Here is a 111,968-nt window from a genome sequence, read left to right on the forward strand (position 1 = left end):
GAGGCTGCTATCTGGCTTTCGGCGTAGGGAGGGATGCTCTCACCTACGCGTTTGCGATGCTGGTGGTGGTGTTTGGATTTCCGGTGGTTGTTGTCTTTGGTATTGCCGGGATTGTTTTGGCCGGTCGCCGTTTGCTGCGGCGACTGCATTGAACCGTCGTATCTCGCCAACTTTGCTTGCGGGCACGCTTCGACCCTTTCCTCCCATGAGATAGGACTGGCCGTCCTGCTCATGGCCCCTGACGATGGGGAGCACCGGTGTGGTGCCGAGTACTAGCTTATCCCCGGCCTTGCGGCCCGCCACGTTGTCCCCGTGACGTCTCCGGCGTCTTTTTTGGGCTTCGCCACGTTCATGCCGGCCGCGGTGGTCATCCGCTCGACGGCATAAACGCCATTCGCCCTCCGGGTGGTGCCCGGTCTCAGTGGTCGCGGGTGTTATGGGTCACACTTGCCCGCACTTTGATTCCGATCGCCTGGCGGCGTGTAGCGTCCGGCTCGCTGCCGCTTTGAGGTGCGGCGCCTTGCGGTCATTCATCAGCGGCAGCTTGCGCTCGCCGGCGACGAGATCATGGCCGGATCTCGACTCGTCGCTATTCTCGCGACGGCCGACCGTAGTTCGTTGATTGCAGCGGGAGCCACCGAGCAGACCCGCAATCGCGGACGCCACGGCCGACCGAACGCAGTGGTTCGATCAGTCGCGTGCGCCCTCGCAAAATGCTCGAGCTGCGGCTATCCGGGTCTTGTGAGCGCCGAGGTCAACACCATCGGCAGATCGCGCATAATGCAGTCCGTCGACCAGGTCTATCGCGCCGAGAAAATTTCGGCCGAAGTAGACGTCGACACTTGTCTCAATTTCATCCGGGGAGTATTTTGAGACCGGTGCTGCCGAGCACTGCAATTTGCGATTGGCCCTGCCGTTTCCCGCGGCGGGGCTTCGCATTTCTGGATCAGGTGGCCGGTGCATGTTCGGCCTCCCTTGAAACGGCGACAGCTCGCGGACCGCGGTCGGCTTCGACGATATCGAATTCGACCGTATCGCCCGGACTCAGCCTGAGCTCGCCATCGACCCGACAGGATTCCTGCAGATCAACGCGGTGGACAAAAACGTCCGTGCCGCCATCGTTGCGTTGGACAAATCCAAAACCGCGATCGTTGCTGAAGAATTTCACCGTGCCAGTGGAGCGCATCATGCAGCCCTCCGAGCGGCGACCGCGGCGGCAAACTCGCGGGAAGGGAAGGGGCCCGGTGCGTCATCTCCCCAGCCAAGCTGGAATGCTCCATCGTCCCGTTGGCAAATGAGCTCCGGATCCCGTTCGGACAGATCGGAAAAGCCCTTTGTTCTTAATGCGAGCTCATCGAGGTGTTTGTCCGAATGCCGATTGGTGGTATTGGATCGCCCAAACCCTTCCAAGCTGAATACGAGGGTTCGATTCCCTTCACCCGCTCCAGAAGGATTTCAATGCAGGAAAACGAGTTAGCCCTTCCGGCGCGTGGGTGACGCTCGTGATAAAATGAAGGTGATCGCCGAATTGCTCCCATGACCACATATGGCGAACCGTGAGCCGGAGCAGCCTTATCGCCTGATCCTCCCGGAACACGGCATGTGGTTAGCCGATGCGAGATGCTCGGCGGGAGAGCATCACAATAGAATAAAGAGCCGCCTCACCTACATATCGCACAGACGGTGTGGTCTGCTTTCGTATAACGCCGCCTGGGTTGCTGGAATCGCAGGCCGAATTGCCAAAGTAATCGAGGAGGTTTGAGATGACCAAAAACAACACCAATCGTTGCGCTCGCCAGATCAGTTTTGCCGGCAAGGTTCGTACCTTCAATTTGAACGACCCCAAGGTCCTCGCCATGATCGCAGGTGGAGCGAAATTGAAACAGGTCTCGAGGATGATCACGATTGCCCGTCTCGGCATAGGCAGGGCACCACTGGCGGGGCAATACGGCGACACACCGGCGGCTTGCCACAGACGCTTTCTTGAAAAGATCTATTCGGCGACCGATGTGGAGAACGTCATCACCCTCGGGCTGATTGGTGGCGGGATGGCCGAAGATGAAGCTTTCGCGCTTGTTGATGAGCACGTCGTCGGTAAGCCCCTCGAAGCCAACGCGTTGATCGCATCGGAAACCATTGCCGCGCTGTTCGCTGATGCAGGTGATGCGAAAGCATAACGGAAATGGTTGCTTGAATCCCGGTCTTTGCTGATAGCTCAAGTTTCGGCAGGTTAGGAATAAGGCGTCGCGCATCACCATCGACGGTTCGGCAATCACAAAGGGCGATGCACGATGAAACATCGTGCCAGACGTTTGAATGGGGCTCAGTCGCGAGCATGACTGATGAGCCTCGCTACCGATGGTTTCAGCCCATCTGTTCCAGAAGACGACCCGCCGCATCTTGAGCCGCTTCTGCCATTTTCACCGCGCTATCACGCGTAAGCGAATCTCGTTGCTTGCCGACGTCCTTTGATTGATCCCGGCAGCAAGCGGCTCGGCGATGCTCCCAGGCTCGCAATCGCTTGCGAAATATTCTGTGTCGCTCCGACCGCGTCGCGGAGAGAAGCCCTCATTACTTTCGAGGTATTCAAGTTTGCTGGCTCTTGCAATGCCTTGAAGGCGGCACATGCCCAGCCTAGGTAGCTGCCATGCCCTGTGAGAAGCGCGCGGCTGCGTATGCGCGACGTTGTATTATTCGCAGGCCGGAGAGCGAAGAATGCACGCCATCATGCGAACTGTCCGCGCGGCTGATGGTCATTCTCTTTGTGCGTCCATCGTCATGGCCGTTCCGCAACGTGTTACCGCCATGCTGACCCGCGCCGATGTAATTCATCACCGTAAATCCCTGGTCGCGGACGGTGCGTGATGGGAAACCCCACCGCCATCATGCAAGGCGGTTGGATGCCTCGTCTTGTTGCGCGGAGAATCCCATCGTGTATCGCGCTCACTGCACATTTCGCTATCTTGTATACGCTGGTTTGCGATCCGACGGTCAAGCCGGTGGTCGGCGAACAGCCTGGTCCGGCCCTTGTCGAGATCGTCGTTGTTCCCTCCCATGGCTCAACCTTCGTCGAGCACGGTGAGGTTGCCGAACCAACGTCGGCGGAACTCGCTGAATTACCCCCGCCGACGCTCGCCGAGGACCCTCCGCCGGAGATTTCCGAACAAGGAGAAGCGGTAGAAAAGCCGGTGGCATTGCCGGCGCCGAGTCCGAAGCGGGCGTTAGTTCACAAGGCAAGCGCACCTCCTGTTCCGCCAGCCGCAAGCTCCGCGCCGCCTCATACGAGTGTGCCGATCATGGGCGCTACCGGCGTGCCTGACCAACCCGAGATGGGAGCGAGCGATACCGATCAAGCGTCCGTCGGGGTCTCGCATGCTTGGAAGGCGAGGCTGCTCTCTCACCTGGAGCGCTACAAGCGCTATCCGAGCGAGGCCCGTATGAAAGGAACTGAAGGGACGGCGCTTTTGAGCTTCGGCATGGATCGCGACGGTCGGGTGCTCCGATATCATCTTGTGCGCTCTTCGGGTTCTCCTGAACTCGACGACGAAGCCTTCGCGATGATCGTGCGCGCATCTCCTTTACCCCCTGTGCCGCCGGAGATCACCGCGCAGGTCGTGCAACTCGTTGTTCCCGTGCGCTTCAGGATGTGAACTCGTCTCGGCAATTGCGCCTGGAAGGTTTCGGGATTCGTGCTTATGTTCGGTCAACGGGGCCGAAAGGTGAACCATGCGCTGGAATCTTGGCATCGCTGCGGTTCTTGCAGTCATCATTCTTTCGCCGGCATCGAGCCACGCTGGCGTGAACGTGCGCTTCGTCAATTCTGACCGCTATACCGATGCAGGCTCATACGATACTTCGAGCGCGTCGGTAGAGGCGGCTTTTCGCGCTCATCTGGATCGTCTCGGCAAGCGATTTCTCGCGCCTGGGCAGAATCTCAACATAGATATCGTCGATATCGATCTTGCTGGCTATCAACAGCCGCTTCGTTTTGCTCCCAACAACGTCCGGATTGTTAATGGCGTCACGCTACCGAGGATCGTACTGCGTTATGCATTGATCGAAAGAGGCCGGCGTGTGCGAAGTGGCGAAGAGACGCTCACCGATATCAACTACCAGATGAATCCGTCGGCGCGCTTTTCGGGCGATCGGTATGTATACGAGAAAGCACTGCTGGACGACTGGTTCCGGCGTACCTTCTCCACTAGTCGCCAGGGTTTCTGAGGCGGCTGTGCCTTTTCACTTTCTTTTATCAGGACCTGGGCGAACCCTTCTTTTTCCGCGATAGGGGAAGGTTGCCGCTCCGACGAGGTCATTGTGACGGTCGTGGAAGGCGTCGTCTATTCGCTTATCCAGGACCACGGCGCCGCAAATCTACTGAATCAAAAGCACTATTCCGTGTTCGGTAACTACTACACCGGCGTTTATGGCGAGCCGCAACGCTATACCCTTGTCCACCAAGTTCCGCTTCTGGAGCGGTTGGAAGAAAAAAGATGGGTGCGACTGGTTAGCTCATGACGTCAAAAAATTTTGTAGCGAGGGGGTTCAAAAAGCGGTTGCTCGAACGTCTCTAACTATAGGGTCGCCATTCTTTGACCTGCGGATGTCCCGTGGCGGGACAACCAGCGCGCCGAGGACAGCAGGAGTGAATGGAACCGCATCGCGTAAGACCTCAGGTGCCCGCCTGTGGTTCGTAATTCACGGTTGGCTTGCGCTGCCGATCTGGGCGTTTTTGTTCTTCGTTTGTCTGACAGGGTCGATCGCGACCGTCAGTCAGGAGATCATGTGGTTGGCATCTCCGATGGAGCGGGCCAATGCTCCCACGAATGACGCGCGGCTGCTCGGTTATGACGAGATACTGGCGGCGGTTGAGCGCGAGGTGCCCGGTGCTCGGGTGAGATTCATCTCGCGGCCGGTGAAGTCGATCTTCGCCCTGGGGGTGCAAGTGACACGCCCCGATGGCAGTTCCGCCAAGTTGTTCGTCAATCCATACACTGGCGTGGTGCAGGGCGAGCAGGGCACGTTCGATTTTCGTGATTTCACGCGCGCCTTGCACGGCTGGCTGTTGATGCCGTTCGACAGTAGCTTCCCGATTGGGTGGTACTTTGTCTCGGCCTTGTCGGTTCCACTGCTTGGTTCGCTGATCACAGGGATCGTCGTCTACAAGCGGTTCTGGCGTGCCTACCTGCAGCCCCGCCTTCGCATCGGCAAGGGCAAGCGCATCTTCTGGGGCGACCTGCACCGGCTGGCCGGGGTGTGGTCGATCCCATTCATCGCCATTATGGCGGTGACCGCAAGCTGGTTTTTGATCCAGGCGATTCTCAGCGACAACCACATTTCGATTTCAACGGCAGGTGTGCCGCCCGTGGTGGCGCGCACCGACGTGCCGGTGGTCGCCGAGGGCGCGCCGGCGCCGCGGATCACGCTGGGGCAGGCGGCCGAGATCGTGCATGCTCAGCTGCCTGATCTTGAGCCCAGCTTCGTGGAACTCCCGGACAGCGCCTACGGCCAAATCAGCGTCGGTGGGCGCGGCAATTATCCGCTGATTTTCGAGACGGTGGAGGTCAATCCCTACAACGGCAAGGTGGAGCGGGCGCGGCGCGTGTCCGACCGCTCCGCGCTCGAGCTCGTCACCGGCTCGATGCGGCCTTTGCACACCGGCGATTTCGCCGGCGTGTGGCTCAAGCTCATCTACCTGCTGTTCGGTCTGACGCTGACCACACTGGTGTTTTCCGGGATGATGGTGTGGACCAGGCGCACCGCGATCGAGACAGTGAAGATCGTCCGCGACCGCAGACATGTGCGGTTGGGGCTGGAGGCGACTGAGTAATGGCGGCGCTCGTATCCCCATCGCGCAATGCGTCGCTGTGGCAGCGCTGGCGATTCCATCTCAGCGCCTTGATGCTGATCGTGCCGATCGTTTCGGCGCCGGCCTTCTTCCAGGCAGATGCATTGTTCGGTGGCAAGAAGGGCCTCGGCGAGCGCGATATCGGCGAGGTTGTGGTTGGTCCGTGGACCGCGCGGATGGCCGAGTTCAAGCTGATCGAACCGGAGGCGGAAGGGCGTGCGGGTTACACCAAGTCTTTTGTCATGGCGCTGTGTCCGGCCTGCGTCGATCAGGTGAAGGCGGCATACTTGCGCGTCGGCAAGCCGCGCAACGTTCGTACCGCGGGCGCGCTGTTTTCGGGTACCCCTTATCGACAGTTTGCGGAAGTGCGGATTCCGGAGAAGGCCAGTGCTGACGGTATGTTGTGGGTGACGTTCGAGGGCTGGGACGGCGCGCTATACCAGACGTCGATCCCGATCCGCACAGCCTCGCCCTTGACTGCGGCCTGGCTCGAGAAGAGGGGGCGGATATGAAGGGGCTCTGGAAAGGCGGACTGACCATCGCCACCTTCGGCGCGGTGTCTTTCTTTATCGGTGCTGCCTGGGCGCATCCGCCGTTTTGTATCTGCAAGATGATCGATGCGACGATGGTGGGTTGCGAAGGCGGATTCGCGGACGGCACCGGCGTTCCCGGGGTGAGGCTCGACGTCGTTCGCTACGACGAGACGATCATCCTGCAAACAAGCTTCGGGACCGACTCGACCGTCAGCTTCCGCAAGCCTGACGGCGAGTTCTATTTGCTGTTCGACGCTGGCCCCGGCCAGTCGTTCGACGTCGACTACAAAGACATTCAGTGAGCGGATGCCGACGATGAACGCCCCGGTGCCTCCTGACGATGTCGATGGCGTGACGCTGCTGCCGGCCTGGACCGCGCCGGCGCGGCGAACGCGCGGTTCTCGGCGGCTCGTCCTGGGGGTGAGCGTTGTCACACTGGCTGTGCTCGGCACCCTTGCTTTCATGGGATTCCGCGCGCCGTCGCCGGACAGCCTTTATGAGACCGTTGCCGTCACGCGGCAGGACATCGAGAGCACCGTTGCCGCGACCGGTAAAATACAGCCGCGCGCTTATGTCGATGTCGGCGCGCAGGTGTCCGGCCAGTTGAAGCGTCTTCACGTTGCCGTTGGCGACGAGGTGACCGCGGGGGCGGTCGTGGCGGAGATCGACGCCGAGATGCAGGCGGCCAAGGTCGAGGGCATTGAGGCGGACGTCGCGCGGTTGACCGCCGAACTCGCCGAGCAGGAAGCCGGGCTTGCGTTTGCAAAACGCAATGCCGAGCGCCACCTGACGCTGTCTCAGAGCAGCGCAGTTTCGAAAGTCGCTTTTGAGACGGCGGAGCGCGACCGCGACATCCTGATCGCTCGTATCGACGCTTCCAAAGCCCGCATCCGTCAGATGCAGGCCGATCTTCACGCGCAAAAAACAGCATTGCGCTTCGCCCGTATCACCGCGCCGATGGCGGGCACCGTGGTTTCGTTGGACGCGAAGGAGGGGCAGACCCTCAACGCGAACTATGATACGCCGCTGGTGCTGCAAATCGCCGACCTCGATACCATGACGGTGTGGACAGATGTGTCCGAAGCCGACGTCGTCAAGCTGCGTGAAGGCATGCCGCTGTGGTTCACCACATTGGGCCGGCCGGACCGCAAGTGGCATGCAACGCTCCGGCAAATCCAGCCGGCGCCGCGCCGGCCCGACAAGAAGGTCGAGGCCAAGGCTGCAACGCAATCGGGCAATGTCGTACTCTACACGGCGCTGTTCGACGTTCCCAACAAGGATGGCGGCTTGAAAGCCGGAATGACCGCACAGGTATTTTTCGTCACCGCCGCGGCGCAAAACGCCCTGGTCATTCCAGTGTCGTCGCTCAACGAAAAAAGCGAGGTTCGCGTTCTTCAGGGAGACGGGACCATCGCCGTCCGCAAGGTCGAGACTGGTGCCCGGACCCGCTTCCTCAGTGAAGTCACGAGCGGCCTCGCCGGTGGCGAACGGATCATCACGGGCGTGAAGGCGTCCGGTCCGCCCGCTAAGCTGAGGGTGGAGTCATGAACGCATCGCATGTTCCGCTCATCGACCTGACGGGCATTTGCCGCTCCTATCGTAGCGGCGATGTTGTTACCCGCGCGCTGCGCGGCGTCGAGCTGTCGATCTATTCCGGCGAGTTCGTCGCCATCGTCGGCGCCTCCGGATCCGGCAAGTCGACGCTGATGAATATCATCGGCCTGATCGACCGGCCGACGCAGGGCATCTACCGTTTTGCGGGACAGGATGTCGCCGGGCTCGATCGTGACGGTCTCGCTGCGCTGCGTCGCAATTCCTTTGGTTTCATCTTCCAGCAGTATCATTTGATCTCGACAGTAAGCGCGCTAGGCAATGTCGAGATGCCGGCGGTTCATGCCGGCGCGCCCCGCGCTTATCGTCATCGCCGCGCGTCCGCACTGCTGGCGCGGCTCGGCCTTGCCACGCGCATGTTCAATCGGCCGTCGCAGCTCTCGGGCGGCCAGCAGCAGCGTGTCTCGATCGCGCGCTCGCTGATGAACGGTGGCGCGGTGATCCTCGCTGACGAGCCGACGGGCGCGTTGGACAGCAAAAGCGGCACGGAAGTACTGGGGATCCTGAAAGAGCTTGCCGGCGCCGGGCACACGATCATCCTCATCACTCACGACTCGAACGTAGCCGCCGCGGCTGAGCGCATCATCCGGATCGAGGACGGACTGATCGCCTCTGACAGCGGTCGCGACGCTGGAAGGGTTCCGCGCTCCTCGGTTGCCGTTGCTGCACGGCATGCGAATGGCACCTCGCCGCCGCTGTGGGCCTGGCTGGAGGAAGCGGCCCGCTCTGCCTTCGCCGCGCTTGCGGTCAATCCGGTTCGTACGGCGCTGACCCTGAGCGGCATCGTCATCGGCGTTGCTTCCGTCGTCGCCATGATGGCGATCGGGCGCGGCGCGCAGGCGTCGTTCATGGAGCGGGCCTCCGCCATCGGCACCAACTGGTTGGTGGTCAGCCGTGCGGGCGAATCCGCAGTGACCAGCATGCCGCTGACTCTCGCCGATGCCGAGGCGATCAAGGATCTTGCCAACGTGTCCGGGTCGATGCCGGCCTTGTGGGAAGCCGGCATATTGCGGCACGCCAACACGGATATGAACGCCGAAGTAATCGCCACCACGGCCGAGTTTCGGACGGTTCACAACTGGGATACGGCGAAGGGAATGTTCTTTACGAAGGAGGATGAGATCAGCGGCAACGCCGTGATGTTGCTCGGTGCGACCCTCGCGTTAAAACTGTTTCCCAATATCGCCGATCCTTCCGGCAGCCACGTTTTGGTCAACAACATTCCATTTCTTGTCACCGGCGCGCTCGAGTCCAAGGGCCTTTCCGAGAAGGGCATGGATCGGGACAATAACGTGGTGATGCCGCTTCGGACGGCTGCGATGCGACTCTATGGTAAGGACGAGCTGTCGGAGATCGTTGTCTCCATCGCCGATATGTCCCGTCTGCAACAGACCAAGGACGCCATCAAGTCGCTGTTGATCCGCCGCCACGGTCGCGAGGATTTTTGGCTGCACGATGCGGCGTCCGCCTTCCGCAAGGCCGAGGATGAGCGCCGCTCAAGTAATCTTTTGCTCGGCGCCATCGCCGCGATTTCGATGCTGGTCGGCGGTATCGGCATCATGAACATCATGCTGATCACCGTGGCCGAGCGCACCAGGGAAATCGGTGTCCGTGCCGCGATCGGGGCCAGGACCGCGGACATCCTGGGCCAGTTCCTGACCGAGGCGATCGTTTTGTCGGCAATCGGTGGCGTGTTCGGGTTGCTGCTCGGCGTGCTGATCGGAATAGCCGCAGCCACACTGTTCGGCATGACGGTAATTTTCTCGATCACGGCAGCGATCGGCGCGGTAACGGGGGCAGTGGTTATGGGAACGCTGTTCGGCTTCATGCCGGCGTTTCGCGCGGCGCGGCTTGATCCTGTCGTGGCGCTGTCAAGTCAATAGGAACAAGGAACGGGGAATCATGACGGGATTTGTAACAAGGGCGACACGTCTTGGGTTTGTCGTCGCGCTCGCCGTTCTGGCGATTGCGGCGCCGGCGACTGCGCAGCAGCAGAGGGAGCATCCGGCTGCGGCGGGATCTGGGCCGTCGGCGCATCCCGCGACGCAGCCTTCACCGCGGTCGGCGTTACCGACGCAGCCATCATCGTCAGTGCCGATGTCTTCCCAAGCAGCATCGACGCCGATGCAGCCGTCCGCGCAGCCATCGTCCGCATCGCCAACGACACCGCCGTCGTCGGTGACATCGCCCACGCCGTCGTCTTCTTCGGGTGTACCTGCGGCTGAAGCTTCGTCCGGGGAGGCACCGGCGGCATCGTCTGACGCGGCCGCGCCTCTGGATCAATCAGCTGCGCCGGCTGCCGCGCCAGCATCGGATGCCTCGTCCTCCACGCTTCCGCAAGACCTGTCGCCGTGGGGCATGTTCATGCAGGCCGACATCATTGTGAAGGCGGTGATGATCGGTCTGGCGTTTGCGTCGCTGGTGACGTGGACGATCTGGCTGGCGCGGGGGCTGGATCTGGCGGCTTCGCGGCGGCGGGCACAGAGCTGCTTGCGCAAGCTGGAGCGCGCCGACACTCTTGCGGCGGCACGGGCAGAGATCTCTGAGGGGTGGACCGGCAAGGGCCCGGTGTCTGATCTGATGGAGGCGGCGGAGAACGAATGCAGGCGCTCGAACGATCTGTCCTCTGAGGGCATCAAGGAGCGTCTGGCCATCGCGCTGTCGCGGATCGAGGCCAAGTCGGGGCGCGACATCGCCCGCGGCACGGGCTTGCTTGCGACCATCGGGGCGACCGCGCCGTTCGTCGGGCTGTTCGGCACGGTGTGGGGCATCATGAACTCCTTTATCGGCATCTCGCATTCCAAGACCACCAATCTTGCGGTGGTGGCGCCGGGCATCGCCGAAGCCTTGCTTGCGACCGCGCTCGGGCTCGTCGCCGCGATTCCGGCGGTGATCATCTACAACGTGTTCGCGCGTGCGTTTTCGAGCTACCGGGCGCTGCTGTCGGATGCCTCCGGCGAGATCATTCAGCACATCTCGCGCGACCTGGAACGTCAGGAGCGGGGGCTTGGACCGTCCGTGGTGCCGCTGTCGCGCGGCCGCTCCGCTGCGGAGTGAGCCCTCATGGCGGTATCTCTGAAGAACCCGCAGGACGGCGGCATCGACGAGCTGAGCGAAATCAACGTCACCCCGTTCATCGATGTGATGCTGGTGCTTTTGATCATCTTCATGGTGGCTGCGCCGTTATCGACGGTGGATGTCGCGGTCGACCTGCCGGTGTCGAATGCACAGCCGCAGCCGCGTCCCGACAAGCCGGTATTTTTGACGGTGAAGCAGGATCTGACGCTGGCGCTCGGCAACGACGAGGTGCCGCGCAATACCCTTCAGGCAACGCTCGATCAGCAGACCAGCAATGACCGCGAGCAGCGGGTGTTTCTGCGCGCCGACGGGACGGTGGCTTACAACGAGCTGATGAAGGTGATGAACCTGTTGCGCGAGGCCGGCTATCTCAAGATCGCGCTGGTTGGGCTGGAGGATACCGGACAGGTGCAAGCAGGTAGCGTGGCCGCCGGTAGCAGTGCGCCAGCGGCGGCTACCAAGCCATGAGGATCGATTGGCGCGATCCGGACGGGCGGCCGGAAGGCGCGGTGACCAGGGCCGCGGCGCTGCGCTGGACCGCGGCCGGGCTTGCGGTGGTCGCGGTGCACGCCGGCGGCATCTGGCTGGCGTTGCACTGGCCGGCGCAGGCCGAGACGCCGGGCGATCCGCCGGCCGCGATCATGATGGAGCTGGCGCCGCTGGCGGTGGCGCCGGAGGTGCCGCAGCAGGACATCGCGCCGGGGCCGCAGATGGAGGAGGCCGAGGAGGAGCAGCCCGAACCGGAGAAGCCGGTCGAGGAGAAGCCAGATCCGACGCCGCCGGAAGTGAAGGAGGCCGAGCTCAAGCCGCCGCCGACGCCGAAGGTGGAGAAGGCGGAGGTGGTGCTGCCGGCCAAGACGGAGCCGCCGAAACCGAAGCCGAAGAAGAAAAAGAAGAAGGCGCCGCGCACCACCGCACCGCAGAGTTCACAGGCGCAGCGCGCCGATCGCGCCGCCGCGCCCGCGGAAGGCATGGCCTCGTCGATGTCGCCGAGCTCCTGGCGCGGCGCGCTGATGGCGCATCTCAACCGCCACAAGCGTTTCCCGTCCGGTGCGGCGGGTGCGGGGGTTGCGACGGTTGCGTTCACGATCGACCGCTCCGGCCGCGTGCTGTCGGCACGCCTGGTGCGCTCGGCCGGCGACTCCGCGCTCGACGCAGAAGCCGCCTCGCTGCCGCGCCGCGCCAGTCCCGTTCCCGCCCCGCCGCCCGATGTCGGCGGCGGTTCAATCACACTCGCCGTTCCAATCAGGTTCAGTCGATGATGTCAGCCAATCTCACACGAACACGCCTGTTCACCCTCGCTGCCGCGATCACAGCAACGATGACTGCGGCCCAGGCCCAGCAACCGGCGGTGCAGCAGCCAGCCACATCAGCAGCAACGCTGCCGAACGGGGCCTCGTCGGTGAACGAGACCTTCGGCGACTGGACCGTCGATTGCCGGATCATCGAGCGGCGCAAGCAATGCTTGTTGTCGCAAGCGCAGGGCAACAAGGAAACCGGCAGGCGCGTCTACGCCATCGAACTGAACCCTGCCGTGGGCGGCAAGGTCGATGGCACCATCCTGATGCCGTTCGGGCTCAATCTCGACGCCGGCGCGGTGCTCAAGCTCGACGACAAAGACCTTGGAAAGGGACTGCGCTTCTCCACCTGCGTGCCGCAGGGCTGCCTGTTGCCGGTGAATTTCCCCGCCGCCGCCACCGACGCCATGCGCAAGGGCACGAAACTCGTGGTCGCCTCGCTCAACCTCTCCAGCAACGAGGCCGTCACCTTCAACGTCTCGCTCAACGGCTTCGGTCCCGCGTTGGCGCGCGCAACAGAACTCGCAAAATAGCGACAGTCGAGAGAACCGGTTTTGACGAGATCATGCTCAATCAAAAGACAGGCCAGGGTTGCAACGCAGTTGAGTCAAACATCCACCAAATCGGGAGATTGCCCATGCTGACGCTGGTTAAGGATGATCTCTCCGTCCAGCAGGAATCGCCGCCGCCTCAACGCGATTACAACCGGCGTCGCTTCCTCTCATGGCTCCGCGACGAGGTGGCGATCCTGCGCACGCTCGGTATGGATCATCGCCGCATCGCCGCGCAGCTCGATATCGAGGAGCACGACGTGCGGGCGTTCTGCCCCAAGCCGAGCGAGAAAGCTCCGCGCCGCAACCTGCCGCGTCGGGCCGTGGAGGCGTTGCTTCATGGCCGCTACGCCTCGCTCGGTGGCCGGACCGTCGCCAAGCGCAGTCGCTATCTCGTCGAGATCGCAACCGCCTACACCTGGGATGAATTGTTGTCCGAGCCGGGCGTCGGATCTGTCACCGCAAACCAGATCGTGCTCTGGCTCGAAGAACGAGACAAGACACTCAAGAGATCGGAAACGGAGTGATCGGCCAGCGCCCGCCACGAGATGCGAATGCTCGAACCGCTAGAATCGGGTGACGATATCCGACAGGGCTGGACGAGGCCGGTCCTTGCTGGGCTTGGTCGGCGTGCCGATATGAATAAAGCCCGCGAATCTTTCGTCCGACTTTAACCCGAGGCCGTCGAGCACGTCGCGATCGTAGGCGAACCAGCCAGTCAGCCAGTTCGCTCCATAGCCGAGCGCGGTGACGGCCGTGACGATATTCATGGCGCTGGCCCCTGCCGACAACACCTGCTCCCACGACGGCACACTGGGGTGTTGCTTTATGCAACTCACCACACCGATTACCAGGGGCGCTTCCATCAACTGGCGCTTTTCGATTTCGACTTCCTCCTTCGGTGCCGACGGATTCTTGCTCGCGTAGACACGAGCGATGACGTCGCCGGCGCGGGCGCGTGCATCGCCTTCGAACACGATGAATCGCCAAGGCGTTATCTTGCCGTGATCAGGCACGCGCGCGCCGATGGTGAGGATGATATCGATCTCCTCAGCCGAGGGGCAGGGCCCGCTCATGTCGCGTGGCTTGACCGAGCGGCGGGTGCGCAGGAATTCGATAATATCGGACATAAGTGCTCTCGTTGAACTTGCTGCCGCCCGCTTGGCTCGCGCAAGGGGGGACGCGATTGTGATCGATCTATTTGCGGGCGGGCGCGTGTTCCTTGGCAAAGCTTGCCGGCATGTAACTGATACGTATCTTTTTCGAAGCCCGCAGCTACTGCGGTATCTTGCGGTGTTGGATGTCCGGCGGCATGGCTTCCTCCACAAGCGCGGCAATGGCCTCACCGGTTGGCATCACCTTCTGGCCATCGCTACCGAGACGGCGGATGGAAACCGATTTGGTCTCAGCTTCCTTCTTGCCGACGACGAGCAAAGCAGGAATTTTCGCTAGCGAGTGCTCGCGCACTTTGTAGTTGATCTTCTCGTTGCGCAGATCGATTTCGACGCGAAGCCCCGCACGCCGCGCTGCGGCTGCGACTTCCCTGGCGTATTCATCACCATCCGAAGTAATGGTGGTGACGACCGCCTGCACCGGCGCGAGCCAAAGCGGAAAGTGGCCGGCAAAGTGCTCGATCAAGATGCCGATGAAGCGTTCAATCGATCCGCAGATCGCGCGATGCACCATCACGGGTGCCTTCTTGCCGCCATCGGCGTCAATGTAGAATGCGCCGAACCGCTCTGGCAGATTGAAGTCCACTTGCGTTGTGCCGCATTGCCAGTCGCGGCCGATGGCGTCGCGCAGCACGTATTCGAACTTCGGTCCGTAGAATGCGCCTTCGCCGGGATTGGTCTCAGTCTTGACCCGGTTGTTTGATGCGGCGATGCGCTTGAGAACATCCGCCATCACCGCTTCGGCGTGATCCCACGCCGCGTCCGAGCCCACCCGCTTCTCGGGGCGTGTCGAGAGTTTCACCGTCAGATCGCCGTCGAAACCGAAATCGGCATAGGTCGAAAGGATCAGTTCGTTGATCTTGAGGCACTCGTCGGCGAGCTGCTGCTCGGTGCAGAAGATGTGCGCGTCGTCCTGCGTGAAGCCGCGCACGCGCATCAGGCCGTGCATGGCGCCCGACGGCTCGTAGCGATGGACCACGCCGAACTCGGCGAGCCGCAGCGGCAGGTCGCGGTAGCTTTTGAGCCCGTGCTTGAAGAGTTGCACGTGGCCCGGACAGTTCATCGGCTTGATCGTGAACCAGCGCTTGTCCTCAGCCTCGTCGCCGGCCGACTGCGCCGCGAACATGTTCTCGCGATACCATTCCCAGTGGCCCGAGGTCTCCCATAGCGACTTATCGAGCATTTGCGGCGCATTGACCTCGTCGTAGTCGCCGGTGAGGCGGCGGCGCATATAGGCGATCACGGCCTGGAAGATGGTCCAGCCCTTGGCGTGCCAGAACACCACGCCTGGACCTTCCTCCTGGAAGTGGAACAGGTCGAGTTCGCGGCCGAGCTTTCGGTGGTCGCGTTTCTCGGCTTCCTCGATTTGCTTGAGGTAGGCATCGAGGTCTTCCTGCTTAGCAAACGCCGTGCCGTAGATGCGCGTCAGCATCGGATTATTGCTGTCGCCGCGCCAGTACGCGCCTGCCACCTTCATCAGCTTGAAAGCGTTGCCGATCTTGCCGGTGGAGGTCATGTGCGGGCCGCGACAGAGATCGAACCAGTCGCCCTGGTAGTAGATCTTGATCGGCTCGTTGCCGGGGATGGCGTCGACGAGTTCGACCTTGAAGGCCTCGCCCTTGTCGCGGAATACCTGCTTGGTCTTTTCGCGATCCCAGACGTCCTTGGTGAAAGGCTTGTCGCGCGCGATGATCTCGCGCATTTTTTTCTCGATCGCGGCAAAATCCTCGACCGAGAACGGCTCGTTGCGGAAGAAGTCGTAATAGAATCCGTTCTCGATCACGGGGCCGATGGTCACTTGCGTGCCCGGCCAAAGTGTTTGCACGGCTTCCGCCAGCACATGCGCGGCGTCATGGCGAATTAGTTCCAGCGCGCGAGGGTCGTCGCGGCTGATGAATTCGATTTTTGCATCCTGTTCGATCGGATCGACAAGATCGCTGACAACGCCGTCGAGCGCCATTGCCACCGTTCGCTTCGCCAGCGATGGCGAGATTCCCTTGGCGATTTCCAGGCCGGTGATGTTTCTCGGAAACTCACGTTCCGCACCGTCGGGGAAGGTGAGAACAACGTTGTCGGTGGGCGAGGCGGGCTTCAAGTTGGCGAGGCCATACTGGAATCCCGACGAGGGGTCTTGTTTGTCGGACATCAGTCTCTCCTGTGGCTCACTCCTGCGAACGAGCGCAGGTAAGCGGGATGCTGCGGTATAGCAGCCGATTTGCGGCATGCAACCGGTGAAAGCCGTCTCCGCCAAATCCCGAGGCGAAAGCCGCCTTTGTCCTTTTACCGTTGATCAGTGCGCCCGATCATGAGCCGGAGGGTGGTTGCCCGCCTCGTCCATCCGCAGCAGCCCCTCAAACCGGGCAAACATTGCAAGCCGGTCGGCCGGAACCGTTTGCTCGGCTTTCGCGAGCGCTTGGGCGAGTGCGTTTGCGACATCAGGGGCAATGCCGGCATGCCGCAAGGCCTCGGCGCTCCTGATTTCGTCTCCCGCGCAGAGGACTATGGTCCAGCGTCCGTGCTTGTTACGGAGGAGCGCCCGCCCGCCGGTCTCGCCCTGCGTCCAGCCCGCAATCGCATAGCCTGCCAGGGCGACCACAGGCGCGACATCCAGCTTTGCTTCCGGCTTGTCGAAGGTCGAATGGAGCAGATCGCGCACAGCGTCCTCGTCAGGCTCCGCGATCGCCGATCCGGCGAGGCCCCAGAGTACGATGAGTGCGGCAAGTAGTTTCGTCAGCACCGAAATCTCCTTATACATCCGCTTCATAATACAACAATCTCCGGAGCGCCTTGCGTTGACCAACACCATCTACGGCATCAAGAACTGCGACACCATGAAGAAGGCGCGCGCGTGGCTCGACGATCATGGCATCGGCTACAACTTTCATGACTACAAGACGGCTGGCATCGATGACGCCCGGCTCAAAAGATGGGTCGCAAAGCTCGGCTGGGAAACATTGCTCAACCGCGCCGGCACCACGTTTCGCAAATTGCCGGATGTGGAGAAGGCGGGATTGACGGAAGCCCGCGCATTGGCACTCATGATTGAACAGCCTTCGATGATCAAACGACCTGTGCTGGAGGCCGGTGGCAAGCTGCTCGTCGGCTTCAAGCCTGAGGTCTATGAAAAAGAGCTTCGACTGCCGAAGGCGAAGTGAAAGGGCTGCTTCGCTAATTTTCTTCACATCGCCGGCGTGAACGGGTCACGGTGATCCAGTCGCGATTTTCGTCGTCTGCGCGATGGTCCGCCGCAGCGGTGGTCAGCGAAATTGCTCATGATTTCAAGCAATCGTTGTGAATCCATCATCCGGGCAGGAGGCCCATAAACCGGTGGATGATCCCGGCGGTTGCGATGCCGATTGCCCACCTTTGCCGGAAATGGTTTATGACATCCCTGCGATCCGGACTGGCGGCCCGGTTCTTGTCTGCAAAGTGGATGTTGCGATGCTGCGTTTGTTCCGGTCCTTTCTGCCGAAAGAGGAGCGCTTTTTCGATTTATTTGCCCGTCATTCGCAGACAGTTGTGCAGGGGGCAGCTGCGCTTCAGGGAATGCTGAAGGGTGGTGAAGAAACGCCGGTTTTTTGCCAGCGGGTCAGCCAGCTTGAAAACGATGCGGACGGCATCACGCGCGAGGTGCTGACGGCGGTTCGGCGCACCTTCATCACGCCATTCGATCGCGTCGACATTAAAAACCTGATCACTTCGATGGATGACGCCATCGACCAGATGCAGCAGACGGCGAAGGCCGTGGTGCTGTTCGAGGTGCTCAGCTTTGAGCCGCCGATGCGTGAGATAGGTACGCTGATCGTGGAATGTGCCAATCTGGTCCATCGGGCGCTGCCGTTGCTGGAGTCGATCAGCAACAACGTCGCGATGCTGATGGCAATCACCGAGGAACTGGGCAAGCTGGAAGGCCGTGTCGATGATCTGCACGATATCGGCCTGAAGGAGCTTTTCTTGAAGCACCGCAACGCCAATGCCATGGACTTCATTGTCGGTGTCGAGATCTACGATCACTTGGAGAAGGTCGCGGACCGCTTCGATGACGTAGCCAACGAGATCAGCAGCATCGTCATCGAGCAGGTATAGGGCAGGGCCGCACCGTGGACGCCATTGGTCTTCCGGTCCTTGTCGGCCTGATCGCCGTCGCGCTGCTGTTCGATTTCCTGAACGGACTGCACGACGCCGCGAATTCGATCGCGACCATCGTCTCCACCCGAGTGCTGCGACCGCAATACGCGGTGGTCTGGGCGGCGTTCTTCAACTTTGTCGCCTTCATGGTATTCGGTCTGCATGTCGCAAATACCATCGGCACCGGAATCATAGATCCGAATGTGATTGACGCGCAGGTGATCTTCGCTGCGCTGGTTGGCGCCATTGTCTGGAACGTGGTCACCTGGGGACTCGGGATTCCGTCAAGCAGCTCGCACGCCCTGATCGGTGGTCTGGTCGGTGGAGGCATCGCCAAAGCCGGTCTTTCGGCGGCGGTCTGGAGCGGTCTGTCGAAGACGTTACTTGCGATCGTATTATCGCCGCTGGTTGGTTTTCTGCTTGCGCTGGTGCTGGTCGCCATCGTCTCATGGCTATCGGTGCGCTCGACGCCTTTCGCGGTCGATCGCGCATTCCGCATTTTTCAGTTTTTTTCGGCTTCGCTTTATTCGTTGGGCCATGGTGGGAATGACGCGCAGAAGACCATGGGCATCATTGCCGTGCTGCTGTTTTCGCAAGGTTATCTCGGCAGCGAATTCAGCGTACCGTTCTGGGTGGTGCTGTCCTGTCAGGCTGCAATGGCGCTGGGAACCCTAATGGGCGGCTGGCGGATCGTGCGGACGATGGGTCTTCGTATCACCAAGCTGACGCCGATGCAGGGCTTCTGCGCGGAGACCGGCGGCGCGGCCACACTATTCATGGCGACGTTTCTCGGCGTCCCGGTATCGACGACCCACACCATCACCGGCTCCATCGTGGGCGTCGGCGCGGCGCGGCGGTTGTCCGCGGTACGCTGGAACGTCGCCAGTTCCATCGTCTATGCGTGGGTCATCACCATTCCCGCATCGGCAATCGTCGCCGCGCTGGCCTATTGGGTCGTGGCATTCGTCAAGTAACAAGCTTTAGCCCGGCGATTCCGGCGACGATGAGGCCGATGCAGGCGAGCCGCGCCATCGTCGCCGGATCACCGAATAGCACGATGCCGAGAATTGCGGTTCCGACCGCGCCGATGCCGGTCCAGACCGCGTAGGCGGTACCGATCGGAAGCGTTTTGAGCGCCAGTCCGAGCAACGCCATGCTGATCGCCATAGCCGTCAATGTCAGCACCGACGGCATTAGCCGCGTGAATCCTTCAGTGTATTTAAGGCCGATCGCCCAGCCAACTTCCATCAATCCGGCGGCGAGCAACAAAAACCAGGCCATAAGGCCCTCCCAAATCATGAGGCAGGGCCGTCCCCGCAGTGGTCGTGTGAGATGGAAGGTCGTCCTTCCCCAGCCTTGATATGGGGCAGGCGGGAGCGCCCGGCAAGCTCCCGGCGGCGCTTGAGGTACGGGATGGAAACCCCTTGATCCGGCCGATTTTCCCTGCCACACGCTCGCTGATGTCCGACCTCGCTTTGCAGACTGACACGTCTCCGCGCTCGCCATTGGCGGCCGAAGTCGCGCGCCGGCGCACTTTCGCGATCATCTCGCATCCGGATGCCGGCAAGACGACGCTGACGGAAAAGCTTCTACTGTTCGGCGGCGCCATCAATCTTGCCGGGCAGGTGAAAGCAAAAGGGGAGCGACGCAATACCCGTTCCGACTGGATGAAAATCGAGCGTGACCGTGGAATCTCGGTGGTCACTTCCGTGATGACGTTCGAGTTCGATGGCCGGGTATTTAACCTGCTGGACACGCCTGGCCACGAGGACTTTTCCGAGGACACCTACCGCACCCTGACCGCGGTGGATTCGGCCGTCATGGTGATCGACGCGGCAAAGGGCATCGAGGCGCGCACCCGAAAGCTGTTCGAGGTCTGCCGTCTGCGTGATATCCCGATCATCACCTTTATCAACAAGATGGATCGGGAGAGCCGCGATACCTTCGAGTTGCTGGACGAGATTGAGAAGACTTTGGCGCTCGATACCACTCCGATGACATGGCCGGTCGGACGCGGCCGCGATTTTCTCGGTACCTACGATATTGCGACCGGCGGCATCCGCCTGCTCGAGGGCAGCGGCGCCAAGACCGGCGCGGCCGAACGGATCGACATCGCAGATCTCGCGGCGCGCAACGCCAATCTGAATGTCGATGAGGTCAGGGAGGAACTGGCGCTGGTAACCGAAGCCTGCAAGCCGTTCGAGCTTGAGGCATTTCGCGAGGGGCACCTAACCCCGGTGTATTTTGGCTCGGCGCTGCGCAATTTCGGCGTCGGTGATCTTCTGGAAGGACTCGGAAAGTTCGCGCCTCCTCCGCGCGCGCAGGAGTCCAATCTGCGCAAGGTCGAGGCCGATGAGCCGCGCATGACCGCCTTCGTATTCAAGATTCAAGCGAACATGGATCCCAATCATCGCGACCGCATCGCCTTTGCGCGTCTATGTTCCGGCAAGCTCACGCGCGGCATGAAGGCGAAGCTGGTGCGCACCGGCAAGCCGATGCCGCTGTCGTCGCCGCAGTTCTTCTTTGCGCAGGATCGCGCCATTGCGGATGAGGCTTTCGCCGGCGACGTGGTCGGCATTCCCAATCATGGTACGTTGCGGATCGGCGATACCCTGACCGAAGGTGAGGATGTCACCTTTGTAGGTGTGCCGTCGTTCGCGCCGGAAATCGTGCGGCGAGTGAGGCTAACCGATGCGATGAAGGCGAAAAAGCTGAAGGAGGCACTGCAGCAGATGTCGGAGGAGGGCGTGGTGCAGGTTTTCCGCCCGCGCGACGGCGCGCCTGCTCTCGTCGGCGTTGTCGGGATGTTGCAGCTGGATGTGCTGAAAGCTCGGCTCGATGCCGAATATTCGCTGCCGGTGGATTTCGAAATCTGCGAATTTCAGCTTGCGCGCTGGATTTCATCCGACGACCGCAAGAAGCTCGATGCCTTCATCGCCGCCAACGGCTCCGGCGTCGCTGACGACGTCGATGGCGACCCGGTATTTCTGGCCAAGAACGAATTCTATCTTGGCTACACACGAGATCGCGCCGAAGGTATCGTCTTTTCAAGCGTCAAGGACGTGAAGAAGTCGGCATAATCCCGCAACGAAAAACGGCCGGTGTCTGGACCGGCCGTTTCCCGAAAAACGCGTACTAGTGGAGTGAGTTTGACATTCGATAACCACTTTTGCAGCAAACCCGGCAAGCGAATGTCAAATTCAAGGTCCCACTAGAGCCACTAGCGCATCGAGCCGCCCGTGCGGGCGCTGCCATTGATGTTCGCAGGCGGCGTATCTGCCGAGCCGGAGGCGCCAGCATCGACCCCGCTGCGCCCTGGCGCCGCGCCGACCGTACCCTTCGCCGATCCTTTCGGATGAACCTTCTGGGTATGCGCGGATCCGGACGCTCCTGCGCTGCCACGAATGCTGTCGTTCTGCTGTGCTTGACCCTGGGGTGAGAGCTGCTGGGCCTGGGCACCGGCAACTCCAAAGGCTGTGATAGCGGCGGCGGCGACGAGAAGTCTGACGTTCATTGAAAGCTCCATCTGGTTTGGTGGAGCGGTGATCGTGCGCTGGCGTTCTTCGTTTTTTTTAGGTGATTGCTAGGTGTTGTTGCGACGAAAACGTGTTTGCCTCTGTTATTGCGCCGTGTTGCCTGAAACTCCTCAAAAATGTTAATCGAGACCAGCTCATAGGAGGATACGATGGGACTACTCGTGATGATTGCTGGCCTTGTTGTGTTCCTCGGGGTGCATCTCGCGGCAACTAAGCGCGATTTTCGTGCGCGGTTAATCTCGTCCTATGGCGAAGGACCATACAAGGTCGGGTTTTCGCTGATCTCCGCGGTTGGTGTCGCGCTGATTGTGTGGGGATTCCTGGACTATCGCGCCACCGGCTGGATCGACGTCTGGCATCCGCCGCGCGTGATGAAGCACATCGCGGAAGCGCTGATTCTGCCCGCTATCATTCTTATGGTCGCGTCCTATATCCGCGGCCGTATCTACGCGAAGCTGAAGCATCCGTTGTTGGTAGGGGTGAAGCTGTGGGCGACGGCGCATCTGCTCGCCAACGGAGATCTCGGCTCGATCATTTTGTTCGGATCGATTCTTGCTTGGGCGGTTATCGATCGCATTTCGCTCAAACGCCGCTCGGATCCAAGCGGCCTACCGATTCCAGTCGGCGGGGTTCGCAACGACGTGATTGCGGTTATCGTTGGCCTCGTCCTTTATCTTGCACTCGGCGCTCTCTTCCATCCGTACGTTGTCGGCGTTCCCGTCTTCGGAGCCTGAGATGTCGATTCAGTCGACCATCAGTCGCAGGACAGCACCCGACATTCGCGCTCGCAAGAACAGCGATCCAATCGTGATGCTGACCTCGTATCATGCTCATACAGCAGCACTGGTCGACCGCTATTGCGATGTCATCCTGGTCGGCGACAGTCTGGGTAACGTGATGCACGGTTTCGAGACCACCGTGCCGGTCACGCTCGACATGATGATCCTGCAGGGCCGCGCGGTGATGCGCGGGTCACAACATGCATTGGTCGTGGTGGACATGCCGTTCGGCTCGTATGAGGCCTCGAAGGAGCAGGCGTTTCATTCCGCCGCGCGCCTTCTCAAGGAGACGCTTTGCGGCGCGGTGAAGCTCGAAGGCGGCGTGAAGATGGCGGAGACCATTGCATTTCTTTCCGAGCGCGGAATTCCCGTCATGGGGCATGTCGGCCTGACACCGCAATCGATCAACACGCTCGGCTCATTTCGTGCGCAGGGACGCGAGGAAGGAACTTGGCAGCCGATCGAGGACGATGCGCGTGCCGTGGCGGAGGCGGGCGCGTTCTCGATGGTGATCGAAGCGGTTGCGGAGCCGTTGGCGCGCAAGATCACGGAAACGGTGGCGATCCCGACGATCGGCATCGGTGCCAGTCCCGCCTGCGACGGCCAGGTGCTGGTGTTGGAGGACATGCTCGGCTTGTCGCCGCGAGCGCCGAAATTTGTCCGGCGCTATGGCGAACTCGGCCCCATGATCGAGGCCGCGATCGAAGGCTATGCACGCGACGTGCGTAGCCGCGCCTTTCCCGGTCCCGAACACGTTTATGCGATGAAGCCGAAGAGCTAGATCGCCATGGCCGGTTCGAACTCCCCATCAAGTTTATGATCGCTTGACTAGAATTTTCTTGTTGTATCAACCATTGCGAGAACACGCTATCCGTGCGAAGTAACGTCCACCGCTCGCTTGCGGTGTGTCAACAACAACATGGCAGCCCTAAATGGCTGTGCGCTCGGAGCACAGATGCGAACTCTTATTCTGGCCCTCGTCCTCCTGAATTTTCCTCTCGCCACCTCATCCTTTGCCGACGAGTCTGGTCCGGTATTCGTTGACCAAGGCTCAGCTTGGGATATGCCTAGCCGCACCGATTTCTACACGCGCGATCAAGGTTCGCGCCTCATTCCATTGGCGTGGCTCAAGGCACTCAAGCAAGCTGACGGGGCTCCCTTTCTTTCCGGCGGGCTGACACGATACGGATATTTGCCGGCGCTCGATGCTTCGCAGGAGCTTCCTGTCGGTTTTTATGCATCAGGCCCGACGGGCGCGAAGGTTGTCGGGATGACGTGCTCCGCCTGTCACACCCGCCAGATCAAGGTCGCAGAACGGCAGTATCGTATCGATGGCGGGCCGGCGCTCGTCGATTTCCAAACGTTCTTAAGCGATCTCGATAAGGCGATGGCGCGGGCAACGTCCGACGATGCCGCGTTCAATGCATTTGCAGCGTCTGTCCTTCAGACGGCCAAGCCCGATAGCAATAAAGTCGCCGCGCTGCGGAGCGACGTCGATGCATGGTACGTGCGATACCACACCATCATTGATCGATCTCTTCCGAACCCCGCCTGGGGATTGGGGCGCCTCGATGCAGTCGGCATGATCTTCAATCGCGTGACGGGGTTGGGCATCGGCCCGGAGCCGACATTTTTGATCCCCGAAAACATTCACAGAGCCGATGCGCCGGTACGCTATCCTTTTCTCTGGAACGCGCCAAAACAGGACAAGACGCAGTGGCCCGGATTCGCCGATAACGGGAGTGATATCCTCGGGCTGGCTCGGAATGTTGGTGAAGTGATGGGCGTGTTCGGCAACTTCCAGCCGACGCACGATGGCCTGTTTATCGACTTCCTGAACAATAATTCGGTGAATTTTGACGGGCTGCAAAAGCTTGAGGATCTGGCAAAGAAAATCGGGCCGCCGAAATGGCCATGGTCCGTCGACACCGCGCTGGCGGCCAAGGGCAAAACGATCTTTGAACGGTCGGCTGCTGATGGCGGCTGCCAGGAATGCCATGGCCAAAAAGCCGGCACGGAGCGTTTCCCATTTCAGCAGACCTGGGCGACGCCAATTCAGAACGTCGGGACGGACACGCGTGAATACGATATCCTGGGATGGACGGCCAAATCGGGAGTCCTGAAAGGTGCTTACATTCCGTTCGCGACCAAGCCTCTGAAAGAAACCGACCTCGCATTCAACATCCTTTCGACCTCGGTGATAGGCACGATCGGAGAGCACGTCCTGAGCTTTTCGAAAGGCACCTCACCACGAGCCCTTGGTGTTTCTGCCAAGCCCGAGGTCGCGCAGGGCGCGTCCGAGCCTGTCGATGCCACTCGACTCCCAACCGTCTTGCAGGACTTGCCGGGTGCATTCAGGTTTCCCGACGCCGCTGCAACTCCTGAAACCCGTCTTCGACTCGACATGGATGCTGGAAGCTCAAGCTCGAAAACGGACGCTGCAGCCCCAACGCCCCCGAAGGGCGCCTATGAATCGCGGGTTCTCTACGGCATATGGGCGGCCGCTCCGTACCTGCACAATGGCTCGGTCGCGAGTCTTGCCGAGTTGCTCAAGCCTGCAAGCCAACGGCAGCAGCGTTTTGCGATCGGTCCCGACTATGACGTGAATAACATTGGCATTGCTTTAAATCAGGCCCAGGCCGGCAATGTTCGCGAAACAACCGGTTGCGACGATCTGAACTCAGGCAACAGCCGTTGCGGTCACGAATTTGGGACGAGCCTGCCGGATGCTGACAAGAAAGCTCTTCTCGAATATCTGAAAACGCTTTGACGGCTGGCCTGCTTCGCCAAGCGTATTTCGTAACACCGTTCCGGCCTTACGCGACGTCAACCTGTTGTTCATCGAACAGCGTGGATGAAGACAAGTGAAGCTGGGACGGTGTTGTCAGCATGAAAAGTACCGCTTGGCATCGCGTTCTTCGTGACACAGGAACTCCGGCAGTCGAGCCTCACCGTAGCGTCATGTCCTCGGGCTTGACCCGAGGATGGAATCCGGTTCGCGTGAAGAAAACGCTTTAGCCGATCGGACTCGCTTTTGCCTTGTCGGTGCCATATCGCTACGATATCGCGGTCGCTATTGGTGGGGGCGCGCGCGGCGCGGCGCTGTGGTTTGGGGAAGCGGGGATAGCAGTAAGTGACTGAGATATTTAGTGAAATTGATGATGAGCTGCGTCGCGAACAGGTCCAGAGAATTTGGAGCCGCTATTCGGCGCTAATCATTGCCGCTATCATTCTCGTGATTGCCGCTGTCGGCGGTTGGCGTGGATACCAATATCTCCAGACCCAGAAGGCCGCCGAGGCCAGTTCGACCTTTGAAGCGGCGGCTGCGCTGGCCGATCAAAACAAGCATGCCGAAGCGGAAGCGGCTTTCACCAAACTGGCGGAGACCGCACCGCCCGGATATCGTAATCTGTCGCGGCTTCGCGCCGCTGCTGAAGCCGCCAAGCATGACGTCAATGCAGCGGTGAAACTTTATGATGCGATTGCCGCCGACAGCGGGTTCAGCAGCGCCGAGCGTGATCTTGCGCGGGTGCGCGCCGCCGGATTGCTGGTGGACACCGAAACCTACAACAACATGCTGCAGCGGCTCGAGCCGACGACTGCGCCCGAGGCGACCTTTCGCCATACCGCGCGCGAGCTTTTGGCGTTATCCGCCTGGCGCAACGACGACACCACGGCTGCACGGAAGTGGCTCGACATGATCAGCGAGGACGGCCAGACGCCGTCCAGCCTGCGCAACCGCGCCGAAGCCCTGCAAGCTTTGCTGCCGCCGGTTGCGAAGAGCTGAGCAGGTTTGTCGAACTCAAGCTTGAACGAGAACCGTCGATGCGCCGCTCGCAACGCCTATTGACTTTCGCTGTTCTGATTTCGCTGTGCGGCGTGCTGGCTGGTTGCGGTAGTGGCGGCCTGAACAATTGGGATCCGTCCGATTTGCTCGGCTTCCTCGATACGAAGAAGAAGATGCAGGGTAACCGCCAGCCGGTTTTCCCGGGTGGCGTTCCGGGCATCGAGCAAGGCGTGCCGAAGGATCTTTACAAGAGCGACGGCGAGCTTCAGCAAGCTCAGCCTGCCACGGCACCGGCGCCGGAATCGGGGCGGGCGCGACAACAGGGCGCAGCAAACGGCTCGTCCGGTGGCGCCGAGGCCGCCGCCGCTGATGCCGGCACTGCCGCCGCCGCGCCCAGCAAGCCCAAGCGTCTCGTTCATCGGCGGGCCACGTCCCTGCCAAAAGAAGAGTCCCCGTCGGCGCAGCAGGCTGCACCGCCGCCGCCTGCCGCACAACAGACCGAGCCGGCAGCGTCGCCATTCCCGGCACCGATGCCCAGCGGCAGCTTCTCGCGCTGACAGCGGTATCGGCGCTGCTGAAACACTGGTATTGAGACGCCGCCCGGAACGGGCGCGGAGCTTCGATGCCCTTCACCATTGCCATCATAGGCCGACCCAATGTCGGCAAGTCGACCCTGTTCAACCGTCTGGTCGGGCAGAAGCTGGCGCTGGTTGATGACGAGCCAGGCGTCACACGTGATCGCCGCGAAGGACAGGCTCGGCTCGGCGACCTCGATTTCACGGTGATCGACACCGCTGGTCTCGATGAAGGTCCGCGCGGCTCGCTGACGGCGCGAATGCAGGAGCAGACCGAAGCTGCGATTGCAGCCGCCGATGTCCTGATGTTCGTATTCGATGCGCGTGCGGGCCTCACGCCGACCGATCGTTCGTTCGCCGATTTCGCGCGCCGCGCCAACAAGCCGGTTGTGCTCGTCGCCAACAAGAGCGAGGGCAGGCACGGGGACGCCGGGGCTCTGGAATCCTATGCGCTGGGCCTTGGCGATCCGATCGGGGTGTCCGCCGAGCACGGCGAGGGCATGAGCGATCTGTATGACGCATTGCGTGCCGTGATGCCGGAGCCAGCCGAAGAAGCCGAGGAATTCGACGATGACGACATCATCGAATCCGACGATATCTCGCAGCGGCCGATCCGCGTGGCGATTGTCGGGCGCCCCAATGCCGGCAAATCGACACTGATCAATTATCTGCTTGGGGAAGAGCGGCTGCTGACCAGTTCCGAAGCCGGCACCACGCGGGATTCCATTTCGGTCGAGCTCGACTGGAAGGGACGGGATTTCCGGATCTTCGACACCGCCGGGCTACGGCGCAGGTCGCGGATCGAGGAGAAGCTCGAGAAACTGTCCGTGGCGGATACGTTGCGCGCCGTCAGGTTCGCCGAAGTCGTCGTGCTGATGATGGATGTGCAGAACAAATTCGAGGAGCAGGACCTCCGCATCGCCGACCTGATCGAACGTGAAGGCCGCGCTCTGGTGATCGCCGTCAACAAATGGGATCTGATGGATCGGGGATCCGGCCGGATCGCGTCGCTGCGCACCGATGCAGATCACTGGCTGCCGCAGGTCAAGGGCGCGCCGATTGTCGCGGTCTCCGGCCTGACGGGCGACGGGATCGACGGCCTGATGACGGCGATCCAAAGCGCCTACGCCGTCTGGAATCGTCGTGTGCCGACCGCGGCGCTCAATCGCTGGTTCGAGCAGGCGGTCGATGCCAACCCGCCGCCAGCTGTTTCGGGTCGGCGATTGAAACTCAACTATGTAACCCAGGCCAAGGCGCGGCCGCCGAGTTTCATTGTGTTCTGTTCGCGGGCGGACGCGGTTCCGGAATCCTATCTGCGCTATCTCGTCAACAGCCTGCGCGGCTTTTTCGATCTCCCCGGCACGCCGATCCGCGTCACGCTTCGCGAAAAAGCTAATCCGTTCGCGCATAAGCGCAAGCGCAAGTCATAGCGCGCACCGCTAATCGATTTGTCGATCAGAATTGCCAGAAGCAGGACGCCGTCACCGGCTGCAAGGAGGCTGTGCGCGCTGCAGAAGATGCGCTCTGTAATTCTCCAACAAGTCGGCGGCCAATCCGGCCGGAGTTCGGCAGTCGCCGTCGGCCTTTTCGTCGGACGGTGAGTTCTTGAGGGTAAAAGCGCGTATCACGCGCTCGACAACGGCTTGCATCGACAGCTCCTGACCCGCCCGACACCATCCATCGCGTACTTCCAGTCATTTGTGAGGCGGCCGTCCCCAAACGGTTCAATACGCCGGCGGTGGCGGAACGCGACCGATGGCGGCCAATCGCCGGCGCGCCTACAGCGTTTTCGAGCGAAGTGGAAACCGGTTCGCGTGAAGAAACGCGTTAAATCAAAATCATGGAGCTCCGCTTCTGATTCCCATCCGAAGCGGAACGGCTCTAGGCCGGCGGCGAGCCGAAGCTCATAACCTCGCCACTGGCGTAGTCGTATAGTTTTCCGGTCTCGCTCCAGGAGGGAAGGCACATCGGTATAATGAGATCCGCAACCTGTTCCGGCGTGTCCAGCGTCATGGGATCCTCGCCGGGGAACACTGTGGCGCGCATCCGGGTCCGGACCGGTCCCGGATCGAATAGGTTGACGCGGAGCGGAGTCGAGGCGGTCTCGTTTGCCCAGCATCGCGCCAGCGTGTCCAGCGCCGCCTTCGAGGCTGCGTAGGGGCCGCGATAAGCGTTGGCCTCGCCAGCAGCGCTGGCGGTAACGAATACCGCGCGTCCGGCATCCGATTGCTGCAGCAACGGTTCCATGCAGCGGATCAATTGAAAATTCGCGGTGACGTTGATCGCCATCACGTCCTGCCATGGCTTCATCTCGATGTGGCCAAGCGGGGAGGATGGACCGGCGATGCCTGCGTTGCCGATGAGGATATCGAGTTTGCCGTGACGCTCGTTCAGGGCCGCGCCGAGCCGTGCGATTCCATCGAAGTCGGTGAGATTGAGCGGCACCAGCGTCGCGTTGCCGCCGTCCTTGCGGATGTCGTCGTCGAGTTCTTCGAGCCCGCCTTGCGTGCGCGCAACTGCGATGACATGCGCGCCGGCTTTGGCAAGCGCGCGTGCGGTGGCGTAGCCGATGCCGCGCGAGGCGCCGCTGACAAGCGCTATGCGGGAGGCGAGCGGTTGTGTCATGACTGGGGTGCTTCGTGCTAGGGGGGGACGAGGACGGAGGTTCTGTGCCTTATGCCCGAATTATCTGGCGAGGCCAAAGGCGAATGGAGGCCGATGGTGCCCAGTGACCTGCCGCAGGTGCTGGCAGTTGCAAAAGAGGTTCATCCAGCGTTTCCAGAGGATGCGGAAGTGTTCGCCGAGCGGCTCTGCCTTTACACGGCTGGCTGCCTGGTCTTCCACGCCGGCAGGACTATCGCCGGCTATGTCATCAGCCATCCGTGGCGGGCCAAGGATCCGCCAGCGTTGAATTCATACCTCGGCGAGTTGCCCAGGCGACCTGAAACTTACTATATTCACGACCTTGCATTGCTGTCCGGGTTGCGTGGGACCGGCGCGGCGTCATTGGCGGTGTCGCAGGTGCTCGTGCGAGCGGGTAAGGAAAGACTCGCCACCGTTTCGCTGGTGGCAGTCAATGACTCCGCGGGATTTTGGGTGCGACATGGCTTCCGCGCGATCCCGCTCGACGAGATCGGTGACGTCACACTGATGCGGAAGCTGCATGGTTACAGCAAAGCGGCGTCGTTCATGGTCCGGCAGTTTTGACTGCGGACGCTTGTGGGGCGTGTCCGGTCAGCTCGCTTCCGCGAGCAGCGACAACTGATGGGGTTGCGGTTCGACGTCAGTATGGTCGGTAAGGTTGGTCGGATAGGCGCCAGTAAAGCAGTGATCGGAATATTTCGGGTTCGCCGGATCGCGTCCGGGTTCGCCCATGGCGCGGTACATGCCGTCGATGGAGAGGAAGGCAAGCGAATCCGCGCCGATCATGTCACGCATCTGCTCGAGGCTGTGGGTCGCGGCCAATAGTCCGCTCCGGTCGGGCAGGTCGATGCCGTAGTAATCGGGATGGATGATCGGCGGCGAGGCCAGGCGGAAATGCACCTCCGTGGCCCCGGCGTCGCGCATCATGCGAACGATCTTTCTTGAAGTCGTGCCGCGCACCAGCGAGTCGTCGATCAGGATGATGCGTTTGCCGGCAATCGCGGCGCGGTTGGCGGAATGCTTCATCCGGACGCCAAGTTCGCGGACGCTTTGGGCCGGCTGGATGAACGTGCGGCCGACATAATGGTTTCTGATGATCCCGAGTTCGTACGGCACCCCGGAAAACTGGCTGTAGCCAAGGGCGGCAGGCACGCCGGAATCGGGCACCGGTACCACGACATCGACCTCGGCGTGACTCTCACGGGCCAGTTGTGCGCCGAACGCCTTGCGAACTTCGTAGACCGAACGGCCTTCGACGATTGAGTCTGGCCGTGAAAAATAGATGTATTCGAAGATGCACGGCCTTGGCGGCATCGGCGGGAAGGGCTTGTGGATTTCGGTCTGGATGGTGCCATCGACACGATGGAACACGATGACTTCGCCGGGTTCGATGTCACGGACATACTTTGCGCCGATGATATCGAGCGCACAGGTTTCCGAGGTAAGGATCGGACAACCGTCGAGTTCGCCGAGCACGAGCGGGCGGATGCCCCGCGGATCACGCGTTCCGACCAGCTTCTTGTTAGTCAGCGACACCAGCGCATAGGCGCCCTCGAGAGCCCGAAGCGCTTCGATATAGCGCTCGATGAAGCGGCCGCGCCTTGACTGTGCGACCAGATGAAGGATGGCCTCGGTGTCGGTGGTCGATTGCATCAACGCGCCGCGGCCTACCAATTCGCGACGTAGCGTCAGTCCGTTGGTGAGGTTACCGTTGTGCGCAACGGCGAAGCCGCCTGCGTTGAGTTCGGCGAACAGCGGTTGCACATTCCGCAGGATGGTGCCCCCGGTGGTGGAGTAGCGGGTGTGGCCGACAGCGGCGCTGCCAGGGAGACGTTCGATTACCTCGCGGCGGGAGAAGGCGTCACCGACAAGTCCGAGCCGGCGTTCAGAGTGAAAGCGATGGCCATCGAAGGTCACGATGCCGGCCGCTTCCTGGCCGCGATGCTGGAGTGCGTGAAGGCCAAGCGCAGTGATCGCTGCGGCTTCCGGATGACCGAAGATGCCGAACACGCCGCATTCCTCACGGAGCATGTCGCCGTCAAGATCGAAATCAGGTTCGGAATCATGCGAGGACGCGTCGCTGGAAAGGCTCTGCTGACAGTCCATTGCGCCTCACTATTCGGTCGGACCTGAATAAGTCGTGAACGTCAAGTCCGCGTTCTAACTACTGTTCCGCCGGTTTGCCGTCGATCAGCTTTTGCAGGCCGTCTCGGGCAGGTTTGGAATAGCCCTCGGAACCCGGTGACGCAGGTTCCGCATCCGGCTGCTCCTCTTCGGGCTTATTCTTCTTGAGCTTGTTTAAAATGGTGTTCTCGGGATCGTCCGGCAAGAGCGACTGTAGCCAGACGCCAGTGGAATTGAGCACCGTGAGCGATTTTGCCGCCGTGACCCAATCGGGCCGCTGCTTGTCCGGAACCAGCCAGGTGAAAAACAGGAAGGCAACGACGACGATCAACAGACCCCGCGCCAGTCCGAACAGGAAACCAAGGGTGCGGTCGAGTGCGCCGATCCTGGAATCGAGGACCATGTCGGAAATGCGTGTCGTGATGAGGGAAATCACGATCAAGGTGCCGATGAAAACGCCACCGATGACGGCGGCAGCCGCGATCGTATCGTTGTTAATATAATTCTTGGCGAACGGCAGGAGCTTCTGGAACGAGTAAAGGGTGGCCAGCGCGGCTATGCCCCACGAGGCAATCGACAGGATTTCGCGCATAAAGCCGCGGATCATCGCCAGCAGCCCCGAAATCAGCATTACGGCTAGCAGAACGAGGTCGAGGATGGTTATCGGCATCGGCTGGTCAGGTCCGCTCGTAAAATCTCAAACCACGAATCGTTGCTTATTGCTGGTCTCGCAGACGATCATACAGCGCGTCTAGCAGGGACATTTTCGCACAAAACTATCATTGGCCTTGCGGCCGCCGAATGTATAGCGGCGGGCGGTCGCAAGGTCACGCCGCTTTAGCCGTCCTGACGACGGAATCGGGCAGGTGTGGCATTTTTCTCCGGCTCGGTGGCCTTGCTAGAGCGGCTTTGTCCGCGCGCTGCGATATCCGCCACCAGCGTCGTCAATCCGGCGACGGTATTGAGCGACAGGCCAGCATCGCCGCCGACGTCTCCACGGGCCGATTCCGGCAGCACGGCACGTCCGAATCCGAGCTTGGCGGCTTCTTTCAGCCGTGCCGAGGTTTGGGCCACCGGTCTGACCGCGCCAGATAGCGAAATCTCGCCGAAATAGACCGCGTCGGTCGGGAGTTGGGCGTTTGTCAGTGAAGACACGAGCGCCGCAGCCGCGGCAAGATCGGCGGCTGGCTCGTTGATTCGCAGACCACCCGCCACATTGAAATAAACGTCGTGACCCGAGAGCTTGACCCCGCAGTGAGCTTCGAGAACCGCCAGCACCATGGACAGCCGGCTCGAATCCCAACCGACGACGGCGCGCCGCGGTGTGCCGAGCGAGGTCGGCGCCACTAATGCCTGTAGTTCCACCAGCACCGGCCTGGTGCCCTCGATGCCCGCGAAGACCGCCGTGCCCGGACTACCGAGATCACGTTCCGACAGGAACAGTTCGGACGGATTGGAGACTTCGCGCAAGCCGAGTCCTGTCATCTCGAAGACGCCGATCTCGTCGGTGGGGCCGAACCGGTTCTTCACCGCTCGCAGAATACGGAATTGTTGAGAGCCTTCACCTTCGAACGACAGCACGGCGTCGACCATGTGCTCGACCACGCGGGGGCCAGCGATCTGGCCGTCCTTGGTGACGTGGCCCACCAGAATCAGCGCCGCCCCGGACTTTTTTGCGAAACGAATGAGGGCCTGCGCCGAAGCGCGCACCTGGGTTACGGTTCCCGGCGCGGATTCCACCGTGTCGGTCCACATGGTCTGGATCGAGTCGATCACCACAAGGCGCGGTACCGACCCTTCGGACAGAGTGGCGACGATATCCTCAACAGAGGTTTCCGCTGCCAGTTGCACCGGTGCGTCGGCAAGCCCAAGGCGTTCGGCGCGCAATCGCACTTGCGCGACCGCTTCCTCACCGGAGATATAGACGGCGCGATGGCCGGCGCGCGCCAGCAGGCTCGTCGCTTGCGTGAGCAAAGTCGATTTGCCGATCCCCGGGTCGCCGCCGACCAGCAGAACCGAGCCGCGGACAAAGCCGCCGCCGGTGACGCGATCGAGCTCAGTCATGCCGGAGGAGAGGCGCGGCGCATCCTGCGTCTTACCCGTTAGCGTTTCCAGTGTGAACAATCGGCCCTTGCGCTTGGAGCGGATGCTGACCGGCATCGTCGTCGCGCCGCTTACGTCCTCCTCGGCCAGCGTATTCCACTCGCCGCAAGCGTCGCACTTGCCCTGCCAGCGGTTATAGGCCGCGCCGCAGTTCTGGCAGACGAAGGAGAGGGCGGATTTGGGCATTCTGTGATCGACGCTAGCTCACGACTCGGCTGGACCGCCCTTGTAGATTCGGTTGTAGCGGCCGCCCAGGCTGGTCAGCACCTCGTAACCGATGGTGCCGAAATGGTGAGCGAGTTCGTCCACGGTGATGCCTTCACCGATGAGCGTCGCCAGATGGCCGCGCCGGACTCCCGCGTGAGATGGCAGGTCGGTGATGTCGACCGCCAACAGGTCCATGGAAATCCGGCCTGCCACCGGGCATCGCGTTCCGGCGACAATGACGTCGGCTCCGCGCGTACCGTCATTGCTGCCGCCGGCACGGAAATATCCGTCGGCGTATCCCGCCGAGACAACGGCAAGCCGGGTCGGCCGCCGCGCGGTCCACGTCGCGCCGTAGCCGACGCTTTCGCCTTTGTCGATCGAGCGGGTTTGCAAGATCCGCGCCTTCAACTCGACCACCGGCTGCATCGGATTGGTGGCTTCCGGCGTGGGGTTGACGCCGTAGAGCGCGGCGCCCGGACGCACCAGGTCAAATTGATATTGCGGCCCGAGAAAAATACCAGACGAGTTCGCCAGCGAAGACGGAACGCCGGAAAACAGCCTGGCGGTCTCCCGAAACGCCGCGACCTGACTGGCATTGAGAGGATGATGGAGGCTGTCCGCGCACGCCAGATGACTCATCACCAGCGTGATACCATGATCGCCGGCGTCGATCCTTGGAAGGATGCCTTGCGCTTCATCGATGGTGAGACCGAGGCGGTTCATGCCGGTGTCGATGTGGATGGCCGCGCCGCCCGCCCAGCCGGTACGGCGGCAAAACACGTCCCATTCCGCAAGTTCGTTGAGATCGCCGATCACGGGCCGGCAATTGATTGCCGCGAAAGCGTCACCGCAATTCTGAAAAAAGCCGTCCAGCACATAGATGTCGGCCGCGGCCGCGGCACCGCGCACCACGCGCGCCTCATCGAGCGTGGCAACGAAAAACGTTTTGCATCCGGCGGCGCTCAGCGCGCGCACCACGGGTCGGGCTCCACAGCCGTAAGCGTCGGCCTTGACCACCCCCGCACATTCGGCGGGCACCGCGGTCTTTTCGAGCTTGCGCCAGTTGGCGACTATAGCGTCCAGATCGACGGTGAGGGTGCCGATCGCCGCAGCCGTCGCAATAGCCGCGCCGGCATCGGTGGGCACGCTGCTGGAGGTCATTTTGGAATCGGGAATGAGATTCATGCCGCATGGTACGCTCGGCTGTGCGGCGGTTCAACAGCGCGAGTCGTATGCTTGGAAAGGCTGTAAATCGAGCCTGCTCATATTGTAGCGCGCCGCATCGTGAGGCGATTGTCGGAATCGACGCTAGATGCGTTCGGGCAGGTGACCGTCATGTGCGAGGTCGCTGAAGCGGGTGAACTGGCCTTCGAACTGTAGTTCGACGGTGCCGGTCGGCCCATGGCGCTGCTTGCCGATGATGACTTCGGCTTTGCCGTGCACCAGATGCATCTCGAGTTGCCATTTCTCATGTTCAGGCGTGCCGGGCCGAGGCTCCTTGTTCTGGAGGTAATACTCTTCGCGATAGACGAACATCACGACATCGGCGTCCTGTTCGATCGAGCCGGATTCGCGCAAATCTGAGAGTTGCGGGCGCTTGTCGTCGCGATTTTCGACCTGACGCGACAATTGCGACAGCGCGATGATCGGAACGTTCAGCTCCTTCGCCAGCGCTTTCAGGCTGGTGGTGATTTCGGTGACTTCCTGCACGCGGTTGTCGCTGCGCTTGCCGCTACCCAGCAGAAGCTGGATGTAGTCGATCACCAAGACGTCGAGCCCTCTCTGCCGCTTCAGACGGCGGGCGCGCGCGGTGAGTTGTGAAATCGAAAGGCCGCCGGTTTCGTCGACGAAGAGCGGCAGGTGCTCCAGCTCGATGGTGTGATCGCGGATCTTCTCGAAATCGTTTTCAGTGATGCCGCCGCGCCGAATATTGCTCGAGGGAATGCAGGTCTGCTCGGCGAGAATACGAGTCGCCAGTTGCTCCGCCGACATTTCGCAGGAGAAGAAGCCCACGATCCCGCCATTGACGGTCTTCATCGTGCCGTCAGGCTGAAGCTCCGACTCATGAGTCTTGGCGATGTTGTAGGCGATGTTGGTCGCGAGCGCGGTCTTGCCCATGCCCGGCCTGCCGGCCACGATGATCAGGTCGGACTGCTGCAATCCGCCCATTTTCGAGTCGAGATCGCGCAGGCCCGTCGCGATGCCGGAAAGCTTTCCATCGCGGCGGTAGGCGTTGGCCGCCATGTCGAGTGCGATCTTCATCGCCTGCGAGAATTTCTGGAAGCCGCCTTCATAGCGGCCGGATTCGGCCAGCTCGTAGAGTCGGCGCTCGGCGTCCTCAATCTGCGCTCGCGGCGCGAAATCGACCGGCGCGTCGTAGGCGACGTTGACCATGTCCTCGCCGATGTGAATCAGGTCGCGGCGTAACGCCTGCTCATAGATTGTGCGTCCGTAATGCAGGGCGTTGATGATCGTGGTCGCTTCCGCCGCCAGACGGGCGAGGTACTGACTTACGGTCATTCCGCCGATATCGGTTTCAGCGGGAACGAACGTCTTGACCGTGACAGGCGTTGCGATCTTGCCAGCGCGGATCAGGCTGCCTGCGGTCTCAAAGATGGTCCGATGCATCGGGTCGAAGAAATGCTTCGGCTCCAGGAAATCCGAAACCCTGTAAAATGCGTCGTTGTTGACCAGAATGGCACCGAGAATGCCGCGCTCGGCTTCGATGTTGTGCGGCGGGGTGCGATAGGCTGGTGTCGTCGCGTCAGGCGCAAGCTTCAGGATGTTCGAATCAGCCATGGCTTTCGGATTCTGACCTGGATTATTTGTGGGATACAGGCCCCGCATAAAGCGCCGCTCCGGTGGACGGCGAAAGCAAGGTCCTGCCCCTTATGCCCGATTCCCACATGACCTTGAATGAAACTTGAGTCGAAAATGCAAGGAACTTGACTGTCGCCAGCGACAAATCTCCGTTCGACTCGCCGAGCCGGGCTGACGCTCAAAACGAAACTTCGAATGGATGACGGAGCGACTTTGCATATCGGCCTATATTCACAGCACTAAGGATCGCACTTAGCCTTCGAAACTGAAATTTCCCGATTTGAAGCGGCTCATTCGCCGGCGATTTGAAACCGCGGCCGCTGTTTTTGCTCAAGATTGCGCAGTTTCGCTTCCCCACATTGGATATAATCGCGCGTCATAGGTACGGTGCCTTGCCGTTTCGTGATCTGAACTTGGAAATTCATCAGGTTCTGCTTCCGGAACGACATTTCCGATGCTGCCAAATAAAACTCCCACATGCGCCCGAACCGCTCATCGTAGAGCCACACGACTTCTTCGCGTCTCGCCATGAAGCGCTCACGCCATGCCTTCAGCGTCTCTGCATAGTGCAGACGCAGGATTTCGATGTCGCAGACGAGCAGTCCGGCGCCCTCGATGGCTGACAGGACTTCGGACAGCGCGGGGATGTAGCCGCCCGGAAAGATGTACTTCGCGATCCAGGGATTGGTAATGCCCGGGCCCTCGGAACGGCCGATCGAATGCAGCAGCATTATGCCGTCGGGTTCAAGTAGCTCGGCGCAACGTTTGAAAAAGGTATCGTAGTGGTCGACGCCGACATGCTCGAACATCCCGACAGATACGATGCGATCGAACGATCCGGGAATATCGCGATAGTCCTGGAGCAGGAATTTCGTCGACCGCGTCATGTTGTTCTCAGCCGCGCGGGCTTTCGACACCTGAAGTTGTTCGGTCGAAAGCGTGATGCCGGTGACGTTGGCGCCAGTCATTTCCGCGAGATAAAGGCTGAGCCCGCCCCAGCCCGAGCCGATATCGAGGACGTTGTGGCCGCGCTCGACCAGAATCTTGGCGGTGATATGCCGCTTCTTTGCAAGCTGGGCGTCGTCCAGCGTCATGTCCGGAGTTTCGAAATACGCGCAACTGTATTGTTTGTCGGCATCGAGAAACAGTGAGTAGAGACGGCCGTCGAGATCGTAATGGCGCGAGACGTTGTTTATGGAACGTCCGCGAGGATTGAATTGCTGGAAGTTGCGGGCGAGATAGCGGAGCCACCATTGCAGCTTCGCCCAGCGCGGCATGATGTCGGGCTGGTCGAGGATGATCGCCAGAACGTCGGCAATCGATCCCCGTTCGACGAGCATTGTGCCGTCGGTGTAGGCCTCGCCGAAAGACATTTCAGGATCGAGCAGAAGCTGGCGTGCGACGTCTTTCGTGGTCAGCCGGACCCGAACCGGTTCCCCGGTGCCATCGCCGCAAGTGAAGGCCATACCGCTCGCGGTTACGAATGTGATCGAGCCGCGCCGGATAAATTGGTTCAGAAAAAACCGCAACAAACGGTCCATCGAAACCACCATCATCACGAGGACGCATCAGCCGCCATAACGTCTGGGAATGGCGTCCAAGTTCCATCAGCAATAATAATTAATAATAATGTCGCGGAAGCCGGTTCACCAATGTTCTGATCGCAAGGCCGATATCCGGAATCGAGCTGCGGTCATGTGTTTACATTCATCTCTACGCTTCCATTCGCAGCATAATGAGCTAAAAGGTGTGCCGCCGCGGCGGCCGCGCAATTTCCGCACCCGGAGGATGAGAATGTCGAGCCGAGCGCTCAGTTTAGCGACGATGCTTATGATCGTTGTTTTCGCGGGTGATGCCGGAGCGCAAAATCTCGAGGCAGGAAAGTCGGCTGCCCAGATGTTTTCGGGGAACTGCGCCTCCTGCCACAAAGCGGTGCGCGGGCTACTCAGGACGGTACCGCCCGGATCGTTGCCAGGCTTCCTGCGCCAGCATTATACCACCGGCCCCGACATGGCCGGGATGCTTAGTGCCTATCTGATTTCCAGAGGCGCGACCGATCAGCGGTCCCGCCCTGAACGACCCAGGTTATCTCCGGGTGATGTGAGACCGGAACCGAGGCAGGCGGAGGGACAGGGCAGGAGGCCGCTTCCTCAGGCGGCGCAGCCTGATCCTTCCGCGCAGAATGAACCACAGGCAGGTAAGGACCGGTATGGAAGGCGCATCATGCGGCCGGCCGCCGAGAATCCCGAGACTGCGAGACCGGCTTCGGAGGAGGCCAGTCAGCAGGATAGGCGGAAGCCTCGAGACAGGAAAAAGCTCAGCAAGCAAAGCAAGCCGGCCCCGGACGAATCGACGAAAGCTGGCGCCGCGGGGCAGGGCGCGTCTCCGAGCGACGCTGCGACGAAGCCCGAGACGGCGAAGACTGAACCGTCCGACGTGACGCCAGCCAAGGAAAAAGAAGCGGTTAAGGAAGAACCAGCTAACGGACAGACGCCCAAGGCGCAGCCCGGCAAGAAAGAAGCGGCCGAAGAAAAGACGGTCAAGGACGAAGCGCCAAAAACGGAGCCTGCCAAGAAACAGGCCGACGAGAAACAGCCTGCTCTGGAGCAAGCCGCAAAGCCGCAAGCGGTCAAGCCGGACGCATCGAAGCCTGATCCAGCCAAATCCGAGAGCGATAAGGCCGACGTCGGTAGAAGCGAAACGGGAAAACCTGGCGTTGATAAATCTGAAGCCGAGAAACCCAGCGCGTCCGAACGCAACAAGGCGGATGGCACTCCGACCGATGCTGCGCCTTTCGGTGAACCCAAAGCGGTGCCTCTGCGCGCCGATCCCGTTCCGGCGGTGACGCCTGCGCCGAAGGTCGGCAAGAGCGAAGCCCTGCCGCCGTCGGAAGCAGCGAGTTCCACGCTGGCGCCAGCTCCCTCCGACTCTGTCGCCGTATCGTCGCCATCGACCTCCGCAGCGCCGTCGCCATCAGCTTCGCCTAGGACGGAGCCGGCATCGCCGCCATTGGAGCCCGCCGCTTCTTGGTCCGCGCCGCCGCCATCGGCTCCCGTCCAGTAGTCGCTTTGAAGACGCTACAATCGCTGCAACTTCGAATCGAGTCGAACAGACCGTCAGATCATTGATACCAAACCGCCGCCATGGCGCTCCAGTCGTCCGGCCAGTTCCAGTTCAAGCAGGACCGTACGCACGACGGCTGGTGGGGCATCCGCCATCCGAATCAGATCGTCGAGTCCAATCGGTGCGGGACCAAGCAAGGCGACGATGCGCGCACGGTCGCTTGCGGCAGGCTCTTCGGTCCAGGTGCTGCCGTGCTCCGGTTCTTCAGCGGGTAGATCGACCGGCCGTCTCAAGATCGGCCGGACGGCATTGATGACGTCGGATGCCTCGGTAATCAGAGTCGCGCCCTGCTTGATAAGATCGTTAGTGCCGGCGGCACGAGGATCGAGCGGCGAGCCCGGCACGGCGAAAACCTCGCGGCCTTGCTCGGCAGCGATGCGGGCGGTGATCAGCGAGCCAGATCGATGCGCGGCCTCGACCACGACAACACCGATCGCAGCGCCTGAGATCAGGCGATTGCGCCGCGGGAAATCACGGGCTCGTGGCACATGCCCCATCGGCATTTCAGAAATCGCGCCGCCGCCTTCTAATATTGCCGCTAGCAGATCCTCATGCTCCGACGGATAGATACGGTCATGGCCACCGGCAAGCACTGCGACAGTACCGCGTGCCAGGCTTGCACGATGCGCTGCCTGATCGATACCGCGTGCCAGTCCCGATACGATGACGAAGCCGGCATCGCCGAGATTATGCGCCAGCGTTTGCGCGAACTTGTGACCGGCGCCGGATGCATTGCGTGAGCCGACGATCGCGATCATGGGACGCTCCATGACATCGAGGTTGCCGCGCACACCAAGCAGTGGCGGCGCGTCGTCGATCATTGCAAGGTGCGGGGGATAGCCGGCCTCTCCTGGCGCTAGCAAACTGACGCCGATCCGCCGGGCAGCCGCCAACTCGTTCCGCGCCTCGGCTTCCGCACAAAGCCGGCCGGGACGCGAAGCTCCGCCACGCCGCGCCAGATCGGGTAGCCGGATGAGGGCCTCACGGGCGCTGCCGAAATGGTTCACGAGGGAACGAAAGGTCCGAGGCCCGACGTTTTCGGACCGGATAAGCCGCAGCCAATCGATCCGCTGCGCTTCGTTCAGCCGCCTGTCTGGATTCCGGATGTCCACGCCTGCCCCCAAAGCTAGAGCGTTTTCGAGCGAAGTGGATACCGGTTCGCGTGAAGAAAACGCGTCAAAACAACAAACTGGAGTTCGCTCCCAATCAGTAAAAAGCGGAAATGCTCCAGGTGAGCTTTGCCCAAGTTGTCGCGAGGGAGCAACCTCGGATGCGGCGTTGATCAATTTGATCCCAGATCGCCGTTACGCTTTCGCGCCGATCCTGCCTTCGCTGCCCGCGGAAAGACGCCGGATGTTGTCGCGGTGTTTGAACCACAACAGCACGGTCAGCACCGCAAACAGCAGCGCTTGCTGCGGGTGTCCGAGCCACCACAACAGCAGCGGCGTGAGGAGACTGGCGATGAGTGCCGACAGTGACGAGTAGCGTGTCGTGAACGCCACAAGCAGCCAGATCGCGCAGAAGGCGAGCGCTGTCGCCCAGCACAGGCCCAGCAGTACCCCGATATAGGTTGCGACGCCCTTGCCGCCATGGAATTTCAGCCACACTGGAAAAAGGTGGCCGAGAAACGCACCGAGTGCCGCAGCCATGGCGGCCGCAGGTCCCCATAGCGATCCTGCAACAAGTACGGCGGCAGTGCCCTTGAGCATATCTCCAACAAGCGTTGCCGCGGCGAGTCGCTTGTGTCCGGTCCGCAGCACGTTGGTTGCACCGATATTGCCGGAGCCGACCGAACGCAGATCTTGCGTTCCGGCGAGCCGCGTCAAAATCATCCCGAACGGGACTGAGCCGAACAGGTAGCCGAAGACGAAGGCGATCACGGCAATGATGGAAGAAGACATCGTGAGGGGCTCCGGGCTTCACTTCGCAGATGTAAACCATAGATCGGCTTCATCGCGCCATAACCGACATGTCAAGGTAGAGCATGAGGTTCGCGTCCATCCGCCTGCGCAGCGGGTGTTCCTTGGTTCGGATACCTTCGCTGGCCGCCCTTATTGTGGCGTCAGACGTGTTCGAAAACCGTGCGTCCGCCGACGATTGTGCGGACGACACGGCCCAGGAAGCGCGACTCGTCAAATGGCGTATTCTTGCATTGCGATTTGAGATCGGCGGGATCGAGAATCCAGGGGACGTCAGGATCGATCACGATCACATCGGCGGGTGCGCCCGGTTGTAATGATCCGCCCGGCAAACCCAGCAATTCTGCGGGCCGCGTCGACATTGCCCGGATCAGGGTTTTGATATCGAGTTCCCCGTTGTGTACAAGCCGCAGCGCCGCCGTCAGCATGGTTTCTAACCCTATCGCGCCGGACACAGCTTCCGCGAAAGGCAGGCGCTTGGTTTCCACGTCCTGCGGGTTATGGTCGGACATCACCACATCGATCAGGCCTGACGCCAGCGCTGCGACCAGCGCGCGGCGGTCATCCTCGCCGCGCAGTGGCGGCGACAACTTCAGAAACGTGCGGTATGGACCGATATCGTTTTCATTTAGAGTTAGATGATTGATTGATGCGGACGCGGTGACAGGAAGTCCGGCCTCGCGCGCGCGATTGAGAATATCGAGAGATTCCGCGCAGGTGAGCGACGCCGCGTGGTAACGACCGCCGGTGAGTCCCACGAGCCGCATGTCGCGCTCCAGCACCACCGCTTCCGCGGCCGTCGGAACGCCCGTCAATCCGAGACGGGCAGATAGCTCGCCTTCATTCATGACGCCTTCGCCGACCAAAAAGGCATCTTCGGTGTGATGGACGATCAGCGCGTCGAAGTCGCGGGCGTAGGTGAGGGCGCGACGCATCACCCCGGCATTCATCACGCTGCGGGCACCATCGGTGAAGGCGACCGCGCCTGCCTCCTTCAAGAGGCCGATCTCGGTCATTTCCTTGCCGGCAAGACCCTTGGTCAGCGCCGCCATCGGATGAATGTTGACGATCGCGGTGTCCCGCGCGCGGCGCAGCACGAAATCGACGGTTGCGGAATTGTCGATCACCGGCGAAGTGTCAGGCTGGCAGACAATGGTGGTGATCCCGCCGGCAGCGGCGGCGCGGCTCGCGGATGCAAAGGTTTCGCGATGGCCGGCGCCCGGCTCGCCGACGAAAGCGCGTATGTCGATCAGGCCAGGAGCGACGATCTTGCCGGCACAGTCGATGATGTCGGTGCCTTCGGGCACTCCTGCGGCGCCGATGCCGTGGCGCGCGTCACGAACGACCCCGTCAGTGATGAGCACATCCCCAGGGCCATCGAGATCGAGGGCAGGGTCGACGATGCGAGCGTTGGCGAGCAGGACGGGGCGGTGACCACTTAGCATGTGCTGCACCTTCGCAAATCGAGAGCGCTCGCTAATGCTCGCCCTGCAAATCGGCCGGAACGGTCGGGTTCATGCATTCGGCAGGTTCCTCGCCAGCGCCTCCAGCACTGCCATCCGCACCGCTACGCCCATTTCCACTTGTTCGCGGATCAGAGACTGCGTGCCGTCCGCGACGATTGAATCAATCTCAACGCCGCGATTCATTGGCCCCGGATGCATGACCAGCGCGTCAGGTTTGGCGTATGCGAGCTTTTTCTGGTCGAGGCCGTAATAATGGAAGTACTCGGAACTCGACGGCACGAACGAGCCGCTCATCCGTTCGCGTTGTAGCCGGAGCATCATCACGATGTCTGCGCCGTCCAGCCCCTCGCGCATATCGCGGGCGACTTCGACGCCCATGCGCTCGATGCCCGGTGGCAGCAGCGTGGAGGGTGCAACGACGCGGACCCGCGCGCCCATGGCGTTGAGCAGGATGATATTGGAGCGCGCGACACGCGAGTGGAGCACGTCGCCGCAAATCGCGACCAGAAGTCCCTCCAGCCGTCCTTTGTTGCGGCGGATAGTCAGGGCATCCAACAGCGCCTGGGTCGGATGTTCGTGGGCGCCATCGCCAGCATTGATAACGGAACCGTCAACCTTGCGCGCCAGAAGCTCCACCGCGCCGGAAGCTGAATGTCGCATCACCAGAATGTCCGGGTGCATGGCGTTGAGCGTCATCGCGGTATCGACCAGCGTCTCCCCCTTGCGAGTCGACATTGACGATACCGACATATTCATCACGTCGGCGCCGAGCCGCTTGCCGGCGATCTCGAATGACGATTGGGTTCGGGTCGAAGCCTCGAAGAACAGGTTGATCTGGGTACGCCCGCGCAAGGAGGTTCGTTTCTTGTCCACCTGGCGGTTCAATTCGACGTATTCTTCGGAAAGGTCGAGGAGGCCGGTAATGTCGGCGACGGAAAGGCCCTCGATGCCCAGCAGATGCCGGTGTCCAAGGACAAAGCTCGATTTGGCTGGCGATGTCATTAAAGCCAGAGCTATAGGCAGAGTTGCCCCGTCGGGCAAGGCCGAACAGCGCGCGAGCGGGTTATCCCCCGCCGAAGCGGAGGTCACGGTAAATGAAGTGGAGACCGTCGGCGTGAACTCGCCGCGGTTCCGGCATAAAGTCGCATGGGCATCAGCGCCGGCGGAGGTGGTTCATGACGCAACCATTCAGGACGCACGAGGTCTTCAACCAGTCGCCGCCGTTCGAAGACGTTGATCTATTTACGCTCGACCGTCCGTTGGCGGAGGCGGCAGCTGCGAACGGCGGAGCCGCAGCCCGCGACGAAATGGAGGCGTTCGGAAAGCATTGGGGCTCGGCGGCGATGGCCGCGCGCGGCCGTCTGGCCAACGAGAACCCGCCGAAGCTGCGGCTGTTCGATGCGCGCGGTAACCGGCGCGACGAGGTCGAATTCCATCCATCCTATCACGAACTGATGGCGAACAGCGCTCATGCCGGTCTCCACAATTCCACCTGGACGGCCGAGGGCAAACCGGCAGCCGGCGCGGCGGAAGTGGTGCGTGCGGCAAAATTCTATATGGCTGCGCAGGTCGAGACCGGGCATCTCTGTCCGATCACCATGACTCGTGCCTCAGTGGCGGCGCTCGCAGTGCAGCCGGACATGTTGGCGAAAACGATGCCGGTGATTGCGACCCGCAGCTACGACCCGTCGGTTGCGCCGTGGTGGACCAAGCGCGGCATCACCCTGGGCATGGGCATGACCGAGAAGCAGGGCGGCACCGACGTGTCCATCAACCAGACCCGCGCCGTCCGCGATGGCGACGCCTATCGTATCACCGGTCACAAGTGGTTCATGTCGGCGCCGATGTGCGACGCGTTCTTGGTGCTGGCGCAGGCGGATGGCGGACTAACATGCTTTTTCATGCCACGCTTCCGTCCAGACGGCTCGGTCAACACGATTCATCTCCAGCGGCTGAAGGACAAGCTCGGCAATCGCTCCAATGCATCGTCCGAAGTGGAATTTATCGAGGCTTATGCCCGGCGTGTCGGTGACGAAGGAAACGGCATTCGCACCATCATCCAGATGGTGCAGTTAACACGGCAGGATTGCGCCATCGCCTCGGTAGGCTTGATGCGCTCGGGGCTGGCACATGCGCTGCATCACACACGTCATCGCAGCGTGTTCCAGAAACGTCTCGTCGATCAGCCCTTGATGCATGCGGTTCTTGCCGATATGGCGCTGCATGTGGAAGCGTCGTTGGCATTGGTGATGCGGCTGTGTCGCGCGTGCGATGAAGCTCCGTCTAACCCGAAAGCGGCGACATGGATGCGGCTTTTGACGCCCGCGGTGAAATATTGGATCTGCAAGAGCTCGCCGGGCTTTCTGTATGAGGCGATGGAGTGTCTGGGGGGAAACGGCTATGTCGAGGAGAATATTCTGCCTCGTCACTATCGCGAGGCGCCGGTAAACGCGATCTGGGAAGGGTCCGGAAACGTGATGTGCCTCGACGTGCTGCGGGCGCTGGCCCACGAAGGCGAGGCGGCTGTCGCCGTGCTCGAAGATTTCGTGGCGGATACCAATGGTTTGCCCGGTGCGGCGGAAGCGGTAGCATTTCTTGCCAAGACTTTCCGTCGGCCCGACTGTGAGCGCGTCGCGCGCCAGGCGGTGGAGACGCTCGCGCAACTGGCCGCGGTCGCGGCGCTCAACCGGACCTCGCCAAATCAGGCCGCGCTGTTTGCGACGACACGGCTCGGCGGCACGCATGGGCGCCTGTTCGGAACGGCCGAATTGTCCGCCGCCCAGAGCCGCGATCTGCTAGAGCGGGCGCTGCCATGAATCGGGGGTAAGCAAATGCCGAGCGGAGTAAGTATACCCGAAAGTGATCCTGTGACGCCGCCGGCGTTGGCTCCTTCACCGACCCGCGTCCCGCAAACGTGGAAATTTCTTGGCACCAGCCTTTGGGGGATCGTGGTATTCGCCGCGATGTTTGCAGGACAGCTATCCGTCCTTGCTTATTTCCTGATCACCGATCGTGCGCCGTTCAGTTTCGACGAGGTCAAGGAATTGGCCGGCGGAGGTCTGACCATCTCACTATCGGTCATCATGGGGCTGCCTGCGGCCCTGCTCGCGCTGTGGATCGCGATCCGGCTGTCGGGAGTGTCGTTCGCCGATTATCTCGCGCTGCGCTGGACCTCATGGCGCTACCTGCTGCTTGGCATCGTCGCCATGGTCGTGCTTGTCATCAGCTGGGAGGGAATATCCAATGCGGTGGGACACGAAAGTTCGGCTGCATTCATGGTCGATGTGGCAAAGTCGGCCCGCGCCGATGGCGCGCTGTGGCTTCTGGTCATTTCATTTTGCGTCGTGGCGCCCGTCAGCGAGGAACTTCTGACGCGCGGATTCCTGTATCGCGGCTGGTCGGAGTCGTTCTTGCGCCCCACCGGCGCGATCTTGCTGTCATCGATGGTATGGACAGCGATGCACCTTCAATACGACTGGTTTTTCTTCGGGCAGATCTTTTCGATCGGATTGCTGTTCGGTTACCTGCGATACCTCAGCGGTTCGATCTGGCCGACCGTGATCCTGCATGGCCTCAACAATCTCGCGGCGACGCTACAGACGTTATGGCTCGCCAATCAGCCGTGATCGCTCCGGTCCGGACGATCGCCGCTGTGCCGCAAGCCGGTCCAACGCACCCTGAAGAATAAAGATCGCGGCATGCTCGTCGATGACCTTGGCGCGCTTTGCGCGGCTCATGTCCAATCCGATCAACTCGCGCTCGACGGCGACCGTCGAGAGCCGCTCGTCCCATAGCCCGATTGCGAAATCGGTGAGTTTTGCCAGATTGCGCGCAAAAGCACGGGTCGACTGTGCGCGTGGCCCCTCACTGCCGTCCATGTTGATCGGCAGTCCAAGAATGAAACCTTCCGCACGACGTTCGCTTGCAATGGCAAGAAGCCGCGCGGCATCGACCGTGAACGTCTTGCGTTGGATGGTTTCCACGCCGGTGGCGAGGCGACGATCCGGATCGGACACCGCGACGCCAATGGTCTTGGTGCCGAGATCGAGTCCGACAAGCGCTCCGCGCTCAGGCCAATGCGCGGCGGCTTCGATCAACGGGAGAATGGATGCAGGCATGAGACCGCATATCATGGGCAAGACAGGCAGGGCAAAAGGGGGCTAAGGAACCGTTTGCGCGACCTTGGCAATCACGGATGGTTGCAGTGCGAAAGCCGGGTCTGCTATAGGCGTAACGCTTGTAGGGCGCCAATGCCTTACGATAGACGCCTGCGGGGGCCTAATATGTCCGTCGATGCCGCTACCGTCCGCCGCATCGCGCATCTCGCGCGTATAGCGGTCGATGACACCGAGGTTCCCCATCTCCAGGGCGAACTGAACGCGATCCTTGCCTTCGTTGAGCAGTTGCAGGAAGTGAACGTCGACGGTGTCGAACCGATGACGTCTGTGACGCCGATGGCGATGAAAATGCGGCCCGACCTGGTGAATGACGGCGAGATCGCGGACAAGATCGTCGCCAACGCGGCGGTGACTCATGACCACTTCTTTCTGGTGCCGAAGGTCGTCGAATAGCAGGGTTTGATTCGATGTGTCTGCTCTGTGGCGATGAAAAGTCGTATCGGGCTTATATGGATTACCTCGACGCCATGGAACGCGAGGGCCGCACCGCCGATCCCGACGAGGCGATGAAGACCGTTTTCGAAAGACTTCAGGCAAACGATACGGCGCCTGCCGATGACCCCAGGAACGACAGAACCCTATCGCCTTTTTTTTGCAGCGCGGTTGATAAATGACAGACTTGACTTCGCTTACGCTGGCCGAGGCTCGTGACGGTCTCGCGGGCAAATCGTTCACCGCGCTCGAACTGGCCGACGCGCATCTTGCGGCGATGGAGCGGGCGCGCGTCTTGAACGCCTATGTGCTCGAGACGCCGGAGCAGGCGAGGGCGATGGCGCGCCAGGCCGACGGGCGGATTGCCAAAGGCGAGGGCGGACCGCTCAATGGCCTTCCGCTCGGCGTGAAGGATCTGTTTGCGACGGAAGGCACACGGACCACGGCGTGTTCGCGAATCCTCGATGATTTCAAGCCGCCTTATGAATCCACGGTGACGTCGCAGCTCTTCACGCGTGACGGCGCGGTGATGCTTGGCAAGCTCAACAATGATGAATTCGCGATGGGTTCGTCCAACGAGACCTCGTGCTTCGGTCCGGTGCTCAATCCGTGGCGGCGGCAAGCCTCCGACGCGAAACTGGTGCCCGGTGGCTCATCCGGCGGATCGGCTTCGGCGGTGGCGGCCGGATTATGTCTCGGCGCAACCGCGACCGATACCGGCGGCTCCATCCGCCAGCCCGCAGCCTTCACCGGTACCGTCGGCATCAAGCCCACCTACGGGCGTTGCTCCCGCTGGGGCATTGTCGCGTTTGCGTCGTCGCTCGATCAGGCGGGGCCGATTGCGCGTACCGTCCGCGACGCGGCGATCCTGCTGCGCTCGATGGCAGGCCATGATCCCAAGGATACGACTTCAGTCGATCGTGCCGTGCCCGACTATGAAGCCGTGGTCGGCAAATCCGTCAAGGGAATGAAGATCGGCCTTCCCAGGGAGTACCGGCTGGACGGAATGCCCGCTGAAATCGAGAAACTGTGGTCGCAGGGTGCCGACTGGCTGAAAGCCGCTGGCGCCGAACTTGTGGAGGTGTCGCTGCCCCACACGAAATACGCACTGCCCGCTTACTACATCGTCGCACCGGCCGAGGCGTCCTCAAACCTCGCGCGTTACGATGGCGTCCGATACGGCGCCCGGGCAGCGGGCAACAACATTGTGGAAATGTATGAAAATACGCGTGCGATAGGCTTTGGCGCGGAGGTCCGCCGTCGCATCATGATCGGAACCTATGTTTTGTCGGCGGGTTACTACGATGCCTATTACCTCCGCGCACAAAAGGTTCGTACCTTGATCAAAAAGGATTTCGAGGATTGCTATGCAGCGGGGGTCGACGCGATCCTCACTCCGGCGACGCCGTCCGCCGCCTTCGGCATCGGCGAGAAGGCTGGCTCCGATCCGATCGAGATGTATCTCAACGACATCTTCACTGTGACGGCAAACATGGCGGGCTTGCCGGGTATTTCCGTGCCTGCGGGCAAGGATGCTCAGGGACTTCCGCTCGGACTGCAACTGATTGGTCGGCCGTTCGACGAGGAGACGCTGCTTTCGCTCGGCGCGATTATCGAGCAGGCTACCGGGCGCTTTAAACCCGAGGTGTGGTGGTGACTCCAGATACTTTCAAAGCCAGCCTGACGAGTGCGGCCCCGCCGGGGGGTGTTTCGCCACAGCTTGCGGCGTTGTGGTGGGCTGCCAAGGGTGACTGGAATAAGGCGCACGTCATTGTGCAGCCGCTGGTGGGGCCGGAGGCCGCCTGGGTACACGCCTATCTGCATCGGCTTGATGGTCGCGAGATCGGTAACGCCGCTTACTGGTATCGCCGCGCCGACAAGCCGTTTGCGAAAGGTTCGTCCGAGGACGAGTGGAGCCAGATCGTCGCGGAATTGCTGGGCGGCCAAAGCGGCTAGCTCATTCGGGGGTGGTCGCCCCGCCAATTTCATTGCCGCTTCATGCGCGGTACCGGCGCCGCAAATTGACCACAACGGGAGGTAGGCCGGTCGAGACGGATTGCCATTCGCCGCGCCCCGAACCATAGTCGGCGCGCGATTGGCGGGGCGACTTTAGGACCATGCGTTCAGCATTAGCTGTCATCGGACTGTGTGCGATGCTGCTCGGCTGCGCGTCGATCCAGAACGCGCCTGTCAACCAGCCGGGCAGCAGCGCCGATCTCGCGGGCCAACTGCACGAAAACTTCGAAGAACGCACCGCCACCGACGACGATCTGGTCGCGCTGTCGTTTTCAGGCGGCGGTACGCGGGCGGCTGCTTTTTCTTTCGGTGTGCTAGAAGAACTGGCGCAGACGCCAGTGCGCGGCGGCGGCGCATCCATGATCGACCGCATCGATTTCATTTCCGGAGTGTCGGGAGGGTCGGTAACCGCTGCGTATTTCGGATTGCGCAAACGAGCGGCCATGGCCGACTTCCGTGAAAAATTCCTGCTGCGCAATGCCGAGGAGGGGCTTCAAACCAACCTCAACCTTGCCACGCTTAGCAAAGCGTTCGCCGGCGGTATCAACGATTCCAACGGCCTGCCGCGCTGGCTCGATGCCAACCTGTTTCATGGCGCGACCTTCGCCGATCTGCGAAAGACGGTACGCCCGCGGGTGTGGATCAACGCCTCCGACATCTACAATCGCACGCCCTTTGTCTTTGGTGTGACTGCGTTCAGCGCAATGTGCAGCGACCTCGAGTCTTATCCGTTGGCAAACGCGGTGGCGGCGTCGGCGGCGGTCCCCGTCGCGTTCGCGCCGGTGGTGATTCAGACCTTTCCGGGTCGATGTAAGGATCCGCTGCCGGCCTGGATCTTGAAAGCGCGCGACAATCGCAACGCGCCGCCGATGTTGAGCGCCTTTGCGAAAGCAATCAGCCGCTATCATGATGGCGAAATTCCCTACATCAAGCTGCTCGACGGTGGTCTGGTCGACAACTACGGCTTGGCCGGTTTCACCATCGCGCTGCTGTCGGCGCGCGCTCCCTATGAACCGCTGTCACCCGAGCAGGCCGTCAAAATTCGGCGCGGACTTTTTGTGGTCGTGGATGCCAAGACCGGCGTTTCAGGCAACTGGATCAATACCATTGAAGGTCCAAGCGGCGTCGATCTGGTCAAGGCGGCGGCGAATACCGCGATCGATGCCAGTGTGGGCGCGGGTTACACCGCCTTCGAGCGCACCATGGGTGATTGGCAGGCGGCGCTGGTCCGTTGGCGCTGTGGTCTGACTGCGGCGGAGCGCGCCCGTTACGGGGCGCGTCCGGGTTGGAACTGTCACGATCTGAAATTTTTCGTAGGCCGCGTCGGCTTCGATCAACTTGATTCCGCGCGCGCTGCTCGCCTCGAGACTGTTCCGACCCGATTCCACTTGCCGCCGCAGCAGGTGGATGAGGTCATCGCGGCAGGCCGGGACGCATTGCGGGCAAGCTCCGCGTTTCGCATGTTTGCCGGAAGCAAGTAAGCGAGCGTGGACATCCCGCGTAAGATGGGGTTTCCCAATCGCGAACCCCGGAGTAAAAGCCGCGCATGAACGCACCTGTCAAACCGTCTAACCTGATCAAAGGCGCAACCGGCGACTGGGAGATGGTGATCGGGCTTGAAGTCCACGCCCAGGTCACTTCCAACGCAAAGCTGTTTTCGGGCGCCTCGACCGCCTTCGGCGGTGACCCCAACAGCCATGTCTCGCTGGTCGATGCGGCCATGCCCGGAATGCTGCCGGTCATCAACGAGGAATGCGTCCGCCAGGCGGTGCGCACCGGGCTTGGGTTGAACGCGCAGATTAACCTGCGCTCGGTGTTCGATCGCAAGAACTATTTCTATCCCGACCTGCCGCAGGGCTATCAGATCAGCCAGTACAAGTCGCCGATCGTCGGTGAGGGTGAAGTCGTGGTCGATCTTGCTGACGGCACGAGCTTTGTGGTCGGGATCGAGCGGCTACATCTCGAACAGGACGCCGGCAAGTCTCTGCACGAGCAGCACGCGGACATGAGCGCGATCGACCTGAACCGCTCCGGCGTAGCGCTGATGGAAATCGTATCCAAGCCCGACATGCGTTCATCCGAACAGGCCAAGGCCTATGTGACGAAACTGCGGACGATCCTGCGCTATCTCGCCACCTGCGACGGTGACATGGAGAAAGGCAGCCTCCGCGCCGACGTCAACGTCTCGGTGCGCCGGCCGGGCGAGCCCTTCGGTACGCGCTGCGAGATCAAGAACGTCAACTCCATCCGCTTCATCGGTCAGGCGATTGAACACGAGGCGCGGCGTCAGATCGAAATTCTCGAGGATGGCGGCAGCATTGATCAGCAAACCCGGCTGTTCGATCCGGATAAGGGCGAGACCCGCGCGATGCGCTCCAAGGAAGAGGCGCACGACTACCGCTATTTCCCCGACCCCGACCTGCTGCCGCTGGAGTTTTCGCAGTCCTTCGTCGATGCGTTGAAGACCGATCTGCCGGAACTGCCGGACCAGAAGAAGGCAAGGTTCATCGCGGATCTCGGCCTGACACCCTATGACGCCGCCGTGCTTGTCAACGAGCATGAGAGCGCCAACTTCTACGAGTCGGTTCTGGCCGGTCTTGCGAACGCGCGACGCGATGGGAAAGTTGCCGCCAACTGGGTGATCAACGAACTGTTCGGACGCCTCAACAAAGAGGGCCTGAGCATCGCGGCATCGCCGGTATCGGCGCCCCAACTCGCTGCGATCATCGACCTGATTGGCGAGGGAACCATCTCCGGCAAGATCGCCAAGGATCTGTTCGAGATCGTTTGGACCGAGGGCGGCGATCCGCGGGTGCTGGTCGAGGCGCGCGGGATGAAGCAGGTCACCGACATGGGTGCGATCGAGAAGGCGGTCGAGGATATCGTCGCTGCCAACCCGGACAAGGTCGCGCAGGTCCGCGCCAAGCCACAGATGATCGGCTGGTTCGTGGGTCAAGTGATGAAAGCGTCTGGCGGCAAGGTCAATCCGCAGGCGGTGAATGATCTGCTCAAGACCAAGCTTGGTCTGTAACCTTCGACCGTAGTTTCAACGCTGCGCGGCTGCATTCCTCGCCCCGACCGCATGGTGCGACGGCGCTTGCGTTTGTTTGGCTGAGCGTTGCGGGCCTGGCTGAAGGAGTTGGCCTCGCATGGCGCGGAGTGGCGCTACGTTACGCCCGCCAACCGATGCAGAAGGCTTTGTCAAAAGCTTCAAAGGCCGCTTCGCGCCTAATGCCTCAACGAGCATCTGTTCGTCAGCCTCGACGAGGCCCGCCAGTCATCGAGGACTGAGGATCGACTACAACACCAACCGCTCGCAAACGTCTTCACGGGCTCGTACCAACTGAGTTCGCAACCTGTCCCAACGAGCCGACAGCGCCCGGAAGAGTAGTGAGAGCAGGATCAATTTTGCGAATCGTATTTCACGATTCGCAAAAGCGATGCGTCATGGCGGGCTCGAGCGGTGGCTTTCAAGCTTGTTGGTGAAAATATTTTTATTGCCAAAAGTCGCGACTCGGAGTCCATGCCTATATCGATTTCACCTTCGCTCCGACTCGTCACGATGCGTACTGCGCATCTATCGCTGATTTGTTGAATGCAGAATATCGCTGCGGCGCAGTGGTTTTCTTAAAAATATTGAGAAGCGCCTGCGCAGGGTTTCTTAGCTTGCTGGCGCCTCTCGTCAACGAGTCTCCGCATCATCGCGGTGCGTGCTGCCGTCTTGCCGCTGTAAGGCATCAACACTTCCTTAAGCGAGACACTGTTTTTTTCAATATGTTGGTGTATTCGAATGATGTGCACTTCGATTCCCGAGTGCATGCAGCGACTAAGCCATCTCACTACATCTGGAGGGCAACATGGCCAAGAAAGCGAAGAAGGCGAAAGCGAAAACGAAGAAGGTGAAGAAGACGAAGAGCGCAGTGAAGAAGACTGCGAAGAAGACCCGCAAGGTCGCCAAGAAGAAGAAATAAGTTCGCTTTGGAATCGCCGGCAGCTTGATGCCGGCGAAGTCGTAGGAGCCGAAGAGAGTTTGTTTCCAAACAGATTTCAAATTCGGGCTTTGGCGACGAGAGAGGGTGTCGGCGAGACATCAGGTCAAACGGTCGGATCGTCGTTTCGGAACTCCCCCCGCGACAACCGATCCGAAGGAAGAACGCGGTGAGTTTCACCGTCGGTCTTCGTCGACGCGGATATCAAGATCCGCGATCACTTGCAGCCTCGGCTGCGGTGAGAGTTGGTCCTGACGTGTTCACCGACGCCCTCGTCCTGCGCTGGCGTGGCTCAGCCCCGGCGCTGCCATTTTCCATCATTTGCAGTTGATCTGTCGCAGGAAGGCGGCGAATCGTGATGCTTACGGCGTCCGGCCTCCTGCTTTAGCGAGCGCGGTTGGATCCGGGCTGTGGCGATGGTTAGCAGTTTGCCAAATGAAACAGTAAATCGAATCCTGTGAAACTACAAAAACCCCTCTCACATAAGGGTTTTTTGATTCGGTGCGATTCCTGTCCGCAACGGTGTTCACGTTCGATTCATCCCAATACTTAAACTGCTCTTCAAATTTAACCTCCATGATCCGTGTGTCTGGACGGCACGCCGGCGAACGGCGGTTGGATCCAGCGGGGCGCCAACAGGTGGATGGGCCGCACTCGAAGCAGGGGTGGCAAAAAAAGGAACAGAGAGATGTATCAGGGGCAGATCGACTACGAGACGGCGGTGCCGGTAAGCGCTGACGCTATTCAGGATATTCTTTTCGAACAGGGCCTGTATTGGGCGAGCGGTCGGGCCGGCCTGGTCGATCTGGTGGCCGCGCATAAATGGTTCAATCTTGCAGCGCTTAAGGGACACACTGACGCGGCCGCGATGCGCCGCGAGGTTGCGGCGCTGATGTCCGAGGCCGAGATTGTCATGGCGCAACGCGACGCGCGGGCCTGGATGACGGTGCACTGAGCCGCTTTGACTTTCGCGTCCAATGCGCCGCGGGAGTCTTACCGCTTGGTATCGCCTTCGGGTTGCTTGCGATTGAATCTGAAATCTCGGGCAGCAAAGGCACTGGAGCTGTGCCATATGGCCACCGACAACTAAGGTCTCTCGGTTCCACCTGGCGACGCAGCAAGCGTCTCGAGAAGGGCGCGCACGAAAGGGCTGTGCCAGCATAGCTTCGGCGATGTCGGTGCGGGTTTTGGAATTCTTTCCATCGTTTTGTTTCATAGCTGCACGAATGGACTGCGCATCTCCTTTCAATGGGCCCTGAAGCAGGGGCGCGTCGACGTCGGCGAGGGCAAGGTTCCTCTCAGGACGGGAAGGCGGCAAATACCCGACCGACCCATCAGTGTTACTGATCGAGGCTGCGGCTGGGCACCTGCAGAAACCCGCATGAGGCCCAGTAGAACGAGGCATTCTGTTTGTTCGCCAAGTATGCGCGAGCGACTGGCTTGGGCTGGTTCCATTGCTCGATTGCGAGGGGTGTCGTTTTCAACCGCTCGTTGGCGCACGCTGCAATGTTTGCCAGAGATTGTGCACCAATCAGCGCCAGCCATGAGCGTGAACGCGTTGCCCCTAATAGACTAATGAGATGTAAGGCGTGCGATCATTCACCTTTCGCAGCCTCCACATCCTGCGACCTGACGCCGAGGTGATGCGACCCGTCGTCACAGATCGTTGCACGGCACGCGCCATCCCCAGCTCTCCGCTGCCACCGACATCTGCTGCGAAGCGCGGCGGCGAGGACGCCTGGGAGGCACTAGCCTGACCGAGCAAAGGGCTGGTTTCGAACCCGGGCCGCCGCAGGCCAGCTAATCGTTATCGTCCAGTTCAGCGTCCCAGCCACGCGCCTTTGCACGGGCGATGGCCTCGGCATAAACGCGCTTGTGGCGGTCGGCCAACTCCGGTGGCAACGCGCTGGGAACGTTGCCGTATTGATCCCAAAGCTGGTCCACTTTGCTCATCAACGCCTGCATCTGGCCGGCGTCCCAATTCGCGCAGTCTTGTGTCTCGGGAATGAGACCGAACACGCGCGCATCAAGCACGGTTCGCCCGAGCGGGGTCATCCCATGTCTGTCTTGGTCGAGTCCGACGTATTTGGCCATGGACGATTCTCTTGCATGAAAAACGATTCGCCGAGTGCTGGCGGCAAGCGTTGTTATCAGCTCGCCTTGGGGACTGAATAAGAAAATCAAATTTGCTTATTCAGTCTATCCTTTATGATGTTGCGGCCGGCCTGCTTGGCCAGCCGGGGCTGCGGGGCCCCCGAATGCTTCGGCATCGCGCTATCCCGATCGAACAAGGAGTGTTGCCGTGGACCAATGGGTCTCTTGGTGTCTAGTGGTGTTGCCGTTGCTACCGGCACTATCGGCGATCGTCGCCCCGCTAGCCGGAGCCGGTCGGCCGGCACAGGCGGCGCGCATCAGCGTGACGATGACCGCTGTCACCTGCGCTGTCGCGCTGGCGATGCTGGTGGCGGTGCTGGCCGCGCCGGAGAGCGAGGTGATGCTGGCTCGACTCGGGCCGGCGGCTCTGTTGCTCGACCATCTCGCGGTGGCGATGGCGGTGCTGGTGGCGGCTATCAGCTTGGTGGTGCATGTCTATTCGGTGCGCTACATGGCCGACGAGCCCGGCTACGTGCGGTTTTTTGCCAAGCTTGACCTGATGACGGCCGTGATCCTGCTGATGGTTATCGCCGCCGATCTGGTCACGCTGCTGGTCGCCTGGTTCCTGATTGGGGTGCTGCTGTTCTTTCTGCTCGGCTTCGACACCAGTCGCAAAGCCAGTGGCCGCTATGCGTTGTGGACGTTTCTGACCTATCGCGTGGGCGATCTGCCGCTGGTGGGCGCGGCGTTGCTGTTGTGGCATGGCTATGGAACCGCTCAGTTGCCGGAACTGTTCACACGGATCAGCGCCGATCCGAGTGTGCAACTCGGCGGGGTGGCGGTGGTGCCGCTGGCGGCGCTACTGCTGGCGCTGGCGGCGTTTGCCCGCTCGGCGCAGTTCCTGTTGCATACTTGGCTGCCTTACACAATGGACGGTCCCACGCCGGTGTCGGCACTGATGCATGCGGGCATTGTCAACGCCGGGGGATTCTTGTTCAACCGCTTCGCTCCGGTGTTCGTTCACGCGCCCAACGTGCTGCACCTGGCCTTCGTCGTCGGGCTGGTGACGGCGCTGATCGGCTCGGCGCTGATGCTCACGCAAAATGACGTCAAGAAATCTCTGGGCTATTCCACCATGGGGCAGATGGGCTTCATGATCATGGAATGCGGGCTGGGCGCATTTTCGCTCGCCGTCTATCACCTCATCGCACATGGATTGTTCAAAGCCACGCTGTTCCTCGGCTCGGGCAATGTCATCAGCGAAAGCCGCCACGAGGATGGCGTGCCGCCCGATGATATCTACAGCTTCGTGGTCGAGCGCCGTCCCCTGCGCGAAGTTAAGAAGGTGCCCTGGCTGTTGGCCGCGCTCGTCACCGTGCTGGTGCCGGTGCTGGTGCTGGGCTTGTCACACGGGGTGGTGGCGGAGGATTTCTTCCATAAGCAAGGCTCGGTGGTGCTGCTGTTCTTCGGCTGGGTCACTGGCGCGCAATTGTTCTTCTCCATTCACAAGCTGCCTAGCGAGAACGCATGGGGCTTGCTGACCATGATCCTTCTGTCCTTTCTCATCGTAGTGGTGGGCTATACACTCATCGCACATGCGTTCGAGGCCTTCCTCTACCCGGATCCGGTGCTGCGCGACGCCATCTATGCCGCGGCGGGCATCAACGACCTCGCTTTCGTCATCCTTGTGCTGTTCTTCACTGCGTTGCTGGTCGGCGCCTGGCTGGTGACATTTTATGCGCAGTCGCTCGAAATCGGGGGGAAACCCGGCACACGGTGGAACGCTATTTACCTCAATCTCTACGCCCTGTTCTCGCGAGAGTTCTATGTGTCCGTCATTTACACCCAACTGTCACGCAGCCTGCTGGCCGCGACCAAGCGGGTGAATATTTGGCTGCGTTGGGTCTGACCGCCATGATCGCTCTGTTCCTTGCCTTGATCCTGCTGCCGCTGTTTCCCCTGAGCATGTTGTTCAACGCCGGGCTCCAGGCGCTACCCGTGTGGTTGCGCGCTCCAGTGCTTTTGGCGTGTCCCATTGCGGGGGTGCTGTTGCTCGACCGGGCGGCCGCGCCACCCGAGCAATACATAACTCCCCTGCAGCTATTGGCGGCGTTCACCGCGCTGCTCTATGCATGGCGGCTGCTTGCGGTGCAGGAGGTGTTCATTTGGGCGCGGCTGCAGGCCACCTCCGCTTGGCCGTTGGTGTGGCTGGCGTGGCTGCACGGTCTGCACGGTAAAGCGCTCATGTTCGTGGCTCTGGCGGTGACAATCCCCGCTGCGCTGCTGATGGTTCTCGGCTCCAGCCTGAGCGAGCGTCTCGGAGGGGCGTATCTCGGACTGCGTGGGCGCATCGGCCCGGCCTTTCCGCGCCTGACCTGCGCCTTGGTGCTGACCTTGCTCGCGGCTCTGGCGGCGCCTCCTTTCCCCGGGTTCTTCGCCATGTTTGCGGTGCTGAAGCAGATTCCCGCTGGTCTGGCGACTGTCGTGCTTGCGGTGTGGTTGCTGTGGAGCTGGGCGGCCGCAATCTTGTGGCAGCATGGCCTGTTCGGGAAAGAATGGCCGCGCCCGGCGGGCGCAGTCGACTTGTCACTCAGCACTGGTCTGTTGCTGATGCTCGCAGCCGTTGCCGCGGTGCTGGGTTCGATCGGAGGGTGGTCATGGTGGATGCATTGAACCTCGGCCGGCGTCTGCGGGTACGCTCGACCGCCTATGTGGCGGGTGAGCCGGTGCCGTTTTTCTGGCCGATGCGTACCTTCATTCACCACAACCCGCTCTACGGCCTCGAAAACATGCCGTTCGAACAGGCGGTGCGCCGTGGTGCGGAGCTGTTTCATGCGCGCATGTTCCTGCCGCGCAGCAACTACCAGCAGTGGCAGCGCGAGGGCAAAGTTCGGCAGGACACCCTGACCGAGGAAATCGGGCGGCGTTCGCAGGAGCTGCCCTCGGTGCCAGGCATCGACTGGTCTCGCTGGCTGCAGGCGCTGATGCAGTTGCCGCATGACCGCGATGTGGTGGTACGGGGCGTGCGGGCGAAGGACGTCCACGCCGCGATGCACGGCCGGCTGTCTTCCGCGGAGGCTGTCGACGTTGCGGCGCTGTTGCCGGATCTCGAGCAGCGTCTGCACGCGCGCACATTGCCCGAGGCGGTCGACGCAATGTGGGGTACCAGCCTGGCCGACGAACTCGACGAGCTGGTGATCAAAAACTGCCTGGATTTTTTCGACGAAGACCAGTCTGCCTGGCGTATGCCCGGGCGCGAGCGCGGCCTGTTCGTTGCCTGGAGCGAGCTCACGCGGCGCAATGCGCGTATGTTCCTGCGCGGGCTTCACATGCCACGCATTCTCGATCTGGTGCAGGACGCCGAGAGCGCCGTCGTGTACGTCATGGAGGAGATGGGCATCAGCGCCGACACCTGGCCGATCTACTTCACGCGCGTGCTCACCCGGTTGCATGGCTGGACCGGCTTTGTGCGTTGGCGCGCGTCGGCCAAGCACTATTATTGGGCGCAGCAGTACCCCGCCGACATTGTCGATCTTCTGGCAATTCGGCTCGTAATGGGCTTGGCGTTGCTGCAGGAGAGCGCGCGCAGTCGTGGCACGCCGGTCCGGCGTGAACAGCTCAATAGCGTGTTGCGCGAACGCGGCGCGGAAAGCGTACTGCGCTATGCGCTGCACAGTGGCGAGGTGTTGCCCGATTGGGCGCAGCGCATCGACGACACCCTATCGCGCGGCAACGGCACCCGCTGCCATGATCTCCTGCAACGCTACTGGCCGTTGTGGCATACTCAACTTGGGCAGGAACAAGCCGCCGCGTTGCGCGAACTGGCCACCGCGGCGAATGCCACCGCGGCGCTCGATGCGCTGACGCCGGAGGACGTCGCGGGTCTGTTGCAGGGCTTGCGGGAGTTCGCGCAGCAGGAAGGCATGGTGTGGACCCTGGCGATGGAGGCGCAGTCCATCGACAAGCTGCTAACGCAGGTGCAAGCGCCGCAGGACTCGCCGTCCGACAAGGCGCCGTTCGCGCAGGCCTGGTTCTGCATCGACGTGCGCGCCGAGCCAATTCGCCGCCACCTGGAGCGCGTGGGAAATTACCAGACCTTCGGCATCGCCGGATTTTTCGGTGTCCCCGTGGGCTTCCTCGGCTACGGCAAGGGCAGCGAGAGTCACTACTGCCCGGCGGTGATCACGCCCAAGAACCTGGTGCTGGAGTTGCCCGCCGCGCTAGATCCGAACAACGACGATTTCCTCAGTACCCTCGGCCATGCGCTGCACGATCTCAAGAAATCGGTGCTCTCGCCTTACGTCACGGTGGAGGCGGTGGGTATGCTGTTCGGGTTGGACCTGTTCGGCAAAACCCTGGCGCCGCTGGCCTACAGCCGCTGGCGCAGCCGCATCGATACAGAAAAGCCGGTCACCCGCTTGTTGGTGGACAAGCTCACCCGCGAGCAGGCCGACTCCATCATTCGCACGCTGCAGCGAGCGATGATCGTTAAGGCGCTGCATGAGGAACTGAAAATCGAGCGCGAGCGGGTCGATGACGACATGATCCGCGAACTGCGCGAAATCGCGCTGCGCCACCGCGACGGGCCGACGCGGTTGCGCACGGAGTTCCGCGTATCTCAGACGCAGGAGGTCGAGTTCATCGACAAGCTGCGTGAGGCATATGGTGTCGATGCCGACTATGCAAATCATCAGCTCGAGCGGTTGGGGCGCATAGGTTACTCGCTCGACGAGCAGGTTAACTATGTGCACACGGCCCTGACGATGATCGGGCTGACCCAGACCTTCTCGCGCTTCGTGCTCGTTGTCGGCCACGGTGGGAAGACCGAGAACAACCCCTACGAGTCGGCGCTGGACTGCGGCGCCTGCGGTGGCGCCAGCGGCCTGGTTAATGCCCGGGTGTTCGCGCAGATGGCCAACAAGGCCGCGGTGCGCGAGCGGCTGGCGGCCATGGGCATCACCATCCCGGAAGACACCTGGTTCATGCCCGCGCTGCACGTCACCACCACAGATGCCATCGAGTTGTCCGACCTTGACCTGCTGCCGCCGCGCCATCTGGTGTATCTGGACCGCCTGCGCGAAGGCCTGCGCGCGGCCTCGCGGCTGACGGCGGCCGAGCGCATGCCCAAGCTTCTGCCGGACGCGAAGGCGATCGAGCCGGCCGAAGCCTGGCGCCTGGCGAACCGCTTGGCGGTGGATTGGGCGCAGGTCCGGCCGGAGTGGGGGCTGTCGGGGAACGTATACGGCATCGTCGGCCGGCGCGCGCTCACCGAAAACGCGGATCTAAAGGGCACCGCCTTTCTGTTATCTTACGACTGGCGCTGCGACCCCAAGGGCCGGCTGCTGGAAAATTTGCTCGCTGCCCCGGTGGTGGTGGGCCAGTGGATCAACCTCGAACACTTCTTCTCCACCGTGGACAATGCCCATCTGGGCAGCGGCAGCAAGGTCTACCATAACGTGTCCGGCCGCTTCGGCGTGATGACCGGTAACCTGAGCGATCTGCGGACCGGCCTGCCGATGCAGACGGTGATGCGCGAGGGACGGCCTTACCACGAGCCGATGCGTCTGATCGCGCTGATCGAGGCGCCGCTGGACTTTGCCGGCCGTGTGCTGGAACGCGTGGTCAAGGTCAAGAGTCTGGTGCTTGGCGGGTGGATTCGCGCCATCGTCATCGACCCCACTCAGGGTTACAAGCCTTTTGTCTTCAACAATGGCCAGTGGGAAGAGCGTCCGGCTCTGATTGCTCCTGCCGAGAAGGAACACTCCGCATGAACGAGATCAAACTGCATCCGCTGAAAAAGCTGGAAATCATTCTTCAGGGCGAGCACAGGGAATTCGCCACCGACTTGCTCGATCGCGCCGGGGTCAAGGGCTACACCATCATCGGCAATCTGTCCGGGAAGGGCGCCCACGGCATGTACGAAGGGCACTTGATGTTCAATGAAGATGACGTTCTCATCATGATCATCGCCGCCGTGCCGCAAAGCCTGTTCGATCCGCTGCTCGAGGGTTTCCAGCCGTTTTTCGAGGCCCATTCAGGAGTGCTTTTCGTCAGCGACATCCAGGTCGGTCGCCTGGTCAAGTTCATGGCGTGAGCGGAATTGCTGCGGATGCTTGGGCGAGGCCAGCAGCCGTGCTTGCTGGGTGATGAACGCCAGGAAGGACTGCGCCACCGCCGATAGGCGTTTACCTTTGCGGTGCACGACGAACCACTGCCGCACGATAGGAAAACTTTCCACATCGAGGGTGACCAGGCGGCGTATCGCCAGCTCCAATTCCAGGGTGTGCAGCGACAGGATGCCGAGCCCCAGTCCGGCTTCGACAGCTTGCTTGATGGCCTCGTTGCTGCTCATTTCCATCACTGAGTGGAATTCCACGCCGAGACGCGAAAAATGACGCTCCGCGGCGTTTCGCGTGCCCGAGCCGGGCTCGCGTGTAATGAACGGCTGGTGACCCAATTCCACCAGCGGAATCTTGCGGCGTCCGGCGAGTGGATGCTCGGGCGAGGCGATGACCATTAGCGGGTTGTCGAGAAATGCGCGCGCGACGAGCTCACCGTCCTCGGGCGGCTGCCCCATGATGGCCAGGTCCTGGTTCGCCGCTGAGAGCGTCTCGAGGATATGCGTCTGATTGGACACCTGCAGCCGTACCTGCACCCTGGCATGGCAGGCGCAGAAAGCTGCGATGAGCTTCGGCATGAAGTAGTTGGCCGTGCTCGCCACGGTGAGGTCGAGTTCTCCGCGATGGACGCCACGGAACTCCTCCATCGCCGACTCGAGGTCGCGCATCTTGGCGCCGAGGAGCGTGGTATGACGGTGCAACTCGCGACCTGCATCGGTGGGGTGGATCTTTTTCCCGACGTGGTCGAACAGCGGTACGCCGATCTGCTCTTCCAGCTGTCGCATCTGCATCGAGACCGCTGGCTGGGTGAGGTGCAGAACGTCGGCCGCGCGTGTAAAGCTCTGCTGTTGCACCACAGCGTCGAAGATCTGGAGCTGTCTGAGGGTCAGATGCATGGCCGATACATAAGCGACACTAATGCATTCGATCAAAAATATCAATTAGTGTTTATGCCGATCCTCTTCTATGTTCTTTACTCGTGAATCGCTGGGCTGGCTGAATCACAGGCCTTGCTGAGACCCACGAACGTCATCCCCGGGCCGGGTGGGGGGATGCCCCGCACCGCGGTAGGTCCTCGCCCGTCGTTCGCTTACCGCAGTTCGCTTACCGCAAAAGCGCGCATGAAGGAGTCCTCGAATATGGCAGTCAAATCATACCAGGCGGGCGTCACGCAATATCGGCAGAGCTACTGGCAGCCGGATTACATGCCTCTCGACACCGATATTTTGGCGTGTTTCAAGATCACGCCGCAGCCTGGGGTGGATCGCGAAGAAGCGGCGGCGGCGGTTGCTGCCGAGTCGTCTTGCGGCACGTGGACCACGGTGTGGACCGATCTGCTGACCGACCTCGATTACTACAAAGGGCGCGCCTATCGCCTCGAAGACGTGCCGGGCGACGATACCTGCTATTACGCTTTCATTGCCTATCCCATCGACCTTTTTGAGGAAGGTTCGGTTGTCAACGTGTTCACCTCTCTGGTGGGCAACGTGTTCGGGTTCAAGGCTGTCCGTGCTCTGCGTCTGGAAGATTTGCGCTTCCCCATCGCTTACGTGAAGACCTGCGGCGGCCCTCCGCATGGTATCCAGGTCGAGCGCGACAAGCTTAACAAGTACGGCCGTCCGCTGTTGGGCTGCACCATCAAGCCGAAGCTTGGTCTGTCCGCGAAGAACTACGGCCGCGCCTGCTATGAAGCGCTGCGTGGCGGTCTGGACTTCACCAAGGACGACGAGAACATCAACAGCCAGCCCTTCATGCGCTGGCGCGATCGTTTCGATTTCGTGATGGAGGCTGTTCAAAAAGCCGAACACGAGACCGGCGAGCGGAAAGGTCACTATCTCAACGTGACCGCGCCAACGCCTGAGGAAATGTACAAGCGCGCCGAGTATGCCAAGGAAATCCGCGCTCCGATCATCATGCACGATTACCTCGCTGGCGGGCTTTGCGCCAACGCGGGTCTAGCGAACTGGTGCCGCAACAACGGAATGCTGCTGCACATCCACCGCGCTATGCATGCGGTGATCGATCGCAACCCGCATCACGGTATCCACTTCCGCGTATTGACCAAGATCTTGCGTCTGTCGGGCGGCGACCATCTGCACACCGGCACCGTCGTGGGCAAGCTCGAAGGCGATCGTGCTTCCACCCTGGGCTGGATCGACCTGCTGCGCGAATCCTTCGTTCCCGAAGACCGTTCGCGCGGCATCTTCTTCGATCAGGATTGGGGTTCGATGCCGGGCGGCTTCGCCGTGGCGTCCGGTGGTATCCACGTTTGGCACATGCCTGCGCTGGTCACGATCTTCGGCGACGATTCAGTGCTGCAGTTCGGTGGCGGCACGCTGGGCCATCCCTGGGGCAACGCCGCTGGCGCACACGCCAATCGTGTGGCGCTCGAAGCCTGCGTCCAGGCGCGCGGCGAGGGCCGTCATCTGGAGAAGGAAGGCAAGGATATCCTCACCGCTGCCGCCGCTCACTCGCCCGAACTGAAGATCGCCATGGAAACGTGGAAAGAGATCAAGTTCGAGTTTGAAACCATGGACAAGCTCGCCGTCGCCAACAAGTAACCGGTCGCCGGCTAGGGTCGGCAGCGCCCATTGGGCGCCGCCGCCCAGCAAAAATCGAAAGGACTAAGTCATGGCTGTTCAAGCTTACCGTTCGCTCAAGAAATACGAGACCTTCTCCTATCTGCCGCAGATGACGCCCGAGCAGGTGCGCCGTCAGATCGCCCACGCGATTGCTCAGGGTTGGAATCCGGCGGTCGAACACACCGAAAAGGGCACGCCCGCCAAAGCGAGCTACTGGTACATGTGGAAACTGCCGCTGTTCGGCGAGCAGTCCGTCGACGCCGTGGTGGCCGAAATCGAGGCCTGTCACCGCGAGTTTCCGGATCAGATGGTGCGTTTCGTTGCGTACGACAATTACGCCCAGAGCCAGGGCATGGCGTTCGTGGTGTATCGCTGATGAAGTGGGCGCTGGAGCCGACTCGATTCGGCGCCCATGATTTGAACGCGGCGCGGCGCTTTGGTGCCGCCCCTTCATCGGGTTCTTTGTGCTGAGGTCCGAATGACAAACGTCGCCCCCGGTCATGCCACTGCAACTCTATCCGGCCGTGAACTGGCGCTCCAGCGCCGGCAGGCTATGGCGCGTCACGGCAAGGCCGGGACCGTCTCGACGGCGCAAACCGTCAAGCATTCCGCCGCCGGCCGCTTGCAGCTAAATGCGGCACACCTTGTTAGCGCGCATCATGGCGGTGCTGCTACAGCCGCATCGGCGGTGGCGTCTGCATCGGCCACATTTAATCAACCGGTGACATCGAAGTCCGCGGCGCGAATCCGACGGCAGGCGCTGTCCACGGTTGGGAAGGCCGGGTTGAAGAACGCCGGGCAGGGCGCGGCATCCCGTCCGGCGGCGCATTTGCGCCCGAGCCGTACGGCTCAAGCTGAGGTGCGTGGCTCCGATTGCGGCTGCGGCTGCGGCGGGCAATGCAGTTGCGGCGGACAGTGTGGCTGCAGCCGCGGCGCGCAGCGGAAGGACGCGGCGCAGATTGAGGCGGTGCAAATCGATACTCCGGCGGTCGCGCGTGCAGCCGTGAACGCGCCGGAGGCGACCGGCCGCGCGCTCGCTAAGATGCGCCGTGCTGCGCTGAACCAAGACGGTAAAAAGGGTCTGAAGCGCATCGCCCAAGCGACGCGGATCGCCGCTTCGATGCCGGCGCAGGATTGGCAGAGTGCCATGCTGAAAGGCGCAACCGGCCGTCAGGTCGCGATGCAGCATCGGTTGGTGCGGGCACTGGCGGGTCGAATCGACAAGACGTCGGGTGCCGGTACGCGCCCGACTGGTCGGGTGCGCGCTCGCAACGTGGTCGATGCACCGGCCAAGGTCGAGGAGGGGCACACGCTCTCTGGGCAGACCGTCACCGGTACCCAGGTCGAACGCATTTCCAAGGTGACCGGCAATGAGCCGGGCTCCTGCCGCGCGATTACCGGCACCGAGTATATCGGCTTCGAGCAGTTCCAGACGATCTGTGGCACCCGGCCCGAGCCGGCAGCGCCCAAGGTCGCGATCAGCAGCACGCTGCGCGAGCAACGCATCACCGGCACCGCGCTGGGGCGCTCCACCAAGACCACTGGCGATGAGCCAGGCGCGTGCCGTCCCGTGACTGGCACGGAATATCTTTCGAGCGAGCGCTTTGAGCAGTTTTGTTCGACGCGCCCGTCCGCCCCGCTGGGGAAGGTGGCGCTCACCCGTACCGACAAGGGCCAAACCGTCACCGGTGCGCTGGTCGACCGTCCGCGCCGCGTTACAGGCGTCGAGCACGGCGCCGATCGCGCTATCACTGGCACGCGTTACAGCCAGGGGGAAACCGACGACGCGCCCCCTAAAGTGGCGGTTACACATACAGCTGCGGGCAAGCCTGTCACCGGCACGGTGGTTGGCCGCAGTGAACGGCAGACCGGCGACGAGGCTGGAAGCTGCCGTCCGATTACCGGCACCGAATATCACACTGTTGAACAGTTTCGCGATTTCTGTCGAACGCCGCCTCCAGGAGGAGGCCCGCGAAAGGTCAGCGTGATGTCCACTCGCGACGAACAGGTCGTCTCGGGGACCGCGGTCGATCGGTCGGCCAAGGTAACCGGCAACGAGGTCGGTTCCTGCCGCAGCATCACCGGCAGCCAGTACTACACCACTGCCGATTTCGCCGGGCTGTGCCAGACGCAGAGCCCCAAGAAGGTGGCGGAGATGCAGACGCTGCGCGGTCGTACTGTGACCGGCTCGGAGGTCGCCCCAAGCCCAAAATTGTCCGGTGACGAGTCTTATGGGTGCGAACCCGTCACCGGCACGGACTACATTGGCACCCGCCAGTTAGCCGCAGTATGTCCAGTCGAAGCGTTGCCGGTAGTCTCGCCGGTCAGCAAAGTCGTGGTCGACACCACGCTGCGCGGCCAGACGATTACGGGCGTTGCTGCTGGACGTGCGGAACACGTCACCGGAAACGAGGCCGGGACCTGTGCGCCGATCAGTGGCACCCCATACATCGGTCAGGGCCAGTACTCGGGGTTCTGCGAGGCGCCGCAGCGTCAACAGCAGGCTGCGCGGGTACGCGACAGCGCGGTGATTCCGGCCACCGTCGTCACCGGTGATAGGCCGGGCGCGGGCGGGTCGCAGGTCACCGGCGACGAGCGTGGCGCTTGTGAGCCGATTTCGGGAACGCCTTATCTCGGGCTGGACAATATTGCGTCCGGGCAATGTGCGATGAGTGATCGCTTCCGCTCGCGGGGTGTGGATCAGCGTCCGCCCGCTCCCCGGGATTTCAGTGTCACCATTCCGGCGCGGCAGGCGCGCGAGCGGCAGACCGAGGTCGTTACCGGCAGCGGCATGGGCAGTTCGCGCATCACAGGTCCGATCAACAAGGCCGATGGCCTGATCACCGGCACACCGGAATTCCGGCACGGCGACCAATCGCGCCGTCCGCGTGACGAAGAGCATTCGCTTCCCGCTGCGCGTCGTTTGAGCGGCGAAGGCAGTCAGCAGGGTCGACGCGTCTCGGGAGATGCTTGGGACGGTAACAGCCGTGTCACTGGCACCGAGGGTTCGTCCAGCTTGGCGCGTAATCCTTCTATGCGCGGCCAGCCGCGTGGAGTCGGGGTGAGTGCCGTAACGTTTCGCGGGATCGAGCGGCCGGAAGTGCCAGACTCGGTGATTACGGGTTCTGCGGGGAACGCCCGTGGCGGCGCCGTGGTGACCGTCTCCGGCGGGGCGCGCGGCTGAGGATCGCGGATATGAACACGCGCAAACGCCTTCAGGCCCTGCGACGAGAAGCCAGCCCAGTTGCTGTGGCGGCTCCCGAGGCGGTGGCTATGCCCGATCATCCGGCGTGTATGATCGGCGGCGGGCAGATGTGCGAGCATGCGCTGGTCGATCGCGATCTCAATCGCATGCTGTTCGATTACGAGCGAACCGTGCGCTCGCGTTTTACCCGCATCGTCGACGTGCTCAAACATATCTCGACGTATCAGCACGACGGAAACTTCACCGAGCGCGCGCAGCAGCTTGCCCGCGAGCAACTCGGTTTCGATCTGCCGTCGCAGGTGCTCGAGGACGCCTGGGTGTGCGGGCTGGATTTGTCCGCACTGCACTCGCGCTGCATATTCAGCGCTCTGAAGGCGAGTGTTGAAAATGCGTCGACCGAGCAGGCCGGTTGGCGCCAACGCTTGCCGCTCGATGAGAACTTCCTGCGTTCGTGCGGCTACCACACCGTTGACATCAGCCCTTGTTCCGACGGCAGGCTGCAGGGCGTCAGCCCCTATGTGCTGCGCATTTTGCCTGGGCCGAATGTGCGGGTGAAGGCGTATGCCGGCGCACTGTTCGATGTCGACGTCGATGTATCAGACTGGGCGCAGCGCGAAGTCGAGCGGCTGTCGGGCGCTATGGTCGATGGTGACCGCCTGAATTACCTCAAGATCGCCGTCTATCATTTCAGCAGTTCCTCGCCGGACGGCCAGGGTTGCGCTGCTCACGGCAGCAACGACCGTCAGGCCACCGAGGCGGCGCTGCACCGCCTGCAGAATGAGTTGCGGACGGCGATCGACCAGACTTTCGGTGCGGGCGCCGCTCCAGATGTGCTGCTTATCGGCGTTGACACGGATCTGGATGCGCTGCGCATCCATCTGCCTGATGGCTTCGGCGAGCTTAACGCGCACCGCTACTTCGAAACCGCGCAGGTCTACCGCGACACCCTCGGGCTAGCGCCCGATGCCGCGCGGGCGCGTATCGCCGGGATCGTTGCCGATGCCGAGGGCATGGGTGGCTGGGGCCAGGGCAACGGCCGTATGCACGATGGTATGCGCCGCCTGGTGCTGGCGCTGGCTGAGGCCAACCTGTCGCAGGTCGAGTACGTCATCAAGCACCACACCGGGCGCTACGCGACAATCGGTCACGACGAGGAATGCATTGTTGCCGGTGAAGCGCTGCGGCCGCTGCAATTGCGCAATCTGTTTTATTTCGCTCACCTCAATACAATCGAGGAAGGCGCGCCCGACATGGATGTCGGGATCAATATCTTCTCCAAGCTCAACGTCGCGCACGGCCTGCCCGTGCCGGTTCTGGTGCATTTCGAATACGACGTGCGGATTCCTCAGTCGCGCGAGCGGGCGATCGCGCGGGGTCGGCGGGTGCGAGACGCGATCGAGTCGCGTTACCCCGATCTGGCCGCCCGGGGTCTGCTCAATTGCGCGATTGCGGTGAGCGAACGTGACGGCGACGAGCGCTGCGCCTTCGTCGCCGACGACGCTGTCGATGATCATTGAGGACGTATGAGCCATGAAGATCATGCGTGTAAGTACCACCCTCGTGTCGACCAATCGCATCCATGCCATGGGTCATCGTCCGCTGCTTGTCGTGCAGGAAACGCCGAATGGACCGCGCAGCGTCGCGGTCGATGCCGTCGGTTGCATCCCGGGCGACTGGGTGATTTGTGTCGGGTCCTCCGCGGCGCGCGATGCGGCAGGGGCCAGGGATTATCCATCCGATCTGACCATCGTCGGTATCATCGACCATTGGAATCCGGAGGTGGCGTGATGGAAATCTGGCGCGTGGTCGATGAATTGGTCTGCACCCGGCGTGTGCCAGAGATGAACTCGGCTTCGCTTCGGATTCTGAGGGGCCAGAAGGGAGAACTATCGGTGGCGACCGACCCGGTCGGAACGCCGCCTGGCAAGTGGGTATTCACTGCTGCCGGCACAGCCGCACGTATGGCCATGCCTGATCGAACAGTGGCCACCGACCTGACTATCTGCGGCATCATTGATGGCTGGGAGGAGGAGTGATGACGCGGTGAGCAAAGAGCAAAACGGCGCGCGCGTAGCGGGCGTCAAGGTGCCGTGACTGGCTTGTGATTCTTTTATTTCGACAACAAGGAGTGAACAGATGGCTGAATCGATGGGTATTGCGCTGGGCATGATTGAAACTCGCGGACTGGTTCCCGCGATCGAGGCGGCGGACGCGATGACCAAGGCTGCCGAGGTGCGCTTGATCTCGCGTCAGTTCGTCGGGGGCGGCTACGTCACCGTGCTGGTGCGTGGCGAAACCGGTGCGGTCAACGCGGCGGTGCGTGCCGGGGCTGACGCCTGCGAGCGCGTGGGCGACGGTCTGGTGGCCGCGCACATCATTGCCCGCGTGCACAGCGAGGTCGAAGGCATTCTGCCGAAATCGCCGAGCGCTTAAGCTCGGCTTTTTCTCCTGCTGGTAATTGGAAGGACAACGACATGGCAACACACGTGAACGGCATTGCCCTGGGCATGATTGAAACCCGCGGGCTGGTGCCCGCGATCGAGGCGGCCGACGCGATGACCAAGGCCTCCGAAGTGCGGCTGATCGGCCGGCAATTTGTGGGCGGCGGCTACGTCACCGTGCTGGTGCGCGGCGAAACCGGTGCGGTCAACGCGGCGGTGCGTGCCGGGGCTGACGCCTGCGAGCGCGTGGGCGATGGCTTGGTGGCCGCGCACATCATCGCGCGAGTGCACAACGAGGTCGAGGGTATCTTGCCGACCCAACCCGAGGTCAACGGCGGCAGCCGTGGCGGTCGCGACGCCGAACTCACGTCCACCCGCAGCTGATCCTGCGCGGAGGACGTCGTGGCGGTCGATCGGCGAACCCTGGCTGGCTCGCACGCGCGCTCAATCAAGAGTTGGCGGCGTGCAGCAAGTATCTCGTCCAAGCGTGCTCGCACGCTCCTGGGGAGATGCCGAAAATTTGGCACGCAAGCGGCGCGCCGAGCCGGAGCGACCGGGTCATGCCGAGCGTTTGATGGCGCGGCAGGTCCTGTTGGGTATGACACCTTGCGGCGGGCAGTTGCCCGCGGCGCGGCTGGGTCGGACAACGGTTCGGTTCGGGTCTCTGCAGTTGTCGACGCGTTGACGTACGCGCCGTCGGCTGCGCGGTAACGACACCGCCTCGCTATTCGAAGCCTTGCTACAGGAGGCGCTAGCGCATCTCGATCACGTAACCCAGATCGAACCGGGGTAGGACGCCCATGACTGATGATTTCCAAGGTTGGGAGCGCCGCGACAAGCCGCCGACGTTGTTTCGTCGCTTTGCGTTTGCGCAATATGCGCAGACCCGCGCCTTCCTCGACGCGCTTTCGGCGCTGTCCGAGGAGATTCAGCGCCATCCGCAGAACATCAACTTCGGCACCACCTACGTCAACATTACGATCGGGGCGGCCGACGGCGCCGCATTGAGCGCCGAGGACGAACAGTTCGCCGGGCGTATCGCTGCTCTGGCCGAGCGCGGGGAGTGAGCGATGGGCGGGCCACTGGTCATCGCGGTGATCAACCAGAAAGGCGGCGCCGGCAAGACCACCGTGGCCATGCATCTCGGTGCGGGGCTGGCGCGGCGTGCATCGGCGGTTGTGGTGGATCTGGATCCGCAGGGCTCGGCCACGCAATGGGCCGCGGCAGGCACGCAATCCTTTCCGGCCACGGTCAAGCACTTGCGCGTGGGCGTGGGCGCGGTCGATCTGCGGCGGGACTTTCGCGCCTATCCGTTCGTCGTGTTGGACTGCCCGCCGGCGGTCGAGAGCCGTGCGGCGGCGCTGGCGCTGCAAAGCTGCGACGTGGCTGTCATTCCGGTGCTGCCTTCGCCGATGGATCTGTGGGCCAGCCTGCGGCTACCGCAGGACATCGATGAGGCTCGACGACTCAACCCGGGACTCCGAGCCTACCTGCTGCCGAACCAGATCGAGGCGCGCAGCGCGCTATCGGCGGCGATGCAGGAGGCGCTGGCCGAGTTCGGCCTGCCGGTGATGCGTACCCCGGTGCGCCGCCGCGGCATCTACAAGACCGCTGCGCTTGAGGGCGTATCGGCATACCAACTAGGGGCGCGCGGCCAAAGTGCGGTCGCGGAAATCGAAGGCCTCATAGAGGAGATTCTTGCATGACCAGCATCAAAGACAAGCTCGCCAGCAGCGTCCGTCAGGCCAAGACTGGCGCGGAGCCTACCCCTGAAGAAAAGACCGAGACCCGCAAGACGGCGCGCTCGGCTTCGACCACTGCCAAGGCCGCTACCGCCAAGCGCGCCCCGACAGAATCACTGGCGGCCGAGCCGCCGGATAGTAAGCAGGAATTGTTCCCCGACCGCATTTGGCCGGATTGAGATTTCCAGGAACCCGATCATGCGTGACGATCCCACCAGGCGCGGCTACCTTCCGCGACGAAACCCAGCCTTCCACGTGCCCGCGGATTCCCCTGCGCCGAGCGGCGCGGCCCCTCGCGCCGTGACGGATGCGGCGGCCGGCGCCGCGGCCGGGCTCGACGCCTACCGCGTCGCCAAGGAGCCCTACTACCGCGCGGTAGCCGATGAAATCGAGCTTTATGAAGCCGCCTATTCGGTCCGTATGCCGATGATGCTGAAGGGCCCGACAGGCTGCGGCAAAACGCGCTTCGTTGAATACATGGCGTGGAAGCTCGGCAAGCCGCTGGTTACCGTGGCGTGCAACGAAGACATGACCGCCAGCGACCTTGTCGGCCGCTTTTTGCTCGATGCCAACGGCACCCGCTGGCAGGATGGACCTTTGACCATGGCGGCCCGTTTCGGCGGAATCTGCTATCTCGACGAAGTGGTCGAGGCGCGTCAGGACACCACGGTTGTGATCCACTCTCTGACCGATGCGCGGCGCATTCTGCCGCTCGAGAAAAAGGGCGAGATCGTCGAAGCGCATCCGGATTTCCAGGTCGTCATCTCTTACAACCCCGGCTATCAGTCGCTCATGAAGGATCTGAAGCAGTCGACCAAGCAGCGGTTCGGTGCGCTGGACTTCAGCTACCCTGAGCACGAGGTCGAGGCCGAGATCGTCGTGCACGAGAGCGGCGTCGAGTTGGAAGCGGCAAAAAAGCTGGTCCACATCGCCGAACATGCGCGCAACCTCAAAGGCCATGGGCTGGACGAAGGCATCTCGACTCGCATGCTGATCTACGCGGGCTCGCTGATTTCCCGCGGCGTCGCGCCGCTGGCTGCCTGCCGCGTGGCTTTGGTGCGCCCCATCACCGACGATCCCGATATGCGCAACGCGCTCGATTCCGCGGTGACGACATACTTCTGAGCGTCTCCGACGGCTTGCGGGCGCGAGGTGAGAAAGGAAACGAGAGGTCGGCCGGGCTAGAATTACAAGGGCAGTCCGAACTTACATATCATGGCCATCCACCTAGACGAATTCCAGGAGCTTCTCGACGAACTGCCCGGCCGTGCGCAGGAGTTGTTGCGCGCCTCCTGGAACGAGGCTGCGCGCACCATCAGCCCGCGCGGACTGAATAATTATCTCAAAGGCGCAGTGGCGCTGCATGAGCTTGGTCGCGGCGAAGACCTAGTGGTGAGTTTCATCCAGTCCATGCCGGAGGTCGGGCGTGCCATCGGCGAGGAGGTGCTGCCCGATCTGGTCAACTTCCTGCTGAGCATGGCATCCAAAACCTCGGGGCAGGTATTGGCGCTGATCGCCAGCACCGCGCCGCTCGCAGCGCACAGAGTGGGCGATGCCGAACTATTTCGCCAATACCTCAATGTGCTCGAGATCGTGCTGGCCCAGGCTCCGCGCGGCTTGCGGCCGATGCTGGAAAATCTCGACCGCCTGCTCAGCCAGCTCACGCTGGGTGGCTTGCGCCGCTGGGTGCAATGGGGAGCGCAGGCGTACAAGGCGGACTTCGAAGGGCAGGCGACTTATTTCGGACTGCAGAGCGCCGATGCGATGGCCGTGCTGCAGCAAGAGCGCAAAGGCACGCTGTTCGTCGACATTCAGCGGCGGCTCAACATCTACATGCGTGCGATCTGGGGTCGCGATTTTTTTCTGCGTCCAACCGCCGGTGATTACGAGAGTCGCGAAGGGCTCAAGCCGTATATCGAGCATTATGTAATCCACATCGCAGACGCCTATGACGACTATAAACCCGAGGGCGATGCGACCGCGCCCGAACGGATCGTCAGTGCGCTTGAGGTCTACCGCGCCGCCATCAACCATTGCGCTGCGCATCTTGTATTCACCCAGACGCCGCTTTCGATGCAGCAACTGTTGCCGGTGCAGATGGCGCTGATCGAGCTGTTCGAGGATGCGCGCGTGGAGGAGTTGGCGATTCGCAAATTCCCCGGGATGCGCCAAGCCTGGTTAGCGCTGCATCCGGTGTTTGACTATTCGGCCCAGCCGCAGACCGTGGGGGAGCTGCTTGATCGTCTCGCCCGCGCCTTGCTCGATCTCGACACGACCGACCCGCATCCGTTTGTGCAGCAGGGCGTGGCCGCGTTTCGTGCCCAGTCTGATCTGGACAGCAATCAGGTGAGCTGGAATTTGGGCGTGGATTTATCGCACCACCTGTTCGAACTCGACCTGCCTACCTACAACAAGCTTACGGATGCGCTTAGCGCCATCTACCGTGATGACAATCGCGCCGTCTGGTTTCTGGAGGAATACGACGAGGCGCAGGTGATGGCTGCCACCTGGGAGACCCGCCAGCAGGTGCGCAAAAAAGTCAACGTGATGGAAATGGTCAACGAGGTGGACGTTGAGTTTGCCGGCGACGATGCGCAGGAGGTTTGGGAGCTTCCGACCGAGTTCTATCTCGACCAGGAGAACGTCAGCATCAACTCGCTGGAAGGCCGTCCGCCGGTCTCCGAGCCTTTCCACTATCCCGAGTGGGACTATCAGATCCAGCTCGAGCGTCCAAACTGGGTGACGTTGCTTGAGTACCACCCGGTGATGGGCGAACTGGAGGTGATCGAGGGTATCATCCTAGAGCACAAGCCGGTGATCTCGCGTCTCAAGTTCCTGATCGAGTCGATGGTGCCGCAAGGTATGCAGCGCATTCGTCACGTGGAGGATGGTGACGAGATCGACATCAACGCCGCGGTGCGCGCGATGATCGATATTCGCATCGGCCAGCAGCACGATCCGCGTATCATGATGCGCTACAAGCGAGCGCTGCGCGATCTGGCGGTGCTGGTGCTGCTGGACATGTCCGAGTCGTCAAACGAAAAGGTGCGCGGCCACGACTACACAGTGATGGACCTTACGCGCGCCGCCACGGTATTGCTGGCAGGTGCGCTGGATCGTATCGGTGACCCGTTTGCCATCCATGGGTTTTGCTCTGACGGCCGGCACGATGTGCATTACCACCGCTTCAAGGATTTCGACCAGCCGTATGACGATGTAGTCAAGGCGCGGTTGGCGGGGATGAAAGGACGGCTCTCCACTCGCATGGGCGCAGCGTTGCGTCATGCCGCCCACTACCTGGCGCTGCAGCCCAGAAGCAAACGTGTCATATTCGTCGTCACCGACGGCGAGCCGGCCGACAACGACGTCACCGATCCGAAATACCTGCGCCACGATGCCAAGGCCGCAGTGGAAGAACTCAGCCGTCAAGGTATCACGGTCTATGGTCTGTCGCTCGATCCGCATGCCGACCAATACGTGTCGCGCATTTTTGGCATAAAGAACTTCACCGTTATCGATAAGGCTGAGCGCCTGCCGGAAAAACTGCCCATGCTCTACATGAGCCTGACGCGGTGAGGGTGGGCTGAGGATGAAGATCACCCTGCGAACCTACGTGTTCATGGACGCGCTGCAACCGCAGCTGGCGTCCTATATCGCGACGTCCTCGCAAGGTTTTCTACCGGTGCCTGGCGATGCCTGCATGTGGATCGAGGTCGCCCCCGGCATGGCGGTGCACAATCTTTCGGATATCGCGCTGAAAAAAACCAACGTGCGCATGGGTGAGCAGGTCGTCGAGCGCGCTTTCGGTTCGATGGAGCTCCACTTCCGCAATCAGAGCGAAGTGCTCGCCGCGGGCGAGTTGATCTTACGGCAGCTCAACACCACGATGGATTCTCGGCTGCGCTGCAAGATAGCGTGGAACGAGATCATCCGCGCCATCACGCCCGACCACGCCACGCTGATCAACCGCCAATTGCGCAAGGGCTCGATGATCCTGCCCGGCAAGAGCATGTTCATCCTGGAGGTCGAGCCGGCGGGCTATATCATGTATGCCGCCAATGAGGCCGAGAAGGCCGCGCACATCACCTTGGTAGATGTCAAAGCCTTCGGTTCTTTCGGCCGGTTGACCATGATGGGCAACGAGGCCGAGGCCGAGGAAGCACAGCGCGCCGCAGTGGCCGCGATCGAGCGATTGAACCAGCGCGCCGTAGCGCACGCGTGAGCCCCATGGAAATCGACTCCATAGCAAAGAAGCTGCTGTTTTCCACGGTGCGGGTGGACACCGAACTCGAGGACGGCAGCGCCGGCTCGGGCACGGCCTTCATCCTCAGCCACGCCCACGCTAAGGGCAGTACGCCGTTTATCGTCACCAACCGGCATCTGGTCGAGGGCGTGCGCCGCGGTGGCCTGGTGTTCACCCAGACAAGCGAGGGTAAGCCGGCATTCGGCCAACGCTTTCAGCTCAACATCGACGACTTTCCCGCGGCGTGGTTCGTCCATCCCGACCCCGCGGTCGATCTTGCCATCGTGCCGCTGCGGCCGCTCGAGCGTGCGGCGCGCGATCTCGGCGTGCAGCTATATTATCACGCGATCGACAGCCAGCGCATTCCCGATGCGGCAACGGTGCGGGGCTTCGATGCGCTGGAGGAGGTCCTGTTCGTCGGCTATCCCAGCGGAGTGTGGGATCAGGTCAACCTCGTGCCCATCCTGCGCCGGGGCACCACCGCCACGCCGCTGGAACTCGATTTCGAGGGGCACAAGCAATTCCTGATCGACGCCGCGGTGTATCCCGGATCGAGCGGCAGCCCGGTTTTTGTGGTGCGCGACGATCCACTGCGCCCGCGCGGCGACGCGGCGCGTACGATATGGTTTGCTGGCGTGGTGGCGGAGGTATTCTTCCGAGAAGAGGCCAACCAGCTCGTGCCCGGGCCAGTACCGACGCAGAGCGAGTCCGGGTTCATCGGTGCGGAGATGATCGACCTCGGCTTGGTGATCAAATCCGAATCCGTGCGCGAGCTCATCGACGCATACGTACAGAAATGGCTGTCTGACTGAAACAGTCTACGCGGCGCTCGACAATAATGCAGCGGGAGTCATGCCCGACGCTTGTTCAGCGTGTGTCGACAGTCAATGAACTGGCGTGCACGCTCCCTCGTCCGAATTAACGCGAAAGATCGGTCGAGGGTATGTCAGGGCACTGCTCTTAACTCATCGAATAAGATGGTCCCAGAATGATATCGTCCCAAGACAAACCTAGCTCGACCCGCTTGGCTTCCGCTTTTTTCGCAGCCGCCAGAACCTCACCGTCTTGAGACGATCCTAGCATTCCAAGAATCTTCGAGATCAATTTCAACCGTTCGTTTTTCTGTTGCACAGGCGACTCAGGTCCTCTGCGCCTGAAGCTCCGAGCTTCCCTTTGTCGCGACGCGAGAGCCCATCTCCCATCGAGCCGGACGACTTTGCCCACCGCTTCCAGAGTTCGAAGCGCACGATGAACTGATGCAATCATCGACCTGCTGCGCACCCCGCCGTTGACGACGTGAGCGAGGTCAAGTGTCGAGAGGGTGATGATCAATTTGTCCGATAACGCCTCGAGTATCGCTCGTTGGATCGCGCCAAAGCCCCGGGACATTTGAAATCTCCACTGTCGAGCACCTAAACGTTATTTCGATGCAACGCTTAGAATCAAGAAACAAGCGCCAATCTCGATGAACCACCACGTAACGCCATCACGCTTTTGCGACCCACGCGGACTTCACTTGTAGATGGTGGCGTTACTCACGCCATCCTTGCGGCGATATCCCGGTGATTTGGTCTTCGGTGAACCTGCTGCGCTTCATCTTCGCGTTTCGGTAGTAAGACACGCTAGATTCTCCTTATTAGACGCATTTATTCTAAATGGGCACGGACCCGCGGAGGTTACCCTTATGGCAAAGCTCTATTACTCCGAATATTCCGTCGTTGGCGCATTCGAATCCCCCGCGCAAATGGCGCTTGAACCGTCGATTGCGGTGCGGGTTTTATCGGGTCTGCGGGCTTGTTTTGGGCGGACAACTTCCAGGGCGAAGTTCGTATGACCAATGTGCTTATCCACGGCGGCGGGCGTGGCATGGCGATTTACGCCGACACCGGGACGACGCACATTTCCTTCGAGAACGTCTTCTTCGTTCCATCACCGTGGGTGGAAGTTTTTCGACTACGACATCAGGGCAACGGGCGGCACGCTGATCGTAGACAAGTGGGTCAACGTTCGCGCCGCGACGATCGTCGACGGCGTCATCGTACCCGGTGCGTCATTGCCGTCCCCGTAACGGGTCGGCTATTTCGACAAAGCAAGGGACCAATACAAGCGGGTACAGGCGAGATGCCGAGTCCAGAAGCGTACAGCGGGCCACCCGGCGATGCTCGGCCCGATCAGGTGCCACCGCTATACTCAGTATCTTGTTGGCCGTGAGGATGTTTCGGGTCGATCATATCTGCCCTTACGGCCTTCCTGATTTCGGCTTTCCTGATTTCGTCCTCGTCGGCCTGCTGGCTCGGATTTTGACTTTGGCTCTGCTGCTGCAGGTCCGGATTTTTCTCGTTCTGATTGGACATAGGGAGCTCCTTTTTTATTGCCCCCACGGCTGAACATATAGTGACAGCCGATGCTCTCTTGCAGAGTCGGGCCACCTTTTTTGTCCCTCGCCAGCTTCCGCTTTTCCCACATTTGGCCTGAGCGCCGCACACCCTATCGCCCGAGCGCGGGGGCTACATCAGGAACTGCGAAAACCCTGTGCGGTTGTAGTTCCTAGACAGGCATGGAGTGCAGGCAACATGGCATCCCCAAATGACAATCCCTCCAGGGGGAAGGACCATATAAGGCGCGTCAACAACACCACGATCGGCTGGGTTATCGGAGGTGTAGTGCTCGTGATGCTACTCAGTCTCTCAGTCTTCACCGGGCGCGGCACGCCACCGAAATCCGGCGAGAATGCGCCGAATAGCCCAACGCAAACGCAACCGCAGAGATGAGCTCGCCTTAGATCAGGCTCCCGATAGAGGCGGCGCGCCTCGAACCGAAGCGCATTCTGGCGGCCCAGCTCCTTCGCCAGGGCCCTTGCTCATCCCGCCTGGGACAGGGCGTAGGCACAAATCTCAGGTCGCGCTCGAGGGACAGCAGGGCGTCAGATTCTACATCGCGAAAATGCGCGAAGGGGATTCGCCGGAATGGCTGGCGGCCGAGCTTTCGGACGGGGTGGTTGGTGATGAGCATGTCTGATCATAGAGCGAACGGATCGAAACACACTGTGCCGGGTTTTGTGCTGGCCGAAATCGCTTCTATTGGCGGCAACCGCGCCATATGCGGGAGTATTTTGCGAAGAATATTGCAGGAAACCTGCATAAAACATTGATTGGCGGAGCCGGAGGGATTCGAACCCTCGATAGGGCTTTACAACCCTATAACGGTTTAGCAAACCGCCGCCTTCAGCCACTCGGCCACAGCTCCGCTGATGACCGATATGCCTGACACGCTCGCCAGCCGCAAGCACATGATCGCGAGATAAGGCGTAGCACTTGAATCCATGAGACTATGTGACGCAGATCTGTGATGCCGATGCTGATCGGCACCACCCGACCCTGCATTTGCGGTGCAGAAGTACAGGTCTTCGCATTGTATTATCCAGCATACAACGTTGAATTCGTTGTAGCTTTTCCAACTTTGAAACGGCGATCCACGGATCGAATCAGGTGTCTATGATTTGCGATGTTTGAGAAGCGGAGACGAACAGCGTGTCATGTGGGGCGGATGTGCCATTTTAGACGCCTCAAACACGCTGAAAGAAAAATATACTAAAAACCAATGGCTTATCGAAAAAAATGAGGCGATTGGCATGTGCCATTTGAGCAACATGCCACCAAAATCGTTTCGACTTATTCCATTTCGAAGCTTCCTTCATTGCGTGTGCAAGACGGTTCGGTAATTCTGATCGTGCGACGGAGGGGGGCATCCCAAAGTCGTTCTGTTTTAGATGGTCGCTGTTTGGTCGCCCGTTTGCGTCCCTCCTCGCGTTGAGCGGGGGTCAGCAAGCACGAATGCTATCGGTTAGTCCGCAATTGGGGAAACGCTCTTGAGTGCTGCGTTTAGCGGACCCGGTCGCCCTGCAGAGCAACTTGGAGGTTTGACGATGAATTTGATGAAGAGCCTTTACCTCGGCTCGGCGGCAGGGCTGGTCGTCATGAGCGGGGCTCACGCTGCCGATCTTCCGTTAAAGGCCAAAGCGGTCGAATACGTGAAGGTCTGCTCCCTGTATGGCGCGGGCTTCTATTACATCCCCGGCACCGACACCTGCATCAAGCTCGGCGGCTATATGCGCGCCGATCTGGGCGTCAATACGAATACGATCTTCCAAGGCAACACTGGGCTTCAGGCCGGTGCGCAGAACCGTAGCTCCAACGCTTTCACTTGGCGCGCGCGATCGGACCTGACCATCGACACCCGAACCGCGACAGAGTACGGCGTGGTTCGCACCTTTTTCGAGGGTGTCTTCACCTGGACCTCGGGCGGCTACCAAGGTGTGCGCGTCGGCGGGAGTGCGTATGACGGAAACCCGAACGGCGGCGTACTCGGCGGCCAGCTTGGTGTGTTCCACGCCTTCATCCAGTTTGCTGGCTTCACGATCGGCAAAGCTGCTTCTCAGTTTAGTGCTCCCTGGGGGCAATATCCCGGAAACGTCTATGACGGTCTTGTCGGCGGTGGCGGCGCGCTCACGGGCGTGAACCAGTTCACTTACACGACAGAGTTCGGCAACGGCGTATCAGCTTCGATCGGGGTGCAGGATCCGAGCGCATACTACCAGCCCGGCATTCAAAACCTCGGGATAGCGCCGCCCGGCAACGCCATCCTCGATGTTCAACCCCCCTTCTTCGGTCCCGTCCCCTACGGCACCCCCCAGCTCGGCTACGGCCTCAGCGCCTATGGTGGAACCACTTTTCCGGATATCGTCGGCCAGCTCCGCGTCGATCAAGCTTGGGGTATGTTCCAGGCCTCGCTCGCAGGGCATCATAACAACCCGGCTTACTACACTGGCGTTGAAACCGGCGGCGGTCCCGGAGGCAAGTGGGGTTGGGCCGGTCAAGGCGCTCTGACGATCAAGAACATCCCGACTGGTCCGGGTGACGTGATCAATGTCTCGGGTGTCTACACCAACGGTGCGACCCGCTACAACATCCAGGACATGACCGCTTTGGCAGGTGCTAACCTCATCTACGGCGGCGGCGGCGGCATTAGCAGCGTTGGCTTCGGCTTTGCGCCCGATTCTGTCTATGCACCCAACGGCCAGCTTCAACTGGTCTCGACCTGGGGCATGCGCGGCGCCTTCACCCACAACTGGAGTCCGCACTGGAGCAGTTCGGTATTCGGCGCCTACGCAGCGGTCAGCTTCACCGGCGAAGCCAAGTCATATATGTGCGGTGTCTCAATTCCGCGGGCCCTTGGTGCGGGTTTCACCTCCTGCAACCCCGATTTCAACATCGCGCAGGTCGGTGCAAACCTTCGCTGGACGCCAGTCAAGAACCTGACGTTCACGACGGAAGGAGTGTACTCCATGTTGGATCAGAAGCACGCCGGTGTGGCGAATCTTCCAAACAACTACGCGGTCTACAAGGCGACGGGCAATTATCAGCTGAAGGATCAGGACATCTGGACCGTTATGTTCCGCGCTCAGCGCACCTGGTAAGACACATCGTCTGACGACGCACTCTCATAAAACCCCGGCGGGAGACCGCCGGGGTTTTGTTTTGTGGCGAAGCCAGATGTTTGCTCAGTTTCAGGGAAGGTGCTGCGCCGCCGCTGAGCGGGACAAGGACGACGATCGTCTGAACCACTGATAAGGACCTCTCGACGCATTTGGCCACGGGTCGTGAGCAGCCTGGACACTTTCATCGGCGACGGAGATAGCGGCGACAAATCCGATATTACGGCGTTCACGCGTAGATGCGGTTCTGCTGGAGTGTCCCTAGCGTTTTTGAGCGAAGTAGATGCCGGTTCGCGCGAAGAAGATGCGTTAATCCAAAGCTCGCTTCTGATTCAGCTAGAAGCAAAAAAGCTTTCGAATGGGACGGATTGATCGGGCCTGCGCGCAGGCTCCGTTGCTCCAGGCACTCGCGTCAATCTTGTTCCGCAAACGAAGTTCCGCAGCCGGCAAGGAGGACCACCAAGGACGTTTCCTCCACGTGGACTGTGCCCGGCACGAGGCGTTATTCGTCTCCAAACGTCACTGGTTAGCGCCGCGCTGCAAGTCCGCCTCGATCTGTAACTTCGAGCCGCCGCCAAAGCGGGCGCGATAGACCTGCAGGTTTTCCATTATTCGCTGCACGTAGTTGCGCGTCTCCGAGAACGGGATCAGTTCGACCCAGTCCACCGCATCGACTCCCGGGTCCCGCGGATCACCGTAACGCGCGATCCATTTTTGGACGCTGCCGCGGCCGGCATTGTAGGCCGCGAACGTCATGATGTAAGAGCCGCGATAGTCTTCGAGCAGGCCACCGAGCTCCGCTGCGCCGAGTGCAGCATTGTAGGCGGTGTCGGTCTTCAGGCGATGAAGGTCGAAGCTGGCGCCGTACTTCTTGCAGACATACCGTCCAGCATCCGGCGTCACTTGCATCAGCCCGTAGGCGTGCGCCGGCGAGACCACCGACGGATTGAAGGCGCTTTCCTGTCGGGCAATCGCATAGATGATGCTGCGCTCCACATCCGGTCCAATTGATTTGACCGGCGGCATTCCACTGACCGGGTAGGCATAGAAATCGAATGGCAATCCGCGATTTAGCGCGGCCTTGCCAGCGAGCAGCATTCCCTGCGCGTCGCCATGACGTGCGGCGAGTTCGCCAAGCCCCAACACCGCATCGGGGTCGCCGTTTGCGCCTATATCGGCAAGGATCGGAATTGCGAGGTCGTCTTTGCCGAGAGCGTAGAGAAGCTCCGTGGCGCGGACTATCTCGAGCCGCTCGATTCCTCGTGACCGGCTGCTTGGAACGCTGTGCAGTTCGATCTGCGGGAGCCCGAGCTTGGCGCGTGCGAGTTGACCATAGTAACTGGTGGATTGTTCCGCCGCCGACGCGTAGGCGCGACGAGACTCCTGAATCCGGCCTGCCGCTTCGGCGGCGCGACCCTGCCAGTAGCCGGCCCGCGCCAGCGCGGTCGGATTGACGCTGCCGACGCCGATGCGCGCAAAATGCCGGGCGGCCGTATTGGGGTCCTTCAGGAAGCGGAGAGCGATCCAGCCGGCGGTAAACTCTTGTTCCGTTTTGTAGATATCGCGCGCGGGGAGCGCCGCGTCGCGGGCGATGAGATACGCGGTGCGGTAGTCTCCGACGTCGATCATCTTGCGCGCGAGCAGCCGCCGCTCGATCCACCACTGATCGACATTGTAAAGCCGGTTGGGATCCCGCGGCGCGCTCTGCATCAGCCGCGCAGCTTCCGCAAACTTCTCTTCACGACGCAGTAGCTGAATGTAGGCCAAGACATAGCCAGGATCGCTGTGCAGTTCGTGTGGTACTTTCTCGAGCAGTGCGCGTAGGCTGGATGATTTGTGATCGGCCGCAATCCGCGCCTTGGCGAGGGCCTCTTGCGACCTTCCGAGACGCTGCGCCGCACGCATTCCGACTTCGCGGTCCTCGCCGTAAAGCATGTAATCCATGCGCGCCTTGTGGTCGCTCGGCGTAATCAGCGCTCCGAACATCTCCAGCGCTTTTCCCTCGACCGCGGCCGACATCGCATCTGTCCGCCAGGCCTCGCGGACCAATTGCTCGGCGCGGGCGCGGTCTCCGCGTGTGAGCAGCGCGCTTGCCAGAGCAAAGCGTCCTTTGCCCGACAGTGGTCGTTCATTTTCGAACCAGGCCATCACAGTGGCGCCGTCGCGATGGTCGTCCCATAGCGCAGCTTCCGCGCGCCGGCGTAGGAATGTCTGCGAGGGCCAACTCGGATTGGCGTCGAGGAAGGCGCGGTAGCGCTCGGTCGGCGCGCCGTTGTCGTTGCTGCGCAGGATGATCCACTCGGCGAGCTTGCGAGCCACCGGGTCTGTCATGCTGGCCTGGACCTGGGTGGCCTCCGAAAATTTATTCTTGTGGGTAAGGTCTATGACATTCTCAAGCGCAGCGACATCGGTGCGCGAGGTCGATGACGTTACGGCCATCGCAGCTCGTGGAGCGGGCTTGCGAGCCGGTGGCGCGGGAAGCGTGGCGTGCTGACGTGTAGCTGGTTGAATGATCGAGGCTGCGGGGGCCTTGCTTTTGCTCGGAGCGACGGTCTTGCTTTTGCTCGGAGCGACGGTCTTGCCGTGCCCATGGCCGGAGACGGGTTTTGGAACGGCGTGGCCTGAAGGTTTCGACTTCGGCGCGGAACTTTTGGCGACTTTCTCCGCATGGGCGATCCCCGCCCAGAGCGCGGCCGCCACCAGACTCGCGCCTAAAGCCGCGGTTCGTAGCTTTGATGCACGGGCAGGCGATGTCACGACAAATCCCTTTTTCAGCGAATTAGGCAGGCCCCTAAAATCTTATTTACTATTTCATTGAATGTGTGGACAAAACACTAAAACCCCGACATTGCGATCATATGCCTCGACAACGGCGGAATCGCGGCCATGGCTTCAGCCGTGGACCTTTCGTGGCAGCGTCAGACCCGATATGACTGATCCAGCATCAAAATCGGCAGACGGCGAAGCCGCGCAACGTGTTGGAGCGGACTAATGGCAAGCACGGCGAAGTTCCAAGGATCGTACACGGCCCTGGTGACGCCATTCAAGAACGGCTCCGTTGACGAGGCCGCCTTTCGTAGTCTGGTGAATTGGCAGATCGCCGAAGGAGTCCACGGGCTTGTGCCGGTCGGCACAACTGGTGAGAGTCCGACGCTGAGCCACGACGAACACCGCAAGGTCGTGGAATGGTGCATCGAGGAGGCCGGGGGTCGTGTGCCGGTGATCGCGGGCGCGGGTTCAAATTCGACCCGCGAAGCCGTCGATCTGGCCTTGCATGCCGAGAAGGCCGGCGCTGACGCAGTGCTGGTGGTGACGCCGTATTACAACAAGCCGACCCAGGAAGGTTTGTACCAACACTTCAAGACCGTGAACGATGCGGTTGGTATTCCTATCATTATCTACAACATTCCTTCGCGCTCGGTCGTCGATCTTTCCGTCGAAACGATGGCGCGATTATTCGAACTGAAGAACATCGCCGGCGTCAAGGATGCTACCGCTAATCTGGCGCGGGTCTCGCTGCAGCGCCGGGCGATGGGGCCAGAATTCATCCAGTTGTCGGGCGAGGATATGACGGCGCTCGCCTTCATGGCGGCGGGCGGACATGGTTGCGTCTCCGTCGTCGCGAACGTCGCGCCGAAATTGTGTGCGGGCCTGATGTCCGCCGTCCTGAAGGGCGACTATGCCACCGGGCTCGCAATTCAGGACCGCCTGGTGCCGCTGCACGACGCTATTTTCAAGGAACCTGGTCTCGCCGGAGCAAAGCATGCGCTCAAGCTGCTCGACCGGATCGACGAAGTCGTGCGGCTGCCGCTGATGCCGGTGACCCCGCCGACCGGAAAGCTCATCCGCGATGCCATGGTCCATGCCGGTTTGATGAACTGAATTGGGGCTAATTGCTGCCGCACGTGGCGGTGAAGGACTGCTGGAGATTGCGATGATCAAAGAATTTCGTGAATTTGCGATGAAGGGCAATGTCGTCGATCTCGCCGTCGGCGTCATCATCGGCGCCGCCTTCGGGGCCATTGTGTCCTCGATGGTAGCCGACGTCATCATGCCGATCATCGGCGCCGTTACCGGCGGCCTCGATTTTTCCAACTATTTCACGGGTCTCTCGAAGGCCGTCACTGCGACCAACCTTGCGGATGCGAAGAAGCAAGGTGCGGTATTGGCTTGGGGCAACTTCCTCACGCTGTCGTTGAATTTTATAATTGTCGCTTTCGTCCTCTTCATGGTCATCAAGGGCATGAACAAGCTGAAGCGCAAGGATGAGGCAGCGCCTGCCGCGCCGCCGAAGCCTTCTCGCGAGGAAGAATTGCTGACCGAGATTCGCGATCTCCTGAAAGCGAAGGTATAGGACGCAACGCCGCCAGATCGGTGTCGCCGCCGTCCCTCGAAAGATAACGCCTGGAGGTTTCAGGGATATGGCCGAGAAAGGCGAGCGCGCCATCAAGGTCGTCGCGGAGAATCGCAAGGCGCGATTCAACTATGCGATCGAGGATACCGTCGAAGCCGGCATTGCGCTGACCGGTACGGAGGTCAAATCGATTCGTAACGGTAAGACCACGATTGCCGAATCCTACGCCGATTCAAAGAACGGCGAAATCTGGCTTATCAATTCCAACATCCCCGAATATCTGCAAGCCAACCGCTTCAATCACGAGCCGAAGCGGCCGCGCAAGCTGTTGCTGCACAGGAAGCAGATCAACAAGCTGATGGGTGCGGTCGATCGTGAGGGGATGACGCTGATTCCGCTCAAGCTCTATTTCAACGAACGCGGCCGGGCCAAGCTGTTGCTGGCGATTGCCAAGGGCAAGAAACTGCACGACAAGCGCGAGACCGAGAAGAAGCGCGACTGGGGCCGCGAAAAGGGCCGGTTGTTGCGGGCGAGGGGATGAGAGTAGCAAGCCTGACGGAGGTCGATCCGGTCGTTAAACTTTAAAGGATCGGTTCAACTTAATTTTAGGGTTGAGGTGATTTGCTCTCGACATGCGCATCAAACAGAAACGTGCGATTCGGCGGATGCGTCGGCGGCATCAGCGAGCGTGGCTTGTGCTCGACTCGGTCGAGGGCAGATCCAAATCGGAGTGTGAGGTGATGGACATCTCCCACGATGGCGCGCGCCTGGTGATTGCCTCCGGTCTGACTGTGCCAAAGCGTTTCGGCGTCGCGCTGGTGCCGAATTCAACGCCGAGGGAATGCGAGCGCGTCTGGCGAAACGGCGAGATGATGGGAATCCGCTTCACGGAGCCGGGATAGAGTTGTCGGAGTTTCAGCGGCAGGTCAGATCGGCACGCACCTGCGCGAATACGCTCTCGAACATTGCGGGCGTCAGGACGCGCGTGTTGGTGTTGTAGCGCGAGCAGTGATAGCTATCATAGAGTCTCACCGCGCCGACAGGATGCACGGCGCCGTGGACGAAGGGTGCGGCGGCGGCGCGGACTCCGAGCGCCTTCACCGCGGAATCGTGGGCGACGCGGCCGAGTGCGACAATCGCTCGCAATCTGGGCATTGCCGCAAGCGTGGCGCTGAGAAACGCACGGCAGGTGTTGATCTCGGCCGGTAGAGGTTTGTTCTGCGGCGGCACGCAACGTACCGCATTGCTGATGCGGCAATCGACCAGTTTGAGGCCATCATCGGGGTGGGCCTGGTAACGTCCGGTGGCAAAGCCGTATTTGAGAAGCGTCGCGTAAAGCAGGTCGCCGGCATAGTCTCCGGTGAAGGGGCGCCCGGTGCGGTTGGCGCCTTGCACGCCCGGCGCCAAACCGACGATCAGAACGGCCGCGTCGGGGTCGCCGAAAGAAGGGACAGGCGCGTTGAACCAATCCGGCTCGCGCGCCCGCACCGAAAGGCGATAGTCGACCAGCCGCGGGCAAAGCGGACAATCACGGCCTGGTTCTGAACTGGCGGAAGCCGCGCCGGATCGAGCGGTTCGGGTGCGCGGGCGTGTTTCAGTCCTCAAAGTCGTCGTCATCGCTCCGGGGTGCCATAGTAGCGGTGCGCTGCAGGAACTGCGGCGCGTGGTGGCGCGATTGACGTTCCGACGGGTCGCGGCCGAGTTTCGACTGCAACTCAACGAGATCGGTGAAGACGTCGGCCTGACGGCGTAGCTCATCGGCGATCATCGGCGGCTGACTTGCGATTGTGGAAACAACGGTCACGCGAACGCCGCGACGTTGGACCGCTTCGACAAGAGAGCGGAAATCGCCGTCGCCCGAGAACAGCACGATCTGATCAACGTGCTCGGCAAGCTCCATCGCATCGACCGCAAGTTCGATGTCCATATTTCCCTTGACCTTGCGGCGGCCGCTGGCGTCGATGAACTCCTTGGTGGCTTTCGTGACCACCGTGTAGCCGTTGTAGTCAAGCCAGTCGATCAACGGTCTTATCGATGAGTATTCCTGATCCTCGATGATCGCCGTGTAATAGAAAGCGCGGATGAGGGTGCCTCGGGACTGAAATTCTTTCAGGAGGCGCTTGTAGTCGATGTCGAAGCCAAGCGTCTTGGCTGTTGCGTAGAGATTGGCGCCATCGATGAAAAGCGCGATCTTGTTGGAGGCAGATGGCATCGAGCGTTCTCGTGATCGTTGTTCGCGTTATTGGTGCGGCTGAATCCAGCCCCACGGTTCAATGATGCATCGCGTCTTGCGGATCAGACTGAAGAAGCCAATATGCGCAATGAGGTTGAGGCAAAGGCAGCGTGATACGATGGAGAAGCAATGAAGCGAATTGTTGTCCGGTCAGGACCCTATTCCGCGCTTCTCCGGACGTCGGCCTTCTGGCTCCAATAACGGGTATCAGAGACCGGCCGTCACGCCAAATGCTAAATTCCCTGTTGCGAAACCCGCAAACGCTCTATACGTAGCGTATATATTCACCAGTTTCAGCCCTGCAACGGAGCGACAGGCGATGGCGCGCGTCACCGTGGAAGATTGCATTGATAAGGTCGACAACCGGTTCGACTTGGTTCTTTTGGCCGCACATCGCGCGCGGACGATTTCATCCGGTTCGCAACTTACGATTGACCGCGATAACGACAAGAATCCCGTTGTTGCGCTTCGCGAGATAGCCGAACAAACCATCTCCCCGGAGGATATGCGCGAAGAGTTGGTTCATTCCTTGCAGAAGTTTGTCGAGGTTGACGAGCCCGAGCCCGACACCGTGCCTTTGATCGGTTCAGCCGGGGCAAGCGTCGATGCGGACGATACCGAGGTTGCCGTCGAGCGCATGACAGAGGAAGAACTGCTGAAAGGCCTGGAGGGACTCGCGCCTCGCGAGGAACAACCCGAAGAGGACGAATGATCGGCTCATCACCGACAGTAAGGTTTAAAAGCCCGGACCTCGGTCCGGGCTTTTGCGTTTAGTCAGGTCGTGGGATCGGCGGCCGCTTTGATAACCAAAATCTGGTACGCCTAAAGATCGAATTCGACTTTCGGTCGGGACAATCTAGGATAGACCCTGGAGGGTGAACGGCGGGTTCCGCGCGATGAAGACACTTGGTTCTATGACAGGCTGGCCTCGCAGAAGGCGACAGATAGAGGCCGCGCCCGACTCGGCCGCAGCGGCGCCGATGCCGGCTGCCCCCGTCAAGCCGCCGCGTCCGCGAATGATGCGTCAGTACGACCTGGTCGAACGCGTTCGCTCCTACAACCCCGATACAGACGAGGATTTGCTGAACCGAGCCTACGTCTATGCCATGAAAGCTCATGGCGAACAGATACGGGCGTCGGGCGATCCCTATTTCTCCCATCCGCTTGAGGTGGCGGCCATCCTGACCGGTCTCAAGCTCGACGATGCCACCATCGTCGCGGCGCTGCTGCACGATACCATTGAGGACACCGAGGCCACCCGCGCCGAGATCGACAACATGTTCGGGCCAGAGATCGGCGCGCTGGTCGAGGGCCTGACCAAGCTGAAACGGCTGGAACTGGTCTCGCGCGAGGCCAAGCAGGCCGAAAATCTGCGCAAACTGCTGCTGGCGATTGCTGACGACGTCCGCGTGCTGCTGATCAAGCTTGCGGATCGGCTGCACAACATGCGTACTCTCGAGTTCGTGCCGCCGATGTCGCGTCAGCGCATCGCCGAGGAAACCCTCGACATCTACGCGCCCCTTGCAGGCCGCATGGGTATGCAGGAGATGCGGGAGGAGCTTGAGGATCTGGCGTTCCAGACCCTCGATCCGGAAGCCCACGCGGTGGTGGGGCAGCGGCTTGATGCGCTGGCCGAGCGTAACCGCAACCTCATCGGCGAGATCGAGACCCAGCTCACGACCAGTCTTGCGAACAAAGGTATCGTTTCGCGGGTAAGCGGTCGTCGTAAGCAGCCGTTTTCGATCTGGACCAAGATGGAACGGAAATCGGTCGGGTTCGAGCAGCTTTCCGATATTTTCGGATTTCGCGTCGTAATGCCCGATGTCGAAGCCTGCTATCGCGCTCTCGGTGTGGTCCACATGACGTGGCCGGTCGTGCCAGGCCGTTTCAAGGACTATATCTCGACTCCGAAGCAGAACGACTATCGCTCGATCCACACCACGGTGATCGGACCTGGCAATCAGCGTGTCGAATTGCAGCTCCGGACCGAGGAGATGGATTGCATCGCCGAGCTCGGCATCGCCGCACATGCCTTTTACAAGGAAGGCGCGGGCTCGCCGACCGAATTGCTCAATCGCGAGTCCAATGCGTTCGCATGGCTGCGTCATACCATCGAAATGCTGTCGGAAAGCGCCAATCCGGAAGAATTCCTTGAACACACCAAGCTCGAATTGTTTCACGATCAGGTCTTCTGCTTCACCCCGAAGGGGAAATTGATCGCGCTGCCGCGGCACGCCAATGTCATCGACTTCGCCTACGCCGTGCATACCGACGTCGGCAACAGCACGGTGGGTTGCAAGATCAACGGCAAATTCGCGCCGCTGTCGTCGCGATTGCAGAATGGTGACGAGGTCGAGATTCTGACTTCGGACGTTCAGTCCGCACCGCCATCTGCCTGGGAATCGCTTGCGGCAACCGGCAAAGCGCGGGCGGCGATCCGGCGCGCTACGCGAGCCGCCGTGCGCGGTCAGTATGTCAGCCTTGGCCGGCGGATCGTGGAACGCCTGTTCATCCGCGCGAAGATCGAATACGCCGACGACAAGCTCACCGGCGCGTTGCCCCGGTTGGCGCGCGCGACGATTGAGGATGTCATGGCCTCGGTGGGGCGGGGGGAAATGCGCGCCGCCGATGTCGCGCGCGCGATGTACCCGGACTACAAGGAGGAGCGCTTAGGGCGCCCAGGCGTCAAGAAGAGCCTGGCGGCGAAACTCAAACTAAAATCGCTGCCGGATCCGGCTCGTGGCCCGGCGGTGATCCCGATAGGCGGCATCAATTCGGGCTTGCCGATCAAGTTCGCGCCCAGTGGCGGCGCGGTGCCGGGTGACCGTATCGTCGGCATCATCACGCCGGGTGAGGGTATCACGATCTATCCGATACAGTCGCCGGCGCTGACGAATTTCGAGGAAGAGCCCGAGCGCTGGCTCGACGTTCGTTGGGACGTCGACGACACCACGCCGCAGCGGTTCCCGGCCCGCATCGTGCTGGATAGCCTCAACGAACCCGGCAGCCTCGCGCAGGTCGCGACCGTGATCGCCGAGCACGATGGCAATATTGACAATATCAGCATGACGAGGCGCTCGTCCGACTTTACCGAAATGACCATCGATCTCGAGGTCTACGATCTCAAGCATCTCAGCGCCATCATCGCCCAGTTACGCGCCAAGGACGTTGTGGCACGGGTCGAGCGGGTCAATGGCTAGTAATAAAGTGATATGGATCGCGACCGGCCTTCATGTGCAATCTCAGTTTGTCTTCCCAAGCCGGCAAAATCGACTGCTCACATTTTAGTTTAACGTCGCGATGCTAAGCCAACGCGATACGAAGCAGATTAAGAGTTCTTTGATGTCCCATCCTCCGTCCATACGCCTAGGAGTTAATGTCGATCACGTCGCCACCATCCGTAACGCGCGCGGTGGCGATCGGCCGGATGTGGTGCGAATAGCACTTGCGGCGATTGCGGCTGGCGCCGACGGCATTACCGCGCACCTGCGCGAGGATCGCCGTCATATTCGCGACTCCGACATGGCGCGGCTAAAGGCCGGAATTGCAAAGCCTCTCAATTTCGAGATGGCGGCGACGGCGGAGATGCAAGGGATCGCGCTCGCCACCAAACCGCACGCCGTTTGTCTGGTCCCCGAGCGGCGGGAGGAGCTGACCACCGAAGGCGGTCTTGACGCGGCCGGCCAATACAACGCGCTGGCACCGTTCATTGCGAAACTGAACGACGCGGGCATCCGGGTCTCGCTGTTCATCGCCGCCGACCCCAGGCAGATTGAGGCTGCGGCGAAACTGCGCGCGCCGGTGATCGAGATTCACACCGGCGGCTGGTGCGATGCTGTCGTGGAGGATGACAAAGAGAAGGCGGATGCCGAGTGGCGTCGTATTGTCGAAGGCGCGGCGTTAGCCAAGTCGGCGGGCCTTGAGGTTCATGCCGGCCATGGTCTCGATTACGCGACGGCGGAGACGATCGCAGCTCTGCCCGAGATCGTCGAACTGAATATCGGATACTTTATGATGGGCGAGGCGTTGCTTGTCGGCGTCGCCGAGACCGTTCGCACCATGCGTGCGGCCATGGATCGCGGACGCGCAACGCTGAAGATACGGACGGCATGATCATTGGCATCGGCTCCGACTTGATCGATATTCGCCGCGTGGCGACAGTCATGGAGCGTCATGGGGATCGATTTCTCAACCGGATCTTCACGGAGGTCGAGCGGGCGAAGGCCGAGCGGCGCGCCAGCAATGAGAAGATGGTGGTTGCGACCTATGCGAAACGGTTTGCCGCGAAGGAAGCGTGCGCCAAGGCGCTCGGGACTGGAATCCGGCAGGGCGTATGGTGGCAGGACATGGGCGTCATCAGTCTGGCGACCGGGCAACCCTCTATGAGACTAACGGGCGGGGCGCTGAAACGGCTGGAGCTGCTCACGCCCTCCGGCCTTGAGGCCCGCATTGACGTGAGCCTTACCGATGACTGGCCGTTGGCGCAGGCTTTCGTCATAATTTCGGCCGTCGCAGCAGGCAAATTTTGAGTCGGCTGGCACTGAGTCTAAACTAAAATCTGCTATTTATCAGATAGTTATCTGATTTTCACGACACGGTTGATTGCGCGGTCGTAAACAACCGTCTAAAACGCCGCAGGGACCACGATCAGGGTGAATCAGCTCGAATCGTGACGAATTGCGTGCGAATTCGTCCAAATACCAGAATTCACTGCGTTATTGTGCGGAACGGATACGCTTCGCTTGAAATGCTTTGCCATCGCTTTGAAGCGGCGGCCACCTAGATAGGGAAACGATGAGCGTGTCATCCGGAACCAAAACTGAAAGCGGCGTCGGCGAGACCGTCCGTGTCGTTATCCACGCTCTCCTAATCGCACTGGTGATCCGGACCTTTCTGTTCCAGCCGTTCAACATCCCCTCGGGCTCGATGAAGGCGACGCTATTGGTAGGTGACTACCTGTTCGTTTCGAAATACTCATACGGCTACAGTCACTATTCCATCCCATTCTCACCGCCGCTGTTTTCAGGGCGGGTGTTCGGTTCTGAACCGAACAGGGGCGATGTCCTGGTGTTTCGTCTGCCGAAGGATAACACCACCGACTATATCAAGCGGGTGATCGGGCTGCCGGGCGACCATATCCAGATGAAGGAGGGGCTGCTCTACATCAACGATACACCGGTGCAGCGCGAACGATTACCGGATTTCGTGGGTGAAGACCCTTGCGGCTCCGATGCGACGGCGCGCGTAAAGCAGTGGCAGGAAACGCTGCCGAACGGTGTCACCTACAAAACGCTCGATTGCGTCGATAACGGCTTCTACGACAATACCAACGTCTACACCGTGCCGCCGGGCCATTTCTTCATGATGGGCGACAACCGCGATAACTCGACCGACAGCCGCGTGCTCTCCGCGGTTGGTTATGTGCCGTTCGAGAATCTGGTCGGACGGGCGCAGATGATCTTCTTTTCGATCGCGGAGGGCGAGCATGCCTGGCAGATTTGGCGCTGGCCCGCCGCGGTGCGCTGGAATCGCATATTCTCCATCGTGCGATGATCGACGAATCGGCTGATATTAAGCCAGTGCCGCCTCCCCACGACGTAGCCGTGCCATCCGGCGCGGAGCCGGTGGCGCTTGCCCCGAAGAAGAAGCGAGCCCGGACCACCACAAAAGCCATTATGGCCGCGATCGAACAGCGGTTGGGTCATAAGTTTGCTGATATCTCGCTGCTCACGACGGCCTTCACCCATGTCTCGGCGCTAAAGTCATCGCGCGGACGCTGCGATAGCTACCAGCGTCTCGAGTTCCTCGGCGATCACGTGCTCGGTCTGGTGGTTTCCGACATGCTCTACCGTGCCTTCCCGCAGGCGGACGAGGGCGAATTGTCGAAGCGCCTGGCTGATCTGGTGCGCAAGGAGACGTGTATCGACGTTGCCAAGTCGCTCGATCTGCAAGAGGGCGTCAAGCTCGGCGCGGTCGGCGCTGGCGCCGGGGCTCGGCTACGCCGGTCCGTGCTCGGCGACATCTGCGAGGCGGTGATTGGGGCGGTTTATCTCGACGGTGGCTATGCGGCTGCAGCTACCTTCGTCGAACACAACTGGCTTGAGCGGATGCGCAAGCCAGTGCGACCGCTGCGCGATCCCAAGACCGTGCTGCAGGAGTGGGCGCAGGGCAAGGGGCTGCCGACGCCGGTTTACCGCGAAGTGGAGCGCACCGGGCCGCATCACGACCCGCGCTTCCGCGTTGCGGTAGAATTGCCGGGGCTGGAGGCTTCGGAAGGTATTGGCGGAAGTAAGCGTGCGGCGGAGAAGGCTGCGGCATCCGCCATGATCGCTCGTGAAGGTGTCAAGTGAGCGAGACCGGCCCGGCTGCGCGATGCGGTTTCGTGGCGTTGATCGGAGCGCCGAACGTCGGCAAGTCGACCCTGGTGAACGCGCTGGTCGGCTCCAAAGTCACTATCGTCTCGCGCAAGGTGCAGACCACTCGTGCGCTGATCCGCGGCATCGTTGTCGAGAACAACGCCCAGATCATTCTGGTCGATACCCCCGGTATCTTCGTCCCGAAGCGGCGGCTCGATCGCGCCATGGTTTCGACCGCATGGAGCGGAGCCTACGACGCCGATCTCGTCTGCGTGCTTCTCGACGCACGCGCGGGCATCGATGACGAGGCCGACGCCATCCTGACGAAGCTCGCTGGCGTGGCACATCCGAAAATTCTGGTGCTGAACAAGATCGACCTCGTCCCCCGCGAAAAGCTGCTGGCGCTGACCAGCGCGGCCAACGAACGTCTCTCGTTCGAGAATACGTTCATGGTATCGGCGCTGTCGGGCGACGGCACCGATGATCTGCGTCGTGCGCTGGCCGTGCGCGTTCCGGAAGGGCCGTTTCACTATCCGGAAGACCAGATGTCGGACGCGCCATTGCGCCATCTCGCTGCCGAAATTACCCGCGAGAAAATCTACCGCCATCTGCATCAGGAACTGCCGTATCAATCAACCGTCGAGACCGACACCTGGACCGAACGCAACGATAAGACGGTTCGTATCGAGCAGACCATCTTTGTTGAACGTGACAGTCAGCGTAAGATCGTTCTGGGAAAGAGCGGCGCGACCATCAAGGCGATCGGCGCCGAATCCCGCAAGGAGATCGGCGAGATCATCGGGCAGCCCGTGCATCTGTTTCTGTTCGTGAAGGTGCGTGAGAAGTGGGGCGACGATCCGAACCGTTATCGAGAAATGGGACTGGAGTTTCCCAAGGAATAGGCCGACGGAATGACCATCCCGAGAAACGTGCTGCGGTTTGAAGTTCTGCTGTACCTTTCGCTCCTGATCGATACGTTGTCGGCTGCTTTTATCGCACGCCCGTCGGCCGAGATCGACCAGGCGGCTGCGGTGAGCGCCGATACGTTCGTCGTTATCGTGTTTGTGTTCTTTCTGCTTTTGGTGTGGCTTGCAGCACGGCAACGAAAGAATTGGGCGCGATGGGCGCTGGTCGTCGCGCTTGCGCTTTCGGTGCTTTCGATGCTCGGTTCCTTAAACTATGGGCTGACTCTGGCATTGTCAGTCGATCTGTTTTCGACCGGTTTGGCCGGAGCCGGACTATATTTTTCGTTCTCCGATGACGCGGAAAAGTGGTTCCACTGACGGTGCAATCGAATTGCTGCGAAACGGCAGGATACCGTAGACTGGCGCCATGGAATGGACCGACGATGGCATCGTGCTCGGAGTGCGGCGACATGGCGAGTCCGCGGCTATCGTCGAGCTTTTGACCCGCAGCCATGGGCGCCATCTCGGCCTTGTGCGTGGCGGGGCCGGATCACGGATGCGTCCGCTGTTGCAACCCGGTAATTCGGTCAACGCGCTGTGGCGGGCGCGGCTTGACGAGCACCTCGGCACCTATGTGCTGGAAGGAACGCGCATGCGCGCAGCGAGCCTGCTCGCATCGTCACATGCGACCTATGGCGTGACCCATCTGGCAGCGTTGGCGCGCCTGCTGCCGGAGCGCGACCCGCATGAAGGCATGTTTGCGATGCTGGAACGGACGCTGGATGATTTCGACAGCGCGGGCGGGGCGGCGATCCATCTGGTCCGGTTCGAGCTGGCGATGCTGACCGAGCTCGGTTTCGGCCTCGATCTGTCGGCCTGTGCGGCCACTGGCGCCACCGCAGACCTCATCTACGTCTCTCCGAAATCGGGCGGGGCGGTGTCGCGGCAGGCCGGCGAGCCCTGGCGCGACCGGCTCTTGCCGCTGCCGCCTTTTCTCCGCGCGATCAACGACGAGCAAAACTGCTGGTCGGAACAAGACCTGCTGGACGGGTTTGAGCTAACCGGGCGATTCCTGCTGCGCTATGTGCTGGAGCCGCGCGGGCAGGGCCATTCCGACGCTCGCGCCGGGTTTATCAACGCGGTGGTGCGAAAGCGGGCAGCGGCAATTCCGGAGGGCGCGCGCACCGGGGCTGGCGAAGGCAGGGCATCCAGTTAGCCGCAGGTTGAGTTTACACCCTCCCTCGAGAAGGAGCGGTCATTCGCACACCTTGTCGCCGTACCTGACAGGCGTTAACCCGTCCGCATGGGAAAACGATTGATTCCGGCTGAGCCGGCCGAAATTCATGAAGTGCAACTGCGGGATGCGCTGGAAGAGCGCTATCTCGCCTATGCGCTGTCCACCATCATGCACCGCGCATTGCCGGACGCCCGCGACGGCTTGAAACCCGTGCACCGGCGTATCCTTTACGGCATGCGGTTGCTGCGGCTCGATCCCGGCTCGGCCTTCAAGAAGTCCGCCAAGATTGTTGGCGATGTGATGGGTTCTTTCCATCCTCACGGTGATCAGGCGATCTACGATGCCATGGTGCGGCTCGCGCAGGATTTCGCCTCGCGATATCCGCTGGTCGACGGCCAGGGAAATTTCGGCAACATCGACGGGGATAATCCCGCCGCCTATCGTTACACCGAAGCGCGCATGACCGATGTGGCGCGGCTGCTGCTCGACGGCATCGACGAGGACGCTGTCGAGTTTCGTCCGAACTATGACGGCCAGAGCCGCGAGCCGGTGGTCCTGCCCGGCGGCTTTCCGAACCTGCTCGCCAACGGCGCGCAGGGTATCGCGGTTGGGATGGCCACCGCGATTCCGCCGCACAACGCCGCCGAACTTTGCGACGCCGCGCTACATCTGATCGACAAGCCGGATGCGAAATCGAAATCGTTGCTGAAATGGGTCAAAGGGCCGGACTTCCCGACCGGCGGCATCATCATCGATTCCAAAGAGAGCATCGCTGAAGCCTACACGACCGGACGCGGCGCCTTCCGCACCCGAGCCAAGTGGCATCAGGAAGAAGGTGCGCGCGGCACCTGGGTCATCGTGGTCACGGAGATTCCGTGGCTGGTGCAGAAATCGCGATTGATCGAGAAGATCGCCGAACTGCTCAACGAGAAGAAGCTGCCGCTGGTCGGTGATATCAGGGACGAGTCGGCCGAAGACATCCGCGTTGTCATCGAGCCGAAGTCGCGCAACGTCGATCCCGAGCTGGTGATGGAATCGCTCTTCAAGCTGACCGAGCTTGAAAGTCGCATTTCGCTCAACCTCAACGTTCTCATCAAGGGCAAGATTCCAAAAGTCGTCGGCCTTGCAGAGTGCCTTCGCGAATGGCTGGACCATCTGCGCGACGTGCTGTTGCGTCGCTCCGCCTATCGCAAGGCGCAGATCGAGCATCGGCTGGAAGTGCTTGGCGGTTACCTGATCGCGTATCTGAACATCGACAAGGTCATCAAAATCATCCGCACCGAGGACGAGCCGAAGCCAGCCTTGATGAAGGCGTTCAAGCTGACGGAGGTCCAGGCGGAGGCCATCCTCAACATGCGCCTGCGTAGTTTGCGCAAGCTCGAGGAAATGGAGATACGCACCGAGGACAAGAATCTGCGGGCGGAACTCAAGGGCATCAATGCCGTGCTGAGCTCCGAAGCCAAGCAGTGGGAGAAAGTCGGCGAACAGGTGCGCAACGTGCGTGACATGTTCGGCCCCAAGACACCGCTCGGCAAGCGCCGCACCGTCTTTGCGGATGCGCCCGAGCACGATCTTGCCGCGTTGGAAGAATCGCTGGTCGAGCGCGAGCCGGTCACGGTCGTTGTATCCGACAAGGGTTGGGCGCGGACGCTGAAAGGTCACGTCGAAGATCTGTCGAACCTGTCCTTCAAGACCGACGACAAGCTCGGCTTCGCGTTTTTCGCTGAAACGACGTCAAAGCTGTTGCTGTTCGCTACCAACGGTAAATTCTATTCGCTCGACGTCGCGAAGCTGCCGGGCGGACGTGGTCATGGCGAACCGATCCGCCTGTTCATCGATCTCGAGCAGGATGCAGCGATCGTGTCGCTATTCGTCCACACTGGCGGCCGCAAGTTTCTGATCGCGAGCCATGAGGGGCAGGGGTTCGTCGTCAACGAAGACGATTGCGTCGGCACCACGCGCAAGGGCAAGCAGGTGCTCAATGTCGAGATGCCGAACGAGGCCAAGGCGATCGTGACGGTCGCGGGCGATCAGGTCGCGGTCATCGGCACCAACCATAAGATGGTGATCTTTCCGCTCGATCAGGTGCCGGAGATGGCGCGCGGCCGCGGTGTACGATTGCAGAAGTATAAGGACGCAGGGCTGTCCGACGTCGCCGTATTCGATTCGAAAACCGGTTTGACGTGGCGGGACTCCGCGGGCCGCGAGCAGGGCTTGAGCTGGAAGGACTTGTCCGACTGGCGCGGCAACCGCGCCGACGCCGGACGCCTCGCGCACGGCCTACCGAAATCGAACAGGTTCGGCCGAACCATCTGACATCGTGATAGACATCTAAGCGGAGGCTGACCATGACCGTGACGATCTATCATAACCCGTCTTGTGGAACCTCCCGCAACACGCTGGCAATGATCCGGGAGAGCGGCGAGGAACCGGTGATCGTCGAATACCTCAAGCACCCGCCGGAGCGTGCACGGCTTCGCGCGCTGGCTGACGCCATGGATCTTCCCGTTCGCGCGCTGTTGCGGGAGAAGGGCACACCCTATGCCGAGCTTGATCTCGGCAATCCCAAATGGACCGATGATCAGCTTCTGGATTTTATGCTGGCGCACCCGATCTTGATTCAACGCCCGATCGTGGAAACCCCGAAGGGCGTGCGGATTTGCCGTCCGGCCGAAACGGTGCTCGAACTGCTCGATTCTCCCGTCGCTTCTGGCAAGTAGATCTCACGTACCCGCATCTGGGTTGAACCCCGCGATCTCGGCGACGCGGTGCATCGCCGCTTGCGAACGCCTATAGCGTTTTCGAGCGAAGTGGAATCCGGTTCGCATGAAGAAAACGCGTCAATCAAAAATACTCTAGCGGAAACCGCTGCACACTTTTTTCTGCATCCCGCTCTAGATGCATTTGCAAATGAGTTGCAATAAAACTGGAGTTAGCCCATTATCACATCCGATGGATATGAAAACATCCGCTTTGTCGCCCGAACCGGCTTCGGAGCCGTCGCAAGGGACCTTCTCGGCTGAGACTGGCTGGAGTTCGGAAGCGCCAGTCCGTCCCAGTCTCGAGGAGGTCCATGCGACGGTGCGGGTTCCCGCGACCGGGCACTGGCTGCGTCGCATGCTGGCCTTTGCGGGACCCGGTTACATGGTCTCGGTGGGGTATATGGACCCCGGCAACTGGGCCACGGACATCGCGGGCGGCTCGAAGTTTGGTTACACGCTGCTATCGGTCATCCTGCTGTCGAACCTCATGGCGATCCTGTTGCAGGCTCTGGCCGCCCGGCTCGGTATCGCTGCCGGACTTGATCTTGCGCAGGCATGCCGCGCCAGCTATTCGCGACCCGTCAATTTCATGCTTTGGCTGGTCTGTGAGGCCGCGATCATTGCCTGCGATCTGGCCGAGGTGATCGGCACGGCAATTGCGCTGCAACTGCTGTTCGGCATCCCGCTGATCGGCGGCGCGCTGATCGCGGCGCTGGATGCCTTTCTGCTGCTGCTGTTGATGAACCGCGGCTTTCGTTTCCTCGAGGCTTTCGTGGTCGCGCTATTGATCGTGATCGCGGTCTGTTTTGCGATCCAGATCGTCGTCGCCGCGCCTCCGGTCGCCGAGATTTTGCGCGGCTTCGCGCCGTCACGCGAGATCGTTACCAATCCGGCAATGCTCTATATCGCCATCGGCATTATCGGCGCGACGGTCATGCCGCATAACCTCTATCTGCATTCGTCGATCGTGCAGACTCGGGCTTATCCGCGAACCACGGAGGGGCGGCGGAGCGCGATCCGCTGGGCGACCGCCGATAGCACGCTAGCCTTAATGCTGGCTCTGTTCGTCAACGCGGCCATTCTGATCGTCGCTGCCGCAGTGTTTCACCGCAGCGGACACACCGAAGTGGCCGAAATCGGAGACGCGTTCAGGCTGCTGTCGCCACTATTGGGTCTCGGCATCGCATCAACGTTGTTCGCGGTCGCGCTTCTCGCCTCCGGCATCAATTCCACAGTGACGGCGACGCTCGCAGGCCAGATCGTGATGGAAGGCTTCCTGCGTTTGCGGATGCCAATGTTGGCGCGGCGGTTCGTCACCCGCGGCATCGCCATCGTTCCCGTGATCTTCGTCACCGCGCTCTATGGCGAGAGCGGAACCGCGCAGCTTCTGGTTCTCAGTCAGGTCGTGCTGTCGATGCAGTTGCCGTTCGCGGTGATCCCACTCGTCCGCTTCGTCTCGGACCGGCGCAAGATGGGCGACTTCGCGATTTCAACCGGGACCGCCGCCGTGGCATGGATCATCGCCGGCGTGATCGTGATCCTGAATGTGAAGCTGTTGGCGAATACGGTTGCCGGATAGGGCACGGCATTGTAATCGTTCGAACGTGTGCTGGACCCTCTGAAGTCACCACGATCGGATGAGCATCTCCGTGGCTAACTGATTACTTCGATCGTCAGCTCGATGGTCAGCGTTTTGAAAGTGCTTCATCTCAAAGTAGGTTTCAAAATTCGCTCAACGCAGGTGCATTCAAAGTAGGACGGTACCGATGACGATAGATGGCAACGTAGTGACCTGTTTCTCTCAATCCTCGCAATGAGTGCTTACAATCGTTGTGGTGGAATGACCGGAGCGCGGTTGGCTTAGATTGCCGCGTCGCCTGTCGATCGACTGTTCTCATCCACGCGCAACCAGCCCGTCGGCGCAAGGCGCTGCTGTGGCAGGAAGCGGCCCTTGTAATCCATCTTCCGCGATCCCTCGATCCAGTAGCCGAGGTACACATAGGGCAGGCCGAGCCGCCGCGCACGCGAGATGTGATCGAGAATGATGAAGGTGCCGAGCGAACGGTTCTGTTCGGCCGGTTCGAAAAACGAATAAACCATCGAGAGCCCGTCGCTGAGCACATCGGTTAGCGCTACCCCCACCAGTTCGCCGCGTTCGTTGATACTGCTCACCGGGTTGCGCCTGCGATATTCGATGATGCGAGTCTCGACGTGGCTGTCTTCCACCATCATCGCGTAATCCAGCACGGTCATATCGGCCATGCCGCCGTGGCGGTGTCGCTGGTCCAGATAAGCGCGAAATACCGAGTATTGCTCCGACGTCGGCATTGCGGCACGCAGGTTGCCGACAATGTCAGCGTTCCGCGATAGCACCCTGCGGGCACTGCGCGACGGCCGAAATTCATCAGCGATCACCCTCACGGAAATGCAAGCACGACACTGGTCGCAAGCCGGACGATAGGCGATTGACTGACTGCGGCGGAAACCGCCATGAGTCAGCAGATCGTTGAGTTCGCCTGCCTTTTCGCCAACCAGATGAGTAAATACCTTGCGCTCGCTGCGATCGGGCAGATACGGACACGGCGAAGGCGCGGTCAAATAGAACTGCGGGGTATCTCGCGAGTGCTGGGTCACGGCGCCTTGTCAGCCTCCGACAAATTACATTGCAGCATCGCGCTCCCAGGGCTGACCGTCAATCCGGGTTGCCGCGATATCAATAGCTTCCATGTGGTTCCGCAACTGTCGCAAGATCCGAATTGTTGATGATGACGGTCCCCAACAACATGTCATGCAGCATGCGTCGCCGGTTGTTGAACAGGCTGATCAGGAGGATCAGCGGCGTAAACATCGACACCGAGATCCAGAACAGGATCGCGTGCATGGCGGCGAGCACAAAATAACTTGGCTCGCCATGCCAGGTCCGCATTTCCAGACCCATGGCCCGCATCCCGATCGTCGCCGAATGTCGGCCGCCAAGTGTCACGCCGTAGTAAACGATGGCCCAGATCAAGGAGGCGGGCGACACCAGCCAGAATAGCGCCCAGCCGAGCCCGAGCGTGATGACGCCGAATATTGCGATGAAGATCATGCCAAGGATCACTGGTATCGAAAGCACCAGCAGATCGATCAGGAATGCAAAAAAGCGCCGGGCCAAAACACCGCGAAACAGCTCGGGCTGCATCCAGGGATCAGACGCACGCCGCTGGAACTCGGCAGAGTTGCCACTCTGCGCAGTGTTGAAGCCACCATCGGCCATGTCCAATCCTCCACGGCGCTCAGCACGGCATTTCTGCCGCCCTTCGACATGGCGACGTGCTGCCTGGGTTACAAGCCCTCAGAAGCTCAGAGGCGTACGGAACGGTGGCGTACGGGCCGGGGAGGGAGGATCAGCCGTTTCGTTTCAGCTTCTCCGCTGCCTCCGCAGCAAAATAGGTGAGTACGCCGTCGGCGCCGGCGCGTTTGAAGGCAACGAGGCTTTCCATCATCGCCCGATCGCGGTCGATCCAGCCATTGCCTGCAGCGGCGGCAATCATCGCGTACTCGCCCGACACCTGATAGGCGAAGGTTGGCATTCCAAACGTGTCTTTTACGCGCCGCACAATGTCGAGATAGGGCATACCCGGCTTCACCAAGACCATGTCGGCGCCCTCGGCAATATCGAGTTCGACTTCACGCAGCGCTTCGTCGGAATTGGCGCTGTCCATCTGATATGTGCGTTTGTCTCCGGTGAGCGCCTTGGCCGAACCGATGGCGTCGCGGAACGGGCCATAAAACGCTGATGCATACTTCGCGGCATACGCCATGATCTGCACATCGACGAACCCCGTTTCGTCGAGAGCCCTTCGAATCGCACCGACGCGGCCATCCATCATGTCGGACGGAGCAATGATGTCGCAGCCGGCTTCCGCCTGCACCAGCGCCTGCTGGACCAGAACCGCAACGGTTTCATCGTTGAGTATCCTGCCGTCCTCAATCAGACCGTCATGGCCATGACTGGTGAAGGGGTCGAGCGCCACGTCGCAGAGCACGCCGAGGTCCGGGAATTCCCGCTTGATGGCGCGGACCGACTTGCAGACCAGATTCTTGGTATTGAGGGCTTCGCTGCCGGAGAGGTCTCGCAATGCGGGATCGGTGTAGGGGAACAGCGCGATGCAGGGGATGTTCAGCTTGAGCGCTCGTTCAGCGTCACGCACGCACTGGTCCACGCTGAGACGGTCAACCCCGGGCATTGAGGGAACAGGCGTCCGCCCGTTGACGCCATCGGCCACGAACAGCGGCCAGATGAGGTCGTCGGTTGTCAGAACGCTTTCGCGGACCAAACGGCGGGCCCATTCCGCTTTGCGGTTACGACGAAGCCGGGCCACGAGATCGAGCGGAGGGGCGGTGATCGCGGCATCGCGGCGGGGTCCATCCCGCATTTCAATGGGACGCCCGTATTTTATCGCCATGTTGCCGACACTCCCGAAGGCCAGAACCAATTGGATTTTTGTAGCATCAGGAACCGGCTTCGTCACCGCGCTCGTGCATCTCGGTGCATTGCAATTGATTTTATGGTTCCGGAAAGTCATGAATTGATCTCGCATGGCTGTCGGTTCCGGTTGTGAGCATCCTGATGTCTAAAACCTCATCGCGCGAGCAGATCCCGCGGGATCAAGCCATGTCGGTGGCAAGAAGTTCGACTGCACAGACAGAAGCCGACGAAAACCTCTGGACCCGGCGACTTGTGGTGTTTCTGCGGGCCATGGCGGTGCTATCGCTCGCCGTTGGGCTCTATCATTGGGCTCAATTGACCGGATTCATAGGCGGCGAGGACGACGCCTTTGAGAACCAGATGGTGGCCTGGCAGGCGGCGACGATCTACTTCGCCGTGATCGAGCTTGTGGCTGCCGTTGGTCTATGGCTGGCCACGCCATGGGGCGCCGTCGTGTGGCTGACCACGGTGGTCTCAATGGCCGTCGTCGAACTTATGTTTCCGGCGATCTACGGCGGCAACCTGATCGTCGTCGGATTGGAAACTGCATTGCTCACGGCCTATCTGGCGCTGGCATGGATGGCTGCGCGTGAACGGCCGCCATAGATGAGGCGTGCGACGAGCGTCGGGCCGATAGAAGGGAGTACGGCTTGAACTGTAGCGGCTCTTCCGAACGGACGTCATTTCCAGATCGGAGATGACGAAGTCCCGTAAAGTTTTCCGAGAATTTTTCGCAAAAGAATTTGGTCACCCTAACGGCCCGGTTATCTATATTGACCGAGTATTTCAAATCTGAACCGTGCTGTTTCTGAATGCGACAGCGGTCGCACACGAAGCGTGAACAGCGCAGCGGAAACGTCAACGAAGGGTTGCGAAATGCCCTTTTCTGGCGACTTAATCGGCGATTCACTCTCTTAAATTCATGATGTCTTTATTGTCTTATTTAAGCTGATCTTCAAACGCCCCCCCTAAGGTCTCAGCTATCAGGCGGAACACAAGTTTCGTCGAATAAGTCGAAAAACGACAACAGGGGATGTCATCATGAAAGCCGTTGCGAAGGCTCACGAGCCCGCGGAACAGGTTGCCGGCCAGGCACCGGTGCAGTCGCTCTATCTCGAAGCATTGACCTTGGTCGAGCGACTGCATCGCAGACTGCTCGATGTTATTAAAGATGAATTCGATCGTCGCGGTCGGGCCGACATCAATTCGGTGCAAGCGCTTCTTCTCTATAACATCGGCGACAAGGAACTAACGGCCGGTGAGCTGCGAACCCGCGGCTACTATCTCGGCTCCAACGTTTCTTACAATCTGAAGAAGCTCGTCGAGCTTGGATTCCTCGATCATCAGCGCTCGCGCGTGGATCGCCGCTCGGTGCGAATCCGCTTGACCACGCAGGGCCAGGAGATCCGACGCATCGTCGATGCGCTTTATCAAAAGCACGTCAAGACTGTCGAACAGGTCGGCGGCATCTCAAACGAAGAGTTCGCAACGCTGAACAAGTCGTTGCATCGCCTTGAGCGCTTCTGGACTGACCAGATTCTATATCGGCTCTGAGTTTTCTCCGGAACAGGGCGAAGTCGGCAGCAAGATCGGCAGCCCGTTCTCCGGATACCCTGAACGCGATATTCCCCGCATTTGCGCCCATCGGCCCGGTTCGCCCGGAGCCGGGGGCGTTTTGTCGTTGTTTGGTGGCGATAACAGCACCTGGTAACGCCACCTGAACGCTACTTGCCGTTCGCTTCACGGTTGCAGTCGATTGCGGTACAGAGGCAAGGCATATGAAAGGTCTGCTCACATGATCACCGAGATCGCGCAAATCGAGATCAAGCCGGGCAGCGAGAAAGATTTTGAGGCTGCTGTGTCGCAGGCTCAAACGATCTTCAAGCGCTGCAACGGCTGGAGAGGTTTTGAGTTGCATAGGTCTATCGAGAGACCGTCACGCTACAGGCTGCTGATCAAATGGGAAACGCTTGAAAACCATGTCGTGGATTTTCGCGAATCCTCAAACTTCACCGAATGGCGTGCGCTGGTGGGGTCATTCTTCGCTTCGCCCCCCGAGGTCGAGCACACCGAAACGGTGGTGATTTCCAGCGTCTGACGGCAAGAACTTTTCCGCTTCTGATGGAACAGTAGCGGAGCTCTCAGATTTTGATTTTGACGTGTTGTCTTCGCGCGAACCGGTACTTACTTCGCTCGAAACCGCTATAGTCAGCTCTGGGCAACCGCAGTTTGATCCGGCCAGACGTGGTTCAGCACCACTTTGATGACCGCAATCAAAGGCAGCGCCAGCGCCAGACCCCACACGCCGAACAGCACGCCGAGGAAAATTTGTGCCGCGAACAACGTCGCAGGCGGAATGCTGATGGCGTGGCGCTGAATTAGCGGCGTTAGTACGTTGCCTTCAAGAAATTGCACGGCGAGATAGAGCGCGAAGGAGCTGATGATCGCGGTGAATCCGGAGCCGAGGCTCGCGAGCACGATAAGAGCGCCCGCCAGGATGGCGCCGACGTTGGGGATGAACGTCAGGAGCCCGGTAATGAAGCCCAGCACCAGCGCGCCGGGAATGCCGATCACGGTCAACCCGATCCATGTCAGCAGGAACAGCGTGGCCATGGTGGCCATTTGACCGAGCAGCCACCGGCGCAATGTCTCGCTGACATCGTCGATGAGGCGCGTTGCTTCGGGTAGTCGTTGTCTAGGCACGAAACGCAGGATGCCGTCTCGATAGAGTTTTGGCTGTGCCGCCAGTAACAGCCCCAGGAAGATGATGATGAAGAAGTTGCCAACGCCCTCAAAGACGTGGGCTAGAATTTTGATGGTCTGAGTGACGATTGCGCCGGTTCCGGAGGCGATGGTGCTGGCGTCGGGTAGTTTCGGGCCGAGCGACGGCGAGGCAGATGTGGTGGGCGTCCGAGTGGCACCGGCGTCGGTTGGCGCCGCCTTGGTGCCCAGGTTGAGGAAGCTGGTGTCGATCCCTTGCTTCTCGAGAAAATCCTTGGCGTTGCCAAGCTGCGCGCGGAGGGTCGAACTCAATGCCGTAGCCTGTTGGGCGATGGTTGCGCCGCCGAGTACAACCACACCGGACAACAGCCCGGTGAACAGGAGGCACACGATCACCAGCCGCAGGGTTTGATTTCCGCCGAACACCCGGCGCAGCAGATCCGCCATGGCCGTGAGGAACACGCCAAACAGGATGCCAGCGAACAGCATGAACAGCGTTGCTGCGGAATACCATGCCAGTGCGAGGGCTGCGCCAAAGGCGACAATGCCAATGCCGCCGGCCGCGATCGAGCGGGCAAGAGACCGCCGTTCGAAGCCCTGAGTTTCAGGCGAACCGTCCACTTTCAACCTCACTGATTCCCAAAGCAGGCACTCTTTCTGCAAACCCCGCAGGGATCAAGCTGGCGCGACCGTACGGAGTACGACCGTTCAACAAAAAGGGCGCCCCGCGATGGGCGCCCTTGAGCTTTCGAAACCTGCGGAAGATTTCGCAGGTCGCGATTACAGCGAGTAGTACATATCGAATTCGATAGGGTGCGGCGTCATCTCGAAGCGCTCCACCTCGGCCATCTTCAATTCGATGAAGGCGTTGATGAAGTCGTCGTCAAACACACCGCCGACCTTGAGGAAGGCGCGATCCTTGTCGAGATTTTCCAGCGCTTCGCGCAACGAGCCGCAAACCGTTGGAATCTGCTTCAGCTCTTCCTTCGGCAGATCGTAGAGGTCCTTGTCCATGGCGGGGCCGGGATCGATCTTGTTCTTGATGCCGTCGAGGCCCGCCATCAGCATCGCAGCGAAAGCGAGATACGGATTGGCCATGGGGTCAGGGAAACGAACCTCAACACGCTTGGCCTTCGGCGAGGTGGTGTAGGGGATACGACAGGAGGCCGAACGGTTGCGCGCCGAATAGGCGAGCAGCACCGGCGCCTCGTAGCCCGGGACCAGGCGCTTGTAGGAGTTGGTGGAGGGATTGGTGAAGGCGTTGATCGCCTTGGCATGCTTGATGATGCCGCCGATATAATACAGGCAGGTTTCCGATAGGTCGGCGTACTTGCTGCCGGCGAAGGTCGGCTTACCGTCCTTCCAGATCGACTGATGAACGTGCATGCCCGAGCCATTGTCGCCGTAGACGGGCTTCGGCATAAAGGTGGCGGTCTTGCCGTAGATGTGCGCGACCTGATGAATGCAGTATTTATAGACCTGCATCTGATCGGCCATGTGGGTCAGTGTATCGAACTTCATGCCGAGTTCGTGTTGGGCAGATGCCACCTCGTGGTGGTGCTTCTCGACCTTCACGCCCATGCGGGCCATGGAGCCAAGCATCTCCGAACGCATGTCTTGGATCGAATCCTGCGGTGGAACGGGGAAGTAGCCGCCCTTGTTGCGGATGCGATGACCTAGATTGCCGCCCTCATATTCGGTATCGGAATTAGTCGGCAACTCAGAGGAATCGAGCTTGAATCCGGTGTTGTAGGGGGTGGACTGAAAGCGCACGTCATCGAACACGAAGAACTCGGCTTCCGGGCCGACGTAGACCGTATCGCCGATGCCTAGCGATTTTACCATCGCTTCGGCTTTTTTTGCGATTCCGCGCGGGTCGCGATTATAGGGCTCGCCTGTGGAAGGCTCCAGGATGTCGCAGGTGATCACCATGGTGGTCTCGGCGAAGAACGGATCGATCGACGCCGTCGCCGGATCGGGCATCAGCATCATGTCGGATTCGTTGATCGCCTTCCAGCCGGCGATCGATGAACCATCGAACATCGTGCCCTCGGCGAAAAATTCCTCGTCGATCATGCTCACGTCGAAGGTGACGTGTTGCCACTTACCGCGCGGATCAGTGAATCGCAGATCGACGTACTTTACGTCGTTGTCCTTGATTGATTTCAGGACGTCATTGGCGGTCTTCATAAATACCCCTTGTCTATGCTGGTCTTGGTAATCGGCGGCGCGAAGCGGCCGTCTGTATGGCTTGTTGTGTGGATGTCGTTCTCAAAGGGTCTAGATTGCGTCGAGGCCGGATTCCCCCGTTCGGATCCGAATAGCCTCTTCGATATTGGATACGAAGATCTTGCCGTCGCCGATGCGGCCCGTTTGGGCGGCGCGCCTGATGGCCTCGATGGCTTTTTCGACCAGATCATCGCCGATCACAATCTCGATTTTGACCTTGGGCAGGAAGTCCACCACGTATTCCGCGCCGCGATAGAGCTCGGCGTGTCCTTTCTGCCGGCCAAAGCCTTTCGCTTCGATCACGGTGATGCCTTGCAATCCGATCTCCTGCAGAGCTTCCTTTACTTCGTCAAGCTTGAACGGTTTGATGATGGCTTCGATCTTTTTCATTGAACGTCTCCTGGCGCTTTCAATGTCCAGCCAGGGGCTAATGCGCGCTCACACTGCCGCCTGCAGCAGCGGTCATGCACTGGTTTTCGGACGGACAAAAGTCGCGGGACACGCTTCATTGCCCGCCAGTGGATACACTGGGTCGAATTTCGCCTTCAAAGCAGGGTTTATGCCAATACGCAATTTGTAAAAAACATCCATAATATCATACGATTAAGGTAACTTGACATATCTGTAAGTGAGCGTCTGACCAGCGGCCAGACTATAAATTAGGCACTACGTTTATTTTTTGTGCAACGTTGGATGTGCGAGACGGGCAAGTTGCCGCTATCGGGTTTGAGGCCATGGAGATTCTGACGACCGGCGAAATGGAGCAGGCCGATCGGCTGGCGATTGCGGGAGGCACGTCGGGTTTTGCCCTGATGCTGCGTGCCGGGCAGGCGGTCGCGGACACAGCCGCCGACCTCGCAGAGGAAGGCTCGATCCTGGTTGTCGCCGGATGCGGTAACAACGGCGGGGACGGGTTCGTGGCTGCTACGGAGCTGGCGGCGCGCGGTTACGACGTTTCGGTCATCCTGATGTGCGAGCGAAGCAGCCTCAAGGGCGACGCCGCGCTCGCAGCAAAAGGTTGGAAAGGGCCGGTGCTGCCCTGCGACCTCTCCACGCTCGGCTCACCCGCGCTGATCATCGATGCGCTGTTCGGCGCGGGTCTCAACCGGCCGGTCATGGGTGACGCCCGTGCGATGATCGAGGCAATCATCGCCAACGGCGCGCCGGTGCTCAGCATCGATCTGCCGAGCGGCATTAACGGCACCACTGGCGCGATCATGGGCGCGGCGATACGCGCTACCGAAACGGTAACGTTCTTTCGCAGAAAACCGGCGCATTTGCTTTTACCGGGTCGGATTTTTTGCGGCCGGGTGCGCGTGGCCGATATCGGTATCACCGATGCGGTACTGCATAAGATTCGCCCTATAACCTTTGAGAATATCCCGGATTATTGGCAGAGCGTGTTTCCAGTGCCACCTATCGACGGGCACAAATATGCGCGCGGCCATGCCGTCGTTGTGTCCGGCAATCTGACATCCACGGGCGCTGCCCGACTGTCCGCGCGCAGCGCGTTGCGCATGGGAGCCGGGCTTGTGAGCGTGCTTTCCCCCGACGATGCGCTGGGCGCGAACGCGGCGGCGCTGACTGCCGTGATGGTACGCCGCATGAATGACGCGGCCGGTCTCGCGGAAATCCTGGAAGATCGGCGCATCAATGCCTGCGTGATCGGACCTGGCGCCGGGATCGGCGAGGAAACGCGAGCACTTGTGACGACGGCTATTGCAGCCAAGCGGGCGCTGGTGCTCGACGCCGACGCACTGACGAGCTTTGCCGACGCGCCGGGTCGCTTGTTCGAGACCATCAAGCAGAGCGGAAGCGCCGACATTATCTTGACCCCACACGAAGGAGAGTTCCATCGTCTTTTCAGTGAGATGATTGAGAAACATCCACTTCGATCAAAACTTGAGCGGGTGCGTGCCGCGGCCGAGCGTTCGGAAGCGGTCGTTCTGCTCAAGGGGCCGGACACGGTGGTGGCCTCGCCCGACGGCCGCGCGACGATCGCGGCCAATGCCCCGCCATGGCTGGCGACGGCAGGCTCGGGCGACGTACTGTCCGGCATGATCGGCGGGCTGCTGGCGCAGAGGGTGCCGGCCTTCGAGGCGGCGTGCATGGGGGTCTGGATGCACGGCGAGACGGGGCTCGAGGCGGGACCGGGACTGATCGCCGAGGATTTGCCGGAGGTGTTGCCCGCTGTCTTGCGGCGGCTCTACGATCGGTTCGGGGTTGATTACTAAACAGCTACTCAACAGCGAACCAACTGACCTGGCGCGGCGCGCTCCATTCCACAGCCATCGTTTCGATCAGCCATGCTCCGGCGACGTCAGCGACAAAAGCGATGCGTTGGGTCTGCCCTGTATCGACCAGCACCGTATCCAGCCAGAACGGTTTCCATCCGTCGTCGAGCCGGTCCAGCAGGCGGGCGTGATGGCCATGCAGGCGAAAGACCATCGGCTTTGTTGTCGTGTTTGTCAGCGCAAGCACGGCGGTCCGGCCGCGTTTGACACGGAAGGCGGGGGTTCTACGCGTGCTAAAGAGCGCCGGGCGACTCCATGAAGTTGGAGTTCCTTCAGAGGAGGGCAGCGGCACGTCGGCGCGCAGCGCATTCCTGAGATCGAGTCTCGCAGGCAGGCTGGTGGATGGCAACGCAGGCGGCGCCGGCAGCGGCGCGGCCCGGCCCGGCCCGTCAGCTGAAACGTGCAGGCGGGCGATCTCATGTGGTTTGCCGCCGCCGTCATGCAGGGCGATGGCTGATGTCGTTCCCGACGGCAGCGTGGCGTCTATAACGGCGTCGATCCGGGTTCCCGGGGCCAGTACCAATCGGCCGTTGCGCGCCAGAAACGGCTCCGCCGGCTGGCTGTCGATCGCTA

110 protein-coding genes and 1 tRNA gene (2 of these 111 running past the window's edge) are annotated in these 111,968 nt (G+C 61.0%); 78 read left to right on the forward strand and 33 right to left on the reverse strand.

Features of this window, described 5'->3' with window-relative positions; genetic code table 11:
• Together AC1RT6_RS01260 and AC1RT6_RS01265 are read left to right on the forward strand one after the other, a co-directional pair.
• A protein-coding gene (locus tag AC1RT6_RS01260; protein ID WP_472790135.1) for a hypothetical protein crosses the window boundary here: on the forward strand, window positions 1-152 show its 3' portion. The gene continues 76 nt to the left of window position 1, outside the view; 152 of the gene's 228 nt are visible here — the last part of the coding sequence; the start codon falls outside the window, past its left edge; its stop codon occupies window positions 150-152.
• 358 nt (window positions 153-510) lie between these two features.
• Window positions 511-873 (forward strand): hypothetical protein, encoded by a 363-nt coding sequence (locus AC1RT6_RS01265; protein ID WP_472790134.1) that lies wholly within the window; start codon window positions 511-513, stop codon window positions 871-873.
• A 73-nt stretch (window positions 874-946) separates the two neighbouring features.
• On the opposite strand, the gene AC1RT6_RS01270 is transcribed toward AC1RT6_RS01265, so the two are convergent.
• Window positions 947-1,189 (reverse strand): cold-shock protein, encoded by a 243-nt coding sequence (locus tag AC1RT6_RS01270; protein ID WP_472790132.1) that lies wholly within the window; start codon window positions 1,187-1,189, stop codon window positions 947-949.
• 574 nt (window positions 1,190-1,763) lie between these two features.
• On the opposite strand from AC1RT6_RS01270, the gene AC1RT6_RS01275 reads away from it, so the two are divergent.
• The 9 genes from AC1RT6_RS01275 (at window position 1,764) to AC1RT6_RS01315 (ending at window position 9,872) form a co-directional block, all read left to right on the forward strand.
• A complete protein-coding gene (locus AC1RT6_RS01275) occupies window positions 1,764-2,177 on the forward strand; it encodes a GTA-gp10 family protein (RefSeq protein WP_079447130.1) in 414 nt (137 codons plus the stop codon).
• Between the two features lie 538 nt (window positions 2,178-2,715).
• Window positions 2,716-2,865: a hypothetical protein gene (locus tag AC1RT6_RS01280; protein WP_158081532.1), complete on the forward strand. Its 150-nt coding sequence runs from the start codon at window positions 2,716-2,718 to the stop codon at window positions 2,863-2,865.
• Entirely contained in the window at window positions 2,865-3,650 is a 786-nt protein-coding gene (locus tag AC1RT6_RS01285; RefSeq protein ID WP_079447128.1) for an energy transducer TonB, read from the forward strand. The genes AC1RT6_RS01280 and AC1RT6_RS01285 overlap by 1 nt, the downstream gene beginning before the upstream one ends.
• 76 nt (window positions 3,651-3,726) lie before the next feature.
• The gene (locus tag AC1RT6_RS01290; RefSeq protein ID WP_079447127.1) at window positions 3,727-4,221 is read left to right on the forward strand and encodes a DUF3016 domain-containing protein; all 495 of its coding nucleotides are present in this window, start codon (window positions 3,727-3,729) and stop codon (window positions 4,219-4,221) included.
• 226 nt (window positions 4,222-4,447) lie between these two features.
• Window positions 4,448-5,827 (forward strand): PepSY-associated TM helix domain-containing protein, encoded by a 1,380-nt coding sequence (locus AC1RT6_RS01295; protein ID WP_493028947.1) that lies wholly within the window; start codon window positions 4,448-4,450, stop codon window positions 5,825-5,827.
• A complete protein-coding gene (locus AC1RT6_RS01300; protein ID WP_079447124.1) occupies window positions 5,827-6,357 on the forward strand; it encodes a PA2404 family protein in 531 nt (176 codons plus the stop codon). Before AC1RT6_RS01295 ends, AC1RT6_RS01300 begins: the two co-directional genes overlap by 1 nt.
• The gene (locus AC1RT6_RS01305) at window positions 6,354-6,680 is read left to right on the forward strand and encodes a hypothetical protein (RefSeq protein WP_079447123.1); all 327 of its coding nucleotides are present in this window, start codon (window positions 6,354-6,356) and stop codon (window positions 6,678-6,680) included. Before AC1RT6_RS01300 ends, AC1RT6_RS01305 begins: the two co-directional genes overlap by 4 nt.
• A gap of 13 nt (window positions 6,681-6,693) precedes the next feature.
• On the forward strand, window positions 6,694-7,926 hold the full coding sequence (locus AC1RT6_RS01310; protein WP_244553493.1) for an efflux RND transporter periplasmic adaptor subunit: 1,233 nt from the start codon (window positions 6,694-6,696) through the stop codon (window positions 7,924-7,926).
• The gene (locus AC1RT6_RS01315; protein WP_493028949.1) at window positions 7,923-9,872 is read left to right on the forward strand and encodes an ABC transporter permease; all 1,950 of its coding nucleotides are present in this window, start codon (window positions 7,923-7,925) and stop codon (window positions 9,870-9,872) included. Before AC1RT6_RS01310 ends, AC1RT6_RS01315 begins: the two co-directional genes overlap by 4 nt.
• Window positions 9,873-9,889: 17 nt before the next feature.
• Here the strand turns inward: AC1RT6_RS01315 and AC1RT6_RS01320 are convergent, their stop codons facing one another.
• A complete protein-coding gene (locus AC1RT6_RS01320) occupies window positions 9,890-10,300 on the reverse strand; it encodes a hypothetical protein (protein WP_087881165.1) in 411 nt (136 codons plus the stop codon).
• A gap of 47 nt (window positions 10,301-10,347) precedes the next feature.
• On the opposite strand from AC1RT6_RS01320, the gene exbB reads away from it, so the two are divergent.
• The 5 genes from exbB to AC1RT6_RS01345 all read left to right on the forward strand — a co-directional run bounded on the left by exbB (window position 10,348) and on the right by AC1RT6_RS01345 (window position 13,443).
• On the forward strand, window positions 10,348-11,046 hold the full coding sequence (exbB, locus tag AC1RT6_RS01325) for a tonB-system energizer ExbB (RefSeq protein WP_493028951.1): 699 nt from the start codon (window positions 10,348-10,350) through the stop codon (window positions 11,044-11,046).
• A 6-nt stretch (window positions 11,047-11,052) separates the two neighbouring features.
• Window positions 11,053-11,535, forward strand: a complete 483-nt coding sequence (exbD, locus tag AC1RT6_RS01330) for a TonB system transport protein ExbD (protein WP_079447119.1) — start codon at window positions 11,053-11,055, stop codon at window positions 11,533-11,535.
• Complete coding sequence (locus tag AC1RT6_RS01335; protein WP_079447118.1) at window positions 11,532-12,329, forward strand: energy transducer TonB family protein; 798 nt, start codon at window positions 11,532-11,534, stop codon at window positions 12,327-12,329. Before exbD ends, AC1RT6_RS01335 begins: the two co-directional genes overlap by 4 nt.
• Window positions 12,326-12,898 (forward strand): invasion associated locus B family protein, encoded by a 573-nt coding sequence (locus tag AC1RT6_RS01340; protein ID WP_472790118.1) that lies wholly within the window; start codon window positions 12,326-12,328, stop codon window positions 12,896-12,898. Before AC1RT6_RS01335 ends, AC1RT6_RS01340 begins: the two co-directional genes overlap by 4 nt.
• 104 nt (window positions 12,899-13,002) lie before the next feature.
• On the forward strand, window positions 13,003-13,443 hold the full coding sequence (locus AC1RT6_RS01345) for a hypothetical protein (protein ID WP_079447117.1): 441 nt from the start codon (window positions 13,003-13,005) through the stop codon (window positions 13,441-13,443).
• 39 nt (window positions 13,444-13,482) lie between these two features.
• On the opposite strand, the gene AC1RT6_RS01350 is transcribed toward AC1RT6_RS01345, so the two are convergent.
• The 3 genes from AC1RT6_RS01350 to AC1RT6_RS01360 all read right to left on the reverse strand — a co-directional run bounded on the left by AC1RT6_RS01350 (window position 13,483) and on the right by AC1RT6_RS01360 (window position 16,852).
• Window positions 13,483-14,046: a nitroreductase family protein gene (locus tag AC1RT6_RS01350; RefSeq protein WP_079447116.1), complete on the reverse strand. Its 564-nt coding sequence runs from the start codon at window positions 14,044-14,046 to the stop codon at window positions 13,483-13,485.
• A 145-nt stretch (window positions 14,047-14,191) separates the two neighbouring features.
• Window positions 14,192-16,234 (reverse strand): threonine--tRNA ligase, encoded by a 2,043-nt coding sequence (gene thrS, locus AC1RT6_RS01355; RefSeq protein WP_472790114.1) that lies wholly within the window; start codon window positions 16,232-16,234, stop codon window positions 14,192-14,194.
• Window positions 16,235-16,378: 144 nt separating this feature from the next.
• Window positions 16,379-16,852, reverse strand: coding sequence for a copper uptake system-associated protein (locus AC1RT6_RS01360; protein WP_244553491.1), 474 nt, complete (start codon window positions 16,850-16,852; stop codon window positions 16,379-16,381).
• 28 nt (window positions 16,853-16,880) lie between these two features.
• Here AC1RT6_RS01360 and AC1RT6_RS01365 point away from each other — a divergent pair, with 28 nt between their 5' ends.
• From AC1RT6_RS01365 to AC1RT6_RS01375, 3 genes are all read left to right on the forward strand, one after another.
• Entirely contained in the window at window positions 16,881-17,243 is a 363-nt protein-coding gene (locus AC1RT6_RS01365) for an ArsC family reductase (protein WP_079447113.1), read from the forward strand.
• Window positions 17,244-17,529: 286 nt separating this feature from the next.
• Window positions 17,530-18,174 (forward strand): DUF47 domain-containing protein, encoded by a 645-nt coding sequence (locus tag AC1RT6_RS01370; RefSeq protein ID WP_079447189.1) that lies wholly within the window; start codon window positions 17,530-17,532, stop codon window positions 18,172-18,174.
• A 14-nt stretch (window positions 18,175-18,188) separates the two neighbouring features.
• Window positions 18,189-19,190, forward strand: a complete 1,002-nt coding sequence (locus tag AC1RT6_RS01375; protein WP_079447112.1) for an inorganic phosphate transporter — start codon at window positions 18,189-18,191, stop codon at window positions 19,188-19,190.
• Here AC1RT6_RS01375 and sugE read toward each other — a convergent pair.
• On the reverse strand, window positions 19,183-19,497 hold the full coding sequence (gene sugE / locus AC1RT6_RS01380; protein ID WP_079447111.1) for a quaternary ammonium compound efflux SMR transporter SugE: 315 nt from the start codon (window positions 19,495-19,497) through the stop codon (window positions 19,183-19,185). The two genes, AC1RT6_RS01375 and sugE, sit on opposite strands and share 8 nt — an antisense overlap.
• A 179-nt stretch (window positions 19,498-19,676) precedes the next feature.
• On the opposite strand from sugE, the gene AC1RT6_RS01385 reads away from it, so the two are divergent.
• Entirely contained in the window at window positions 19,677-21,296 is a 1,620-nt protein-coding gene (locus tag AC1RT6_RS01385; RefSeq protein ID WP_079447188.1) for a peptide chain release factor 3, read from the forward strand.
• A gap of 140 nt (window positions 21,297-21,436) precedes the next feature.
• Here AC1RT6_RS01385 and AC1RT6_RS01390 read toward each other — a convergent pair whose 3' ends face one another.
• Entirely contained in the window at window positions 21,437-21,730 is a 294-nt protein-coding gene (locus AC1RT6_RS01390; protein ID WP_244553490.1) for a hypothetical protein, read from the reverse strand.
• A gap of 171 nt (window positions 21,731-21,901) precedes the next feature.
• Between AC1RT6_RS01390 and AC1RT6_RS01395 the strand changes: the two genes are divergently transcribed.
• The 6 genes from AC1RT6_RS01395 (at window position 21,902) to der (ending at window position 28,323) form a co-directional block, all read left to right on the forward strand.
• A complete protein-coding gene (locus tag AC1RT6_RS01395) occupies window positions 21,902-22,486 on the forward strand; it encodes an NnrU family protein (RefSeq protein ID WP_079447109.1) in 585 nt (194 codons plus the stop codon).
• A 1-nt stretch (window position 22,487) separates the two neighbouring features.
• Window positions 22,488-23,312 carry a 3-methyl-2-oxobutanoate hydroxymethyltransferase gene (gene panB, locus AC1RT6_RS01400; RefSeq protein WP_079447108.1) on the forward strand — a complete coding sequence of 275 codons (825 nt, stop codon included), beginning with the start codon at window positions 22,488-22,490 and terminating at the stop codon, window positions 23,310-23,312.
• A gap of 174 nt (window positions 23,313-23,486) precedes the next feature.
• Window positions 23,487-25,301, forward strand: a complete 1,815-nt coding sequence (locus AC1RT6_RS01405) for a di-heme-cytochrome C peroxidase (protein ID WP_079447187.1) — start codon at window positions 23,487-23,489, stop codon at window positions 25,299-25,301.
• 363 nt (window positions 25,302-25,664) lie between these two features.
• The gene (locus AC1RT6_RS01410; RefSeq protein WP_309775017.1) at window positions 25,665-26,318 is read left to right on the forward strand and encodes a tetratricopeptide repeat protein; all 654 of its coding nucleotides are present in this window, start codon (window positions 25,665-25,667) and stop codon (window positions 26,316-26,318) included.
• A 38-nt stretch (window positions 26,319-26,356) separates the two neighbouring features.
• Window positions 26,357-26,875, forward strand: coding sequence for a hypothetical protein (locus AC1RT6_RS01415; protein ID WP_079447106.1), 519 nt, complete (start codon window positions 26,357-26,359; stop codon window positions 26,873-26,875).
• 65 nt (window positions 26,876-26,940) lie between these two features.
• Complete coding sequence (der, locus tag AC1RT6_RS01420; protein ID WP_079447105.1) at window positions 26,941-28,323, forward strand: ribosome biogenesis GTPase Der; 1,383 nt, start codon at window positions 26,941-26,943, stop codon at window positions 28,321-28,323.
• Window positions 28,324-28,774: 451 nt separating this feature from the next.
• Here der and AC1RT6_RS01425 read toward each other — a convergent pair whose 3' ends face one another.
• Window positions 28,775-29,518 carry an SDR family NAD(P)-dependent oxidoreductase gene (locus AC1RT6_RS01425; RefSeq protein WP_079447104.1) on the reverse strand — a complete coding sequence of 248 codons (744 nt, stop codon included), beginning with the start codon at window positions 29,516-29,518 and terminating at the stop codon, window positions 28,775-28,777.
• Between the two features lie 51 nt (window positions 29,519-29,569).
• Between AC1RT6_RS01425 and AC1RT6_RS01430 the strand changes: the two genes are divergently transcribed.
• Window positions 29,570-30,100 carry a GNAT family N-acetyltransferase gene (locus tag AC1RT6_RS01430; RefSeq protein ID WP_079447103.1) on the forward strand — a complete coding sequence of 177 codons (531 nt, stop codon included), beginning with the start codon at window positions 29,570-29,572 and terminating at the stop codon, window positions 30,098-30,100.
• A gap of 27 nt (window positions 30,101-30,127) precedes the next feature.
• On the opposite strand, the gene purF is transcribed toward AC1RT6_RS01430, so the two are convergent.
• The 6 genes from purF to AC1RT6_RS01460 form a co-directional block, all read right to left on the reverse strand.
• On the reverse strand, window positions 30,128-31,642 hold the full coding sequence (gene purF, locus AC1RT6_RS01435; protein WP_079447102.1) for an amidophosphoribosyltransferase: 1,515 nt from the start codon (window positions 31,640-31,642) through the stop codon (window positions 30,128-30,130).
• Window positions 31,643-31,700: 58 nt separating this feature from the next.
• Window positions 31,701-32,330, reverse strand: a complete 630-nt coding sequence (locus AC1RT6_RS01440) for a CvpA family protein (RefSeq protein ID WP_079447101.1) — start codon at window positions 32,328-32,330, stop codon at window positions 31,701-31,703.
• Between the two features lie 167 nt (window positions 32,331-32,497).
• Window positions 32,498-33,949 carry a DNA repair protein RadA gene (gene radA / locus AC1RT6_RS01445; protein WP_079447100.1) on the reverse strand — a complete coding sequence of 484 codons (1,452 nt, stop codon included), beginning with the start codon at window positions 33,947-33,949 and terminating at the stop codon, window positions 32,498-32,500.
• A gap of 18 nt (window positions 33,950-33,967) precedes the next feature.
• Window positions 33,968-35,155 carry an alanine racemase gene (gene alr, locus AC1RT6_RS01450; RefSeq protein WP_079447099.1) on the reverse strand — a complete coding sequence of 396 codons (1,188 nt, stop codon included), beginning with the start codon at window positions 35,153-35,155 and terminating at the stop codon, window positions 33,968-33,970.
• A 123-nt stretch (window positions 35,156-35,278) separates the two neighbouring features.
• Window positions 35,279-36,769, reverse strand: coding sequence for a replicative DNA helicase (locus tag AC1RT6_RS01455; protein WP_079447186.1), 1,491 nt, complete (start codon window positions 36,767-36,769; stop codon window positions 35,279-35,281).
• Between the two features lie 311 nt (window positions 36,770-37,080).
• Window positions 37,081-38,331: a cyclopropane fatty acid synthase gene (locus AC1RT6_RS01460; protein WP_087881168.1), complete on the reverse strand. Its 1,251-nt coding sequence runs from the start codon at window positions 38,329-38,331 to the stop codon at window positions 37,081-37,083.
• Between the two features lie 682 nt (window positions 38,332-39,013).
• Between AC1RT6_RS01460 and AC1RT6_RS01465 the strand changes: the two genes are divergently transcribed.
• Window positions 39,014-39,853, forward strand: a complete 840-nt coding sequence (locus tag AC1RT6_RS01465) for a prolipoprotein diacylglyceryl transferase (protein WP_139372888.1) — start codon at window positions 39,014-39,016, stop codon at window positions 39,851-39,853.
• A 53-nt stretch (window positions 39,854-39,906) separates the two neighbouring features.
• On the opposite strand, the gene dprA is transcribed toward AC1RT6_RS01465, so the two are convergent.
• The 4 genes from dprA to AC1RT6_RS01485 form a co-directional block, all read right to left on the reverse strand.
• A complete protein-coding gene (gene dprA / locus AC1RT6_RS01470; protein WP_079447097.1) occupies window positions 39,907-41,025 on the reverse strand; it encodes a DNA-processing protein DprA in 1,119 nt (372 codons plus the stop codon).
• A gap of 192 nt (window positions 41,026-41,217) precedes the next feature.
• A complete protein-coding gene (gene plsY, locus AC1RT6_RS01475; RefSeq protein ID WP_079447096.1) occupies window positions 41,218-41,814 on the reverse strand; it encodes a glycerol-3-phosphate 1-O-acyltransferase PlsY in 597 nt (198 codons plus the stop codon).
• Between the two features lie 161 nt (window positions 41,815-41,975).
• Entirely contained in the window at window positions 41,976-43,277 is a 1,302-nt protein-coding gene (locus AC1RT6_RS01480; RefSeq protein ID WP_079447095.1) for a dihydroorotase, read from the reverse strand.
• Between the two features lie 69 nt (window positions 43,278-43,346).
• Window positions 43,347-44,300 (reverse strand): aspartate carbamoyltransferase catalytic subunit, encoded by a 954-nt coding sequence (locus AC1RT6_RS01485; RefSeq protein WP_079447094.1) that lies wholly within the window; start codon window positions 44,298-44,300, stop codon window positions 43,347-43,349.
• Window positions 44,301-44,473: 173 nt separating this feature from the next.
• On the opposite strand from AC1RT6_RS01485, the gene AC1RT6_RS01490 reads away from it, so the two are divergent.
• Together AC1RT6_RS01490 and AC1RT6_RS01495 are read left to right on the forward strand one after the other, a co-directional pair.
• On the forward strand, window positions 44,474-46,114 hold the full coding sequence (locus AC1RT6_RS01490; protein ID WP_493028961.1) for an acyl-CoA dehydrogenase family protein: 1,641 nt from the start codon (window positions 44,474-44,476) through the stop codon (window positions 46,112-46,114).
• 15 nt (window positions 46,115-46,129) lie between these two features.
• Window positions 46,130-46,924, forward strand: a complete 795-nt coding sequence (locus AC1RT6_RS01495; protein WP_079447092.1) for a CPBP family intramembrane glutamic endopeptidase — start codon at window positions 46,130-46,132, stop codon at window positions 46,922-46,924.
• On the opposite strand, the gene ruvX is transcribed toward AC1RT6_RS01495, so the two are convergent.
• A complete protein-coding gene (gene ruvX, locus AC1RT6_RS01500; RefSeq protein ID WP_079447091.1) occupies window positions 46,901-47,416 on the reverse strand; it encodes a Holliday junction resolvase RuvX in 516 nt (171 codons plus the stop codon). The genes AC1RT6_RS01495 and ruvX overlap by 24 nt on opposite strands.
• 165 nt (window positions 47,417-47,581) lie before the next feature.
• On the opposite strand from ruvX, the gene gatC reads away from it, so the two are divergent.
• The 7 genes from gatC (at window position 47,582) to AC1RT6_RS01535 (ending at window position 54,868) form a co-directional block, all read left to right on the forward strand.
• Entirely contained in the window at window positions 47,582-47,869 is a 288-nt protein-coding gene (gene gatC, locus AC1RT6_RS01505) for an Asp-tRNA(Asn)/Glu-tRNA(Gln) amidotransferase subunit GatC (protein ID WP_079447090.1), read from the forward strand.
• A gap of 14 nt (window positions 47,870-47,883) precedes the next feature.
• Entirely contained in the window at window positions 47,884-48,090 is a 207-nt protein-coding gene (locus AC1RT6_RS01510; protein WP_079447089.1) for a hypothetical protein, read from the forward strand.
• The gene (gene gatA / locus AC1RT6_RS01515; RefSeq protein ID WP_079447088.1) at window positions 48,087-49,565 is read left to right on the forward strand and encodes an Asp-tRNA(Asn)/Glu-tRNA(Gln) amidotransferase subunit GatA; all 1,479 of its coding nucleotides are present in this window, start codon (window positions 48,087-48,089) and stop codon (window positions 49,563-49,565) included. Before AC1RT6_RS01510 ends, gatA begins: the two co-directional genes overlap by 4 nt.
• The gene (locus AC1RT6_RS01520) at window positions 49,556-49,864 is read left to right on the forward strand and encodes a hypothetical protein (protein WP_420799311.1); all 309 of its coding nucleotides are present in this window, start codon (window positions 49,556-49,558) and stop codon (window positions 49,862-49,864) included. Before gatA ends, AC1RT6_RS01520 begins: the two co-directional genes overlap by 10 nt.
• Window positions 49,865-50,025: 161 nt before the next feature.
• Entirely contained in the window at window positions 50,026-51,405 is a 1,380-nt protein-coding gene (locus tag AC1RT6_RS01525; protein ID WP_079447087.1) for a patatin-like phospholipase family protein, read from the forward strand.
• A gap of 65 nt (window positions 51,406-51,470) precedes the next feature.
• Window positions 51,471-52,955 (forward strand): Asp-tRNA(Asn)/Glu-tRNA(Gln) amidotransferase subunit GatB, encoded by a 1,485-nt coding sequence (gatB, locus tag AC1RT6_RS01530; protein WP_079447086.1) that lies wholly within the window; start codon window positions 51,471-51,473, stop codon window positions 52,953-52,955.
• A gap of 1,646 nt (window positions 52,956-54,601) precedes the next feature.
• The gene (locus tag AC1RT6_RS01535; protein WP_079447085.1) at window positions 54,602-54,868 is read left to right on the forward strand and encodes a hypothetical protein; all 267 of its coding nucleotides are present in this window, start codon (window positions 54,602-54,604) and stop codon (window positions 54,866-54,868) included.
• A gap of 845 nt (window positions 54,869-55,713) precedes the next feature.
• Here the strand turns inward: AC1RT6_RS01535 and AC1RT6_RS01540 are convergent.
• The gene (locus AC1RT6_RS01540; protein WP_079447084.1) at window positions 55,714-56,007 is read right to left on the reverse strand and encodes a hypothetical protein; all 294 of its coding nucleotides are present in this window, start codon (window positions 56,005-56,007) and stop codon (window positions 55,714-55,716) included.
• A 208-nt stretch (window positions 56,008-56,215) separates the two neighbouring features.
• On the opposite strand from AC1RT6_RS01540, the gene AC1RT6_RS01545 reads away from it, so the two are divergent.
• From AC1RT6_RS01545 to AC1RT6_RS01560, 4 genes are read left to right on the forward strand one after another with little or no spacing between them, the layout of a single operon-like run.
• Complete coding sequence (locus AC1RT6_RS01545) at window positions 56,216-57,916, forward strand: proton-conducting transporter transmembrane domain-containing protein (RefSeq protein ID WP_079447083.1); 1,701 nt, start codon at window positions 56,216-56,218, stop codon at window positions 57,914-57,916.
• A gap of 5 nt (window positions 57,917-57,921) precedes the next feature.
• The gene (locus AC1RT6_RS01550) at window positions 57,922-58,680 is read left to right on the forward strand and encodes a hypothetical protein (protein WP_079447082.1); all 759 of its coding nucleotides are present in this window, start codon (window positions 57,922-57,924) and stop codon (window positions 58,678-58,680) included.
• Window positions 58,665-61,778 carry a DUF2309 domain-containing protein gene (locus tag AC1RT6_RS01555; RefSeq protein WP_493028964.1) on the forward strand — a complete coding sequence of 1,038 codons (3,114 nt, stop codon included), beginning with the start codon at window positions 58,665-58,667 and terminating at the stop codon, window positions 61,776-61,778. The genes AC1RT6_RS01550 and AC1RT6_RS01555 overlap by 16 nt, the downstream gene beginning before the upstream one ends.
• Entirely contained in the window at window positions 61,775-62,101 is a 327-nt protein-coding gene (locus AC1RT6_RS01560) for a P-II family nitrogen regulator (protein WP_079446747.1), read from the forward strand. Before AC1RT6_RS01555 ends, AC1RT6_RS01560 begins: the two co-directional genes overlap by 4 nt.
• On the opposite strand, the gene AC1RT6_RS01565 is transcribed toward AC1RT6_RS01560, so the two are convergent.
• Entirely contained in the window at window positions 62,042-63,022 is a 981-nt protein-coding gene (locus tag AC1RT6_RS01565; protein WP_079446746.1) for a LysR family transcriptional regulator, read from the reverse strand. The genes AC1RT6_RS01560 and AC1RT6_RS01565 overlap by 60 nt on opposite strands.
• Before the next feature lie 243 nt (window positions 63,023-63,265).
• Here AC1RT6_RS01565 and AC1RT6_RS01570 point away from each other — a divergent pair, with 243 nt between their 5' ends.
• The 16 genes from AC1RT6_RS01570 to AC1RT6_RS01645 all read left to right on the forward strand — a co-directional run bounded on the left by AC1RT6_RS01570 (window position 63,266) and on the right by AC1RT6_RS01645 (window position 78,407).
• Window positions 63,266-64,687, forward strand: a complete 1,422-nt coding sequence (locus AC1RT6_RS01570) for a form I ribulose bisphosphate carboxylase large subunit (RefSeq protein WP_079446767.1) — start codon at window positions 63,266-63,268, stop codon at window positions 64,685-64,687.
• Window positions 64,688-64,757: 70 nt separating this feature from the next.
• Complete coding sequence (locus AC1RT6_RS01575) at window positions 64,758-65,084, forward strand: ribulose bisphosphate carboxylase small subunit (RefSeq protein WP_011315232.1); 327 nt, start codon at window positions 64,758-64,760, stop codon at window positions 65,082-65,084.
• A 102-nt stretch (window positions 65,085-65,186) separates the two neighbouring features.
• Entirely contained in the window at window positions 65,187-67,892 is a 2,706-nt protein-coding gene (locus AC1RT6_RS01580) for an alpha-carboxysome scaffolding protein CsoS2 (protein ID WP_079446745.1), read from the forward strand.
• 110 nt (window positions 67,893-68,002) lie between these two features.
• Window positions 68,003-69,430, forward strand: a complete 1,428-nt coding sequence (locus AC1RT6_RS01585; protein WP_309772547.1) for a carboxysome shell carbonic anhydrase — start codon at window positions 68,003-68,005, stop codon at window positions 69,428-69,430.
• Window positions 69,431-69,443: 13 nt separating this feature from the next.
• The gene (csoS4, locus tag AC1RT6_RS01590; RefSeq protein ID WP_079446743.1) at window positions 69,444-69,701 is read left to right on the forward strand and encodes an alpha-carboxysome shell vertex protein CsoS4; all 258 of its coding nucleotides are present in this window, start codon (window positions 69,444-69,446) and stop codon (window positions 69,699-69,701) included.
• Window positions 69,701-69,949, forward strand: a complete 249-nt coding sequence (locus tag AC1RT6_RS01595; protein ID WP_079446742.1) for a carboxysome peptide B — start codon at window positions 69,701-69,703, stop codon at window positions 69,947-69,949. The genes csoS4 and AC1RT6_RS01595 overlap by 1 nt, the downstream gene beginning before the upstream one ends.
• Before the next feature lie 100 nt (window positions 69,950-70,049).
• The gene (gene csoS1 / locus AC1RT6_RS01600) at window positions 70,050-70,346 is read left to right on the forward strand and encodes an alpha-carboxysome major shell protein CsoS1 (RefSeq protein WP_079446741.1); all 297 of its coding nucleotides are present in this window, start codon (window positions 70,050-70,052) and stop codon (window positions 70,344-70,346) included.
• A 41-nt stretch (window positions 70,347-70,387) separates the two neighbouring features.
• The gene (gene csoS1, locus AC1RT6_RS01605; protein WP_079446740.1) at window positions 70,388-70,738 is read left to right on the forward strand and encodes an alpha-carboxysome major shell protein CsoS1; all 351 of its coding nucleotides are present in this window, start codon (window positions 70,388-70,390) and stop codon (window positions 70,736-70,738) included.
• Between the two features lie 416 nt (window positions 70,739-71,154).
• Entirely contained in the window at window positions 71,155-71,421 is a 267-nt protein-coding gene (locus AC1RT6_RS01610; protein ID WP_079446739.1) for a 4a-hydroxytetrahydrobiopterin dehydratase, read from the forward strand.
• Window positions 71,422-71,424: 3 nt separating this feature from the next.
• Window positions 71,425-72,060, forward strand: coding sequence for a ParA family partition ATPase (gene parA, locus AC1RT6_RS01615; protein WP_079446738.1), 636 nt, complete (start codon window positions 71,425-71,427; stop codon window positions 72,058-72,060).
• Window positions 72,057-72,275, forward strand: coding sequence for a hypothetical protein (locus AC1RT6_RS01620; RefSeq protein WP_079446737.1), 219 nt, complete (start codon window positions 72,057-72,059; stop codon window positions 72,273-72,275). The genes parA and AC1RT6_RS01620 overlap by 4 nt, the downstream gene beginning before the upstream one ends.
• A 19-nt stretch (window positions 72,276-72,294) precedes the next feature.
• Entirely contained in the window at window positions 72,295-73,221 is a 927-nt protein-coding gene (locus AC1RT6_RS01625) for a CbbQ/NirQ/NorQ/GpvN family protein (RefSeq protein ID WP_201789012.1), read from the forward strand.
• A 90-nt stretch (window positions 73,222-73,311) separates the two neighbouring features.
• A complete protein-coding gene (locus tag AC1RT6_RS01630) occupies window positions 73,312-75,672 on the forward strand; it encodes a nitric oxide reductase activation protein NorD (RefSeq protein WP_079446736.1) in 2,361 nt (786 codons plus the stop codon).
• 13 nt (window positions 75,673-75,685) lie between these two features.
• Window positions 75,686-76,318 carry a hypothetical protein gene (locus tag AC1RT6_RS01635; protein WP_079446735.1) on the forward strand — a complete coding sequence of 211 codons (633 nt, stop codon included), beginning with the start codon at window positions 75,686-75,688 and terminating at the stop codon, window positions 76,316-76,318.
• Between the two features lie 5 nt (window positions 76,319-76,323).
• Complete coding sequence (locus tag AC1RT6_RS01640; protein WP_079446734.1) at window positions 76,324-77,151, forward strand: S1 family peptidase; 828 nt, start codon at window positions 76,324-76,326, stop codon at window positions 77,149-77,151.
• A 1,049-nt stretch (window positions 77,152-78,200) separates the two neighbouring features.
• Window positions 78,201-78,407, forward strand: a complete 207-nt coding sequence (locus AC1RT6_RS01645) for a hypothetical protein (RefSeq protein WP_493028970.1) — start codon at window positions 78,201-78,203, stop codon at window positions 78,405-78,407.
• 103 nt (window positions 78,408-78,510) lie between these two features.
• On the opposite strand, the gene AC1RT6_RS01650 is transcribed toward AC1RT6_RS01645, so the two are convergent.
• Both AC1RT6_RS01650 and AC1RT6_RS01655 read right to left on the reverse strand, forming a co-directional pair.
• Window positions 78,511-78,693, reverse strand: coding sequence for a hypothetical protein (locus AC1RT6_RS01650; protein WP_079446731.1), 183 nt, complete (start codon window positions 78,691-78,693; stop codon window positions 78,511-78,513).
• Between the two features lie 798 nt (window positions 78,694-79,491).
• Window positions 79,492-79,585 (reverse strand) — tRNA-Ser (locus tag AC1RT6_RS01655).
• A gap of 679 nt (window positions 79,586-80,264) precedes the next feature.
• On the opposite strand from AC1RT6_RS01655, the gene AC1RT6_RS01660 reads away from it, so the two are divergent.
• A complete protein-coding gene (locus tag AC1RT6_RS01660) occupies window positions 80,265-81,815 on the forward strand; it encodes a porin (RefSeq protein ID WP_079446717.1) in 1,551 nt (516 codons plus the stop codon).
• A gap of 537 nt (window positions 81,816-82,352) precedes the next feature.
• Here AC1RT6_RS01660 and AC1RT6_RS01665 read toward each other — a convergent pair.
• The gene (locus tag AC1RT6_RS01665) at window positions 82,353-84,590 is read right to left on the reverse strand and encodes a lytic transglycosylase domain-containing protein (RefSeq protein ID WP_079446716.1); all 2,238 of its coding nucleotides are present in this window, start codon (window positions 84,588-84,590) and stop codon (window positions 82,353-82,355) included.
• Window positions 84,591-84,824: 234 nt separating this feature from the next.
• Between AC1RT6_RS01665 and dapA the strand changes: the two genes are divergently transcribed.
• The 4 genes from dapA (at window position 84,825) to AC1RT6_RS01685 (ending at window position 87,089) form a co-directional block, all read left to right on the forward strand.
• Window positions 84,825-85,715 carry a 4-hydroxy-tetrahydrodipicolinate synthase gene (gene dapA, locus AC1RT6_RS01670; protein ID WP_079446715.1) on the forward strand — a complete coding sequence of 297 codons (891 nt, stop codon included), beginning with the start codon at window positions 84,825-84,827 and terminating at the stop codon, window positions 85,713-85,715.
• Between the two features lie 52 nt (window positions 85,716-85,767).
• Complete coding sequence (gene mscL, locus AC1RT6_RS01675) at window positions 85,768-86,187, forward strand: large conductance mechanosensitive channel protein MscL (RefSeq protein WP_079446761.1); 420 nt, start codon at window positions 85,768-85,770, stop codon at window positions 86,185-86,187.
• Window positions 86,188-86,254: 67 nt separating this feature from the next.
• Window positions 86,255-86,728 (forward strand): SsrA-binding protein SmpB, encoded by a 474-nt coding sequence (gene smpB, locus AC1RT6_RS01680; RefSeq protein WP_079446714.1) that lies wholly within the window; start codon window positions 86,255-86,257, stop codon window positions 86,726-86,728.
• Window positions 86,729-86,924: 196 nt separating this feature from the next.
• Window positions 86,925-87,089, forward strand: coding sequence for a hypothetical protein (locus AC1RT6_RS01685; protein WP_309772572.1), 165 nt, complete (start codon window positions 86,925-86,927; stop codon window positions 87,087-87,089).
• 13 nt (window positions 87,090-87,102) lie between these two features.
• On the opposite strand, the gene AC1RT6_RS01690 is transcribed toward AC1RT6_RS01685, so the two are convergent.
• Together AC1RT6_RS01690 and AC1RT6_RS01695 are read right to left on the reverse strand one after the other, a co-directional pair.
• Window positions 87,103-87,804, reverse strand: a complete 702-nt coding sequence (locus tag AC1RT6_RS01690; RefSeq protein ID WP_173815959.1) for a uracil-DNA glycosylase — start codon at window positions 87,802-87,804, stop codon at window positions 87,103-87,105.
• Window positions 87,782-88,399 (reverse strand): LabA-like NYN domain-containing protein, encoded by a 618-nt coding sequence (locus tag AC1RT6_RS01695; protein WP_079446712.1) that lies wholly within the window; start codon window positions 88,397-88,399, stop codon window positions 87,782-87,784. The genes AC1RT6_RS01690 and AC1RT6_RS01695 overlap by 23 nt, the downstream gene beginning before the upstream one ends.
• A 340-nt stretch (window positions 88,400-88,739) precedes the next feature.
• Between AC1RT6_RS01695 and rpoZ the strand changes: the two genes are divergently transcribed.
• The 12 genes from rpoZ to AC1RT6_RS01755 all read left to right on the forward strand — a co-directional run bounded on the left by rpoZ (window position 88,740) and on the right by AC1RT6_RS01755 (window position 101,259).
• Window positions 88,740-89,132, forward strand: a complete 393-nt coding sequence (gene rpoZ / locus AC1RT6_RS01700; protein ID WP_079446711.1) for a DNA-directed RNA polymerase subunit omega — start codon at window positions 88,740-88,742, stop codon at window positions 89,130-89,132.
• Window positions 89,133-89,334: 202 nt separating this feature from the next.
• Complete coding sequence (locus AC1RT6_RS01705) at window positions 89,335-91,620, forward strand: RelA/SpoT family protein (protein WP_079446759.1); 2,286 nt, start codon at window positions 89,335-89,337, stop codon at window positions 91,618-91,620.
• Window positions 91,621-91,762: 142 nt separating this feature from the next.
• Complete coding sequence (locus tag AC1RT6_RS01710) at window positions 91,763-92,533, forward strand: pyridoxine 5'-phosphate synthase (protein WP_079446758.1); 771 nt, start codon at window positions 91,763-91,765, stop codon at window positions 92,531-92,533.
• Window positions 92,530-92,949 carry a holo-ACP synthase gene (gene acpS / locus AC1RT6_RS01715; protein WP_079446710.1) on the forward strand — a complete coding sequence of 140 codons (420 nt, stop codon included), beginning with the start codon at window positions 92,530-92,532 and terminating at the stop codon, window positions 92,947-92,949. The genes AC1RT6_RS01710 and acpS overlap by 4 nt, the downstream gene beginning before the upstream one ends.
• Before the next feature lie 265 nt (window positions 92,950-93,214).
• Complete coding sequence (gene lepB, locus AC1RT6_RS01720; protein WP_079446709.1) at window positions 93,215-93,973, forward strand: signal peptidase I; 759 nt, start codon at window positions 93,215-93,217, stop codon at window positions 93,971-93,973.
• Window positions 93,970-94,770 (forward strand): ribonuclease III, encoded by an 801-nt coding sequence (gene rnc / locus AC1RT6_RS01725; RefSeq protein WP_079446757.1) that lies wholly within the window; start codon window positions 93,970-93,972, stop codon window positions 94,768-94,770. The genes lepB and rnc overlap by 4 nt, the downstream gene beginning before the upstream one ends.
• Complete coding sequence (gene era / locus AC1RT6_RS01730; RefSeq protein WP_079446708.1) at window positions 94,767-95,678, forward strand: GTPase Era; 912 nt, start codon at window positions 94,767-94,769, stop codon at window positions 95,676-95,678. Before rnc ends, era begins: the two co-directional genes overlap by 4 nt.
• A gap of 9 nt (window positions 95,679-95,687) precedes the next feature.
• On the forward strand, window positions 95,688-96,059 hold the full coding sequence (locus AC1RT6_RS01735; protein WP_079446707.1) for a hypothetical protein: 372 nt from the start codon (window positions 95,688-95,690) through the stop codon (window positions 96,057-96,059).
• 49 nt (window positions 96,060-96,108) lie between these two features.
• A complete protein-coding gene (gene recO, locus AC1RT6_RS01740; protein ID WP_079446706.1) occupies window positions 96,109-96,897 on the forward strand; it encodes a DNA repair protein RecO in 789 nt (262 codons plus the stop codon).
• Between the two features lie 87 nt (window positions 96,898-96,984).
• Window positions 96,985-99,234: a DNA topoisomerase IV subunit A gene (parC, locus tag AC1RT6_RS01745; RefSeq protein ID WP_493028975.1), complete on the forward strand. Its 2,250-nt coding sequence runs from the start codon at window positions 96,985-96,987 to the stop codon at window positions 99,232-99,234.
• Between the two features lie 32 nt (window positions 99,235-99,266).
• A complete protein-coding gene (arsC, locus tag AC1RT6_RS01750; protein ID WP_079446704.1) occupies window positions 99,267-99,638 on the forward strand; it encodes an arsenate reductase (glutaredoxin) in 372 nt (123 codons plus the stop codon).
• A gap of 232 nt (window positions 99,639-99,870) precedes the next feature.
• Window positions 99,871-101,259, forward strand: a complete 1,389-nt coding sequence (locus AC1RT6_RS01755) for an Nramp family divalent metal transporter (protein ID WP_472790068.1) — start codon at window positions 99,871-99,873, stop codon at window positions 101,257-101,259.
• A 281-nt stretch (window positions 101,260-101,540) separates the two neighbouring features.
• On the opposite strand, the gene AC1RT6_RS01760 is transcribed toward AC1RT6_RS01755, so the two are convergent.
• The 3 genes from AC1RT6_RS01760 to hemB form a co-directional block, all read right to left on the reverse strand.
• On the reverse strand, window positions 101,541-102,314 hold the full coding sequence (locus AC1RT6_RS01760) for an arginyltransferase (protein WP_079446702.1): 774 nt from the start codon (window positions 102,312-102,314) through the stop codon (window positions 101,541-101,543).
• A gap of 79 nt (window positions 102,315-102,393) precedes the next feature.
• Window positions 102,394-102,936, reverse strand: a complete 543-nt coding sequence (locus tag AC1RT6_RS01765) for an RDD family protein (RefSeq protein ID WP_079446701.1) — start codon at window positions 102,934-102,936, stop codon at window positions 102,394-102,396.
• 130 nt (window positions 102,937-103,066) lie between these two features.
• On the reverse strand, window positions 103,067-104,128 hold the full coding sequence (gene hemB, locus AC1RT6_RS01770; protein WP_079446756.1) for a porphobilinogen synthase: 1,062 nt from the start codon (window positions 104,126-104,128) through the stop codon (window positions 103,067-103,069).
• Window positions 104,129-104,292: 164 nt separating this feature from the next.
• Here hemB and AC1RT6_RS01775 point away from each other — a divergent pair, with 164 nt between their 5' ends.
• The 3 genes from AC1RT6_RS01775 to AC1RT6_RS01785 all read left to right on the forward strand — a co-directional run bounded on the left by AC1RT6_RS01775 (window position 104,293) and on the right by AC1RT6_RS01785 (window position 106,249).
• Window positions 104,293-104,757: a DUF6163 family protein gene (locus AC1RT6_RS01775; RefSeq protein ID WP_079446700.1), complete on the forward strand. Its 465-nt coding sequence runs from the start codon at window positions 104,293-104,295 to the stop codon at window positions 104,755-104,757.
• Between the two features lie 432 nt (window positions 104,758-105,189).
• Complete coding sequence (ldtR, locus tag AC1RT6_RS01780; RefSeq protein WP_079446699.1) at window positions 105,190-105,705, forward strand: transcriptional regulator LdtR; 516 nt, start codon at window positions 105,190-105,192, stop codon at window positions 105,703-105,705.
• Between the two features lie 241 nt (window positions 105,706-105,946).
• Window positions 105,947-106,249: an antibiotic biosynthesis monooxygenase family protein gene (locus tag AC1RT6_RS01785; protein WP_079446698.1), complete on the forward strand. Its 303-nt coding sequence runs from the start codon at window positions 105,947-105,949 to the stop codon at window positions 106,247-106,249.
• A 110-nt stretch (window positions 106,250-106,359) separates the two neighbouring features.
• Here AC1RT6_RS01785 and AC1RT6_RS01790 read toward each other — a convergent pair whose 3' ends face one another.
• The 3 genes from AC1RT6_RS01790 to AC1RT6_RS01800 form a co-directional block, all read right to left on the reverse strand.
• The gene (locus AC1RT6_RS01790) at window positions 106,360-107,505 is read right to left on the reverse strand and encodes an AI-2E family transporter (protein WP_472790064.1); all 1,146 of its coding nucleotides are present in this window, start codon (window positions 107,503-107,505) and stop codon (window positions 106,360-106,362) included.
• A 147-nt stretch (window positions 107,506-107,652) separates the two neighbouring features.
• Window positions 107,653-109,062: a type I glutamate--ammonia ligase gene (gene glnA / locus AC1RT6_RS01795; RefSeq protein ID WP_079446696.1), complete on the reverse strand. Its 1,410-nt coding sequence runs from the start codon at window positions 109,060-109,062 to the stop codon at window positions 107,653-107,655.
• A gap of 90 nt (window positions 109,063-109,152) precedes the next feature.
• Window positions 109,153-109,491, reverse strand: a complete 339-nt coding sequence (locus AC1RT6_RS01800) for a P-II family nitrogen regulator (protein ID WP_011315159.1) — start codon at window positions 109,489-109,491, stop codon at window positions 109,153-109,155.
• Between the two features lie 344 nt (window positions 109,492-109,835).
• Between AC1RT6_RS01800 and AC1RT6_RS01805 the strand changes: the two genes are divergently transcribed.
• A complete protein-coding gene (locus AC1RT6_RS01805) occupies window positions 109,836-111,335 on the forward strand; it encodes an NAD(P)H-hydrate dehydratase (RefSeq protein WP_472790061.1) in 1,500 nt (499 codons plus the stop codon).
• A gap of 4 nt (window positions 111,336-111,339) precedes the next feature.
• On the opposite strand, the gene AC1RT6_RS01810 is transcribed toward AC1RT6_RS01805, so the two are convergent.
• Window positions 111,340-111,968, reverse strand: partial view of a multicopper oxidase family protein gene (locus AC1RT6_RS01810; RefSeq protein ID WP_079446694.1) — the 3' end only. It continues 715 nt past the right edge of the window; the window shows 629 of its 1,344 coding nt (coding positions 716-1,344); its start codon lies off the right edge, out of view; the stop codon is at window positions 111,340-111,342.

The organism is Nitrobacter sp. MLSD-S21, from assembly GCF_058809865.1.

Excerpts from the sequence above, each read along its gene's own strand:
- AC1RT6_RS01270 (WP_472790132.1), bottom strand. The coding sequence starts at position 1,189 with ATGATGCGCTCCACTGGCACGGTGAAATTCTTCAGCAACGATCGCGGT.
- AC1RT6_RS01275 (WP_079447130.1), top strand. The coding sequence starts at position 1,764 with ATGACCAAAAACAACACCAATCGTTGCGCTCGCCAGATCAGTTTTGCC.
- AC1RT6_RS01280 (WP_158081532.1), top strand. The coding sequence starts at position 2,716 with ATGCACGCCATCATGCGAACTGTCCGCGCGGCTGATGGTCATTCTCTT.
- AC1RT6_RS01285 (WP_079447128.1), top strand. The coding sequence starts at position 2,865 with ATGGGAAACCCCACCGCCATCATGCAAGGCGGTTGGATGCCTCGTCTT.
- AC1RT6_RS01290 (WP_079447127.1), top strand. The coding sequence starts at position 3,727 with ATGCGCTGGAATCTTGGCATCGCTGCGGTTCTTGCAGTCATCATTCTT.
- AC1RT6_RS01300 (WP_079447124.1), top strand. The coding sequence starts at position 5,827 with ATGGCGGCGCTCGTATCCCCATCGCGCAATGCGTCGCTGTGGCAGCGC.
- AC1RT6_RS01305 (WP_079447123.1), top strand. The coding sequence starts at position 6,354 with ATGAAGGGGCTCTGGAAAGGCGGACTGACCATCGCCACCTTCGGCGCG.
- AC1RT6_RS01310 (WP_244553493.1), top strand. The coding sequence starts at position 6,694 with ATGAACGCCCCGGTGCCTCCTGACGATGTCGATGGCGTGACGCTGCTG.
- AC1RT6_RS01315 (WP_493028949.1), top strand. The coding sequence starts at position 7,923 with ATGAACGCATCGCATGTTCCGCTCATCGACCTGACGGGCATTTGCCGC.
- AC1RT6_RS01320 (WP_087881165.1), bottom strand. The coding sequence starts at position 10,300 with ATGCTGGCGCGGCAGCCGGCGCAGCTGATTGATCCAGAGGCGCGGCCG.
- exbB (WP_493028951.1), top strand. The coding sequence starts at position 10,348 with ATGTTCATGCAGGCCGACATCATTGTGAAGGCGGTGATGATCGGTCTG.
- exbD (WP_079447119.1), top strand. The coding sequence starts at position 11,053 with ATGGCGGTATCTCTGAAGAACCCGCAGGACGGCGGCATCGACGAGCTG.
- AC1RT6_RS01335 (WP_079447118.1), top strand. The coding sequence starts at position 11,532 with ATGAGGATCGATTGGCGCGATCCGGACGGGCGGCCGGAAGGCGCGGTG.
- AC1RT6_RS01340 (WP_472790118.1), top strand. The coding sequence starts at position 12,326 with ATGATGTCAGCCAATCTCACACGAACACGCCTGTTCACCCTCGCTGCC.
- AC1RT6_RS01345 (WP_079447117.1), top strand. The coding sequence starts at position 13,003 with ATGCTGACGCTGGTTAAGGATGATCTCTCCGTCCAGCAGGAATCGCCG.
- AC1RT6_RS01350 (WP_079447116.1), bottom strand. The coding sequence starts at position 14,046 with ATGTCCGATATTATCGAATTCCTGCGCACCCGCCGCTCGGTCAAGCCA.
- thrS (WP_472790114.1), bottom strand. The coding sequence starts at position 16,234 with ATGTCCGACAAACAAGACCCCTCGTCGGGATTCCAGTATGGCCTCGCC.
- AC1RT6_RS01360 (WP_244553491.1), bottom strand. The coding sequence starts at position 16,852 with ATGAAGCGGATGTATAAGGAGATTTCGGTGCTGACGAAACTACTTGCC.
- AC1RT6_RS01370 (WP_079447189.1), top strand. The coding sequence starts at position 17,530 with ATGCTGCGTTTGTTCCGGTCCTTTCTGCCGAAAGAGGAGCGCTTTTTC.
- sugE (WP_079447111.1), bottom strand. The coding sequence starts at position 19,497 with ATGGCCTGGTTTTTGTTGCTCGCCGCCGGATTGATGGAAGTTGGCTGG.
- AC1RT6_RS01385 (WP_079447188.1), top strand. The coding sequence starts at position 19,677 with ATGTCCGACCTCGCTTTGCAGACTGACACGTCTCCGCGCTCGCCATTG.
- AC1RT6_RS01390 (WP_244553490.1), bottom strand. The coding sequence starts at position 21,730 with ATGAACGTCAGACTTCTCGTCGCCGCCGCCGCTATCACAGCCTTTGGA.
- AC1RT6_RS01395 (WP_079447109.1), top strand. The coding sequence starts at position 21,902 with ATGGGACTACTCGTGATGATTGCTGGCCTTGTTGTGTTCCTCGGGGTG.
- panB (WP_079447108.1), top strand. The coding sequence starts at position 22,488 with ATGTCGATTCAGTCGACCATCAGTCGCAGGACAGCACCCGACATTCGC.
- AC1RT6_RS01405 (WP_079447187.1), top strand. The coding sequence starts at position 23,487 with ATGCGAACTCTTATTCTGGCCCTCGTCCTCCTGAATTTTCCTCTCGCC.
- AC1RT6_RS01415 (WP_079447106.1), top strand. The coding sequence starts at position 26,357 with ATGCGCCGCTCGCAACGCCTATTGACTTTCGCTGTTCTGATTTCGCTG.
- der (WP_079447105.1), top strand. The coding sequence starts at position 26,941 with ATGCCCTTCACCATTGCCATCATAGGCCGACCCAATGTCGGCAAGTCG.
- AC1RT6_RS01425 (WP_079447104.1), bottom strand. The coding sequence starts at position 29,518 with ATGACACAACCGCTCGCCTCCCGCATAGCGCTTGTCAGCGGCGCCTCG.
- AC1RT6_RS01430 (WP_079447103.1), top strand. The coding sequence starts at position 29,570 with ATGCCCGAATTATCTGGCGAGGCCAAAGGCGAATGGAGGCCGATGGTG.
- purF (WP_079447102.1), bottom strand. The coding sequence starts at position 31,642 with ATGGACTGTCAGCAGAGCCTTTCCAGCGACGCGTCCTCGCATGATTCC.
- AC1RT6_RS01440 (WP_079447101.1), bottom strand. The coding sequence starts at position 32,330 with ATGCCGATAACCATCCTCGACCTCGTTCTGCTAGCCGTAATGCTGATT.
- radA (WP_079447100.1), bottom strand. The coding sequence starts at position 33,949 with ATGCCCAAATCCGCCCTCTCCTTCGTCTGCCAGAACTGCGGCGCGGCC.
- alr (WP_079447099.1), bottom strand. The coding sequence starts at position 35,155 with ATGAATCTCATTCCCGATTCCAAAATGACCTCCAGCAGCGTGCCCACC.
- AC1RT6_RS01455 (WP_079447186.1), bottom strand. The coding sequence starts at position 36,769 with ATGGCTGATTCGAACATCCTGAAGCTTGCGCCTGACGCGACGACACCA.
- AC1RT6_RS01460 (WP_087881168.1), bottom strand. The coding sequence starts at position 38,331 with ATGGACCGTTTGTTGCGGTTTTTTCTGAACCAATTTATCCGGCGCGGC.
- AC1RT6_RS01465 (WP_139372888.1), top strand. The coding sequence starts at position 39,014 with ATGCGGCCGGCCGCCGAGAATCCCGAGACTGCGAGACCGGCTTCGGAG.
- plsY (WP_079447096.1), bottom strand. The coding sequence starts at position 41,814 with ATGTCTTCTTCCATCATTGCCGTGATCGCCTTCGTCTTCGGCTACCTG.
- AC1RT6_RS01480 (WP_079447095.1), bottom strand. The coding sequence starts at position 43,277 with ATGCTAAGTGGTCACCGCCCCGTCCTGCTCGCCAACGCTCGCATCGTC.
- AC1RT6_RS01485 (WP_079447094.1), bottom strand. The coding sequence starts at position 44,300 with ATGACATCGCCAGCCAAATCGAGCTTTGTCCTTGGACACCGGCATCTG.
- AC1RT6_RS01490 (WP_493028961.1), top strand. The coding sequence starts at position 44,474 with ATGACGCAACCATTCAGGACGCACGAGGTCTTCAACCAGTCGCCGCCG.
- AC1RT6_RS01495 (WP_079447092.1), top strand. The coding sequence starts at position 46,130 with ATGCCGAGCGGAGTAAGTATACCCGAAAGTGATCCTGTGACGCCGCCG.
- ruvX (WP_079447091.1), bottom strand. The coding sequence starts at position 47,416 with ATGCCTGCATCCATTCTCCCGTTGATCGAAGCCGCCGCGCATTGGCCT.
- gatC (WP_079447090.1), top strand. The coding sequence starts at position 47,582 with ATGTCCGTCGATGCCGCTACCGTCCGCCGCATCGCGCATCTCGCGCGT.
- AC1RT6_RS01510 (WP_079447089.1), top strand. The coding sequence starts at position 47,884 with ATGTGTCTGCTCTGTGGCGATGAAAAGTCGTATCGGGCTTATATGGAT.
- gatA (WP_079447088.1), top strand. The coding sequence starts at position 48,087 with ATGACAGACTTGACTTCGCTTACGCTGGCCGAGGCTCGTGACGGTCTC.
- AC1RT6_RS01525 (WP_079447087.1), top strand. The coding sequence starts at position 50,026 with ATGCGTTCAGCATTAGCTGTCATCGGACTGTGTGCGATGCTGCTCGGC.
- gatB (WP_079447086.1), top strand. The coding sequence starts at position 51,471 with ATGAACGCACCTGTCAAACCGTCTAACCTGATCAAAGGCGCAACCGGC.
- AC1RT6_RS01535 (WP_079447085.1), top strand. The coding sequence starts at position 54,602 with ATGTATCAGGGGCAGATCGACTACGAGACGGCGGTGCCGGTAAGCGCT.
- AC1RT6_RS01540 (WP_079447084.1), bottom strand. The coding sequence starts at position 56,007 with ATGGCCAAATACGTCGGACTCGACCAAGACAGACATGGGATGACCCCG.
- AC1RT6_RS01550 (WP_079447082.1), top strand. The coding sequence starts at position 57,922 with ATGATCGCTCTGTTCCTTGCCTTGATCCTGCTGCCGCTGTTTCCCCTG.
- AC1RT6_RS01555 (WP_493028964.1), top strand. The coding sequence starts at position 58,665 with ATGGTGGATGCATTGAACCTCGGCCGGCGTCTGCGGGTACGCTCGACC.
- AC1RT6_RS01560 (WP_079446747.1), top strand. The coding sequence starts at position 61,775 with ATGAACGAGATCAAACTGCATCCGCTGAAAAAGCTGGAAATCATTCTT.
- AC1RT6_RS01565 (WP_079446746.1), bottom strand. The coding sequence starts at position 63,022 with ATGCATCTGACCCTCAGACAGCTCCAGATCTTCGACGCTGTGGTGCAA.
- AC1RT6_RS01570 (WP_079446767.1), top strand. The coding sequence starts at position 63,266 with ATGGCAGTCAAATCATACCAGGCGGGCGTCACGCAATATCGGCAGAGC.
- AC1RT6_RS01575 (WP_011315232.1), top strand. The coding sequence starts at position 64,758 with ATGGCTGTTCAAGCTTACCGTTCGCTCAAGAAATACGAGACCTTCTCC.
- AC1RT6_RS01580 (WP_079446745.1), top strand. The coding sequence starts at position 65,187 with ATGACAAACGTCGCCCCCGGTCATGCCACTGCAACTCTATCCGGCCGT.
- AC1RT6_RS01585 (WP_309772547.1), top strand. The coding sequence starts at position 68,003 with ATGATCGGCGGCGGGCAGATGTGCGAGCATGCGCTGGTCGATCGCGAT.
- csoS4 (WP_079446743.1), top strand. The coding sequence starts at position 69,444 with ATGAAGATCATGCGTGTAAGTACCACCCTCGTGTCGACCAATCGCATC.
- AC1RT6_RS01595 (WP_079446742.1), top strand. The coding sequence starts at position 69,701 with ATGGAAATCTGGCGCGTGGTCGATGAATTGGTCTGCACCCGGCGTGTG.
- csoS1 (WP_079446741.1), top strand. The coding sequence starts at position 70,050 with ATGGCTGAATCGATGGGTATTGCGCTGGGCATGATTGAAACTCGCGGA.
- csoS1 (WP_079446740.1), top strand. The coding sequence starts at position 70,388 with ATGGCAACACACGTGAACGGCATTGCCCTGGGCATGATTGAAACCCGC.
- AC1RT6_RS01610 (WP_079446739.1), top strand. The coding sequence starts at position 71,155 with ATGACTGATGATTTCCAAGGTTGGGAGCGCCGCGACAAGCCGCCGACG.
- parA (WP_079446738.1), top strand. The coding sequence starts at position 71,425 with ATGGGCGGGCCACTGGTCATCGCGGTGATCAACCAGAAAGGCGGCGCC.
- AC1RT6_RS01620 (WP_079446737.1), top strand. The coding sequence starts at position 72,057 with ATGACCAGCATCAAAGACAAGCTCGCCAGCAGCGTCCGTCAGGCCAAG.
- AC1RT6_RS01625 (WP_201789012.1), top strand. The coding sequence starts at position 72,295 with ATGCGTGACGATCCCACCAGGCGCGGCTACCTTCCGCGACGAAACCCA.
- AC1RT6_RS01630 (WP_079446736.1), top strand. The coding sequence starts at position 73,312 with ATGGCCATCCACCTAGACGAATTCCAGGAGCTTCTCGACGAACTGCCC.
- AC1RT6_RS01635 (WP_079446735.1), top strand. The coding sequence starts at position 75,686 with ATGAAGATCACCCTGCGAACCTACGTGTTCATGGACGCGCTGCAACCG.
- AC1RT6_RS01640 (WP_079446734.1), top strand. The coding sequence starts at position 76,324 with ATGGAAATCGACTCCATAGCAAAGAAGCTGCTGTTTTCCACGGTGCGG.
- AC1RT6_RS01650 (WP_079446731.1), bottom strand. The coding sequence starts at position 78,693 with ATGTCCAATCAGAACGAGAAAAATCCGGACCTGCAGCAGCAGAGCCAA.
- AC1RT6_RS01660 (WP_079446717.1), top strand. The coding sequence starts at position 80,265 with ATGAATTTGATGAAGAGCCTTTACCTCGGCTCGGCGGCAGGGCTGGTC.
- dapA (WP_079446715.1), top strand. The coding sequence starts at position 84,825 with ATGGCAAGCACGGCGAAGTTCCAAGGATCGTACACGGCCCTGGTGACG.
- mscL (WP_079446761.1), top strand. The coding sequence starts at position 85,768 with ATGATCAAAGAATTTCGTGAATTTGCGATGAAGGGCAATGTCGTCGAT.
- smpB (WP_079446714.1), top strand. The coding sequence starts at position 86,255 with ATGGCCGAGAAAGGCGAGCGCGCCATCAAGGTCGTCGCGGAGAATCGC.
- AC1RT6_RS01690 (WP_173815959.1), bottom strand. The coding sequence starts at position 87,804 with ATGACGACGACTTTGAGGACTGAAACACGCCCGCGCACCCGAACCGCT.
- AC1RT6_RS01695 (WP_079446712.1), bottom strand. The coding sequence starts at position 88,399 with ATGCCATCTGCCTCCAACAAGATCGCGCTTTTCATCGATGGCGCCAAT.
- rpoZ (WP_079446711.1), top strand. The coding sequence starts at position 88,740 with ATGGCGCGCGTCACCGTGGAAGATTGCATTGATAAGGTCGACAACCGG.
- AC1RT6_RS01705 (WP_079446759.1), top strand. The coding sequence starts at position 89,335 with ATGACAGGCTGGCCTCGCAGAAGGCGACAGATAGAGGCCGCGCCCGAC.
- AC1RT6_RS01710 (WP_079446758.1), top strand. The coding sequence starts at position 91,763 with ATGTCCCATCCTCCGTCCATACGCCTAGGAGTTAATGTCGATCACGTC.
- acpS (WP_079446710.1), top strand. The coding sequence starts at position 92,530 with ATGATCATTGGCATCGGCTCCGACTTGATCGATATTCGCCGCGTGGCG.
- lepB (WP_079446709.1), top strand. The coding sequence starts at position 93,215 with ATGAGCGTGTCATCCGGAACCAAAACTGAAAGCGGCGTCGGCGAGACC.
- rnc (WP_079446757.1), top strand. The coding sequence starts at position 93,970 with ATGATCGACGAATCGGCTGATATTAAGCCAGTGCCGCCTCCCCACGAC.
- AC1RT6_RS01735 (WP_079446707.1), top strand. The coding sequence starts at position 95,688 with ATGACCATCCCGAGAAACGTGCTGCGGTTTGAAGTTCTGCTGTACCTT.
- recO (WP_079446706.1), top strand. The coding sequence starts at position 96,109 with ATGGAATGGACCGACGATGGCATCGTGCTCGGAGTGCGGCGACATGGC.
- parC (WP_493028975.1), top strand. The coding sequence starts at position 96,985 with ATGGGAAAACGATTGATTCCGGCTGAGCCGGCCGAAATTCATGAAGTG.
- arsC (WP_079446704.1), top strand. The coding sequence starts at position 99,267 with ATGACCGTGACGATCTATCATAACCCGTCTTGTGGAACCTCCCGCAAC.
- AC1RT6_RS01755 (WP_472790068.1), top strand. The coding sequence starts at position 99,871 with ATGGATATGAAAACATCCGCTTTGTCGCCCGAACCGGCTTCGGAGCCG.
- AC1RT6_RS01765 (WP_079446701.1), bottom strand. The coding sequence starts at position 102,936 with ATGGCCGATGGTGGCTTCAACACTGCGCAGAGTGGCAACTCTGCCGAG.
- hemB (WP_079446756.1), bottom strand. The coding sequence starts at position 104,128 with ATGGCGATAAAATACGGGCGTCCCATTGAAATGCGGGATGGACCCCGC.
- AC1RT6_RS01775 (WP_079446700.1), top strand. The coding sequence starts at position 104,293 with ATGTCTAAAACCTCATCGCGCGAGCAGATCCCGCGGGATCAAGCCATG.
- AC1RT6_RS01785 (WP_079446698.1), top strand. The coding sequence starts at position 105,947 with ATGATCACCGAGATCGCGCAAATCGAGATCAAGCCGGGCAGCGAGAAA.
- glnA (WP_079446696.1), bottom strand. The coding sequence starts at position 109,062 with ATGAAGACCGCCAATGACGTCCTGAAATCAATCAAGGACAACGACGTA.
- AC1RT6_RS01800 (WP_011315159.1), bottom strand. The coding sequence starts at position 109,491 with ATGAAAAAGATCGAAGCCATCATCAAACCGTTCAAGCTTGACGAAGTA.
- AC1RT6_RS01805 (WP_472790061.1), top strand. The coding sequence starts at position 109,836 with ATGGAGATTCTGACGACCGGCGAAATGGAGCAGGCCGATCGGCTGGCG.